The sequence below is a fragment of the Wolbachia endosymbiont (group B) of Ischnura elegans genome, from assembly GCF_947251585.1.
In the GTDB taxonomy this organism is placed as follows: domain Bacteria; phylum Pseudomonadota; class Alphaproteobacteria; order Rickettsiales; family Anaplasmataceae; genus Wolbachia.
The window spans coordinates 2,073,218-2,188,560 of the sequence record NZ_OX366371.1 but is presented as its reverse complement, the minus strand read 5'-3'; the positions used below and the strand labels follow the sequence as shown (position 1 = coordinate 2,188,560).

88 protein-coding genes and 13 pseudogenes (2 of these 101 running past the window's edge) are annotated in these 115,343 nt (G+C 34.5%); 47 read left to right on the top strand and 54 right to left on the bottom strand.

From position 1 onward, the window contains the following. From OPR58_RS11140 to OPR58_RS11070, 15 genes and pseudogenes are all read right to left on the bottom strand, one after another. Window positions 1–47: the beginning of an IS66 family transposase zinc-finger binding domain-containing protein gene (locus tag OPR58_RS11140; RefSeq protein WP_406846499.1), read on the bottom strand. The gene continues 130 nt to the left of window position 1, outside the view; 47 of the gene's 177 nt are visible here — the first part of the coding sequence; it begins with the start codon at window positions 45–47; its stop codon lies off the left edge, out of view. Next, window positions 47–295, bottom strand: coding sequence for a DUF6444 domain-containing protein (locus OPR58_RS11135; protein WP_265022268.1), 249 nt, complete (start codon window positions 293–295; stop codon window positions 47–49). The genes OPR58_RS11140 and OPR58_RS11135 overlap by 1 nt, the downstream gene beginning before the upstream one ends. Window positions 296–442: 147 nt before the next feature. After that, the gene (locus OPR58_RS11130) at window positions 443–1,489 is read right to left on the bottom strand and encodes a S49 family peptidase (protein ID WP_213863532.1); all 1,047 of its coding nucleotides are present in this window, start codon (window positions 1,487–1,489) and stop codon (window positions 443–445) included. After that, a complete protein-coding gene (locus OPR58_RS11125; RefSeq protein WP_265022710.1) occupies window positions 1,486–2,904 on the bottom strand; it encodes a phage portal protein in 1,419 nt (472 codons plus the stop codon). The genes OPR58_RS11130 and OPR58_RS11125 overlap by 4 nt, the downstream gene beginning before the upstream one ends. Continuing rightward, window positions 2,901–3,464, bottom strand: a complete 564-nt coding sequence (locus OPR58_RS11120) for a glycoside hydrolase family 25 protein (protein WP_265022709.1) — start codon at window positions 3,462–3,464, stop codon at window positions 2,901–2,903. The genes OPR58_RS11125 and OPR58_RS11120 overlap by 4 nt, the downstream gene beginning before the upstream one ends. 122 nt (window positions 3,465–3,586) lie before the next feature. After that, entirely contained in the window at window positions 3,587–3,826 is a 240-nt protein-coding gene (locus OPR58_RS11115) for a gpW family protein (protein WP_265022708.1), read from the bottom strand. A gap of 13 nt (window positions 3,827–3,839) precedes the next feature. After that, entirely contained in the window at window positions 3,840–5,183 is a 1,344-nt protein-coding gene (locus OPR58_RS11110) for an IS110 family RNA-guided transposase (protein ID WP_262986668.1), read from the bottom strand. Between the two features lie 244 nt (window positions 5,184–5,427). Then, window positions 5,428–7,278, bottom strand: a complete 1,851-nt coding sequence (locus tag OPR58_RS11105; protein WP_265022707.1) for a phage terminase large subunit family protein — start codon at window positions 7,276–7,278, stop codon at window positions 5,428–5,430. Then, window positions 7,275–8,759, bottom strand: a complete 1,485-nt coding sequence (locus OPR58_RS11100) for an ankyrin repeat domain-containing protein (RefSeq protein WP_265022303.1) — start codon at window positions 8,757–8,759, stop codon at window positions 7,275–7,277. The genes OPR58_RS11105 and OPR58_RS11100 overlap by 4 nt, the downstream gene beginning before the upstream one ends. Window positions 8,760–8,777: 18 nt before the next feature. Continuing rightward, window positions 8,778–9,263 (bottom strand): hypothetical protein, encoded by a 486-nt coding sequence (locus OPR58_RS11095; protein ID WP_265022706.1) that lies wholly within the window; start codon window positions 9,261–9,263, stop codon window positions 8,778–8,780. A 32-nt stretch (window positions 9,264–9,295) separates the two neighbouring features. Then, window positions 9,296–9,481 (bottom strand): annotated as a pseudogene (locus OPR58_RS11090) (DNA methylase N-4); the annotation flags it as partial. 65 nt (window positions 9,482–9,546) lie between these two features. Then, entirely contained in the window at window positions 9,547–10,305 is a 759-nt protein-coding gene (locus OPR58_RS11085; RefSeq protein ID WP_265022253.1) for a group II intron maturase-specific domain-containing protein, read from the bottom strand. Between the two features lie 26 nt (window positions 10,306–10,331). Next, window positions 10,332–10,955, bottom strand: a complete 624-nt coding sequence (locus OPR58_RS11080) for a reverse transcriptase domain-containing protein (RefSeq protein ID WP_265022252.1) — start codon at window positions 10,953–10,955, stop codon at window positions 10,332–10,334. A gap of 491 nt (window positions 10,956–11,446) precedes the next feature. Further along, window positions 11,447–12,499, bottom strand: a pseudogene (locus OPR58_RS11075) (DNA modification methylase); the annotation flags it as partial. Window positions 12,500–12,602: 103 nt separating this feature from the next. Beyond that, on the bottom strand, window positions 12,603–13,055 hold the full coding sequence (locus OPR58_RS11070; protein WP_226079873.1) for a crossover junction endodeoxyribonuclease RuvC: 453 nt from the start codon (window positions 13,053–13,055) through the stop codon (window positions 12,603–12,605). 591 nt (window positions 13,056–13,646) lie between these two features. On the opposite strand from OPR58_RS11070, the gene OPR58_RS11065 reads away from it, so the two are divergent. The 15 genes and pseudogenes from OPR58_RS11065 (at window position 13,647) to OPR58_RS10995 (ending at window position 24,690) form a co-directional block, all read left to right on the top strand. Next, on the top strand, window positions 13,647–14,141 hold the full coding sequence (locus tag OPR58_RS11065; protein ID WP_019236463.1) for a sigma-70 family RNA polymerase sigma factor: 495 nt from the start codon (window positions 13,647–13,649) through the stop codon (window positions 14,139–14,141). Window positions 14,142–14,235: 94 nt separating this feature from the next. After that, complete coding sequence (locus OPR58_RS11060; RefSeq protein WP_253303059.1) at window positions 14,236–15,057, top strand: ATP-binding protein; 822 nt, start codon at window positions 14,236–14,238, stop codon at window positions 15,055–15,057. A gap of 11 nt (window positions 15,058–15,068) precedes the next feature. Continuing rightward, window positions 15,069–15,269: pseudogene (locus OPR58_RS11055) on the top strand (AAA family ATPase); the annotation flags it as partial. Between the two features lie 134 nt (window positions 15,270–15,403). Continuing rightward, the gene (locus tag OPR58_RS11050) at window positions 15,404–15,592 is read left to right on the top strand and encodes a hypothetical protein (protein ID WP_038249248.1); all 189 of its coding nucleotides are present in this window, start codon (window positions 15,404–15,406) and stop codon (window positions 15,590–15,592) included. Further along, a complete protein-coding gene (locus OPR58_RS11045) occupies window positions 15,586–15,963 on the top strand; it encodes a recombinase family protein (protein ID WP_265022275.1) in 378 nt (125 codons plus the stop codon). Before OPR58_RS11050 ends, OPR58_RS11045 begins: the two co-directional genes overlap by 7 nt. A gap of 78 nt (window positions 15,964–16,041) precedes the next feature. Beyond that, window positions 16,042–17,001 (top strand): IS5 family transposase, encoded by a 960-nt coding sequence (locus OPR58_RS11040; RefSeq protein WP_265022212.1) that lies wholly within the window; start codon window positions 16,042–16,044, stop codon window positions 16,999–17,001. Between the two features lie 16 nt (window positions 17,002–17,017). Further along, window positions 17,018–18,424: a recombinase family protein gene (locus tag OPR58_RS11035; protein ID WP_320109915.1), complete on the top strand. Its 1,407-nt coding sequence runs from the start codon at window positions 17,018–17,020 to the stop codon at window positions 18,422–18,424. Continuing rightward, window positions 18,336–19,904 (top strand): annotated as a pseudogene (locus OPR58_RS11030) (phage tail tape measure protein); the annotation flags it as partial. The gene OPR58_RS11035 and the pseudogene OPR58_RS11030, both read left to right, overlap by 89 nt. A gap of 230 nt (window positions 19,905–20,134) precedes the next feature. After that, window positions 20,135–21,154 carry an IS110 family RNA-guided transposase gene (locus OPR58_RS11025; RefSeq protein ID WP_265022704.1) on the top strand — a complete coding sequence of 340 codons (1,020 nt, stop codon included), beginning with the start codon at window positions 20,135–20,137 and terminating at the stop codon, window positions 21,152–21,154. A 224-nt stretch (window positions 21,155–21,378) separates the two neighbouring features. Then, complete coding sequence (locus OPR58_RS11020) at window positions 21,379–21,741, top strand: phage tail protein (protein WP_265022703.1); 363 nt, start codon at window positions 21,379–21,381, stop codon at window positions 21,739–21,741. Next, window positions 21,738–21,947, top strand: coding sequence for a tail protein X (locus OPR58_RS11015; protein WP_015589019.1), 210 nt, complete (start codon window positions 21,738–21,740; stop codon window positions 21,945–21,947). Before OPR58_RS11020 ends, OPR58_RS11015 begins: the two co-directional genes overlap by 4 nt. After that, window positions 21,948–22,892 carry a contractile injection system protein, VgrG/Pvc8 family gene (locus tag OPR58_RS11010; protein ID WP_253303046.1) on the top strand — a complete coding sequence of 315 codons (945 nt, stop codon included), beginning with the start codon at window positions 21,948–21,950 and terminating at the stop codon, window positions 22,890–22,892. Window positions 22,893–22,944: 52 nt separating this feature from the next. Then, a complete protein-coding gene (locus tag OPR58_RS11005; RefSeq protein WP_155968672.1) occupies window positions 22,945–23,478 on the top strand; it encodes an ankyrin repeat domain-containing protein in 534 nt (177 codons plus the stop codon). Between the two features lie 67 nt (window positions 23,479–23,545). Further along, window positions 23,546–23,767: a hypothetical protein gene (locus tag OPR58_RS11000; RefSeq protein ID WP_015589022.1), complete on the top strand. Its 222-nt coding sequence runs from the start codon at window positions 23,546–23,548 to the stop codon at window positions 23,765–23,767. An 8-nt stretch (window positions 23,768–23,775) separates the two neighbouring features. Then, complete coding sequence (locus OPR58_RS10995; protein WP_265022702.1) at window positions 23,776–24,690, top strand: patatin-like phospholipase family protein; 915 nt, start codon at window positions 23,776–23,778, stop codon at window positions 24,688–24,690. Window positions 24,691–24,797: 107 nt separating this feature from the next. On the opposite strand, the gene wmk (OPR58_RS10990) is transcribed toward OPR58_RS10995, so the two are convergent. The 3 genes and pseudogenes from wmk (OPR58_RS10990) to OPR58_RS10980 all read right to left on the bottom strand — a co-directional run. Continuing rightward, window positions 24,798–25,775, bottom strand: a complete 978-nt coding sequence (gene wmk, locus OPR58_RS10990; protein ID WP_265023201.1) for a WO male-killing family protein Wmk — start codon at window positions 25,773–25,775, stop codon at window positions 24,798–24,800. 46 nt (window positions 25,776–25,821) lie between these two features. Next, on the bottom strand, window positions 25,822–26,730 hold the full coding sequence (gene wmk / locus OPR58_RS10985) for a WO male-killing family protein Wmk (RefSeq protein ID WP_265022701.1): 909 nt from the start codon (window positions 26,728–26,730) through the stop codon (window positions 25,822–25,824). Window positions 26,731–26,830: 100 nt separating this feature from the next. Beyond that, window positions 26,831–27,559, bottom strand: a pseudogene (locus tag OPR58_RS10980) (hypothetical protein); the annotation flags it as partial. A gap of 217 nt (window positions 27,560–27,776) precedes the next feature. Here OPR58_RS10980 and OPR58_RS10975 point away from each other — a divergent pair. Then, window positions 27,777–28,742 carry an IS110 family RNA-guided transposase gene (locus OPR58_RS10975; protein WP_265022277.1) on the top strand — a complete coding sequence of 322 codons (966 nt, stop codon included), beginning with the start codon at window positions 27,777–27,779 and terminating at the stop codon, window positions 28,740–28,742. Between the two features lie 81 nt (window positions 28,743–28,823). Here the strand turns inward: OPR58_RS10975 and OPR58_RS10970 are convergent. The 5 genes and pseudogenes from OPR58_RS10970 to OPR58_RS10950 all read right to left on the bottom strand — a co-directional run. Then, a pseudogene (locus tag OPR58_RS10970) lies at window positions 28,824–29,291 on the bottom strand (hypothetical protein); the annotation flags it as partial. Window positions 29,292–29,461: 170 nt separating this feature from the next. Beyond that, window positions 29,462–30,136, bottom strand: coding sequence for a JAB domain-containing protein (locus OPR58_RS10965; protein ID WP_264953762.1), 675 nt, complete (start codon window positions 30,134–30,136; stop codon window positions 29,462–29,464). Between the two features lie 170 nt (window positions 30,137–30,306). After that, on the bottom strand, window positions 30,307–31,245 hold the full coding sequence (gene wmk / locus OPR58_RS10960; RefSeq protein WP_265022700.1) for a WO male-killing family protein Wmk: 939 nt from the start codon (window positions 31,243–31,245) through the stop codon (window positions 30,307–30,309). A gap of 68 nt (window positions 31,246–31,313) precedes the next feature. Then, on the bottom strand, window positions 31,314–33,185 hold the full coding sequence (gene mutL, locus OPR58_RS10955; protein WP_265022699.1) for a DNA mismatch repair endonuclease MutL: 1,872 nt from the start codon (window positions 33,183–33,185) through the stop codon (window positions 31,314–31,316). Window positions 33,186–33,216: 31 nt separating this feature from the next. Then, window positions 33,217–33,405, bottom strand: coding sequence for a hypothetical protein (locus tag OPR58_RS10950; RefSeq protein ID WP_265022698.1), 189 nt, complete (start codon window positions 33,403–33,405; stop codon window positions 33,217–33,219). A 94-nt stretch (window positions 33,406–33,499) separates the two neighbouring features. On the opposite strand from OPR58_RS10950, the gene OPR58_RS10945 reads away from it, so the two are divergent. Together OPR58_RS10945 and OPR58_RS10940 are read left to right on the top strand one after the other, a co-directional pair. Further along, on the top strand, window positions 33,500–34,459 hold the full coding sequence (locus OPR58_RS10945) for an IS5 family transposase (RefSeq protein ID WP_265022212.1): 960 nt from the start codon (window positions 33,500–33,502) through the stop codon (window positions 34,457–34,459). 240 nt (window positions 34,460–34,699) lie between these two features. Then, window positions 34,700–35,526: pseudogene (locus tag OPR58_RS10940) on the top strand (IS630 family transposase). A gap of 200 nt (window positions 35,527–35,726) precedes the next feature. Here the strand turns inward: OPR58_RS10940 and OPR58_RS10935 are convergent. Together OPR58_RS10935 and OPR58_RS10930 are read right to left on the bottom strand one after the other, a co-directional pair. Next, the gene (locus tag OPR58_RS10935) at window positions 35,727–47,450 is read right to left on the bottom strand and encodes a DEAD/DEAH box helicase (protein ID WP_265022697.1); all 11,724 of its coding nucleotides are present in this window, start codon (window positions 47,448–47,450) and stop codon (window positions 35,727–35,729) included. A gap of 9 nt (window positions 47,451–47,459) precedes the next feature. Then, on the bottom strand, window positions 47,460–53,726 hold the full coding sequence (locus OPR58_RS10930; protein WP_265022696.1) for an OTU domain-containing protein: 6,267 nt from the start codon (window positions 53,724–53,726) through the stop codon (window positions 47,460–47,462). Window positions 53,727–54,582: 856 nt separating this feature from the next. Here OPR58_RS10930 and OPR58_RS10925 point away from each other — a divergent pair. Then, on the top strand, window positions 54,583–55,890 hold the full coding sequence (locus OPR58_RS10925) for a hypothetical protein (RefSeq protein ID WP_265022695.1): 1,308 nt from the start codon (window positions 54,583–54,585) through the stop codon (window positions 55,888–55,890). 484 nt (window positions 55,891–56,374) lie between these two features. Here the strand turns inward: OPR58_RS10925 and OPR58_RS10920 are convergent, their stop codons facing one another. The 11 genes and pseudogenes from OPR58_RS10920 to OPR58_RS10870 all read right to left on the bottom strand — a co-directional run. Beyond that, on the bottom strand, window positions 56,375–57,862 hold the full coding sequence (locus OPR58_RS10920) for a recombinase family protein (RefSeq protein WP_265023200.1): 1,488 nt from the start codon (window positions 57,860–57,862) through the stop codon (window positions 56,375–56,377). Between the two features lie 10 nt (window positions 57,863–57,872). Beyond that, window positions 57,873–58,304, bottom strand: a complete 432-nt coding sequence (locus OPR58_RS10915; RefSeq protein ID WP_265022694.1) for a DUF2924 domain-containing protein — start codon at window positions 58,302–58,304, stop codon at window positions 57,873–57,875. Between the two features lie 4 nt (window positions 58,305–58,308). Further along, on the bottom strand, window positions 58,309–58,782 hold the full coding sequence (locus OPR58_RS10910; RefSeq protein WP_265022693.1) for an ankyrin repeat domain-containing protein: 474 nt from the start codon (window positions 58,780–58,782) through the stop codon (window positions 58,309–58,311). A gap of 38 nt (window positions 58,783–58,820) precedes the next feature. Then, window positions 58,821–59,540 carry an ankyrin repeat domain-containing protein gene (locus tag OPR58_RS10905; RefSeq protein WP_265022692.1) on the bottom strand — a complete coding sequence of 240 codons (720 nt, stop codon included), beginning with the start codon at window positions 59,538–59,540 and terminating at the stop codon, window positions 58,821–58,823. A 167-nt stretch (window positions 59,541–59,707) separates the two neighbouring features. Continuing rightward, complete coding sequence (locus OPR58_RS10900; RefSeq protein ID WP_265022691.1) at window positions 59,708–60,862, bottom strand: phage tail protein; 1,155 nt, start codon at window positions 60,860–60,862, stop codon at window positions 59,708–59,710. Continuing rightward, window positions 60,847–61,638: a baseplate assembly protein gene (locus OPR58_RS10895; RefSeq protein WP_265022690.1), complete on the bottom strand. Its 792-nt coding sequence runs from the start codon at window positions 61,636–61,638 to the stop codon at window positions 60,847–60,849. Before OPR58_RS10895 ends, OPR58_RS10900 begins: the two co-directional genes overlap by 16 nt. Window positions 61,639–61,640: 2 nt before the next feature. Beyond that, complete coding sequence (locus OPR58_RS10890; RefSeq protein ID WP_264704625.1) at window positions 61,641–61,976, bottom strand: GPW/gp25 family protein; 336 nt, start codon at window positions 61,974–61,976, stop codon at window positions 61,641–61,643. A gap of 2 nt (window positions 61,977–61,978) precedes the next feature. Next, on the bottom strand, window positions 61,979–62,233 hold the full coding sequence (locus tag OPR58_RS10885; RefSeq protein ID WP_265022689.1) for a PAAR domain-containing protein: 255 nt from the start codon (window positions 62,231–62,233) through the stop codon (window positions 61,979–61,981). After that, window positions 62,230–62,694, bottom strand: coding sequence for a phage baseplate assembly protein V (locus OPR58_RS10880; protein WP_265018073.1), 465 nt, complete (start codon window positions 62,692–62,694; stop codon window positions 62,230–62,232). The genes OPR58_RS10885 and OPR58_RS10880 overlap by 4 nt, the downstream gene beginning before the upstream one ends. Beyond that, window positions 62,681–63,154, bottom strand: coding sequence for a hypothetical protein (locus OPR58_RS10875; RefSeq protein ID WP_265022688.1), 474 nt, complete (start codon window positions 63,152–63,154; stop codon window positions 62,681–62,683). The genes OPR58_RS10880 and OPR58_RS10875 overlap by 14 nt, the downstream gene beginning before the upstream one ends. Continuing rightward, window positions 63,151–63,495: pseudogene (locus OPR58_RS10870) on the bottom strand (phage tail protein); the annotation flags it as partial. The gene OPR58_RS10875 and the pseudogene OPR58_RS10870, both read right to left, overlap by 4 nt. A gap of 58 nt (window positions 63,496–63,553) precedes the next feature. Between OPR58_RS10870 and OPR58_RS10865 the strand changes: the two are divergent. Then, a protein-coding gene (locus OPR58_RS10865) for an IS5 family transposase (RefSeq protein WP_264705175.1) occupies window positions 63,554–64,346 on the top strand; the annotation gives its coding sequence in 2 pieces (ribosomal slippage) (window positions 63,554–63,817 and window positions 63,819–64,346; 792 coding nt in all). Here OPR58_RS10865 and OPR58_RS10860 read toward each other — a convergent pair. The 12 genes from OPR58_RS10860 to OPR58_RS10805 all read right to left on the bottom strand — a co-directional run bounded on the left by OPR58_RS10860 (window position 64,341) and on the right by OPR58_RS10805 (window position 74,594). Beyond that, complete coding sequence (locus OPR58_RS10860) at window positions 64,341–64,514, bottom strand: hypothetical protein (protein ID WP_265022687.1); 174 nt, start codon at window positions 64,512–64,514, stop codon at window positions 64,341–64,343. The two genes, OPR58_RS10865 and OPR58_RS10860, sit on opposite strands and share 6 nt — an antisense overlap. Further along, window positions 64,504–64,824, bottom strand: a complete 321-nt coding sequence (locus OPR58_RS10855) for a head-tail joining protein (protein ID WP_265018070.1) — start codon at window positions 64,822–64,824, stop codon at window positions 64,504–64,506. The genes OPR58_RS10860 and OPR58_RS10855 overlap by 11 nt, the downstream gene beginning before the upstream one ends. Continuing rightward, window positions 64,824–65,828, bottom strand: coding sequence for a major capsid protein (locus OPR58_RS10850; RefSeq protein WP_265022686.1), 1,005 nt, complete (start codon window positions 65,826–65,828; stop codon window positions 64,824–64,826). The genes OPR58_RS10855 and OPR58_RS10850 overlap by 1 nt, the downstream gene beginning before the upstream one ends. A 43-nt stretch (window positions 65,829–65,871) precedes the next feature. Further along, complete coding sequence (locus tag OPR58_RS10845; protein WP_265022685.1) at window positions 65,872–66,243, bottom strand: head decoration protein; 372 nt, start codon at window positions 66,241–66,243, stop codon at window positions 65,872–65,874. Between the two features lie 46 nt (window positions 66,244–66,289). Then, on the bottom strand, window positions 66,290–67,354 hold the full coding sequence (locus OPR58_RS10840; RefSeq protein WP_265022684.1) for a S49 family peptidase: 1,065 nt from the start codon (window positions 67,352–67,354) through the stop codon (window positions 66,290–66,292). Beyond that, window positions 67,351–68,769: a phage portal protein gene (locus tag OPR58_RS10835; RefSeq protein WP_265022683.1), complete on the bottom strand. Its 1,419-nt coding sequence runs from the start codon at window positions 68,767–68,769 to the stop codon at window positions 67,351–67,353. The genes OPR58_RS10840 and OPR58_RS10835 overlap by 4 nt, the downstream gene beginning before the upstream one ends. Further along, entirely contained in the window at window positions 68,770–68,994 is a 225-nt protein-coding gene (locus OPR58_RS10830; RefSeq protein ID WP_265018066.1) for a gpW family protein, read from the bottom strand. It abuts the gene before it with no gap. Further along, the gene (locus OPR58_RS10825) at window positions 68,984–70,822 is read right to left on the bottom strand and encodes a phage terminase large subunit family protein (RefSeq protein WP_265022682.1); all 1,839 of its coding nucleotides are present in this window, start codon (window positions 70,820–70,822) and stop codon (window positions 68,984–68,986) included. The genes OPR58_RS10830 and OPR58_RS10825 overlap by 11 nt, the downstream gene beginning before the upstream one ends. Next, a complete protein-coding gene (locus tag OPR58_RS10820) occupies window positions 70,819–72,300 on the bottom strand; it encodes an ankyrin repeat domain-containing protein (RefSeq protein WP_265022681.1) in 1,482 nt (493 codons plus the stop codon). The genes OPR58_RS10825 and OPR58_RS10820 overlap by 4 nt, the downstream gene beginning before the upstream one ends. Before the next feature lie 2 nt (window positions 72,301–72,302). Then, the gene (locus OPR58_RS10815) at window positions 72,303–72,782 is read right to left on the bottom strand and encodes a hypothetical protein (protein WP_265022680.1); all 480 of its coding nucleotides are present in this window, start codon (window positions 72,780–72,782) and stop codon (window positions 72,303–72,305) included. A 28-nt stretch (window positions 72,783–72,810) separates the two neighbouring features. Next, window positions 72,811–74,022, bottom strand: coding sequence for a DNA modification methylase (locus tag OPR58_RS10810; RefSeq protein WP_265022679.1), 1,212 nt, complete (start codon window positions 74,020–74,022; stop codon window positions 72,811–72,813). Window positions 74,023–74,135: 113 nt separating this feature from the next. Next, window positions 74,136–74,594, bottom strand: coding sequence for a crossover junction endodeoxyribonuclease RuvC (locus OPR58_RS10805; protein ID WP_265022678.1), 459 nt, complete (start codon window positions 74,592–74,594; stop codon window positions 74,136–74,138). A gap of 258 nt (window positions 74,595–74,852) precedes the next feature. Here OPR58_RS10805 and OPR58_RS10800 point away from each other — a divergent pair, with 258 nt between their 5' ends. From OPR58_RS10800 to OPR58_RS10700, 21 genes are all read left to right on the top strand, one after another. Next, window positions 74,853–78,389, top strand: coding sequence for a DEAD/DEAH box helicase (locus tag OPR58_RS10800; protein WP_265022677.1), 3,537 nt, complete (start codon window positions 74,853–74,855; stop codon window positions 78,387–78,389). A 2,476-nt stretch (window positions 78,390–80,865) separates the two neighbouring features. Further along, complete coding sequence (locus OPR58_RS10795; RefSeq protein WP_265022676.1) at window positions 80,866–82,923, top strand: AAA family ATPase; 2,058 nt, start codon at window positions 80,866–80,868, stop codon at window positions 82,921–82,923. Between the two features lie 43 nt (window positions 82,924–82,966). Then, window positions 82,967–83,467 (top strand): sigma-70 RNA polymerase sigma factor region 4 domain-containing protein, encoded by a 501-nt coding sequence (locus OPR58_RS10790; RefSeq protein ID WP_007302862.1) that lies wholly within the window; start codon window positions 82,967–82,969, stop codon window positions 83,465–83,467. Window positions 83,468–83,484: 17 nt separating this feature from the next. Continuing rightward, window positions 83,485–84,294 carry an ATP-binding protein gene (locus OPR58_RS10785; RefSeq protein ID WP_265022675.1) on the top strand — a complete coding sequence of 270 codons (810 nt, stop codon included), beginning with the start codon at window positions 83,485–83,487 and terminating at the stop codon, window positions 84,292–84,294. A 16-nt stretch (window positions 84,295–84,310) separates the two neighbouring features. After that, window positions 84,311–85,117, top strand: coding sequence for a helicase RepA family protein (locus OPR58_RS10780; protein WP_264685433.1), 807 nt, complete (start codon window positions 84,311–84,313; stop codon window positions 85,115–85,117). Window positions 85,118–85,150: 33 nt separating this feature from the next. Further along, window positions 85,151–85,642 carry a hypothetical protein gene (locus OPR58_RS10775; RefSeq protein WP_265022674.1) on the top strand — a complete coding sequence of 164 codons (492 nt, stop codon included), beginning with the start codon at window positions 85,151–85,153 and terminating at the stop codon, window positions 85,640–85,642. Between the two features lie 291 nt (window positions 85,643–85,933). Beyond that, a complete protein-coding gene (locus OPR58_RS10770; protein ID WP_265022673.1) occupies window positions 85,934–86,617 on the top strand; it encodes a hypothetical protein in 684 nt (227 codons plus the stop codon). A gap of 6 nt (window positions 86,618–86,623) precedes the next feature. Next, window positions 86,624–88,558 carry a DUF4815 domain-containing protein gene (locus tag OPR58_RS10765; protein WP_265022672.1) on the top strand — a complete coding sequence of 645 codons (1,935 nt, stop codon included), beginning with the start codon at window positions 86,624–86,626 and terminating at the stop codon, window positions 88,556–88,558. A gap of 11 nt (window positions 88,559–88,569) precedes the next feature. Then, window positions 88,570–89,754 carry a hypothetical protein gene (locus OPR58_RS10760; RefSeq protein ID WP_265022671.1) on the top strand — a complete coding sequence of 395 codons (1,185 nt, stop codon included), beginning with the start codon at window positions 88,570–88,572 and terminating at the stop codon, window positions 89,752–89,754. Further along, complete coding sequence (locus tag OPR58_RS10755; RefSeq protein ID WP_264376462.1) at window positions 89,754–89,948, top strand: hypothetical protein; 195 nt, start codon at window positions 89,754–89,756, stop codon at window positions 89,946–89,948. The genes OPR58_RS10760 and OPR58_RS10755 overlap by 1 nt, the downstream gene beginning before the upstream one ends. Further along, window positions 89,945–91,378, top strand: a complete 1,434-nt coding sequence (locus tag OPR58_RS10750; RefSeq protein ID WP_264376463.1) for a hypothetical protein — start codon at window positions 89,945–89,947, stop codon at window positions 91,376–91,378. Before OPR58_RS10755 ends, OPR58_RS10750 begins: the two co-directional genes overlap by 4 nt. 10 nt (window positions 91,379–91,388) lie before the next feature. After that, window positions 91,389–91,940 carry a hypothetical protein gene (locus tag OPR58_RS10745; RefSeq protein ID WP_017532577.1) on the top strand — a complete coding sequence of 184 codons (552 nt, stop codon included), beginning with the start codon at window positions 91,389–91,391 and terminating at the stop codon, window positions 91,938–91,940. Further along, window positions 91,933–93,111 (top strand): phage tail sheath subtilisin-like domain-containing protein, encoded by a 1,179-nt coding sequence (locus OPR58_RS10740; protein WP_265022670.1) that lies wholly within the window; start codon window positions 91,933–91,935, stop codon window positions 93,109–93,111. Before OPR58_RS10745 ends, OPR58_RS10740 begins: the two co-directional genes overlap by 8 nt. Before the next feature lie 28 nt (window positions 93,112–93,139). Continuing rightward, window positions 93,140–93,646, top strand: a complete 507-nt coding sequence (locus OPR58_RS10735; RefSeq protein WP_265022669.1) for a phage major tail tube protein — start codon at window positions 93,140–93,142, stop codon at window positions 93,644–93,646. A gap of 45 nt (window positions 93,647–93,691) precedes the next feature. Then, complete coding sequence (locus OPR58_RS10730; RefSeq protein ID WP_114517598.1) at window positions 93,692–93,949, top strand: phage tail assembly protein; 258 nt, start codon at window positions 93,692–93,694, stop codon at window positions 93,947–93,949. Between the two features lie 109 nt (window positions 93,950–94,058). After that, the gene (locus OPR58_RS10725) at window positions 94,059–96,356 is read left to right on the top strand and encodes a phage tail tape measure protein (RefSeq protein WP_265022668.1); all 2,298 of its coding nucleotides are present in this window, start codon (window positions 94,059–94,061) and stop codon (window positions 96,354–96,356) included. A gap of 29 nt (window positions 96,357–96,385) precedes the next feature. Continuing rightward, the gene (locus tag OPR58_RS10720; RefSeq protein ID WP_265022667.1) at window positions 96,386–96,733 is read left to right on the top strand and encodes a phage tail protein; all 348 of its coding nucleotides are present in this window, start codon (window positions 96,386–96,388) and stop codon (window positions 96,731–96,733) included. Continuing rightward, entirely contained in the window at window positions 96,730–96,939 is a 210-nt protein-coding gene (locus OPR58_RS10715) for a tail protein X (RefSeq protein ID WP_264375655.1), read from the top strand. The genes OPR58_RS10720 and OPR58_RS10715 overlap by 4 nt, the downstream gene beginning before the upstream one ends. Continuing rightward, entirely contained in the window at window positions 96,940–97,890 is a 951-nt protein-coding gene (locus OPR58_RS10710; RefSeq protein WP_265022666.1) for a contractile injection system protein, VgrG/Pvc8 family, read from the top strand. It abuts the gene before it with no gap. Between the two features lie 12 nt (window positions 97,891–97,902). Next, window positions 97,903–98,436, top strand: coding sequence for an ankyrin repeat domain-containing protein (locus tag OPR58_RS10705; RefSeq protein ID WP_064085526.1), 534 nt, complete (start codon window positions 97,903–97,905; stop codon window positions 98,434–98,436). Window positions 98,437–98,483: 47 nt separating this feature from the next. Continuing rightward, window positions 98,484–98,699, top strand: coding sequence for a hypothetical protein (locus OPR58_RS10700; protein WP_064085525.1), 216 nt, complete (start codon window positions 98,484–98,486; stop codon window positions 98,697–98,699). On the opposite strand, the gene OPR58_RS10695 is transcribed toward OPR58_RS10700, so the two are convergent. Continuing rightward, the gene (locus tag OPR58_RS10695; RefSeq protein ID WP_265022665.1) at window positions 98,700–99,221 is read right to left on the bottom strand and encodes a phospholipase D family nuclease; all 522 of its coding nucleotides are present in this window, start codon (window positions 99,219–99,221) and stop codon (window positions 98,700–98,702) included. Between OPR58_RS10695 and OPR58_RS10690 the strand changes: the two are divergent. Then, a pseudogene (locus OPR58_RS10690) lies at window positions 99,220–99,498 on the top strand (patatin-like phospholipase family protein); the annotation flags it as partial. The gene OPR58_RS10695 and the pseudogene OPR58_RS10690 overlap by 2 nt on opposite strands. 240 nt (window positions 99,499–99,738) lie before the next feature. On the opposite strand, the gene OPR58_RS10685 reads toward OPR58_RS10690, so the two are convergent. The 4 genes and pseudogenes from OPR58_RS10685 to OPR58_RS10670 form a co-directional block, all read right to left on the bottom strand. Further along, window positions 99,739–100,395 carry a JAB domain-containing protein gene (locus OPR58_RS10685; protein ID WP_265022664.1) on the bottom strand — a complete coding sequence of 219 codons (657 nt, stop codon included), beginning with the start codon at window positions 100,393–100,395 and terminating at the stop codon, window positions 99,739–99,741. 170 nt (window positions 100,396–100,565) lie between these two features. After that, window positions 100,566–101,366, bottom strand: a pseudogene (gene wmk, locus OPR58_RS10680) (WO male-killing family protein Wmk); the annotation flags it as partial. Between the two features lie 112 nt (window positions 101,367–101,478). Beyond that, window positions 101,479–101,961, bottom strand: a pseudogene (locus tag OPR58_RS10675) (recombinase family protein); the annotation flags it as partial. Between the two features lie 58 nt (window positions 101,962–102,019). Continuing rightward, window positions 102,020–102,547, bottom strand: coding sequence for a helix-turn-helix domain-containing protein (locus OPR58_RS10670; protein ID WP_265022663.1), 528 nt, complete (start codon window positions 102,545–102,547; stop codon window positions 102,020–102,022). A gap of 113 nt (window positions 102,548–102,660) precedes the next feature. Here OPR58_RS10670 and OPR58_RS10665 point away from each other — a divergent pair, with 113 nt between their 5' ends. From OPR58_RS10665 to OPR58_RS10645, 5 genes and pseudogenes are all read left to right on the top strand, one after another. Continuing rightward, window positions 102,661–103,581: an Rpn family recombination-promoting nuclease/putative transposase gene (locus OPR58_RS10665; RefSeq protein WP_265022662.1), complete on the top strand. Its 921-nt coding sequence runs from the start codon at window positions 102,661–102,663 to the stop codon at window positions 103,579–103,581. A gap of 52 nt (window positions 103,582–103,633) precedes the next feature. Further along, window positions 103,634–104,374: pseudogene (locus tag OPR58_RS10660) on the top strand (IS630 family transposase); the annotation flags it as partial. A 386-nt stretch (window positions 104,375–104,760) separates the two neighbouring features. Beyond that, window positions 104,761–105,613 (top strand): annotated as a pseudogene (locus tag OPR58_RS10655) (IS982 family transposase). A gap of 80 nt (window positions 105,614–105,693) precedes the next feature. After that, complete coding sequence (locus tag OPR58_RS10650) at window positions 105,694–106,059, top strand: transposase (protein WP_265022661.1); 366 nt, start codon at window positions 105,694–105,696, stop codon at window positions 106,057–106,059. Then, entirely contained in the window at window positions 106,056–106,346 is a 291-nt protein-coding gene (locus tag OPR58_RS10645) for a transposase (RefSeq protein ID WP_320109914.1), read from the top strand. The genes OPR58_RS10650 and OPR58_RS10645 overlap by 4 nt, the downstream gene beginning before the upstream one ends. A gap of 122 nt (window positions 106,347–106,468) precedes the next feature. Here OPR58_RS10645 and OPR58_RS10640 read toward each other — a convergent pair whose 3' ends face one another. After that, window positions 106,469–115,343, bottom strand: partial view of a DEAD/DEAH box helicase gene (locus OPR58_RS10640; protein WP_265022660.1) — the 3' portion only. It continues 2,780 nt past the right edge of the window; only the last 8,875 of its 11,655 coding nucleotides appear in the window; its start codon lies beyond the right edge, outside the window; its stop codon occupies window positions 106,469–106,471.

The window sequence follows — 115,343 nt, the reverse complement described above, 5'->3', positions numbered from 1 at the left end:
ATACAAATTGTATCAATTGTGCATCTCACTACCTCGTCTGCAGCCATTAATTCACGCTTATGCACCTTATGTCCTGGCTGACCTCCTGGTTTTTTATCACTTTTCTTTTTTGCTTTCTTACGATATATATCTCGTGATGGTGGCAGCGATGAGAATTTTGCGAATTTAAGCCCAATTTGTCTTCTAATTCAACTATTTTTGCTTTCAAGCTATCATTTTCTCTGATCAGTGCTTTTATTTCTTCCTTGAGATTAGCGTTTTCTGCTACAACCTTTTCTTGCAGCACTGTTGTCATTTACCCATTCCATATTTAGCTTCCTATCTCTTTACACTTTTATACTTACTTTGTAAACCACCTTATCTCCGTGAACGGTTACTTTATTTTCCCCTTTAGTTTTACCGCCATGTTTGTAATTGTTGTACGCGGCGGTTATAAAAAAACTTAAATACTTGATTGCGCTCTAGTCCTTGCTACCTCCATCATCAACTCTTCTCCTGAATTCTGCGGTATTGCACTCAGTATCTCTGTCTTTTTCGTTCTCTCTGCAAGTAATTCCATTAAAACTTCCCTGGCTTGCTCAATACTTACGCCTTGCTCTATAAATTCTTCTATTTTCTCTGGCATTCGTGATAAGTTACATAAACGTATTAATTCAAGAACTTCAGTACGATACTTAGTTAAATTATCAGTTTCTAGGTCAGTTGTAGTTTGTTCATTCATAGTAATACTCCTGTTTTTATTAATAGATGAAAGAATTGTAATTCCATCTGCAAGACCTATTTCTATTGCTCTCTCGCCAAAATATAGCCCTGCCTCCGTTGATCGAATCTTTTCAATTGAAAGACCTCTGTTCCTCGCTATTAGCTGCACAAACATTTCATATAGTCGGTCTACTTCTTTTTGTAAGCTTTCCAGACTTTCAGACGTCATTGGCTCATGTGGATTTAAATCATTTTTTCTACTTCCTGCAAATACTGTGGTATATTTTATTCCACATTTTTCATTAAATCCACTTTGATCTATATGACTTGCAATTACCCCTATGCTTCCTACTCCTGAGGTTCTGCTCACAAATACCTTTTCAGCGCTAGAGGCTATAGCGTACGCAGCAGAATATGCATCATCATTTGCTATCGCTATTATCCTCTTTTTTGCTCTTGATTCATAAATAAAGTCAGCTAGGTCAAATATACCGTTTACCTCTCCTCCGGGGCTATCTATTTCCAGTATAATTGTCTCTATGCTACTATCTGCTAATGCTTGTGTAATTTGTTCTTCTATTTGCTCATATGATGTCATTCCGAGCATTTCATCAAATGCACCAGGTTTTTTAGTTAAAATGCCATGTATCGGTATTATTCCTCTTTCACTATTTCTTACTGCATGTTTTATATTTTTAAAGATAGGCTGCTTTCCTGTTTGTAGTGACAGTAACTCAAAACTCCTTGGTTCTACCATTACACATCTGTTTAGCCATTGTTGTTTCATATCACCTCTTGATTTGCAGTAACCTCAGAATCAAAACTTAAGCCCAGTTCGCTTGCACTTCTTTGATCTTCTGCTATTTCTTGGTCAATTTCTTCAACATCGTAACCCATTTCTGATACTACTTCCGATCGACTCTTAAATCCATTTCTTACTGCCATTTGTTGTGCTTGCTGATCTTTCAGTGGATCCACCCAATCAAATCCCTGTGGTATCCATTTTACTTCTTCTTTCGCTGCTTTTACTACTTTTTCATCTATACTCAGTTCTCCACAAAACACTGCTAATTCTAGCCATCTATTCCAAATAGGTCTACAAAACTGGAACACTATCACGTTATGCTGTAACATTGCGCACCTTCTGCGAAACTCTATCAACCCTGCCCGAATGGATGAATAATTAACACCTGTTAAATCTCCTGTTAGCTGCTCATATGTTATTCCTGTACCTATTGCTATTGCCCTCAGTTGCTGTCTCATAAACGCTTCATAACTTCCTCCAACATCTGATGGCTCTGAAAATTTTATGTCCTCTCCTGGGTCTAAAAGCTGCATTGTTCCAGGTTCCAGGCCAGATAGTGCTACTCCTTGCTCACTTGCTTCACCTTCTCCCATGATATTTGCTTCTGGATCAAGTCTCGTAATAAATCCAGCAAACATTGCTGCAGTTTTCTTTCTCACCAGCTCTGCATCATCATATTGATCAAGCTCATAAAGCTTCAGCAGTATATTAGAAAGCCAAGGCTCCCCTCTGATTTGCCCAGGTCTTAATGGTCTATAAATATGTAAAACATCATTTGCTGGCACTCTCACTGATTCTCCAAACGAGCCTTCACCAGGGTGTTCTTTAAATAGGTAATATGCTTCTCTTTGCCCAAGCTTGTTAAACTCAATCCCGTTTCTTATTACATTACCATTTCCTAAAGTTTGATTTGTTTTATTATCTAAATGTTCAGACTCAAGTACTTGCAGTTGTAATGGCACAGAAAATCTATCTTCCAGCTTTCTCGTTCTTAAACGTACAAAACATTCTCCTCCCTCTATCATACTTCTGCATACTAGAGCTTGTAATCCATAAAAATCACTTATTCCACAGCTATCTGCTTCATCTGTCCATTTTAGCCATAATTCTTGCACTTTCTTTCGAAATTCTCCATCTCTTGCTTTTGATTGTGGTTTTATTCCTGTTCCAATAGAGTTACTTACTATTGTATCAATGATATTTGCTGCATATGGATTTTTTCTTACCATATCCCGAGAGCGGCTACGTAAGTGCCCAAGGCTCTGAGAAAGTAAATTATTTATGCTTCCTGTTTCTCCTTGCCAATACATCACTCTTCTTCCTGAGCCTGACGCATCCCAAGCAGAACTTTTGATTTTTGGCTTACTAAATAGTTGTTTGAAATTTTTCAGCATCATACTAACCAAAATTCTCTTAATTCTTTCAAAGTTCCGTTAAATTTATTTCTGTCACATTTTCCGATTCCTTCTACTTCATGTGGCTCTGGATTTGTTTTACCGTCAGTATATTGCCATAAAATCCAATCATTCCAGCCTTTTGGTAATGTGAGCTCTTTTCTCCAGCTTGCTATCCATAATGGACATTTTGTCAAAGTTGGCGTGGCAAAATCCTTAAGAAAATAGCTACTGCCATAAATTAGGGGTAATCTTCCTGTTACTTCTTCAACTCTCTTTACAAATTCCTCAGCTTGCTTAACTGCAATATTTTTGCCACTTTTGTTTTCTTCAATATCCAGCGCAAGTATGGTATTTTTGCTTTCGCCTACCGTTTTTAGAAAATGATCAGCTTGATTCTTGCCGTTTCCTTCTGTGCCAAAATGATATGCTCCCCAGAGTAATCCTTCTTCTTCAGCTTTCTTTCTTCTCTTCGCATACTTTGAATCCACATATTTTAGCCCTTGTGTTGCCTTGTGAATTACTCCAACTATACCATTCTCTTTGTCTAGCTTAAAATTCACATTTTCTTGCCAATGTGACAAATCTATTATTCCATTTACTGGACTCTCTCTATTCTCCCATAGTTTTATAAAAGTTTTTAATTGCTCTAAAAATTCATAATATTCCTCTTTTACAACTTTTCTCAGAAAATTTTCCCTCGTATAACTCCTTTATTTGTTGCAAAAATAATCTTTCGTTTAGGCTTCATTCCAGCAATCTTTAGTTCACCTTTGATGCGTTGTCTGAGGCTGAGCAAATCATTTATCTGAACTTCAGCATATCTCACAACATGGTCACCATATGCAATTGATACTACTCGCTCTCCGTTTTGCAGCTTCTTTATTGCTTGTTCAACTTGAATTAGATAATCTTCGTTATACATTTACTACTCGCTTCTAAGAAACTTCCCCTATCAGCTCATCTTTTTTTATCAGGATATAACCAAATTCATTGGCTTTTTTACCCAGATTCTTTACTACTCTTTCCTTATATAACTTTTCATAATAATCCATTCCTTTTTCTACATATTCTTGTCCACATTTCAGCATTTGATAAAAAATACATGCTAATTTTCTTGCTGTAGCAGTTATTGCTTTTGGTGCTCCCAATCGATTTTTCAATCTTCTACAGTACGCACCTAATGCACTTTTACTGTGCAACATAGAATAACCAGCAAGTCGAAAAGCATTTGCAGCACGGTTAATTACTTTACGAGTTCCACTTCTAATCACTCTTTCTCCTGTAATCCTATTAAATGGACATAATCCCAACCAAGAAGTAAAATGTTTTTCTGATGGCCATTTATTAGCATTAAGACCAACTTCTGAGAGGATGGTCTGTATATTTGATGTATTAAGCCCTGGAACTTTGGTGAAATCCATGCCAGTTATTCGATACAATTCTTCGTGTGCAGCAAAGTTTGGTTTGTTTCCTGCAGACCTCTTTACTTTACTGCATTGCTTATTTTCATTTGATCTTGTTTCAAGTGTTTTATAATAGTTTTCCATACTTTTATCACATTCTTTTATTTGCTCTTGAAAAAAAGTATATGCTTCGTATTCTTGCTTTAATGTAAACAAATGCTCTTCTCTATAGTCACCTGTTAGTGCTTTTGCTATGGTTGATCTGTCATTTTTTATTCGTCTATCACTCAATTCAGCCAATCTATTAGAGTTTCTTTCACCCGCAATTATTGCTTTAATGATTCGCATACCAGTTACACCTGTAATATCACTAATAACCTTGTGTAATTGAATGTTCATTTGAATTAATGCTTTTTGCATACGTTGAGTGTGTACAGCTGCACTTTTTATCAGGTTGTCATGTTGTCTATTATAACCACGTAGTACACAAATTTGGTTATCAGGCCTAAATGATCCTTGAAGTAACCCATAGCTATGTAATTGCTGTAACCACTGGCAATCTTGAACGTCTGATTTTCTTCCAGGTACATTTTTTACATGTCGTGCATTTACCAGTTTAACTTCGAATCCATATGATTCAAGTATTTGAAACAAAGGAATCCAATATACTCCTGTTGATTCCATGGCTATCGTTCTAACTTCACACTTTTTCAACCACTTTGCTAGGTTATGAAGATCTACTGTAAAGCACCCAAATTTTTGAACGCGTTGTTTATCTCTCCCTTCTGGTACGCATGCATAATGTACAGATGAACCAATATCAATCCCTGCTGCATTAGGATTCACTACTTCTAATTTACTTTTTGCTTTTGCCATATAAAATCCCTTATATATACCTTATAATGAAGAAGTGCTTTAGCTTGGGGCGGTTATATTACACAATCTTCTAAACGAGGTAGCTAAGAAGCTCCATCAATGGTTTGACCGTCCCTTCCAAAATCATACTGATCCACGGGCATTTATTGCACCATTGCGAACTCGATTATAACTGCAGAAGCACTTCTTCATAAAATTATATCCAAAAATTACTGCAATGTGCATTAGGACGTTTCTTTCTGGTTTAACAGATTTTGTCTGTTCCGGTGCTGATCCATTTGCTTTTCACTATTTTCTTTGATTTTTTACTTTCTGGTTTTTCACTTAAACTATTCCATTTACTCTCTGGCCATCTATCTATTCCCAGTGCTATCGATGCTGCTCTTGCATAAATCCTACAGTCTAATACTTCATTTCTTTCTCTTACCTTTTGCCACTCTTGTTTGGTATAACCTTTTACTACTTTGCTGACTAATTGCTCTGCCGTTAGTTGCTTAAAATATTCAGGTGCATACTCAGGAAAATGACAATATCCTGCTGGCACTTTTTCTTTTTCCCCGTTTTTTAAAACATTAAGTAGCTGAAAAAGCTCTGACTTTAATATCGATACTCCGACTGGCCAGAGCTTTATTCCTCTTTTCAGCTTTTGCCCTCCAACTGTTATATCTACTCTACTTGGGCTACTAAGTGGCACTAGGGCTTTATTTACACCTTTCACTGCCATTACTCTTCCAGATCCTTGATGACTTCTCACCCAGTTGTAAACTTCCTGCGTTGCATACCCTGCATCAACCGCCATCATACTTATCATATATTCAAGCCCATTTTCACCAATAAAATGATGATTGAGGAGCTCCGAAAGCTTTTTCCATACTTCTCTACTTCCTGTATCTCCTTCAAATACTCGGTAGTCTATTGACCAACTTTCACGACTTTTTCCCCATGCTACAACTTCCACCTCTAGACGATCTTTTTGGACATCTACTCCTGCAGTAAGTACCACTTCTCTCCTTGGTACTGTGCCAATCTGAAAAAATTCTCTCCTGTTAAATAATTGCTTCCAATCAGGTACTTCTCCTTTATCTACCCAGGTTTCTCCAAGCGTTGTGTTGATCCAAACTTTCAGTAATTGTTCACTTTCCTTTGCATGCAGAAAATCCTCTACTGCTTGTTGCCAACTATACCACCCAACTGGGCTATAAAGACTTGAAAGGTGAAATCCTATTACTTTGCTATTGTGTACTTGATTTGTAGCTCTCCATTCTCCACGTTCAAGCATCTCTGTCTTTTGATGATTTTCTATCTTTTCACCACATTCTATACATATATAGTGTGCTGTACTTGGATTTTTATCTTCCCATTTTATTTGTGACCATTTTAGAACTTGATAGTAATTACAATACGGACAAGGAACAAAAAAATATCTCTTATCTGTTGCTTCAAATTCTTTCTCAATTCTGCTTATTCCATGAATCGTTGGTGTCGATACTAAAAAAATCTTTCGCCTTGCAAATGTATTAGTTCGAGCAATACTGAGCAGTACTGGATCTCCTTCTCCTCCTGAATCTCCTGGGTAGGCATCTATTTCATCAAGAAAGAGATATTTTACTGGCATAGATCTCAGTCCTACACTACTATTCGCTCCAGTTATTACTACTATTCCACCTGGAAACTCCTTACTTTGTACAGTATTCCCTGAATCTCTTGACCTTGGGTCTTTTACTTTACTTTTTAAACATGGTGTACTCTCTATTAACGGTGCAAATCTTCCCTTCGACCAACGTTTTCCCATTTCAACTGTTGGCTGTACTACCAGCATTGGACCTGGTGTTTGATCGATGATATAGCCAATCCAATTGTTGCCAGCTTCTGTTCCCCCAATCTGCGCTCCTTTCATGAATACTACTTTTTCTGCAGGTGAAGATGGTGATAGTGAATCCATTATTTCTTTTAAATAAGGAGTTCTTTCTGTTCTCCATTTACCTGGCTCTGATGCTGCAGTTGGCGCTAAAACTCGATACTCATTCGCCCACTCTGATACTTTAAGCTGGGGATCTGGCCTTAAACCTTCAGAAAAAGATGTAGCGTATATCATTGTCTGCATCTACTCATAACTGGTTCTATCTCGACATCATTAACAATAGAACTACACTCATCCAATTCCATAAACATCTTTTTCTGAAATTCCTTTTCTATATATCTTTTGCTCATCTCACTTATCATTATTGCTATAACAAGCGCAAATACCCCTGTTATTGTTGCAAAAATGATTGCACTGCTTATTGTTGTTGTTATCAACTCTATATATACTGCTACTGCTATTGCGCTGACTGTAGTATAGATGCAGATAATATTATTATGTTTTTTCGTCCTTTTATCTGCTATTTCTCTCTGTGCTATATATTTATTATGAAGGGTTGGAAAATTAACAACGGTATCTCTGCAGAGCAAAGACCCATTTTTTTCAGTAAACAAAACTTTAAGTAACTCTAAATTGTTTGATTTAATTGCTAAATGTAAAACAGGTGTATAATTTGCTCCTTTTTTCAGCAATAACTTTACTACATGTAAATGCCCTTTTTCCGCAGCAAGGTAAACCGGTGATAAACCTTTATTATTTACAATATCAATATCGATTTCTTCTCTTAAAATTGCATCTACAATCTCAATTTCTCCTCTTTGTGCAGCTAAATGGAGTAGACTATTCTTTTCAGAACCGTATTTATTACTCATCAAAGCCTTCTTTATCTCAGGTTTAGCGTAATCAAATGGTGTTTTACCGCTATCGTCTTTTACCAGAGGGTCTATATCTTCTCGCGTTAGTAAAACTTCTATTGTTTTTAGTCTTTCAGCATAATGTAGTGGTGTTTTATTTTCGTAGTCTTGCAAATTTACTTGAGCATTAGGCTCCTTTATTAAGGATTTGAGGATATCAAGACATAAGTCTCTTTCATCGTAATTAGCATTACTTACAGCTATATGCACAGGTGACAATTTCATTGAGTTTTGTCCCATGCGTGCACTATTCACATCTGCTCCAAGCTTCAGCAGTAACTTTACTATCTCCAACTTTTTATTATTAACTGCATAGTGCATTGGTGTCTGATTTCGTGCATCAAAGACATCTATTTCAGCTTTTCCTTCTCTTATCAAAATCTTTACAACTTCTGCATGTCCTATGCCTGCTGCTAGATGTAATGGAGTATGGTGCAAAGCATTTCGTACATTAACGTCAATACCTTTTCTGATCAAATATCTCACTGCATTAATTTCACCTATCATTGCAGCTAAATGAAGTAAGCTATCTTGTTCTGACCCGTACTTGTTATTAATTAGTGCTTGTAATATTTCTGCTTTTTTCCCTTCTTTGGCGTAATCAAGAGATGTTTTACCTTCATTATCTTCCACAAAAGGATTAATGTTCTTCTTCGTGAGTAACAAATCTACCATGCTTAATTCATCAAACTCTATAGCGCAATGCAGTGGAGTTTTTCCGTTTAACCCTCTGACATTAACATCTAATCCAGGTTGATTGATTAAACACTTTATTAACTCTAAACTTAAGTTATCAGCCATTTTGTATTCAAAATCTTTTTATATTTTAAATTTAGCGTTAGATAATTCTTCAAGTGAGTTTGTAATCTCTTCAGTTAGCGTCTCGTGAATTTTTTCAGTGTCACTCAGTGATGCAAGCAGTGCTGAAACTCTATTTGGAACATTAAGCAAATTATTACGTACAACTCTTGCTACGTTAAATGCCTCACTTTTTACTTCCTCTACTGCTACAAGTTCTCCTATTTCAGCTTTTGCCTTTGCTTCTAGCAACCTTCCTCGCTCCATTTCATTTTTTATTCGCGTTTTTAGCAACATTGTAGAAAGGTTATTTGTATTTTCGTTTTCTGGATTTTTCCTCCTAAGTGGCTGACTTGGATCTCTTATTGCTGCCACCGCTTCATTTGCTTGTTCTCTATTGATCAAACCATCCTCCAACTCAACTATTCCTTTTTTTACTAAATAACAGACATATTGCTTTGAAAATCCTTGTTCTCTTGCCCATTCTGTTTGCGTTATCTTTTCCACTTTTTTTCTCCTCTCTCTTTTGTGCCTCTTTTCTACGAATTTTCTTCTTGAGTTTCTGCAAAAGTTTTACCATTATCGGCTAAAATGGCATCTCTTCCCGTGTATACTTGCCAACGTTTTATCGTTACATCTACAAATTTTGAATCTAGCTCTATCGTTCTACAACTTCTTCCTGTTCTCTCACATGCAATCAGCGTGCTACCAGATCCACTAAATGGTAGGGTCGAGAACTGGCGCGCCTCTTTAGGGTTTGGTGGCTGATCCATTATTTTCATGTTGGTCCTCAATCCAAAATTCCCATGTTTACGTTTCCAATTCCCGCCTCATCAAACGCAGCATGCGGATTTCCCGCACTACGCTTTCCTAGTAGATTCTTACCAAAGTTTATAACATATTGTGCTGGTAAGGCTTTCGGAACGTAATATCTTATTCTATAGTCCGAATATAGACCAAGGGTCTCATATATACATTCGCTACTCCACCTTTTCCAACCAAATCCTTTTGCTTTTCTGGCTTGCATCATATTGCGTCTTGTTTTCTTCTCTACCCACTGTTTAACGTAGCTGAAGCTTCGACTTGAGTTTCCTATTCTAAAGTAGTTTACCCACCCTCTCAATATCGGATTGATGATCTGAATCACTCTCCGTATTGGTTGCGATTTATAGTTACTGAATACCTTCTTCAACTTTTGAAGTAGGCTTGTTCGTGTTTTCATCTGTGGTGTTATCTGTACTCTCCACTTTCCTTGTTTTGTAATTTTCTTTCGAAAGTCAAATCCTAGAAAGCCGAATGTTTCTCCTCTCTTTAGATTGGCAATTTTTGTCTTTTCTTCATTTACACTTACTTCTAGTTTTGCTAATTCTTCTTGTAACCTTTTGTACACTAATTTCTCGAGCCATTCCCATCTCTGGTGCCCATCTATCAGTATCACTAAATCGTCTGCCCATCTGGCGTATTCTATACGTTGATATTTTTCTTCCCTGGTCACCTCTTTTGCTCTCTCTAGCATTTTGTCTACCTCATTGAGGTATATATTGCTCAACAACGGTGAGATAGGCGACCCTTGCGCTATTCTCGTTTTCCTCCTACCTTAAGGATTAGCTTAATCAAGTGCATGATTTCTTTATCATTTATTCTCTTGGCAATTTTCTCCATGAGAATATGATGTCGTACGTTATCAAAATAGGATTTCAGGTCTACATCAATACATTTTGTATTGCCTTTGATTGCTGCTTTCGCTACTCTGCTTACTGCTTCATGCGCTTTTCTCTTGGGTCTATATCCATATGATCCGTCCTGAAAGTCAGATTCATATATCGGTTCAATTATTAGCTTTAGTGCACTTTGCACTATTCTATCCCGGATGCAGGGTATGTTCAACGTTCTGAGTTTTCCCCCAACTTTTGGTATTTCCTTTCTCCGGTTCCTATTTGGGCTATAGGTTTTGGTTATTAGTTCATGTCTTATTTGCTGAAGATACTTTTCTAAGCCTTCTGCCTCTATCGATTTGAATGTTACCCCATCAATTCCTGGTGCCCCATTGCTTTTCTTTGTTAGCTTATATGCTTCTTCTAGTGTCTCCATCTTGCAGACGTGTACATAGATTCCCCAGAATCGCCATTCCGGTTCTGCTTTCGCTTTGATATATATCTTTCTTCTCAGGTCTTGTAATTTTATTGGCATTTTTGTCATTTTTACCTTTACCTTCCTTTTGTTAAAAGATCTCTACTAGTAGGGTGCCTTTGCTCCATGGGCGTTACCCCACTTCTTCGCTACTACACACCCATCCGCCACCCTTTCATCTTCGGTTCTTTTCCTGTTTTCCAGTTATAGAACCTACCACTCCAAGGTATTTCTCCTTGGGATGAGGAGGGCTTCTCCAGTTGCTTTGTATGTCCTCATTACCATGCTATCACTACCACCCCGCTGAAGTAGAACAATTGTATCAGTCGTTTTTCAACTGCCTATTCTGCTTTCGCCCATTGACCGCTGGCTCAGCCTTCAGTTCTTATCGTTTTCGAGGCCACCTATATGTTTGCTTTCGCTACGGCCTAGTAATTCGCCATTATCCTATGATAACGTTGTCGGTAGGCTTCAACATTTTGCTTTCCCTCCACATTGCTACCCTAGCTACAGGACTTCGACTTTTATCCTGGTGGGTCTACCTCCCACTGAACATACTTGCCTTCTCTGGACACACGATCAAGTACGATATCTCCTGATCTACTGCTATTAACTATTGCTCTTTCCATTAGCTCTACTGGCTTCATTGTTGGATGTAGTGTATTGTGCGTTGGCTTATCATAAAACCACAGATCACTTTGATTTCTACCGCCATGCCACTCACGTTTATTGCCGCTTTTCCATCCATAAAGCATTGCTTCGTATTGTCTTTGATAATCTGATCTTCCTAGCGTAAAGTGATTCTTCGCCCAAATGATAAAAGTTGACCATTTTCCTCCCGCTTCCTCAAATGCTTTTTGCAACGTTGAAAACTCTGATGATGATGCACAGATGTAAATTGCACCTTTAGTATATGCTAAAATATGAGTACAAATATCATAGAGAAAAAGCTCATACTTTTCACCTTGATTATCGTTTAGTATCTTTTTATCCTCTCTTTCTTGACTGCTACCATAATCAACATTATATGGAGGATCACAAACAGTAATGTCTGCCATTTTATCATCTAACAGCGCTTTATATGATTCAACTACAGAGCTATCACCACAATAGATTCGATGATCACCTAAAATCCATAGATCACCTGGTTTTGTTATTTCTACCTTTTTGTCATCACCAACCAAGTCAGAAAAATCTTCTTTTTCACTATCTAAATCATCAAGGAAATGTTGAACTTTTTCTAATTCAAATCCAGTCATTTTAAGATCAAACTGTAAATCTTCTAACTCTTGAATTTCTACTTTCAAAAGCTCATCATCCCACTTTGCCCAATTAGCTGATTGATTTGCCAGTAATCGAAAAGCTTTAGTTTGTGGTTCATTTAAATTATCACTTAAGACCACTGGTATACTTTCCATACCAAGTTTTCTTGCTGCTTTAAGTCTTAAATGACCATCAACCACAGTGCCATCACTTTTTGCAACTATTGGTATACGAAAGCCGAATTCCCTGATTGAAGCACACATTCTATTTACTACGTCATCATTTTTACGAGGATTACGCTCATATTCAACTAGGTTTCGAGTAGGATAGTAGTGGATTGCTAAATTCATATCTTAATAATTAAAAAGTTAATATTCAAAATATATCTGACGCTAGAGAAGGCCTGGGGTCTGACCCACCAAATCCGCCATTCTAGCTGAAAGGACCCACTTTTTATGGGTTTTTTGTCTTATTAATATCTTTACTAATATAGAACATTAATGCCAAAGCATCGGCCTCATTATCATCTCTAGGTGAAAAACTTTTTTCACGTATCGCTTCAATAACTTCACTCTTACTTGCATTGCCTTTGCCTGTTATAAAGCGTTTTATAGTTTTAACATTAACACCTTGGTAGGGAATATTGTTCTCTTCACACCAAGCAGACAGAACTGCGAGAAAACCGCCATAGCAATGCGCTGCATCAGTTCCTAGATGTCTTCTTACTTCCTCAAAATACACTGCAGTGAACTCATGTTTCAAAGAATTAAGCCAATTGTGAAAACTTAAAAAACACATTCCACCTCCACTGAAACGGCTACCATGAAAGCTTTTGCTTCCACTTTCAATTACTCCATCTGTAAGAATTGCCCAGCCGGTTTGCTTGCCGAGATCTAGCGTTAAGATTGACGTACAAAAACTCCTTTGTGTAATTAAAGTTCAATGCCCTGTATAATATATATGTACGATGACTCGCAAATTCGTCCGCAATTTTGAAAAAAAATTAAAAAAAATTTCATATCCTGCCATTTGAGTTTTTTTCATCTTTACTTATCTTAATAACTATTTTACATAACTTATATTACGCCAATATTTATATTATTATATTATCATATATTATATTTTACCTGTATTTAAATATATATATAATATATATAAGACTTCAGTAATCCGTAAACCCTCTTTACTGGCCGATTTTAGCCACTTAACTTTAGAAACGGCTTTTAGGAATAGAACATAAAAAAGACAATATTATCAATAACTTAACGATTACTGCTTTCTGAAATACTAATTAGTAACTCAGAAATTAGGTACGAAATTGGTAGTTTTTTACCTATGAAAAAGTAGCTTCAGTAGTGTATCAAAACGTTTAAATCTTATTTTAATTTTTAAAGATTTTATTCTTTTAGATAAAAAAATTATTACTACTTTTTTATAATAAATTAGTCATACAAAGTCTTGGTAAAAATCTCTATTCATGAAACTTTTGGAGTTTTTATGAAGAATTCTTATCAAGGAATCGATTCTACAATTGTTAAACATGTGAGATTTCAAGCTTCGCGCCTTAAATCCAAAAGCTGTTTTATTAACGAAAGTCTCGAAGATATAGAACAAGAGCTTTTTTGTCAGGTTTGGCAATATCTTAACCAGCACGATGAGAAAAGAAGTAGTTTTAGTACTTTCGTTGCTAGATTAGCTAATTATTGTGCTCGCAATATGTTACGCAATCAGTTATGTCTAAAACGTAATATAACTTTTGATGATATAAACGACGATATTCCAGATCATAGGAACTCGGAAATCGAAGCGATAATTCGCACTGATATAAATAATATAATTTCAACTTTGTCTGAAAAAGATAGTAATTTATGTCAATTACTTAAGGTATTTACTATTACTGAAGTTTCTGTAATAACCAAAATACCAAAGACAACTATCTATCGCACACTAGAACGAATACGCGATAAATTCTCAGTTTTAGAGAAGTTATAAGCTCTCGATTATATTTGCTCAAAATTTTTTTTTTGCAAATTGCGGACGAATTGCCTAGGTCATCGTACATATATATTTAGGTACTGGGAGAAAAATGAAAATAATGAACAGCAATGAACGGCTAAAAGTTCAAACAGGTATAAAAATGGTCATCTTTGGTCCTTATGGTATAGGTAAAACTAGTCTCTTAAAGACCATAAATGAACCAACACTTTGTCTTGATTTTGAGGCAGGTTTACTTGCTGTTCAAGATTGGCAAGGGGATTCTGTAAGTATTCGTACTTGGAATGAGGCAAGAGATATTGCATGTCTCATAGGTGGTCCTAATCCTGCGTTAAAATCTGACTCAGCATATAGCCAAAGACACTATGAGCATGTATCCAGTAAATACAAAGAGCTTGCTTCGGAGTTTCTCAAGTATCGATGTGTTTTTATCGATAGTATTACAGTAGCCTCGCGTTTATGTCTTTTATGGTCAAAAATGCAACCTGAAGCTTTTTCTGAAAGATCAGGAAAACAAGATATGAGAGCTGCTTACGGGTTACTTGCTCAAGAAATGATGGCTTGGCTCAATCAGTTTCAACATATTCCAAATAAAGACATCATTACAGTTGGAACTCTTGGACAATACCTCGATGATTTCAATCGCTCAACTTGGCTACCTCAATGTGAAGGAGCTAAAACTGCAAGTGAAATTCCAGGTATTGTTGATGAGGTAATCAGTATGGTTGGAATCAAGAAAGATGATGGTACAGAGGTTCGTTCATTTGTCTGTCAGACGATTAATTCTTGGGGATATCCTGCTAAAGATCGAAGTGGTTGCCTTAATATGGTTGAAGAACCGCATCTAGGAAAACTTCTTACAAAAATTAAAACTAAAGCTTTTGCAATTCAACCTGTCACGCCCAACATATAGGAGGTTATTATATGCTACAAAACTTTTTAACTATTGGTCAAAAAATTCCTTTTTTCAGTGTGAAAGAATACTTGGACGATCGATCGCCAATACCAGAGGATATAATCTCACCAAGAATTTTAACAAAAAGAGGCTTATTGGTACTGGGTGGCCCACCTAAAATCGGCAAAAGTGACTTTTTGATTTCTTGGCTCGCTAATATGTCAGCAGGGACTCCGCCAACAATATTGCAATAAACCTGAAACTTGAGAAGACTATTTCTCGAAAGCTTCTACAAAAAGAACGGAGAGTTGAATTTATTTATAGAGCTAATGATCAAATAACCATATGTCTCGATGGATAATATATGGTAGAGCTCATGGGCAACAAGAAATTAATAGTGCGGATTAGTTGTAGTTATGAAGTAAATCGATTAGCAGAGTTGTATCTATTAGATGCATATGAAAAATTAGTGTTAAGTAAACCAATAAAAGCGAGCAAAAAGGAAGAAAACTCTGAATATAAGAAAGTAGATTTGAGGACGGTAAAATGGTAACAGTTAGTTTATATGCAAGAGTTTCTTCAGGGAGGCAAGCACAAGAAGATACAATAGCAAGCCAAATTGCTGCTATAGAGAATCAAATTAGTATGGATGGACATAAATTATTAAATGAATATAAATTTATTGATAATGGTTATAGTGGTTCTAACATAATCCGTCCTGGTTTGGAAAAATTACGTGATAAAATAGCAGAAGGTAACATTGATAAGGTTTATATTCATTCTCCTGATCGTTTATCTCGTAAGTATGCATATCAGATGATATTACTTGAAGAGTTTAAGAAATTAGGAGTGGAAGTCATTTTTTTAAATTATCAAATTAGCGATAATCCAGAATGGCTTTGTTGCATAGCTAGTGTTGGTTGAGGTTATTGTAAGGAGAAAAGCTTATGGTTACTAACGCATTTTGTTGTAAAATAGGCATTTTTCAAACAAGTATAACTTATGCCACAAAAAATGAGAGTAAGTAACCAAAGAGAATATAATGAGTTTCTAAAAAAAAGAGGAAATGTTTTTCATTTTGTTAATCAAGCCATAGAAAATTGGTATGAAAATAGTCCAAAAGTTGCAGGTGGCAATAACACTTATAGTGATAAAGTTGTAATTTTAATACACATAATAGTTCATCTTTTTAGAATTGGCTTGAGACAAGCTGTAGGTTTTGTAAAAGGTTATATGGTACAAATAGGCAAAAAACTTAAGATTATCAGCTATACACAAGCTTCCAGAAGATTTAAAAAGCTTAATTTGAAGATTGATGACCATAGAAGCAATAAAGATGATCTGGAAAATGTTGAAATTGCCGTAGATAGCACTAGAGTTAGTATCTACAATAATAACGGTGGGCATAGTAAGCTTAATATTCGAAAAAGAAAATACAGTGGTTATGGTCAAGTAAGAAAATTACATGTTATTTTAAACATAAATGATAAGAAAGCAATAAGCATGAACTACACTAGTGGTGTTGCTGTAGACTATTTGCCGGTCTGCGATATGTTAGAAGAAGTCAGTGATAAATATAACATTTGTTCTATTCGAGCAGATGCGGCTTATGATATAAAAAGTGTGTATAAAGAATGCAGAAAATACAATATTGTGCCTATTATTCGCCCTAGGAAGGATACTAAAATTTGTTTAGCTGACTACTTATCAGAAAGAAACAAGTATATTAGTAGAATTAGGTCATATGAGAATTATGAAGATGGTATTAATGAATGGAAGAAAAAAGTTAAGTATGGAGCACGGTCTTATATTGAAGTCTTTTTCTATAGGTTGAAGCAAATATTTGGGTTTGGCTTGAAAAATAAATCAGAGGTAAATCGTGAAAAAGAGCTGTTAATTAAGTGCTACTTACTGAACAAATTTACTGATATTGGTATGGCTAAATTTAAATTAGCTGCGTAAGTTCATTGTGATTTACATGCCTATCAGTGCTATGCAACAAAGCCATCCAGAATCTCAATTACTATTACAAATGCAAGGTATGATAGCAGAATACGAACGTGCAAAAATCATGGAACGAAGTCGTCGAGGAAAGATTTATGCAGCAAATAAGGGTTGTATAAGTGTAATGAGTGCTGCTCCTTATGGCTATCGTTATATAAACAAAAATACAGAAACAGGACAGGCCTTATTTGAGATTTATGAAGAAGAAGCTGAAGTTGTTCGTAAAGTATTCTCTTGGGTAGGAAGAGAAAGAGCCAGTATAGGAGAAGTATGTCGTAGGCTAAGTGCTATGTCCATTATGACGAGAACTGGAAAAGAGTATTGGGATAGGGCTGTAGTTTTGAGTATGTTAAAAAACTCTGCTTATAAAGGACAAGCAGCTTTTGGTAAAACAAGGTTTGGCGTAAAACTAAAACATATAAGACCGAAAAAAAACTCCTGCGAGCATCCAAAAGATAATTATTCTACTTATCCTGTTCCAAAAGAGGATTGGATTTATATTAAAGTACCTAGTATAGTAAGCGAAGATTTATTTGAAATCGTTCAAGAACAATTAGCTGAGAATAGAAAAATAGCAAGAACAAGACAAAGAGGAGCAAGACATTTATTGCAAGGTTTAGTAGTATGTAAGCTTTGCAATTATGCATATTATGGTACTAGCACTGCAAGGAATAAGGAGGGGAAAAAAACTAATAATCAGGTATATTATCGTTGTGTTGGCACGGATTCATACCGTTTTGGCGGTAATAAAATGTGTAACAACAAATTAATTCGTACAGATACATTAGACATGGCTGTGTGGGAAGAGGTGAAACATCTATTAAAAAATCCGAATAGAATATTAGAGGAGTATAAACGTAGACTTTCAGAACTTAAAAAATCACCACTAGATCAAAAAAGCGCTTTGCTTGAAACACAAGAAGATAAATTAAAACGAGGTATTGCAAGGTTAATTGATAGTTATGCTCAAGAATATATTGATCAAGAAGAATTTGAGCCAAGAATTAAAGCAATGAAACAAAACTTAAAAATGGTTGAAGAACAAAAGAAAAAGATATTTGATCAGAAAAAACTCACACAAGAGTTAACTCTAGTAGTAACAAATTTAGAGGGGTTTTCCTCTAGTATTAACTCAAGTCTTAATAATGCAGACTGGCTAACTAAACGTGATATTATTAGAACGTTAGTTAAGCGAATTGAGATTAATTTTGAGGATGTAAACATCGTGTTTAGAGTAAAAGAGCTTCCAGACTCTTTTCATATGGAAAAAAATCAATGCTTGCAATGTTGTTGTAGGGGTAAGTGGTGGTCAACTTGGTATCAAGAAAGAAGATCTTTTTATGTTTACAGAAACAGTGGCAAAAATGTCTACAGCATTTGATATGTCTGCAGAGCAAGCAGGTGATTCTATAGCTAAACTCTCTAACGTTTATGGAATTGATGTTAGTAAAATGGAATACGTTGGTAATGTAATCAATCACTTATCAGATAACACTGCTGCCAAAGCAAAAGATATGGTTGAAGCTCTAGCAATAGTTGGTGGTACTGCAAAACAATTTGGTCTTGACATCAAGGAAACAAGTAGTTTAGTAAATGCCTTCGTTAGTTTAGGTAAACAACCAGCAAAAGCTGCAACTGCTATAAATGCTCTACTTAGTAAACTTCAGACTGCTGAAGAACAAGGAGGGGATTTTAAAGCAGCATTAGAGCAAATGGGCATAACTGCAGAAGAAATAGTACAAAGAATAAGCGAAAACGGCGAAGAAGCATTACTCTATTTTTTTCAAACTCTAAAGAAAATGGATAACCAGGAACGTTCTACAATCCTTATGAAACTTTTCGGTCAGGAATATCAAGATGATATTGCATTATTAGCTGGAAGTTTTAATAAGTATGAGGATGCAATAAAGTTATTGGCTAATACAGAAAAGTACAAGAGCTCTCTACAAGAAGAATTCAAAAATCGTGCAGACACTACAGCTAATAAATTACGACTTCTTCGAAATGCAATAGCTGAAGTTGGTATGAACCTGGGCTCAGTGATGTTGCCTACTTTAAAATCTATAGCTGAATTTTTACAAGAAAAAACTAGATATATAGCAGAGTTTGCAGAAAAATATCCAACTTTAACCACGGCGATCATGGGTACTGTAGCAGCCTTGATAAGTTTAAAAATTGTAGCAGTAGGACTAGGATACGGATTTACATTGCTAGGAAGTACGATTTTTAGTCTGAAAGCAAACCTACTTGGAGTATTTTCATTTTTATCAGCTACAGTTTTTCCTGCAGTAGTAACAGGACTAAGAGCAATAACACTCGCTAACCCTATAGGACTTTTAGTTGCTGGACTTGTTACTGGTGCAGCTCTTGTTATAGCTAACTGGCAAAAGGTGAAAGACTTTTTCTCTAGCTTGTGGAAATCACTCATTGAACCTATAGGAAAAGCTTTTTCATGGATAGGGGAAAGTGTATTTGGAAAAGTATTGGAAAATAGCCCACTGAAAGAATTTGAAAAAAGAAAAACTGAAATAAAAGCAGTCCATACTCCCATAAAGAGTAATATTCTCAACAGTGGAAATCCTGTGCTAGGTAACAGTATAATTAAAGAATTTTCAAAGAGAAATAAAAATAGCTTCAGAGTCAAAAGCCTTATTGAGGAGACAGAGAGCGATAAGATATTTGCAAGGAGTAAGTTTGAAAATAAAGAACAAAATAAAACTCAGAACATCACTAATAATTACACTATCAGCATTAAAGCAGAACCTAACCAAGATGTTCGTAGTCTTGCAGATGAAGTAATAAAAAGGATAAGAGAAAAGTCACGTGATGTTTTATTTGATACGGTAGAGACATTTTATTGATGCTATCTTGTATCTTGAAAAAAGCATCTAATGTTTTAAGCTTAAGCATTAGGTGGAGAAGGGAAGAACTCTGGATGTTATCTTAGATATAAAATCTGTCCAAGAGAAAAGAGTTCCCTTCTCAAAAGTAGAGGTTGGACGGTATCTTAGAAAGACCTAAATGGTTCTAATTCTGTATGCACAAGGTTAGCCTTACTTTTCATTTTAAATGGTAACGTATGGAGTTATAAATGATCAACAACTTTTTAGGTATAGACATATCAAAAGATCGCTTTGATGTTTTTCTTTCTTTCATAAGTAAAAAAGGGAAACGCGAAACTAAGAAAAGGAATTTTAAAAACGATGATTCTGGGTTTCAAGGTCTACTTGATTTTTTACAAAAACATAATGTGGAGCAAGTAACAATCTGTATGGAAGCTACAGGTTGTTATAGTGAAGCTTTGGCTGAATTTCTACACAATGCTGGATATTTTGTTAGTGTAGTAAATCCTTATTGCATAAAATCTTATGCAAGGAGTAAGCTTGTGCGACAAAAGAATGATCAGAGCGATGCAGAGATTATAGCAGATTATTGTCAAAGACAGGAACCTACACGTTGGACACCACCTTCTTCTGAAAAGAAAAAATTAAAACATCTTTATCGTTGTTCAGCTGCGTTAAAAAATGAATTAACATTAGTAAATAATCATTTAGAAAAGAAAGAGAGAGAGAGACTGCCTGAAAAAGTTGTAAATGTTTGGGAAAATCTTTCAGTGAACATAGAGCAATCAATAGAAACAATAAAAAACTCCATACATGAACTATTAAAACAACACAAAGAATTGTTGGAAGATTTTCAGCTACTATTAACTGTTCCAGGCATAGGAAAGGAATCAGCAGTAGCTATTTTAGCTGAAATTTCTGATATAAAAGTTTTTATAAATGCCAGGCAATTGGCATCATATGCTGGAACTATACCACGGAATATAACATCAGGTTCATCTGTATATGCCAAGCCCAGATTAAGTAAATCAGGTTCACAAACATTACGTAAGGCAATGTATTTTCCTGCTATAGTATCTAAAAAGCATAATCCTATTATTATGACTTTTTGTAAGAGGTTAAAAGAGAAAGGCAAGCATAACATGGCCATTGTAGGAGCTGCAATGCGCAAGTTACTCCATATAGTTTTTGGTGTTTTAAGTTCAAGGAAGGCTTTTGATCCAGATCATATCAAGAATTATAAGGCTAGAAGATTAGCTGAAGTTTAAAGTCAAAAAGTGCTCCATCACATCTTATGTGAAATAGTATCTTACACAAATTTATTTAATGTTGCTGGTTAGTGTGTATGTTGATAAGTAAATTGATTTTACATATACACAACAGCAGAAATTTACTTATCAACATATACACTAACTATAATCTGTGTACTGCTACACAGATTGTGAATTGGAAGTATTTTTTTTGGTTTTATGATGCAATTTAGGAAATTTTTATGTTGACTAACAAGACGGTATCTCTTGGTCCGTATAAGTTTGCTCCCACAAGTTTAAAGTATAGCAGAGAAAATCGTTGGAGCACGATTGAGTGTATTGAAAATATGCCACTATTACAAAATATCGGTCAAGGTGTAGAAAATATAGATTTAGAAGGAATGATTTATCTGCATAATCTCAACGGGCTAAATCAATTAAAGAGTGTGAAAGAAGCTGAAAAACCACATATTTTAGTAGATAATTTAGGTAATATTTTAGGACAATTCGTAATTACTAGGTTAGAAGAAAAGCAGATGTATTTTTTACCTAATGGACTACCAAGAAAAGTTGAATTTAGTTTGAGTTTAAAAAGCTATAGATGACTGTATACTATGTGAGTAAAGAAAATGAGATGTTAGATCTGATTTGCTGGAAACATTACGGATTTACTGATGGAGTAGTGGAATTAGTACTAGCAGAGAACTTAGGTTTGGCAGAATACGGAAGCTTTTTGCCTGCAGGATTAAGGATAAAGCTTCCTACTATTAAGAAAATAGTACAAAAGTCAAAATTAAAGGTCTGGGAATAAATGCAGCCAGATTTTATAATAGATAAATGTGAATCAATTAAAGGTAGAGTTATATCATTGCACCTTACAGATGAATCAGGAATAATAGATGATGTAGTTGAAGTGTGTGTTGATTACAGGGATGAAGACATAGATATTCCGAATGAATTGAACATAGCACTAGGTTATAAGGAATTTGGAATCTTTCCAATGGGTATATATACAGTCAACGAAGTGACTATACAGGGTCCACCTAAGACTCTACTAATCAAAGCTCATGCAACAAATTTAAGAATATCTTTGAAGGCAAAAGTATCAAAAGAATGGCGCCAAATTACCATAGAAAACTTAGTAAAAGAAATAGCCCAAAAACATGGATATGGATACAAAGTCGCTAAGGAATTTAAGAATGTATTGATACCCCACATTAATCAGGCAGATGAAAGTGATATAAGTCTGTTAACAAAGATCGCAACAGAGCGTGAAGCAATGGCAAAATTAGCTGGTGGGTATATATTGTTTATTTCAAAGAATATGGCAAAATCAGCCACAGGAAAAGCTTTAGGAACAACGACTATTAGACCTCAAGATACAATTAACTGGAAAGTACATTTTACCGTACGTGATAAGTATAATTCAGTAGTGGCAAAGTGGCATAGCTATGAAAAGGGCGAAACTATTAAAGAAACAGTTGGTAGTAGCGAGCCAAGTTATATTATGCTGGAACTTTACTCTAATGCAGAGTCAGCGCTGAGTGCAGCAAATGCCAAGTTGAAACAATTGAAGCGTAACAATGAAGCTTTAGATATAACTATGCCTGGTAATCCTCAAATTTTTGCAGAAGCTAAACTTAATCTTATAGACTTTAACCAAGCGGTAGATGGTGAATGGATAGTTAACAGAGCGGAGCATACTTTAAATAGCTCAGGTTACCTTACTATGTTGTCAGCATCTTTGAGTAAGTAATGTTAATAAAAAATGAGTAAATGATCTATTTAATATTAAAAAGATGTTGAATATGGATAAATTGGGTCAAGATACAAAAAACAAGCTGCATTTTTGGTGGCTTATAACAGTAATAGTATGTATTATTGCTACCTATTCCTACATGAAGGCAAAGGCTGCAGATAATTATAAAACGATATTACGCATTGCTTCTCAAAATTGTAACTTAGAGACTGTAAAATTCTTAGTAGAAAATCTATTAGATATTAATGTGCAGATCCCTAAATTAACAGCACTACATTATGCTGCAGAAGAGGGATGTGCAGAGGTTGTAAAATTCCTAGTAGAAAAAGGAGTTGATATAAATGCTACGAAATATGAAAGATGGACACCTTTACATGCAGCTACATATGAAGGCAAATTGGAGATAATTAGATTTTTATTAGACAAAGGTTCAGACCCTACCATTAGAGATACAGATGGAAAAACACCAAGGAAAATTGCTGTATTAAGATCACGGCATAATAAGGACAAACCTTATGATGAAATCATTAAGCTACTTGCAGAAGCAGAGGACCGATACGAATCAACAAAAAGTAATCACTAAAGCTGTAAGTTTTCTATAATCTGCATATAAATTTCCAAAACTATCCATAACAAGTTAATATTTTCACATGAAAAAGCAAAAAATCCCAATAGCGGTAATAATAACAATAGTTCTACAGACTGTAGGATTCATATGGTGGTTGGCAAAACTTGACTTACGTGTACACATCCATGATAAATTTATAGAAAAAAACCAAGGACTAATCGAAATAGTCTATCGACTTGAAGAGAGAGTGAAAAACCTCACTGAAGAAGTCAACGAACTTGAAGCTATTCACAAACACAAATAAATTTTACAGTGACAAAGTACATTTTATCTGTAGATGGAGGTGGCATTAGAGGGATAATACCTGCCATTATTCTAGCAGAAATTGAATCTAGGACAAAAAAGCCAATTTCCCAGATTTTTGATTTAATGGCAGGAACCTCAACCGGTGGGATTATTGTTGCTGGACTTTGTAAAAGCAATAAACTTCAATACTCTGCCAATGATTTGGTTGAACTTTACCAAGAGTATGGAGCATATATCTTTCAATCATCATTTTGGAGAAAATCAATTGCTTCTTGGCTGAGTGGTTCTCAGTACTCATATAGAAATATGGAATTTATTCTCAACAAATACTTTGGTGAAAGTACTATGGCCGATGTTGCGAGTAATCTACTACTCACCAGTTATGACATTCACAATAGTTGTGAATTTTTCTTCAAAAGTTGGGAAGAAAAAAACATTAAGTTGAAAGATGCACTCAGAGCTACAACAGCTGCTCCAACGTACTTCACACCAAAACGTCTGAAAATTAGCCAAACAGAGAGAGTATTGATAGATGGTGGAGTGTTTGCAAATAATCCAGCGGCTTGTGCATATGCAAGTGGTAAGAGGTTATTTCCAAATGATGAGATTATACTGCTATCAATAGGCACTGGTGGAACAGATAGAAGTATAAAGTATGCTAACTCAAGGAAATTTGGCAAAATAGGGTGGATCAAGCCACTACTGAATGTGATGTTTGCCTCTGGATTGGATTGCGTTGATTATCAACTAGAACAAGTAATAGACGATAAATATATAAGAATACAATCGCAATTGAAAGTAGCATCGACTGAGATGGACAATATTACACTCAAAAATATCAAATCTCTTCAGCAAGAGGCAAATGCAATGATAGAGGACAACCAGAAATTAATAGATAAACTTTGCGATTTCATATCTTAATTTATACCAAGCAAAATTCAACTGAGCCAAAAAAGTTGGTTAGCAAATTCTGCTGGTTAAATCATTAACTAACTTTAGTTATATCTTAATATATTGTTTAACACAATTCAATTTTCACACTCATCAGCAGTTAGGCCACTTGCTCGCACAATAATATCAATAGCAACACCTTCCTTAACTAGATCTTTTGCAATCTTGATTTTCTCTGCTTTTTTAACCTTTTCTTTACCAGTTTGCATTCCTTCAGATAAAGATCTAGCTACTGTATCCAGTAATTCTTGATCCTCAATTTTTTCGCATTTACCTTCAAACCGCAAAACTGGCTCATTTTCATATTCTGTTAGTCCAAGAGCTTTAATGTTAACTGATAATGTCTTTGCTATCTTATATAATATTTCAATTGGAATGTCTGTATATCCTCGTTCATAGTCGTGTATTTCTTTAGGTGTTGAACCGATTTTATTTGCCAAGTCCTCCTGAGTGTATTCCCGTATTAATCTCTGCTCTTTTATCCTTTTCCCCACTTTGTAGAGTATAGAATCAGTACAAATTTCTTCCTCTATATCATCATATTCGTAAGTAGATAAGCGAGTCACTTGGGAAATAATATCAACTGAAACTCCTTCTTTCACTAGATTCTTTGCTACTTCTATTTTCGCTTCTTCTTGACTAATTTTTTCGCTAATATATACAAATCTTACTAATGGATACAGTTTCTTTCGTAATTCCTGATCCTTAATTTCTCCATGTATTTTTGTTAGATAGACTATTTCTTTATCCTCATCTTCGTACCAACCGTTTTCTCTTAGTACTGTTGGTCCTGGAAGTAGATCTACAACATTGACTGACAATGCTCTTGCTATTATATACGATTCTTTGATTGTAATAGCCTTGCACCCTAGTTCAAAGTTATGTATTTCCTTATGTGTTAAACCAATTTTGCTTGCTAATTTTACCTGAGTATATCCTTGTACTATCCTACAACCTTCTATTTTTTTCCCTAGCTCGTAGCTTACTGAGCCAATATGCTCTGAATTATAATAGATAAATCCTCTAAAAGCTGTTTTTCCTACAGAAGCAAACATATATTCTATCACAAAAAAATCCACTATTGGCTAAGTTTTTATGAAATCACAAAAATTTCTCAATCATATAATTTGATAAGCCTGTCGTTTGCAAGATAATATCAACAGAAATTCCTTCTTTCACTAAATTCCTTGCAACTTCAATCTTCTTTTCCTCTCTGACCTTTTCTCTACAAACATGTATACCTTCAAATAAAGACTTGATTAGCATATCGCGTAATTCCCGACTCTCAATCTTTTTGTATTCTTCTATCAAGTTTGATAGCTTTTCTTCCGCTTCACTATCCTCATCTGATTCGGGAAGTAGATCTATGATACTGATTGATAATACCTTTGCTATTTCATCTAACATTTCAAGTGAGACAGCAGCTCGCCCTTGTTCATACTCGTATATTCCTTGATTTGTTATACCAACTTTATTCGCTAAATCTTTTTGTGTATATCCTCGTATCAATCTCCACTCTTTTATCCTTTGCCCTACTTTGTATGGAACCGGAATTTTGTTCTCCTCATACTCACCAATAGATAAGTTAGTTGTTCGAGAGATAACATGAGCAGAAACTCCTACTTTCATCAAACCCCTTGCTACTTCTATTTTTACCGCTTTTCTGCTTCTTTCCTCGCTCAAACGAATAAATTTGGTTAATAAATAAAATACCTCGCTTAATTCTTCATCCTTATACCCCTTTACTAAATTTAATATTTCTTCATCTTCAAAATATCTTTTTTCATTTGGTAGTGTCTCTCCACAAACTAGACCTTTAACATTCACTGATAATGCTTCTGCTATGGCATATAACTTCTTAATTGGAATTTTACGACTCCCTTTTTCATATTGCAGTATTGCCCAGTACTTTACACCAACCTTCTCCGCTAAATCCTTTTGAGTATACCCTCTCTCTAACCTCCAACTTTTCACTTTTTGCCCTACTTCACAGTCTAGATTTTTTTCCATACAAAGAACCATACATATAATATCTTCTACTATAGCTCAAAGGCTCCAGATATAACGGCAAGAAAAAACCTCTGGAACCTTAAAGTTGCCTGTAGACGCATTAAAGTTCTCTAAAGGTTTCTTTACTACCTTCACGTATTCTATTTACCCACGGAGACAATACTTCATTATTGCTAACCTCTTTTATAGCATACTTTTCACTCCATATGCCACATCTAGTGAAATTACCTTTCTCTACTGCTTCTTGAAGTTTCACTCCTCCAAAAAGGCAGTTTTTTCCTATTTCTTCGCCTCTTTTTTGTAACTCAGCCCACATTTCTTTGTTTTCTACTCTCACTTGTACTTAATCATATTTTTTTACATCGTGGTACAATATAATATTTAGCTGACCAATGCTTGTAGGAAATTCTAATATAATAGAGCTTTCATCTGACATATCGATATAGTTTCTTATACCTCCCTTCTCACTTTTAACCTCAACTGCATCATTGCCAATTTTTAAAATATTACTTCCTAACTCTCTCAGTATTTTGGCTACTTCTATCTTACTATTTTCAGAGAACTCTATATACGATGTTGTATTGTCTATCTCAATATCTATTAATTCTCCTTCTTGAAGAGCACTTTCTCCAGCTTTCTCTAGTTCTTCTAGTCTCTCATCTATCTGTGGCTGAACTTCTGGCTGTAGCTCATTATAGATTTCACCTATCAATTTATTCTCCAATAAAGTATCATGAAACTCTGCACCGCTTAGCATTAATTTACGTATTAGCTTTTTACGATCAACCTTATCAAATTTATGAAAATGTGTACCTAATACTACATACTCTTATATGTTAAAAACAAGTCTTTATAAATGTCACGAAATGGCGGTATAAAGACACGCAGAGAGGAGGAACCGTACATACTCTTGGTCATAAGGACCGTTTTGCAGCAAGGTTCTCCTCTCTGGTTTATTATACTGAAAGTTCCGAACAACTGGTTGAGCTTTTAGGCTCGTATATAAGGGTGGAAAATGCAGTATACACATTATTTATGGAGGGATTATGAATTTATCAAATATTATTACTGGCATTGATATTAGCAAAAATAAACTAGATATCCATATTCATCCACTTGGACATCATAAAGTATTTGAAAATAACGTTCAAGCTATTGATCAAATAATCGACTTTTTGCGTTTACATAACGTAACCAAAGTTCGACTTGAAGCAACTGGTGGGTACGAAAAATTATGTGCTTATACTTTATTAAGCCATGGTTTTGAAGTATATGTCATTCAACCAAGATGGGTGAGAGATTATGCAAAAAGCCTTGGTATTGCTACTAAAACTGATAAAATAGACTGTAGCATCATCTCACGTTATGTTAGTAATACAGACATGCGTGTCACTCCTTTAAAAGTTAGTAGTATTGACTGTTTGAAGCAAAAATTATCTCGCAGGAATCAACTAGTAGAAATAGCAAAAATACAAAAAACCCAAGCTCATCAAGTAACCGATTTATCTATAATCAAACAAATGGAAGAGCTACTTGCAGTTTTACAAAATCAAATTCAAGTCTTAGAAGATGAGGTAATGGAATTAGTCGATAAAAATCAAGAGCTTAAAAAAAAGTACATGTCAATAACTAGTATACCTGGTGTAGGTGCAATAACAGCTATTACTTTTATTTGTTATCTACCCGAGCTTGGAACTCTCCAACATAAAGAAATATCCAGCCTTTCCGGAGTTGCACCTTTTAATCGAGATAGTGGTTTTAGTAAGGGAAAAAGGTGTATTCAGGGTGGTAGATCACAAATTAGAAAGGTTTTACATATGTGCATTCTTAGTGCGCAAAGGTACAATTCTTATATAAAAATCTTCTTTGATAGGCTATACAATCAATATAAAAAACCATATAAAGTTACCTCTACTGCTGCAATGAGAAAATTACTTATCCTTGCTAACTCTTTAGTAAGAGACGGTAGACTGTTTACTGAGGAGTATAGCCCTAAAACTGCTTCTATATAGCAATAGCATAGCTGTGAATAAGTACGCCCACACAAATTTTAAGTACTTATTCACAGCTACATCAATTTTTCTATTGACTTTTAACACAACTGCTGCAAAACTCCATTCCCCGTCATCACATGCATTTATTCTTGCTCCTGAGGCTAGTACTTTGTCTATAACTTTGTGCAATTCATTTACATTCTTTGCCTCTACCACTTCACTTTTTAACCAGCTCAAAGTTTCTGCACTCGGCTTTATTTTTTTCAAAGCTGAAGCAAATGGATTTTTATCTTCTTGATCACTTACAGGTTTTGTGCCATAAACATAGTCAAATCCTTTCCCATAGTTGATTTTGTTTTCGCGAACTTCTCTACCAGGGAAAGGTGCTATTTCTTCAGGCTTTTTAGCCTTATTAATTTTGCTTACAAAGGTGGATTGCTCCTTAGTACGACCAATTCCTACAATAGCATTTAACACCTCACCTTTTGATAATCTATCAAGATCAATGTTTAACTCGTAAGTACCTCCTTCTTGATCATCAAAAGGTACAATTATTTTATTACTCATATTAGCCTCCGCTATTAAATATACTTTACTAAGTCTACAACTGACTTTATTACTTTATAATTAATTCAATATATACTTTCTCATTAATTATAAGCAATGATTAATGCATTTGCAAATGCTTTCTTCATTCAAGTAGTTAAACAACTCATGAAAATCTTCAAACATCTGCTTTATAACAGTCCTTGCTCTTTAAAGCTAAAATACCCAACACTTGTGATGATAATGTGATCCAGCAACCTAATCCCTATAGTCTGACAAGCTTTAGCCAAGTCTTTAGTTACAGCTTCATCCTCATCAGATGGCTTTAACCTTCCTTCTGGGTGGTTATGCGATATTATTATTGACGTCGCTTTTCTTATTAATGCTTTTCTTGTTACTTCTCTTATGTAAAAAGGTACCTTATCCACTGTACCAGTAAACACTTCTTCCCCCTTTAAACGGCACTTTTGATCAAAATATATTATTTTCATCTTTTCCTCCTCTGAATAACCAATACTCACCCTTAAATATTTTACGATGGTTTCCAAGTTATCCATTACAGGTCCTTTTTTTAACTCTTCTCTTGGTACTCTTTTTGCAGCTTCCTTTAGGCATAAAATTACTGCTACTGTAGAGTCAGTTATCCCTTCTACAGTTTTCAAATCATCTATTTCCTGGCCTAAAACTCCTCCTATTCCAAAACTATCTATTAGCTTTCTAGCAATAATTCGAGCTTCTTCCCTGTCATGCACTGCACTTAGAAACGTTTCTATTACTTCACGATCAAGTAGAGCTTTACCGTTGCTTTCTAATGCTCTGAATTCTATTTCTTCTCTACGATCCTTACTACTTTTCTTATTATTCATAAAAATTACCCTTCACTAATAACAAAATGTTTTTATATATTTACTGCTGTTTTTTGTCAGCATTGGCATAAGGCCATAGCTTTTGAGTGAAGTCAAATCAATTTTTCAATCTTTTTTACTTATTTTTTCATCAAAAAGTAAAGATATTAATAGATACTGATTTTTTTATTTTAAATTTGTTGAATTTCGTCTAAAGAGATGCCCACTGTTTTTAAAATAATATTGATAGAAATTCCTTCCTTAACTAAATTCTTTGCAATTTTCATCTTTTCTACTCTCTTCACTTTCTCTTTGCAAACTTGTATGCTTTCAAACAGAGATTTTATTAGTACATTACGTAGTTCTTGGCTTTTAATCTTTTTGTATTCTTCTATTAACCTTGATAGCTCTGCTTCACTATTCTCATTTTCTCTTGTTTCTGGAAGCAGACCTGTAATATTAATTAATAGTACCTTTGCTATTTCATCTAACATTTCAAGTGAAACAGCAGCTCGTCCTTGTTCATATTCATATATTCTTTGATTTATTATGCCTACTTTACTTGCTAAATCTTCTTGAGTGTATCCTCTTCTCAACCTCCATTCTTTTATTCTTTGACCTACTTTATACGGAATAGAAATTTTTTTCTCATCATTATCATATTCATCAATAGATAAACTGGTCGTTTGAGAGATAACATGAGCAGAAACTCCTTCCTTAACTAAACCCTTTGCCACCTCTACTTTTACTGCCTTTCCACTTTCTTCCTCACTAATACGGATGAATTTAGTTAATAAATAAAACGTTTCACGTAATTCTTGGTCCTTAATCTCTTTATGTCTTCTTACTAGATTTAATATCTCTTCTTCCTCATACCTTTCCTCATTTGATACTTCTTGTCCGCAAGCTAGATCTCTAGCAGTTGTTGATAATGCTTCTGCTAATTCATATAACTTCTTAATTGAAATTCTGCGTGTTCCTTTTTCATATTGCAGTATTACCTGATATGTTGTTCCGATTTTTTTTGCTAAATCTTTTTGAGTATATCCCTTTGCTAATCTACGATTTCTTACTTCCTGTCCTATTACTTTGTAATCTAAAAAATTAGAGCATTTATTCTCTTTTTTCACATTTTATACTCCATAACCAGAAGAGCTGTTACGTATACTTAATTGGCAACCTTTTTGACAAACTGAACTCATCTCCTTTCAAACAATTTTTCTATATCACTTAGTTTCATTTCTATATACGTTGGTCTTCCGTGATTGCATTGCCCAGCATAAGGTGTTTCCTCCATTTGTCTCATCAACTCATTCATCTCCTCCAACTTCATTTCCCTTCCAGCTCTAATTGACCCATGGCACGCAATGGTAGCTAGTATCTTGTTCACTTTTTCTTCTATAGGTAGCGTATCTCCTATCTCCATTAATCTATCAACTATATTCATCACCATCTCTTTCACATTTATTGTTCCTAAAATTGCAGGTATTTCTTTCACCCTTACTTTATCTTCTGATTCTATTTCAATACCAAAACCCATTTCGAAAAGCTTATCTTTATACATTTCAACCATCTCCATTCCTGCTTGGTTTTTAATCTCGACTATTTCAGGAAGAAGAAGCTTTTGCCTTTTTATGCTTGATTTTTGTTTTAAGCACTCATAGATCAACCTCTCATGAGCTGCGTGCTGGTCTACTATAATTAATTTGCCTTTAGCCTCAGCAATAATGTAAGTATTGTAGACCTGACAGCGTGCATATCCTAGAGGATGATCCGCTATTAAATCAATTTGCTTCCTTTCTAAAACCATCGTTCCCTTTTGGGGTGGAGATTCTCCATATTTAAACGTTTCTGGTAAGCTTTGCCTTCTTTCATCTGGTGCATTGAATTCTTTCATTAGACGATTTTCTAAAAGATTTGGCCTCCTTTCGTAAAATTCTTTTTGACCCTTTACTTCTCTGCTTTTTCCATTATTAACACGCTCATTATTCCTTTGACTTTCACTAACATCAAGAGGCGAACCACCCAGTTCTTCTCCAATACCTTGACACCTAGATCCATCAATATCACTCACTGAAGAGGTACCTATTCTCATTGACAACGCTTTTATTAGCCCTCTTCTCACTATTTCATATATTAACCTCTTATTTTGAAATCTTACTTCCGATTTATTTGGATGCACATTTACATCTACTTGGTCATATGGTACTTCTAAATGCAACACTGCAAAAGGATACCTATTGTCTGGAATAAAATCGTGATACGCATATCTAATTGCACCAACAAGTAGATTGTCTTTTATTGGCCTCCCATTAACAAACGTATAAATCTGAGTTGAGTTGCTACGATTGACATTAGGTTTACAGATGTGTCCCTTAAGTTTGATGCCTTCTTCTTCCTCTTTAACTTCCAACGAATTGCTCTGAAATTCTTCTTCTACTTCACATAATCTGTTAAATAATGAAGTTTGCTTAACATATTTTAAGAGCTTTTTATTACCGGAAGTGAGAGTAAACCCAATACTATAATTAATCATCGCTAAGTTATTCACAATATCAACAATACTTTGTGTTTCTGCCCTTTCGGTTTTTAGAAATTTTAGTCTATTTGGAGTCGCAAAAAATAAGTCACGAACTTCAATATATGTACCTTCCAATAGAGAACAAGGGATAACTTCTCCTACTTTTTCTCCTCCTTCATACCTTATAGACCATGCTTCCTTTGCTCCACTTGCCTTAGACGATAAGTTCATTCTACTTACTGCTGCAATTGAAGGCAAAGCTTCTCCTCTAAACCCAAGGTGCTTGATTTCTATTAACTCACTATCGCTTAATTTTGAAGTAGCGTGGCGCATAAACGCAAGTTCCAAATCTTCCTTTTCTATTCCATTTCCATTATCTGTCACAGTTATAAGATTGCGCCCACCACTTTCTATTTTGATCTCTATTTTTGAACTTCCAGCATCTATTGCATTTTCTACTAATTCCTTTACTACACTTGCTGGCCTTTCGATTACTTCACCCGCTGCTATACGGTTTATTGTTTTTGTATCTAAAAGAATTATTGCCATAGAAGCTTTGATTGAAAGTAAAATATACCCTTCATGACTTACTTTGTCTAAAATTTATATCTCTTTTTTGGTGTCTCTGATTTCTGTATTTTAGTTTTCTTCCTATAGCTTGCTTTCTAATTATACATATTACCCATTGTAAGCTTATACTATGTTGTAAAGCAGTTTCATCTAATTTTTGCCATGTTTTCAACCCGAATTCTGGATGGCTTTGTTGCATAGCTAGTGTTGGTTGAGGTTATTGTAAGGAGAAAAGCTTATGGTTACTAACGCATTTTGTTGTAAAATAGGCATTTTTCAAACAAGTATAACTTATGCCACAAAAAATGAGAGTAAGTAACCAAAGAGAATATAATGAGTTTCTAAAAAAAAGAGGAAATGTTTTTCATTTTGTTAATCAAGCCATAGAAAATTGGTATGAAAATAGTCCAAAAGTTGCAGGTGGCAATAACACTTATAGTGATAAAGTTGTAATTTTAATACACATAATAGTTCATCTTTTTAGAATTGGCTTGAGACAAGCTGTAGGTTTTGTAAAAGGTTATATGGTACAAATAGGCAAAAAACTTAAGATTATCAGCTATACACAAGCTTCCAGAAGATTTAAAAAGCTTAATTTGAAGATTGATGACCATAGAAGCAATAAAGATGATCTGGAAAATGTTGAAATTGCCGTAGATAGCACTAGAGTTAGTATCTACAATAATAACGGTGGGCATAGTAAGCTTAATATTCGAAAAAGAAAATACAGTGGTTATGGTCAAGTAAGAAAATTACATGTTATTTTAAACATAAATGATAAGAAAGCAATAAGCATGAACTACACTAGTGGTGTTGCTGTAGACTATTTGCCGGTCTGCGATATGTTAGAAGAAGTCAGTGATAAATATAACATTTGTTCTATTCGAGCAGATGCGGCTTATGATATAAAAAGTGTGTATAAAGAATGCAGAAAATACAATATTGTGCCTATTATTCGCCCTAGGAAGGATACTAAAATTTGTTTAGCTGACTACTTATCAGAAAGAAACAAGTATATTAGTAGAATTAGGTCATATGAGAATTATGAAGATGGTATTAATGAATGGAAGAAAAAAGTTAAGTATGGAGCACGGTCTTATATTGAAGTCTTTTTCTATAGGTTGAAGCAAATATTTGGGTTTGGCTTGAAAAATAAATCAGAGGTAAATCGTGAAAAAGAGCTGTTAATTAAGTGCTACTTACTGAACAAATTTACTGATATTGGTATGGCTAAATTTAAATTAGCTGCGTAAGTTCATTGTGATTTACATGCCTATCAGTGCTATGCAACAAAGCCATTCTGGATTAGATTTTGGCAAATTATTGAAAATCTTGTCTTTTTTAATTAAGTCTGATCAAATTTAAAAGTGGCAGTTTATTGCGTGTTTCATGCTGCTAAACTATTAAAATTCTTAAATTTTACTGAATTATAGCCCTTCTAATAATAGTGGCAACAGAATAAAATAGAGATTTAGGGTAATAAGAAGGTAAAAGTGCCAGCAGCGTACAGTTATGACTTAAGGAAAAAAGCCATTCAGGCGTTAGATGAAGGAGAGAGTAAAACAGCAGTAGCAAAGAGGTTCAAAATCGGTAGAGTAACATTGTACAAATGGGAGAAAAGGCGGAAAGAAACAGGAATCGAAGAAACTGAGAAGTAGAGGCTATAATCATAAAATCACCGATTGGAATGCGTTTGCAGAATTTATAAAAAAACACGGCGGTAAAACACAATCAGAGGTGCTGAGGCAATATATAGTCATCAAACGATTCATACAGCTCTAAAAAAAGTGGATTTAAACGCAAAAAAAGACTTATTGATATAAAGAAAGAAATGAAGAAAAACGTGCTGAATTTTTGAAAGTCATATCGGCAGAGTCCCCTAAAAATTTGATATATTGATGAATCTGGTATAGAGAATACAGAATATACGGATATTGCAGAAAGGGAGAAAGGTTTCATACACTAAAATCAGGTAAGAAAACTCAGCATGATTGCAGCTTTAAGTAAGGGAAAAATCTTTGCACCTATGACCTTTGAAGGGTATTGTGATACAGAGGTTTTTAATGGCTGATTCGAGCAATTTTTGGTACCAATATTACAGTCTGAGCAAACAGTGATTTTGGATAATGCAACTTTTCATAAATCCAAGAAAACAAGTGAATTTGCCAAAGGTATTGGTGCAGAGATTCTGTATCTTCCTCCTTATTCTCCAGATTTTAATAAAATTGAGCATTATTGGTTTACTATAAAAAACCGAGCCAGAAATAATGTACCTCTGTTCAAATCTTTTCGTCAAGCTGTCGATTCTGCTTTTTTATGAGATGTTCTCACTATTGGGTAAAAAGCTATAACTCCTCATTTAGCTGTGGATTAAAAATTGTGGAACTTCTCTTACTTGCTTCTCTATTTCCTCCTAATTTAGAATTTGAACTTTCCGTAATAAAAATGTAGAGAACGATAGAGAGAATAATCCCCGATTAATCTTGCAATATTCGTTAAAATTCAATAGCAAGTAGTTGCCTATCGATACGCATTCATGCCTTCACCTAAATAACCTTTTTTTCCTTTTTCAAACACTGCTTCAATTGTAGTATTAGTTAAAGCTGTCTTTACCTTTATGAGCTCCGACTTCTTTCCACTATCAAGCTTTCCTCCATTAATTCGGGTATCTAGTACGGCTATAAAATCCTCCTTTACGCTTTTTATTATACTTGCAGCTTCTACGGTAAGGCTTTCTCTAAAATTTATCTTACCTAATTCTTTTAGATTCCTTGATTGAAACTTATCTATATCTCCACCTATTCCATGCCACTCGTTTGCATACTTTGGAACATTTTGTGTATGACCTAGAAAATTTACGAATTCATTATAAAGCTGTTCAGATTGTTTTACCATCTCGTGATTAATCTCACCAAGTCTGACTACATGCGCTGCATGAATTTCTCTTCCTTTGTTGCTACTCTGATCTTGAGATTTACTTGATCCACTTTTGACTACTTGATTCCTTAGTATATTTGTTTGTTCAGAAGCTCTTTGTATTATTCCACCAATACGAAAAAAGCGTGTAAAACGGTCTTCTAGGTGATCAGATACGTTACGTTCCCTATATTGATATTCTTCGTAACCAAGAAACTCTTCATTATCAAAGGATGACGATTCAAAATCATGTATTACCTTCGAACGCTTTCTTGCAGATGCACCACCAAACGCACCAAGAGATATAGGAAGCCGGTGCCAGCCTTGCTGAATGTGATACCGTATTCCTTTATCATGTTTAATACAATCAGCTACTTTATCTCTAAATCCTTTTGGTGTTATTGTACCTCTTAGTTCAGGTATGGCTTCTGATAAAGCCTCATATAAGCAATTATTTTTTGATTCACTACTGTTTTCTGATGCGCTGCTTCCACAAAATTCAAAATGGTTATCTTTGAGCTTAAGTGGAATAGTGATGCCTTCTGTTTCATTTGATGTAGAGGAAAATCTTTGTCTTATACCACCATCTCCTTCAACAATAATGGTTAGTCCTGTAATCACAATCCCTTGCTTTTCTAATATCTTATGCACCGCTTGAGTACACGCACTAACACATATCATATCCATTGGAATGTTTTCTCGGACTATATCTGCGAGCAAGTCAGGATTTCTAGTTTTAATCATCAGCTCTCGTAAATCTTTATGATACTTTTCTGTAATATGGTTTTCTATTCTAGATGTGTTATCACATTGTTCTGCGCTCTGTAGCTTTTCCTTATACTCCTGTTTCAGTTTTTCACAATATTCAAGGTATCCACTTTCTTTATAGGATTGATATATTTCTTGCAATTTTTTTCCAACATACCTAACCAGATGATTGGTACCTTCTTTAAGGATAGGGCTTACAATATGTCGCGCTATAATTTGCCCAGCCTTTTCGTGAAGCAGTGATTTCCACTGATCAGTCGTTTCTTTTTTAAATACTTTATAGCCTACCTCTGCTTCTTGCCTTTGAGTTGGCAAGTCTCGTTTAGTATTTTCATCTTTACTCAACCTATCTTTTATTTTTCGATCTAAATTATCCAAAAAACTGCCAGTAATACCAGGTATTTTGCTAATGTGAGCGACACGTTCTGACCACACCACTACCTTACTGATAGTATGAATGGGTAACTCCAACTTATTACTTGTTGTACTTCTCTTTTTAACAGCTTCTGCAATTCCCTGAGTCACACTACTAACTATCTTGTTAGCTACAGGCAAGAATTTTTCCACACAATTTTGCTCAGTGAAAACACTATTGGTTAAACCATCTATAACTTTTTTTGCTTCTTCTCTTCCTAATACCTCATAGGCTTTTTTTAGGCTTGTAGAAACGTTATGCTTTTCAACCTCTTGTTCAATATTTGATAAAATTTTAGAAGCTATGCCTTCACATAGTGCTTGAAGGTAATTTTCAACGAGTGTATCAACTCCTGCATTAGCTAAGCCAAGTGCTAACCCTTCTATAGTTTTTGATGTAATACGCTTTGCAACTTCTTTTCCTATTACTTTCCAACCTGATGCTAAGCTCTTTATAACTTCTCCTTTTATTACCTTACTACCTGCAGTTTCAATCAGCTGAGTTCCGGACATTTCTGCTACTTTCTTACCAAATTCAAAATTAGGCCCAGCTAGTTTATGGCCAAAACGTGATACCTTAGCACCTCTTGAAAGATAAGCTCCTATACCAACAGTAACAGCTGTCATTATTAAACTTTCAAGCTTATGCTGTCCATAATCTTCCCAACTAAAATAACCTGACTTTAAAGCACCAGCAGCAAAGAAGAGATCATTTACACCCTCATTAACAAACGCAGCACCAACATGAGTCATCACCCCCAATGAGTACAACTCTATTACAGTACCTATAGCTATTTGTCTTACTCCCATAACAGTTACTGCTACAGTGTTGATAAGCATTTCTTGTGTCCACTTCTTCTCTTCTAATTGTAAAAGTTGATCTAATCCATTTAGAGAAAAGACATGCACTTCTTCTATATTTGCAAATTCACCTTGACCATAAAGCTCAGTGAGAGGTTTTAGCTTACTATCAGGAACTTTTAAAGCTTTTAATACACTTCTTGATCTTTTTAAAGTGCCGACAATATTTTTAATTGTATCTTCTTTCGCTAATTGTAATTGATTATCTAAAACTTTTTCCACACTTTTATCAATACTTTGCAACTTGGTCAGTACGTTTTCATGGCTTCCTTCGGGAAAAAAGTTTAAAGGTTTTTGTCTTTTGTCAGGGCTATTAATATAATAAAGATCTTGTACTAAAGATTTGCCAGCATTTTTAATGTTTTCCTTGCTAATACCCTCATCTTGTATAGACTGCATTGGATCGTACTGGGTAATCCATCCTTTCTCAACCAAGAAGCCAAAAAGCTTTTCTATACACTCTTCTTGAATGAGTGTACTTTTAGAAAGTATACATTTAAAATTATCTTTAGTCATTTTTTGACTATATATACTCTTCAACTTTTCCTCTAAGTCTTCATCTTTAGTTGCTACCATAGTAGGTCTGATAATTTTCTGTTCTAATAATTCCAAGACTAAACTTTGATGTGGTTTTGTTATTAATTGCAGACGAACAGGAAAGTTTTTTTCTTCTAGCTGCACTGCAATTTTTTGAAGGGCTATTCTATAGGTAAAACATGTAGATAATAGTCCTTTTAGGACATTCTCATAAACTGGACAGAAAGAAAGCTGAACTTGTTTGATTTCATCAAATTTGATCTTTAGTCCATAAGCACTATTTTCTGAGCCATCCTTTTTTTCAATGACCTTTTGTTTAGCTAGTTCTGCTAAAATTTTTTCAGCTTCACTTTTAGTGATATTTACTTTAGTAAAGTCTTCCAGAGTAATGGAATCGTAACAAGGAAAAGTCATAGATTCAATTTTACTTTGGTCTATATGCGCTTTTCTGTTAAATGAAAGTACTCCTCTCTCTTTCAATATTTTATATTTGTCTTTGCCTACAATCTTTATAAAATCATCTTTTTTAAAAATATTACCTTTATTTTTCTGTTGTGTAACCCATTCTACATTTAAAAGAATCTGTTCATTATTGAGCTCTAGAGTTTGCTTTTCTAACTCTTTTGGGTTTATTTTTCCAGTCAGATGGTCCAGCAATGAAGGATCTATTTCTTTCAATTTTTCATTATTAACTACAACACACTTAACTTCTTCATTTAAGATTTTTTGTTCAACCAATGACTTCCAAAATGCTTCTCGGCTAGGCAACTGTATTTCTTTTTTTAATTTTTTTTGAAATTCTTTCTCATTAATTTCCTTCCCTTCATATTTGGAAAGAAAATTTTTTAATGTTTCAACTGATACTCCGTACCCAGCACTGATCACTTTTAGCTCTTCTTCAGAAATGCTCTTTTTTACTCTCGGCTTTTTTAGCATGCCCTTTTCAAGAAGATCTTTATATAGACCTTCAGCCAGCTCTTCCTTAATATCATAATTAACAAAAGATAGTGGAGTAATGGTGTGGCCAAAAATATCATCTATAGATCGTGAAAACATATAATAAAGATTGGCTATACTCTTCTGCTGTTCTTCATAAGCGTTGATTTGAATGATGCTTTCGTTATTATTCTTCTTAATCTTACCAATAACGCTTGCTGCATTGATAGCAAATTTACTATGTTCATCTAAAAGCCTTGCAGCTTCTCGCAATTCTTGCTTAAGTTCTTTCAAAACTTTCTCATCTTCTTCTTTTAAAGGCTTTTGTTCCCAATCAACCTTCTTTACTAATGCAAATGCCTTGTAATAGCGTGCTGCTTCAGAAAAATATAGCTCCTTTTCAATCACTTCATCAAACAGCTCAATGGCATTTTTATGAGCATTTTTATGTTCCTCATTTTGAGAGAGATACTTTCCAAGTTTAATCATTTGAATTGGATTTTCTTTAACCCAGGCTAACCAGTTTGTGCTATCATATTCAATAATTAGAGTTGGAGGTCTTTCATACGAAGGTAAGCACTTTTCGCTATACCCAGTGTCTAAATTCTTTAATTGTGAAATAAATTTATCCAGTAGGTTGTGAAGATTTCTTTTATCCTGTTCACCTGTCAAATTTCTTACATATTTACTGTGTTCATCTAACCAGAAAGCCCATTTGTCCAAGCAACTCTGCAATAAAATTTCTTTAACTTCAGTAGGTACTTTTTTATCATCAAGGTCTTTCTTCAATTGTTTGTACTGCTCTTTGAATGCTTTAAAACAGCTTTCTTCCATAGTAATCTGAGTATCATAGTAAGCTTTAATGTCAGATATACGATGTAATTCTTCCACATCGCGCTCTTTTTTTAAATCAAGTATTTTTGAGTTACTGTATTCTTGTCCTTTTGAATTCATAATGATTAATTGACCAGAACCCTGGTCTCCACTTCTTGCTGCTCGCCCAAATGCTTGCTGTTCAACTCGAATATTGCTAGGTAGGTAAGTTAAACAAACATGCAACCCTTTTGCTTTCCTCAATTCTTCTGTAATTTTTATGTCAGTTCCACGACCAGCAAGGTTTGTTGCAATAATAATCTGTCCTTGCCCCAACTCTTTGTTACCTTGAACAATTTCAAACCCTTTATCAAAACCTTCGTAATCTCGTTTATATGTATGAACATGTTTTGCATCCTTTCCTCCAAAAGCTTTGTGTAAAGTCTCTACATCATTTACTGTTTCACAGATGATTAAAACAGATCGTTTTTTTTCCTCAGTTAGCCTTTTTGTTTCATTACATATGCGCTTTATCCATTCATCTTTGCCAGTACAAAGAATAGGTTTTTCCTCACGAAATTGCTTAGACTTGGCTGTAGGGATAGTTACAAAGTCTACCTCATGTATCTCCTGCAATAAATCTCTTTCTCTCTGTGACCCTAAGGTGCCTGTTAATCCATATAAGTTTCTGTACAATTTAAAGAAAGAAACATTAGAGATAAAAACAGCTTTTAAGCTTTGTAAAGATAATTTACATCCATGTTTGAGTTGTAAAAATTGGTGTAATGCTTCATCCCATTGAGAATTAGCTTGATCTGTTCCTGTATCTCTATCAAGAATTGTAATATTAGGATTGCGATCTGGACTACTTCCGGTTTTATCTACATCCACTACATAATCCTCTCCTGCTTTCATGAAGAACGCGGTTATAGCATTATTAATCCAAGATTCTAAGTGCTGTTCAATAAACGGTCTGAGATTATTGGGAACATGTATAAATTTTTCTCTTTCAATGCACTCTTTTAAAAGGTAAAGAAAACGATCTTTGTAACAATTAAATTCAGGTGAAAGTACTTTATTAAGTTCATTGTCATTAATGTTTCCTTTTAACAATTTGCCCTGATCATCTAATATCTCAGTTTCGATTAAACGTTCCCACATAATATTTTTTTGCTGCTCGCTTAATTCAGACCCAAGCTTTCCAATATCTTCTTTTTTCACCAATCCATATAAGTCACTTATCACTGCTTCTTTAATTGCTTTAGCATCAAAAGCATAGCAAAGTTCTTTATTATCTCTAGCTGGTCTATTAATCCACTGCCAAATGTAAATGTAAACAGATTCCAGCTTATCTAGTCCTGCCAGATCATGAGATAAGTACAACATATTGTTACCTTTATCGAGCAACATACTATCTACTTCATCAACAATTACATTTTTAAAATTACGATCTCCTAAAATATTTTTCCCATAAAATTTATCTAATAAATAATCGCGCTGGAAATTAGATAAATCACCATATACCACTTGATTACCTGAATATGCTTCCTTTCTTTTTTCAATATCTTCACTACAGTTATGTGATACATTAATACCAAATAAACTATAGATATCTCTATTATCCTCAGCATCACGTTTTGCCAATACAGAAGAACTAGTTATAACATCTACTTTCTCTCCATAAAGTGCTTTCATAATTGATGCTGCTACTACAATTAATGATTTTCCCTCTCCAGTAGACACTTGTGCTAGGGTGCTGCGATCATTTGTCAATAATGCTAATACAGTTAATTTTTGAGTATCACGAAGCTTAAATACTCTTTTTAGTTCTAATTCTTTTTTTAACTCTATTGCTCTACATATTACAGCAAGCATTTCCTCTTTAACATCTTGCTTTCCTTTACCAATATTGCGAAATTCTTTTACCCAATTTTTAATATCATCTTCTGTAAAACTACCTACAGATTTTCCACCGATTACATATTTCTCATCACAAATACTCTTAATGGAGTCTGCAATTTTTGATAAATTGTCTTTAATTTTTTCTGAAGTATTACCTTTACCTTTAATTAGTTCAACTAACTGCGTTATCTTTCGTTCTTCTTTATTAGCAATAAACTCCTGCTGCATTTTCTGTTCCCACTTATCAATGCTACAACTGTTAAGGGTATTTAACTCTTTTTCACTTAAGTTCCATTTTTCATTATGAAAATTAGATAAAATATTAGTAAGCTTATCAGATGACAATTCTTGTTTTTTCTTCTCTAGAGCCTCTATAAATTTCTCCGCTAAAAGAGTGCCAAAAATATTCTCTATAGATAAAAGATAGTAAGAAGCTGTTGGTAAGTCACCCTTTTGCCAATTTACTAATTCTAATAGCTTGCATGTCCAGTATTTTTCTTTTAAAGCATAAGGCCATTCAGATAACTCTAGTCCTTCTAAACTAACTGTTTCATTTGGAATATTACTTAATAAATGCAGAGTATCTTCAATACATTGAGCAGAAATAGGATTGCTTGATTTATGTTGATCTAACTTTACTTTAAATAACAGTAAAATGTCCTTATTTTCTATCTTCGATAAGTATTCTCGCCACTTGGATTTCTCTGCTAATGGTTTTTTGAAATAATCTTCGAACTGTAGTAACACTAATTCATCTATCCAGCTCTTTTGAGGATATGCTGCAACTATCCAACAAAAGATATTCATCTCTTTTCTATCTTCGATAATAAAGGTTAGAATTGAGTTCACTAAACAACATAATTCTTGAGAGGACACATGCCTTCCTTCATTAGAAAAGCGCTTTAACATATTATGCAAAATTCTTTGCTGTCCAATATACCGAGATGTGATTTTTTCCAACCGCTCTTTTAACTGTTGTTTTTCCCCTTCAGGAAAGTATTCTATAATTTTTTCTATATCTTCCTCTTCATTAAAAGATTGCTCATTTTCTGAAGGACTGTTATTAGATAGAAAAGCTTTATTCTTTAAGTAATCATCGAACTCCTGTTTTTGTTTAAATGGCCTAATTTCTGCAAAAATCTGTGTATAAAGACTATCTTTCTTTTTGCGTTCTTCTTCTAGCTTTAAGTAATTTTTATCAATATTTAATTGTATAAATTTATTGTCTCTACATAATATGTGAATAACTTGCTTAGATGAAGGGTTGTGATCACCTTGCAGAAACAATTTATTATCTTGATTTTCAGCGTATAATCTAATATTAATATCGAAAATGTAGGCTAATAATTCCCTATAGCTTTCTGACAATAGGCCTTTTTCTTGAATATAATTATCATGTTCTCTAAGGACAGCTTGATCTTTACAACACTCATTCCAGTCATATTCTTGCTTAAGTTGACTATTAAAGCGATTATAAAGAGCATTCAGAAATTTATCTTTTTGTATTTTTTCCTCTAGCTTACTTCTTAGAGATTTATCCTTAATACTTTCGACCCACAAACCAAATACTTCTACATGCCTTGACTGAGATAGTTCACTCTTAAACGCCTCAAAAAATATATCTAAACTGCGTTTCTGTTTTTCTAGAAATTCTTTATATTCGTTATAATATTTTTTAACATCTGTATGTTCCTCTTCTAATTTTCCTACTTCTAAAACAAACGCTCTAATTGAGTATTTTAAAGCTTTATTCTCTGTATTCTGTAATTCTTCTTTACTGAATTTAGAAATTTTTTCATGTTGTTCTGTACTATTTTCATAAAGATATTGATTCAGAGTTCCTAAAATATGGTGAGAAATATTGTTATCATTTTCTTTTGCTTCAATGAGATATCTTGCTGCATTTTCAGGTGTTAATTCTACATTATTTGTAACCTCCTGATAAGGTGGTAATTGCTTTACAACTTCTTGCAATGTAGCAAGTCTATACTTATCAATCAAAAGCTTCTCTATGTCTTGTAGCTCTATATTATTTTGTAAGCTACCCGTTTCAGGAGAGCTACCTTTTAAGGTTTCAAAAACTAAAAATAACTGACTAAGCTGAGATAAATTCAGTTCTGCCTTTTTTAACTGAAACCAATTGTCTAGCCGCGGTGGTTCTTTTGCTAGCTTACCAATCAAACTTTTAACATCAATGGTCTCTCTGCAAGTGGTACTAGATGTTGTAGTAAAGATATCGCTATAATGCTTACTTTTACTCTGGTAAGAAGAATGACGCTTAATTCCTAATTCTGTAGTTTGCTTTTCCTGCTGCTCTTGATTTTCAACAATTGCTTGCAAAGCATGTTGTTTAGTACTCTCTAAATCGGATTGTAAATTCTGCAACGTACTTCTTTCTATAGAGCTCAAATGATGAGAATAGTTAGCTAAAATGCTACTTTGTGAAATGTTTTTTTTCCTTACAGCTTGTGCGTGATGTTGTCGGTCATTGTTTTGTCTGGTATTTTTTCTTTCTTCACACCTTTTTTGCTTTTTATTTTCAATACTGGTAGCCTTGATGCCAGCATATTTGTCCTTATATGGACACCATACTCGATCACTTGGATCATTATCTTTATCATAATATTCTAGTGTACATTTACTGTTTTGATCTCCACCACGAAACTTAAATTCTTTCCACGATTGATAGTCCAAGTAACCCATATCCCAACCATTTTTCCCATGGATACCATGTAGACCTCCCTGTCCTTTTTCTCCTTCTTCTACTTGCGTAGCATTTTTTACAATGCCAAATTCCTTGCTGCTATTTTCTAGATTTCTTACTATTATCTCTCCGGCATATCCTCCTTGACCACCTAAACCATATTCTCCACCATGTCCTCCAGGTTGCCCTAATGATCCTTTATAGAGAAGAAAAGCTTGATAGCGCGATGAAAGGATACCATGACAATAAGAAAAAATTACCTCATTTCCTTGATTTTTTGTTACTTCTATAAAAATATTACCTGCTGAACTGTCTTCACTGTTTTTATACAATTCGTTTTTTATCATCAAGGAATTTTTCTTTATGTTCTTAATAGTTTTTGAGACTAATTCCTTTCTAACTCCTGGTGTAGCAGCAAGCTTAACAACTGAAGGAAATTCATTATCAAAGTCTGCTTTTGTAATACCTACTCCATCCTTACCATCTCTTCCATTTCCACCATCTTGTCCTTTACTACCCTTACCACCATTTGAAATAATGGTAAAATTTTCCGGATTTTCTATTTTCTCTACTAGAATCAAGACATTGCCACCACTTTCCCCAGGATAACCATCTGCTCCTTGTTTGCCATGACCATCTTTTCCAGTACCTGCATTATTGGAATAGGTATGATCGTTATCTTTTCCAGATACATCCCAGGTTACTTGATCATAAACCTTTATTGCTTTGGTTAAAATAACTACATTCCTTCCCTGCCAAACTTTACTCTTAAGGTTTGTATCAATATGTATAATACCAGCGCCGACAAAACGTACTTCCTCTATATTTGGATTTTCTAAAAGTGCATTTTCTAATTGCCGTAAAGTTTCACTGACAACAATGTTCTTCCCTTTTACTTCAACAACCAATCGATTATCTATTCTTCTCTTTTGTATTTCTACTGGTTTTATATAAGCACCTATAATTTCCTTAAACTTGTCTATTAAAAAAAGATCTTCTTCCTCCAAGCCCTCTGTTGCTTCTTGCAAAACTGTAAGATTTTCACCATAAGTATCTACTTCAAGCTTCATAATATTATTGATCAATTCATCAAACGATAAATCACCACGACAAAAGTCTCCTAATTCCAGTTCAGCAATAATTGATTGAAGATTTTTAGAGGAACTTAAAAAGTCAACAAAAGTTTCTAGAAAAACTAATTCTTTTTCAGCAGAATCACTATAGGCAACTATTTGTTCCAAGCACTCTTTTTTAAACCGACTTATGAAAATTTTTTCATCCTCTTTCCTAACCAATTCATAGTGCTTCATTAAAAGGATGTAACACTCAAGTTGGTTTAAAGGATTAGGAATCTGGCTTAAATCCTTTATATCATCTAGTGAATTAAAAATTTCTTGAATAACAGCACGGCTTTTACTTTCAGTCAGTTCTTTTAGTAAATTTGTTGTTTCTTGTAGCCAAAGCCTTGCGCAATATTTTATATATTTTCTCTCAATATAAGCATTGTCAATAGTGCTAAGCGACCTATGAAGCCTTTCTTCTATATAATCTTTAACTTGCACTAAATTACTTTTATACTCTTTAACTTCTTTGCTAATAATATCTTTTATCTCCTGTTTCTTATCACTATGTTCCTTCGTTGCATTTACAGTTTTTTTGAGATTGTCACTAGTTCTCTTATATCGTATACTCAGTGCAGGTTGGCCAGCCAATTGATACACTTGACCTAAATAGTCAGACTGCTCTGCAGTAATGAAAGTATTTTTATACTCAGGTACAGTAATTGCATCTTCTAGCATATTAATGACTCTTAACAGCTGAATATTTTGAATCTGCTGTCTATTCTCAGCAGAGCATTGTTGCAAAGGAACCTGATTTATACTACCTAAAACAATACATAATTTTGTGTACTTTTTGAATTTATTAAAAGTGCTATATTTTGTCAGCAGATCTTCTTGCTGCTCATGTATTTTCTTTACTTCTGTCAAAAACTTTTCAGCATCATTCTTTAATTCTTTTGTCCCGTCTGAATAGCCTTCTCCAGAAACTTCAGCAAGCTTCTCTAAACATTTTTCTAGATATTGTTTTACGCTTTCTAAATCAACCTTATGCTTATTAAACAGCTCATCATTATAATAGCACGCAAGGTTAAAATAGTGGTAAGCTAAGCGTTTACAATACTGCGAATAAGACCAAGAATTAGTATTTTCTCTTATGTCCTTCCTTAGCTCTCTATACCGTTTATTTAATTCTTCTGACACGTTTGCTAGCCAAGGCTCATTTCCTACCCAACTCCCCAAAGAATTTAAACATTCAATAGCTTGCTCAATATTCAGTAAAGAGCTTACATTTTTTCCACTGTCACTAATCTGTTGATTTTGAACATTAAACATATATAACTCCTACCTATTTTGTTGTCTACTTACTGCTGGTTCCACAGATGGCTGATCTATATTAGTGCTACATTCTTTTTGAAAAAAAGATTCAAGAAAATCCATCGTTGTCTTATGATTACTTTCTGACTCTCTAATTCTTTTCTCATTTTTTGAGCCTTTTTCTTTTACTTTTTGTTCTCTGGATTTATTCAAGCTTTCATAATTTATAGTAATTTCTTTTTCTTCTTCTTTTAGAAACCCAGCATTTACCAAATGTTCTTTACAGAGTATCAACTCATAACTACCCTTATTATCTTTACGTGCAGTTCTACCCTTAATCTGTGTTTCTTCTTTTATATCAAGTGAAAAGAATGTCTGTATAACATGCACCCCGCCGCTATTTTCTACAGCAACACTAGACTTAAAATCAACACCACGACCCATACCTCTTGTTGCTAGCGTTACTGTTTTTGCAATACCTGCCTCATCGATATACTTTTCTTTGGTATGCTCTTCCGTATTTTCTGTTAATATGTGTAAGCGATCAAATTTACCGAAGAATTTTTCTTTAAACTTTCTTATTTCTACATCTGTATCAAAAAATATTAACACTGATTGTCCTGAACCAACCTTAGAGTTTGCACGATTAAAAATTTTACTGAGCCATTCTTCTTCTGAATTCTGAGATGTAAAATTTTCACTTGAATTAAATTTCAAATGAGAATCACCAAAAAAAGATGGCATGATGGAATTTTCTCTGATGTTATAAGATTTTCTTACCGCTTTTTTTTCATGCTCATCTAGCGTAGTCAAGGTACCACTTACTCCTAAGATAAGAGGATATTCCTTAGGCAATTCTGCATAAGACACTTTGCCACAGTCTATATTCAAATACCCATAATTTTTACAATCAAAGTCTTTTTTCTTTAACCTAAAGTAATTAAATACGTTGTAATAGCTGCAATAAGTCAAAGTGGAATAAAATCCATCGTCTCTTCTATAACTTATGATTCCTTTATCGTTAATTTTATAGTTGTTAATGTACCAGTCTTTATCACTTCCTTTTGTAACACGTATTGCAGCATCAATCATTTCCTCTAGATGTTCTTGATAGAGAGACCGATTAGTATATTCTTTTTTAATAACCACATTATCTTTTTCTTTCAAAAGATAGTATTTTCCAGGTTTAAATAAAAATTTATTAAATTCTTTAAAATCTTGATTTCTTTCTCCTACCTCTTTCAAAATAGTACTTTTTTCATAATTTTTGCTGGCCATTCCCCATATTTTCTCTTGAATACTAGCTAGTCCTGAAATATGTATAGTATTACATGGACCATAAGTATTTCCATAGAATTGATCAGAAAAGAAAACATCTACTTCATCGATTAGTAAAATAGTATTGCTGATATCCTCTTGCTTTATCTGTCCAGATTGCTCCACGCTATGATTTAAAATACGGCCTTTAACTAATTCTCTTAAATCTTGTTTCTTGCCATTTACCTCAGGCTTTATCACTTCATTTGCCATCTTCTCAAATGTACCATAAGTTATCTTGTCACCAATACCAAACTCCTTAAAAAAGCCGTTAAAATCTTGTTGATCTCGAGCTGCTAAGTATTCACTATAACAAACAGTTCTGACCTTATGACCTGTCAATACTAATAGTGAAGAGAGTAAACCTAGTACAAGCGATTTCCCTTGCCCTGTTAAGACTTGCGCAAGATGCTTATCAACACCTTTAGAGTCTTTATCAACACTTAACAATCGCAAAATGCATAATATTTGAATACAATGTGGCTTTAAGCTTTTTCCTGTACTTGCAATATCCTTTGATTCTTGTATAGACCACACAGCAGCTAATCCAGCAAGAAGATCAGGTAAAGTTTCTCTCTTGAATTTTGTGTTCCATTCATCAATTTTAATTTGTTTTGATTGCTCCCGTACCTTTTCAGTAATAAATTTAATTTTATCTTGGTAATTTTTGTCAGAAGTCTCTTGTATATAGGAGTTAAATTCTTTTAAGTATCTGTTATAGCAATCTCTTAGTGTTTCTACTGTGCTATTATTGTTTTCTTTTCTATATAGCTCTAAAGCTTTGTCTATATCAATCTCATCTTGTTTTCTTAAATACCAAAAAGATTCCCCTATGATACCAATTCGTTTTTTAAAATCCTCATAAGATATGCTATTCCCTACTACAGAAATAAACGGCTTTGTACTTTCTTCTTTGAATATATCGAAAGACACGTAGTTAGGTTGCTCCTTTAGATAAAGAAAAGATTTCTTAATTGCTGACAGTAACTCACTTGCTGCACTCAAATTATCGTCATCAGACCATTTTTTTTGCTCAAGTAAATTACTTACACTATTTAATAGATCTTGAGTGATTTCAATTAAGTAGTGATTAGGGATATTATCCTTATATTTTTTGATGAAATTTTCAGGATCTAAAACCTTATATGAATTTTTATCTTTATTGGCTACTTCTACTTCAGTTAAGTCATTATTAGTTCCTTTAATAAACCAACTGAATTCTATACTATTTAAATCCTCTAAAAATTCATTAAACGATCTAAAGTACTTAATGAACCCTTGTGATTTTGCTTTTTTATCAAGTGCAGTACTTGCAATATCAAGTAGTGTGTTACGTATTGCTTCCATGTTTTGCTTGAACTCCCCATAAGGAAACTTATCAGGAATTTTTTCTAAAATAAATTTTCTATTCTTCCAATACTCGTTATATACATCTACCAAGTCTCTAAAATCACTAGATTGTTCATCTAAAAACGCCTTCTTAATAGATTTTATTTGTTTTGTTAAAATATCTCGATCAATTTCTGAAACTTCTTTTGAGAGATAAGGACTTGTTTGTGCTATAAACCTTATAACATTATGTGTTGCTATTCGAAATGACTCATAATGATCACCTTCTGTGTTTTTAATAAAATCCATATAGCCTTGTATGAGAGGTTCAAATAACTTTAATTCTTTTTCGGAAAGCAGATTAGTAATTGCACTGTCAATAATATATATCCATGCTAAGCGCTCTTGAGATGATATGGATGATAACTCATTATTGCCAAAGAAATTGGAAACAGAGTTTTTTATACGTTGCAACCACGTTTCATCACCAGGGTCCTGTAACGATTTAAGTTTGTATTCAAATTCTTTTTTGTCAGAATAATAACCGGGCTCAAAATATTTCATTAGTGTAAAGATAAAGTGATATTGCTGTTCGAGAGAGCGGTTTAGAGAGGAAGTTAATGGCCAATTTATAGTTTGTATTAAGCCCCATTTTCCTTGACCGTCTTTTTTCAGTAGATCATTAACAGAAATATCTGTTTTACTACTAATCTCTAAAATTAGCTCCTGAAAGCTCTTACAAAGATAAAAATACATAGGATGAGTTAAAGGTGTAAAACTTTGTGAAGAAGCAAGTTTCCCTAGTGCTTCTCCCCTCATTTCCTTTATCCTTTTAAATAAAGCATTCCATGAATCACCTACAAGATCCAGGAAAGGTTGCTCACTCATCATATCAACAAGATCTGCAAACAACTCCATATCTTTATTACTGATATAAAATACCGATTTATCATGCAAGTCAGATAAATGATCTACCATAACAGATGGAGCCATTACAGAAATAGACCAAAGATATTTGTCATATAAGATACTTCCGTGATTATTTATTCCATCTTTACAGATTTGTTGTAATCCTGTCAGCAAATCCCTTGTATAAAATTGATCAACTCGAGAAAACTCTTTCTTTCTTATATCCAGAGCTCTTTCTCTATTAAGCAATTGTTGACTACTACTATTTGTCTCGCGTGAAATGTTCTGATTATTAACTACATCATCTAATATCGATATATTACTAGAGAACTTTCTCCAATCTTCTAATCTTTTAGAAAACTGAAAAAGATCCTCTGCATACTCAAGATTATCTGCAGTTTTACCACTTCTATCCTGCAAAAACTGTTTAAATTGTTCATAAGCTTTATCCCTGTTATTTAATAATTCATCTTCTATAATTTTAGTAATTTTAAGCTTTTCAAGAAAATTTCGTTTTATACCTATAGGATGCCCAGCAAAATCTAACTCTTCAATCTTGTTGAAGCTTACTCTTGCAATAAAGTTTTCCTGATCAAAAGTAAATAAATAACCTGGACTTTGCTTCCTAATATAAACTGTTTTATTATTATGTGGATGAGTAAATTGACACGAATCTATTTCTATCAAATGATCGTTCTTCCATTGTCCCTCTATATATCCATTTTCACCAAATGACTTCCTTGTTCCCTTATTTTCATTAAAGCTACTGTGATCAGCTTTTCCAAATTTGCCGTCTTTCCAAGTACGCTGCTTAAAATGTGATACAGTAGGAATAGACTCTAGGTCAGAATCACTTTCGCAAGATATAGAAGATCTCTCAACCTTATCACTAGCATCATAGTACTCCTCATCAGAAGACAACAATTCCTGACTTACCTGCTGGATTTCTAAAATTCCTGGTTGACTAAGGCCATTATTAGATCTTTTCTTCCTATTTTCTGATAAACCTGATGGTTGTTCTCTTAGGCTACCGACTTGATGAGAAGGACCTGGCTGAAGTTTCTGCTTTTGGCCTGATTTAGGTTGACGATTATTAGAAGAAGATTGCTTGAATTGTCGCTGAAACATACTTCTAGTACTTTCTTTATTGATTAATTCGTTTAGCTTATCTAAGCTATCAATATATGAAAAATGCATTCCTTGGTGGCATATTACAACTTCCTTTTTTTGTCCCCAAATTTCTCTTTTTGGTCGATAACTTCCTAGTAATTCTTGATTTGGCTCAAATATTTCAGGTCCATTCTGATTATCGCGATAAACAGTAATTTTAACATCGGCTAAGGATGCTAAAACAGGAATTTCTTCAAAAAATACAAAATAATTCTTATTATTTACTGCTCCTAAATAAGCTTTGTAAAGCCCTTCAGTTCTGAAGAATGATTCTTTTGCGACAAATTCGCTATTGTATTTTCTATCGTATTCATCTTCAGTTAGACTAGGATCATTTTTTAATGCATATTCCTTTAAATTGGAATTAACTGCGTTATCACCTATAGCTAATCTATCAGCTAGTTGTTTAGCTGCGTTTTCAACAGCTTCGATTTTTTTCTTTGTCTCTTCAGCTAAATTCTTTATTGCACTCGATCCACCAGTTAAATCTTCTGGATTATCTAAAAAAATATTAAAAACCTTTTCCAACTGTTCTCTAAGGCGCTCTGGCATCCGTATGTCATTTAGAGATGTGAATTGGTTCAAGAAATTACTCCATTCATTTCTCATGTCTTCTGCTTTTTCGGTTTCATACATGTCAGTTGTTTTACTACCAAATGCAGCATGAAAAAAACAGTTACCATCGCCTTTTTTATTAATAGGAAGCTCTGCTTGATTATTATTTAAGCAACTATTCTCCCCGAGATCATAATTTCTGATATCTTCAATCAAAGAAGGACTGTTCTTACCTATTACACCATAAACTTCTTCTCTAGAGACTTCTACATTATTTTCAATATCTTTTTTAATGCTACTAAGAAGTGGCACAAAATGTTTTTTGTAATTTACTATTCCAATAAATTTTTTAGTATCTACCCGTAGTTCTTCAAGATTCTCTTCTTCTATGAAAACTTCTGGATCACCGCTATTCACTGTAATTTTAGTTACTGAGATCTTTCCACCGAATTCTTCATTAATTGAATAAAAACAAAGCTCCACATTATATTCATCGGCAATCATTTTTCCTTCAATCTCAGGTCTTCCCCATATAGCATTTTCCAACTTTAGAATTTTTACCTCTGAATCAGAGCTAGCGTTTTTAATATCTTCTGCAGTGAATTCAATACGTGGAACATATTCATGAAGTTTCTCATTTTCTTTATTTAAAGACTTATCCAACCATGAATCATTTCGTAGAACACTCAATTCTTTTTGCGCACATTTCTTGCAAATTCTCCGTAAAGACTTTGCGTTAAATTTTTTATCGCTTGTAATGAAACATTTGTCTACTAGTTCATTCAAACCTTGAGCCACAGAATCAAAAAAGCAATCTCCTTCACTTACAGCAGCTCCGATCTTAAAGTCACTAGGCAAGTGTTCCCTTAAATTCTTTACAAGTCCTTCAAATTTTTCCTTTTCCTTCTCATCTATTGCCACTTTTACCTGTTGAAAAATGAAGATAGGATCTCTAGTTAATAAAGCAATGTTAGTACCTGATGATTCATTCAGTAATTGCTGTGCTTTTAACATAAAACATTAACTTGCTTTGCATAGAAACTTAACTCTATAATATTTTTATCATACTAAGATTGGTAACACAAGCAATTTTTATTTATAGTCCGGTATTTTATTTCAGGTTGCTTTTTTTCACTTTTTTGAACTTGGAACCAGTGCTGTAAAAAGTTCTATTTTAAAATTAGGTTTTTGCTATGAGTCTGTTCTTCATCAAACAAATTGATGTTAATTTAGTGTTGTATATTGTTAATAACTTAAATAATATACCCATTTCCAGCGCTCAAAACCAAGGAACGTGAGAAGAAGTTTTTTTGGGATGGCTTGGTCTACCAAACGATACATACGAACTTTTTAATATAGTGATTTTGCTATACGCTAAAACTAGCCATATTAGCCCATTTCACCCACATCTACATATGAACTAGTTTGCCTAACTTTATTGCAAAGATTTCAAACTTCTATTTTTACAACCTCATTTTTACGCAACTTGTTCTCACAAATATACGATCTATTTTTATCTTTTTGAACAGAGTAAACATTTAAAATCTTTATGACGCTGAGGAGTATTGTATTTCCTGTAAATTCCAATAAAATTTTTGTATCTATTAATATAGAAAATGTTTTTCTTGAAGTTTTTTTATCCTTGGCAATTGTTAGGTTGCTGTTTAATTCTAACTTTTACATAATACCATATATGGGCCAAGAACGTCATACTACAGAGGTTGTCCAGAAACGATTTTTTGTTGGATAGCAAAGATACATGAAGTGACAGCAGGAGAAGACAACTCTCTAAAAAATATGAAAAATTATACTTGCATTAGCTTTTATTCATGCTAATTATGTACATAATATATCTATAGATTGAGGGATTATGATATTAGAATATATTTTAGGAACTAAGCAAGTTCATGCAAATGGTGGATTAGCTACTGAAGAACAGCACATGGAACGTTTTGGTCAGCAAACTCTGGAGCCTAGTCCATCATTGTTAGATCAAGAACAAACTGATGACTGGCATGAGTCCGTTGTTGAAGACAACAATACTGTTGTTGAAAGTTCTTTTATTCCAGAGAACTCAATTTTAATGAATTTAGTAAATCTGTTAACTGAGAGCGAAAAAGTTTTGATTGATGAATTTCATGACAAGATGGAAAGTATAATGAAAGAGTTTCATGAAAATAGATACGAAAGTTCTGCAAAGGTCACTCTAGAAAAGATGGAACGTTTAATAGATGAACATTTGAAAAGAAAAATAAAGCTAAATTTACGCTGTGATCACTATGAACGTAGTGTGTCGAATTTTATATTTAAAAAAATAATTGACATTGCTAATGCTAGCAGTGTTATGCGTATAACTCCTACTACTATATCACGTTATAAGGACAATGGGGAAGAGGCAATAGATGAGTGGGAAGAGGCTTTAGAACCTTTATTCAATATTGTCAATAAGCTACTATCAGCAGGTGCAAAAATAGAGTCTGATTTTTACAATGATAGAATGATAGGTGAAACTATGTGGGGAAGTGATGAGCCTATTTTTACAGAGTGTAAAAAAATTAAGGACAAACTGAAAAGTATCGCATATGAAGGTTTAATAAATAAGAATGAACAAGTTCAAGATGATGATCTGCAAGTAGAAGTAGATAACAATCTTGTTCTTTTTAGGTGGCCAAAAAACAGTATTGTTGAAGTTGGAAAGGTTATGAATAGTAAGGTGAATGAAAACTTTAGTATAGAAAGTAGCATCCTACAGATTGGAGAGAGTATAGTAAGAGTTGAAAATATAGGAGGAAAAAGAAATTATACAGATGTCTTAGGAGATAGCATTGAAATGTCCTTTACCACTGAAGTAGGCGAGATTAGTATTCATCTGTATCCTAGTGATAGTAATATAATAAAAGTAAAGCTTGATGGAGAGAACCAGGAGAAGTTTAACAAATTAAAAGATAAATCAAGTCTAGGAGAAAGCTGCTTTTTAGGAGGAAAAAGTGTTCTACAAGCTGTTAACGATAAAGGTTTTGAAAGAAACGGTAGAATACTTATAGAGTCAGCTGAAACTATTAAACAATCAAATTTTGTAGTGAAAGAATCAGGTGTCCCATCTACTCTTATGAGGCCAATCGATAGTTTAGACCAGCTGCAAAAGATGGGAGCTTCGAAAGAAATAGTAGTGTGTTAATGAAGTCAACTAAAATTAGTAAACAAAAGAAAGGTCTTGGAGGGTAAAAAAATTGATGTATCTTCAAAGTAAGACTTTTTGAGGTATAAACTATACTCTCAAGGTGAGAAGAAATAGTAGGGGGATAAGTGTTGACTTAATAATTTAGAGATTCTTCTAGAGAAATTATTTTTCTCTCTTGATGTTTATTCTTTTATAGGTATAGCCTTTTGTGTTTGATTGAATTGACTTTTGTGATACCTACAGAATTTCCTTTATCAGACCCACCACATGATTCAGCGGGAGAAGGGCTATCAGGAACATTTATCTCTTACGCAATAACTTTGGAGTTCTGGAATCGTTTCACATGTATGTTTAAGATTATCAATATTTTTATTACATAGTTAAGTATCAGTTCCTGTAAAACTAGTTTACCTTAATTCTTTGTTTTAAAGTATTGGTTTTCTGGCACATAGTCTTTTCCATTGCCTATTGCTTTTGTAAATTAAGATTCTAAGCCGTAAAACTTCTCCAGTTGGTCACTCCATAACATTGGTACTTCTCTTAAATAAGCTAGCTTCAAATCTCTTGGCTGTCTTCCATTTACTATGTCTTCTTTAATTTTGGGAGCTAAATAATTTAATCTTAAAATTTGTTGTATACGTCTTGTACCTATATTAATTTTGGCACTCAGCTCTTTCACACTTCTATACTTTCCCTCTTCTAGTTGCCGTTTCCACAGATGGGCTCTTACCACTGCTTTGAGTAACGCATTGTTTGCTTTCCCTTCTGGTTCTACTACCGTGCATTTATTTCCTTTCTTTTTTATTGGTATAAATGTTTCCTCTGACTCAGAATGTACCTCTATTCCATCTTCTCTTATCATTACTCCCTTTATTAACTTTTTCACTACTTCTTTCTGCTTTCCAAAACTTAAATTTTCCCATTTTTCTTCGGTCTTTTCTCTCCAATTTTCATATATCTGCTCCGCTTTCCTCATCACTTCTTTTTCTACTTCTCCTGCTATTACATTTCGGTTTTCTGATTCACAACCTTTTCCCCTTAAATGATTGTTGCATACGTAATATCGATATCTCTTATTCTCCTTTTTTGCATATGTCAGTGTCATATTCACATCACAGCTCTTGCACTTAATTATTCCCCTAAGCAGTGCTTCCTCATATTTTGCTTTTCTATATGGTTGATTCCTTATCAATTCCTGCGCTTTTTGCCACTTTTCTTCTTCTATTATTGCTTCATGCTTTCCCTCATACTCTTTTTCATAATGTTTGATTTTTCCCATATATATTGGATTTGTTATTATTCTCCTTACCGTCGCTTTTTTAAAGATATCTGATTTTGTCCGGTATCCTTGACTATTTAACTCCCTTGCCAATTCTGCCATTGACTTCAGCTCCAAATATCTTTCAAATATATGCTTCACTGTTTTTGCTTCTTTTTCATTTATTATTAATTCCTTATCTTTTACATCATACCCTAGCGGCAAAGTTCCACCCATCCATAAACCTTGTTCTTTTGATGTTGCTATTTTGTTTTTTACTCTCTCTACAATCATCTCTCTTTCTAGTTGTGCTGCTCCTGATAACACCGTTTGTACAAACTTTCCCATTGGCGTATTATTGTCAAATATTTGTGTTACTGCTACAAAATTTACTCGGTGCCTTCTAAAAAATGACGTTACTTCTATACTATCTTTTGTTTCCCTTGATAGCCTATCCAGCGTATATACTACTACACAATCTACTTCTCCTCCTTTAACATCTTCAAATAATTCCTTTATTGCTGGTCTTTCTAAATTCTTTCCTGAATAGCCTCCATCATCGTACCTTTTTGCCAATATTACCCAACCCTCTCTGCTCTTTATGTACTTTTCACATGCTATTCGTTGCGCATCAAGACTATTAAACTTTTGTTCTAGTCCATCCTCATTTGATTTTCTTGTATATATCGCACACCTTACTTCTTTTAGCATTTTATTCTCTTCAATTTTCATTTTTATCACGCATCCCAAATAATAAAGGTCCGTTGTAGCTCATTCCCATTATTTTTCCTGCCACTGCTGACAATGATGTATAAAACTCTTCTTTGTAGATTAAACCCTTGTCTGTTACCATTACCGCATGCGTTTCTTCCCCTCTCTCTAATATTAGCTCTGTTCCTGCTACTGGAAGTTTGTCACTACTTATTCTTTTTCCCTTCTCTAGCCGATCTGCCAGATACTCTAGTCTTTTTCTCCCCTTTCTTGACATTTCTCCATATGCTTTTTCCTGCATTCTATAAGCTAATCTTGGTATCAGATATTTCTTTGAATACCTAGGCGCCTCTTCCCCATATACCTTCTTCCATATTTTTCTCAGTTCACCCAAAGGTTTTTTCTCTAAATTCATTACTTTCTTTTCTACTTCTTCCTCCATATTTTTAGCCCTTCATAAATAGCTTTTCAATTCTGTCTGTTTCTTTCTTTAATACCTCGGTTATCTTTTTGCTATTTTTCGCATAATCCATCGCTGTCATTCCAAATTTATCCGCTTGCTCTATCTCTCCTCCAGCTTTCACTAGCTCCTCCACTATTTCTTTTTCACCTACCATGCACGCAAGGTGTAGAGGTATGCATTTATTTCCATATTCCTCAGCATTTACGTCTGCTCCTGATTTTATCAATTCCCTCACGGTTTCTAGGCGTTTCTCGGTTACCGCTAGATGCAGTGCTGTATATCCTCTTGCATCTGCTGCATTCACATTCGCTCCTTTTTCGACTAATAACTTCACTGTTTTTGCTTCTACTGCATAATGCAGAGCTGTTCTTTCCTTTTCGTCTCTTGCATAAATACTTTTAAATGAGTTCTCTGATAATTCTTTTGCTGATTTATTAAATTTGCCAAGCTTTAACATAATCCACCTCACCTTTTCTTTAAAATCAAGTCCCCTTTTTAAGCCTTTCTTCCTACTACATTTTCTACCTCATCTATCATTTCATTCACTTGGCTGATTATCTTGCTTGCTAAATTTTGACATTCTTTCTTTATTAGCGATTTGTCTCTCTTCCTTATTTCTCCTATCTCTATTATTTTTAGCTCCGGCATATAGCTCCCATTCAACATGTCTGCTATTTCTCCCACTAGCCTTTCTATTCCATAGCAGGTCAGTTCTCTACTTTTTGTTACTCCTCCTTTTTCTCTTAAAAATTTACTTGCCTTTTCACTCTCTTTGCTATCACATAGACAATACTTTTCACTTTCCCAGATATAGTACATTGGTGTTGCACCATATTTATTCAGTTGATTAACTTCAGCTCCGGCCTTTACTAGCTCTTTTATTATTTCAACTCCTGCTCCTCCTATTTTGCACGCAGAGTGCAGTGGCGTACATCCAGTGACATATTGAGTGGCATTTACTTCTGCTCCAGATCTTAGCAGCACTTTTACATTTTCTAAACTTTTTGCGAATACTGCGCAGTGCAGAGGTGTATAACCATTTTTATCTCTTGCATTTACCTCTGCCCCTTTTTTTATTAATAACCTCACTGTTGTGTAATCGGAGATTTCTACTGCTTGGTGCAATATCGTCTCTCCTTCTTCATTTCTTTTATTAATGTTTTTAAACCCGTTACTTGATACTTCTTTAAAAAACTTACTCTTGCTAAACTTCATACTTACCTCACAAAATTAGCTTTTCTAGCGCCAGATAAATTTCTTATATTTACCTGCTGCTATTCAAGTCATGTCCTTTTTAGCATAAGAAAGCAAGTCCTTTTCTTTTTATTTCATACACTTTTACCTATTATTAATATAATATATGAGGATCTAAATATAAGTATTTAACTTATTAGACATATTACTTGACTATTTTTCCAACTTCTGTGCAAATGTCGATGTTCGTGCCACTTCAGTACTCCTGGGTAAAATACTAAAATGTAATTTTCTAATTCGTGTATTGAGTCTTTTTGCTCTAAATCATTTTTATAGTAAACGTTGTGTTCTGCTAAACCATATTTTGTAATCTTCTGATCTGTATAGTTTTCTATTTTGTAGTGGTGAGTAACGCTAAACCTTTCTAAAATTGGCTTGTGTTTTAAATTCCAACGTTGCCCTGAAAGTTTATCGTTTCCCAATACAAATTTATTTCCTTCTTCTTCTATTCTACCAACCGGAAAACAGCTATTTATTTCTCCTAATTTCCAGCTATCTGACAGTACAATCTGCGCTTTTGCAAATTTAATCGATGGTAATAAACTCTGTGGTAATGGATATAGTGCTTTTAAGTTGTACCACTGATGACTTCTTTCATAAATGCCTTTATAATCCCTTGTGTGAGTCTCTGTTTCTCCAAGTACTGCTACATCTAATCGATATACATCATTACTAAATGCTTGTTCGTAATGGTTACGTAGATAACTCTCTATAACCTTAATTGATGTACCACTAAACCTAAAAAAATTTACCCTTCCAAACGATAACACTGGCCCATTTTTTTCAACTTTTATACCAGAGTAGTCTGATAACAAACTTCCAAATAAACTTTCATCTAATATAAATCTCTGCACATTATAATAATCGTTAAAAATCCTCATTAATCTGGATCTTACAGGCAGTGATAGTTTTGCCAGCTCTACTACTGCATCTACGAAGAAGTCATTTGGTACCTCTTTTATCCCTACTTGCAACTCAAAAAAGTGTTTACCGGGTGGCTCTTCAATAATTGTAATATCTTCTATATTTGCCCACTTTAGTGCTATTTTGAGTGATGCTGGGGTTCCACGTAGTCTTTGAAATTTTACTCCTTCTACTACGGCTTTTCTTCTATCTTTTACCCAACGCAGTATCTCTTCTAAACCATATTCTTCTATTATCCACGGCAATGTTTCTTCTTTAAGACTAAACTTAAATCCTCTGATACAGTTTGGATCTACTTTATAATCTATCGCATCTACCAATGCTTTTTCTTGTTTTGTTGCGTTTAGTGGCAATAGCATTTTAAATTTCGCAAATTTGCACACTCATTCCCCAGTACCACAACATCCTCTTTTGGCTCTATTAATTCCACATTTTCTACACCATCTACAAATAGATTCGCTATTATCCACGATCTTGTTACACTCCACCCTAATCTTTTTGCTAATTCAAACTTCTCAATAAACTGCTTCTTGATTTCCTCCTCTGATATTACAGGATTTATGCTCATTCTGCTGTGGATATCTATTTCCATAATATTGCAGCCAATTACTGTTACTGTATCGGTTAAAACCCTTATATCATCTCTAGTAACCTGCTTTTTTACAATTTCTAGTAACTCTTCTAACGCTATGCCAGTTGTGGATAATTGTGTTGATAAGATTGAAATTTGTACTTTTCCTGGTATAGGTGATTCCACTAGTGCGTCTTTTACTCTACTATCTGCTGACAGTGCATGATATTTATAATATTCCTTACTTCCTCCTGTTGACCAACCTGCTATTTTTGCTTTTACCCTCTTTCTAAATCGTTCGTCATCTTCTTCTTTCTGCCTCTCTACTCCATAAAATTCAGCTAAATTACCAACCGTTGCAAATTTTAGTAAATTGCTCTTTACTGCTTCATTTATTCTTTGTCTTAGTAACAATTCCCTCCATGCTGCTACCTCCAGAATCTTTATCGCTGGATCACTTTCTACTAATGCTGAAAAGGTTTCATCTCTATTTACTAACTCTTCCTTCATCCGAGAAAAAATCTCTTCAAAGTTCAGTGGTTCGATAATATTTGGCTGCTGCATTTTTAAACAACTACTCCATTAATATTTATGAACTTACCTTCTGAAAGATAGACACCTTCTAAATTCAATGTTACCCTCCCTTCTTTTACTCCTTCAACTTTTACTTTTTCTAACTTAAATCTCTTCTCAAATTTCCCCAGTGCTTCTGCAGTTGCTGCATAGATTTCCAAAGTTAAATCTCTATTTATTGGCTTATCTACTAATTCAAATAATCGAGAACCATAATCTCTTCTCATTACTCTACTGTTAATAGGAGTGGTCAGTATATCAATTATCGACTGCTTTAAGTGCTCTATTCCTTCTAACGCTTTTCCTGTTTTAGCATCCATACCCTTCATTTCTATTTTGCAAAGACGCTTTCACTGCCTTTTATTACTTTAAACCCACATGAAACTATATCTCCTACTCTTCCCGCTCCAAACCCATTTGCAAACACTGTTTTTGATCCTTCAGTTAATGCTCTTCCTTCACTAAAACTGTCTCCTTGTCTGCACATTGGCTTACCATTTACAAAAACATTATTACTGCCGCTAATGCAGAAATGTGGTATAGCTTCTCCACAGTAGTCTCCTAACCTCACTATTCCTTTGTTCAATTTAAGTCGATCCTTTCTGCTTTCAGTTTTATTCCACTTTTTGTCATTTCTATCTCTGATTTTCCTACTTTGAAATTTAATTTATCCACTACAGAAATTTCAAGATTCTTGCTCTCTTTGTCATACAATAACTTTGTTCCATCTTGAAATACTAAACTGTTAATCATTTCACTATTCTCTGGTGCAGAGTACTTTTGTTGATATATTCCAGCTAGTACTACTCCTAATGATAGTTCACCAAGAGGAGAAAATACCACAACTTGTTCATCGATATCTGGCGGAGACCAATCTCTATCTTTTCCTGCTTTGCTCGTTATCCATGGTAAATAATCTGTTAAAAATTCTCCTATTTTCACTCTTACTTTTGCTTTTTCATAATCTACTTCTTTTACAACTCCTATACGAATGATATTCGCTACTTTTCTCTGTAACTCTGCAATGGCAAAATTATTTTCCAACATGCATTTCTCCCACTACTATTTTATGTGGTTTGATTTTCCCCTCTTCCCATACTGATTTACCTAAATGAAGCTGATGACTCCAATCAACCATCCACACCAAATATGCATCTAATTCGGGTCTAAATCCATCAGGCTCTGCAGAAAAAAATTCAGCCGGAGATACATTCTTTTCCCAGGTATTCTTGTTCACTACTCTTGCAACCTCAGCAGCTAAAGATCTGACAATAATAGGGGCATTTTCTATTGTGCTATCAATCACAATTCGTGCCTCAAATCTTGCCTTCAGCGCTAATTCTTCTGTTCCTGGATCATGTCCTTTTTCAAAGCCACTAAGTTCCACAAACACCGCTGGTGCTACCAATTCTTTTCTTATCGATGGATAAATTTCACATGTCTGTATAGACGATATTTCTCTCTTCAGCGTAGTGCAGATTGCGTTATGCAAATCTTTAAAATTCATATATTTCTTGTAATATCACGTTCAAAGAACTTTTCAAACACTTCCTCAACCTCATAATTAACAAGATTCCCTATTATCCTTGAAGCCTCTGGTTCCAATGGTAGTTTTATTTCCTTTATCGGTAATGCTGCTCTCCCTTCACGTTTAAAAGCTCCTTTATAATCTCTTGGCATTGTTGCAGTAAATGCTCCAATAAACTCATGTTTTCCTACTTTCGTACCTCTCCTTGTTTGTCTCACTTTACCAATTAATGAAGTTCTGACGTCATACAGATTCGCTCTAATTAATACGTTCAACCTGCTTGTCTTTGCTTTAAAGATTCGTAGCCTTTTTCTCAGAACCTGTACATGATCTCAAGAAAGGAATAAACTAAGAGATAATGTATATAAGTTAGGATATATGAGGAGTTTATACCCAAGTAATATAAGTCGGGAAAGATTTGAGATTATATTACCAGATCTAGAGTCCTGTAGAAAAAAAACAAAACCAAGAAAACTTGATTTGTATGATGTATTTTGTGGAGTGTTATACGTTCTGAAAAGCGGTTGTCAGTGGAGAATGCTACCAAAAGAGTTTCCAAAATGGCGCAATTGTTACGACTATTTTAAGAAGTGGAGTGAAAAACCAGATGCAAATAAAGAAAGTGTTCTGGAGCTGGTGTTAAAAAAAAATAGTTGGCGTAGTCCGACAAAACAATGGTCGGAAAGAAAAAACCAGCTTCTGCATAATTGATGCACAGAGTGTAAAAAATGCAGATACTGCTGAAGAAAAAGGCTACGATGCAGGCAAAAAGATTTCAGGAATAAAACGCCATATTGCAGTAGATACGCAAGGTTTGCCACATGCAATTTATGTAACAACAGCAGAGATAACTGACCGTAGCAGTGCTGTGAGAATGGTAGAAAATGCAAAAGAAAACCTCTCAGGAGTTAAAAATGTACTGGTTGATGCAGGCTATACGGGAGAGAATTTTGCAACACAAATAAAAGCAACTATTGGTGCAACTGTTGAGGTAATAAAACGCAGTGAATTACATACCTTTGCTGTATTGCCAAAAAGATGGGTTGTAGAGCGTTCTTTTGCTTGGTTGGAAAAATGTAGACGGTTATGGAAAAATTGCGAGCGTAAACTCAACACCAGCTTGCAAATGGTAGTTCTTGCTTTCACTGCTTTGTTCCTCAAAAGATTATGAACAGGTTCTCACTAACATCGATTTTATTCTCTTTTCTTCGCTAATTTCCTTAGCAGCTTGGGATTTTAGCCATAGTGTTGTTTTATTCAGTGCTTTTGCTACTACTAATTTGATTTGAGCTTCTTTTCCTCTGATATCACTTATTACCTGATTTATATTATGAAACACTTCCTTCTCCTACGGCTTGAATCTTCCATATTTCACTTGAAGAATCTTTTAACGGCGGTTCAAAAATCTTATAGAATCTTTTTTCAATCTTGATATAATCACCTATGCTAAAGGAAGTAACGTCCTCACTGCGTATCTCTATTGAGGCAATTTGCTGAGTTAATGCTCCATCTACACCTAAAGAGTACGTAGTCTCAGGACGTTTAATTAGCGCTTTTATTTTTCGAATAGCCTCTTTATTTTTATTACAATATATGGCTTCCACTCCTAGATGCTCAAAACAATCCTTCAATAACTTCTCTATACTCATCAACTTGCAGTAATTTTGATTAATACTCCAGGTCTATGGCACATTGGCAGAGGATTTGACTGTGTATGTAAATCGGTCCCTCTATCAAATCTTCTTGGCTCTTGTTTTGCATATAGTGGCTGCCCAAGAGTATTTACTGTTTCATTAAAATCTGCTGGTGCAAAATATGTTGTAAATGTGCTTGCTGTTCCTACTGGAAAACAGTGCCCTGTATCTTTCTCAATAAATCTTCTCACAGTTCCTTCAGGGTCAGTTGCTTGCCCTCTATATTCCTCAAATGTGATTCCGCAGAATGTAAATCCTGACCTCATATCATTTCTTAGCGCTGCTCCTTCTTGCCATCTCTCGTATGCTTCTTTCACTTTACTATGCGAAGTTAGTGCATCAAAAAACTCAGGGCTTACCAAGGCATGAACTCCTGTCATATATTCACCACTTAGATTATCTTCTATATGCCGGAGTACTTCCAGACACTTACGTTTTACATCAGTTGTTGCAGTTCCTAGTGCAAAATTTACTACTTTTGGTGTGATTTCAAATTCGTTGTACAGATTTAATAATTCTGACCCATCAGCATCTAAAATTATTCCTTTTAGCGCTCCCATTCGCAAATGCTCTAATGTTATTGCATGTTTGTTTCTCATCAATTGCAAATGATCGGTTATTACATCTGCCAGCGCTTTAAGTTCACTCTCTGATCCAAATGCCCTTATTCCCTGTACTTCCTCTGGTAACACTACATCATCATGTGGAATATGTGGAATCGTAAATGTTCTTACCTTTCTTTTTCCTCTTTTTCCTACTGTTGCTGGTGCTCCGGGTACTTGCGTTGGTAGTAAACTTAATACTCCATTTTGCTCTTCTATCGTAATATGTCTAAATCTTACTGACCTACTTGGAAATAAATTTAAATTTTCAACCCGTCCATAATTTATCGGCAATATATTCATCGCATTAGTTAGTGCCGTCATACTAAATGCTGTATTTGTAAATGGATTTTGCATTTTTTCTTTTCCCCCTTTGTGTTTTTTATTGTTTAATATAGCTTTAGACTGCTTTACGAATAATGATCCCTCGTGTTTCAAGTTGCTTTATTGCTGCATTTTTCTGCTCTTCAGTGATATTTGCTGGCCATACAACTGCATGATCTGCTAGCATTGCACCGCGAGCAATAATTACTCCTTTAGCATTTTCCTTTGCGTTTACATCACTTGAAATTACTCCTATTGCCGTTTGTGTGCCGTCTGTTCCAGTGGGATTAAGTACTCTAATAAAACCATCTTCCGTCTTTTTGGCAACTACTGCACCAAGCTTAAGATTTTGACCTTTAGCTACTGTTATTTGGTCTCTTGAATATAGATTTGAAACTTCGTATTTCAGAAGATCCCCAAGGTTATTTTGTTCTGTTATAGTACTCATTCTGCTTTTCCCCTTTATTTTTTACTTTTGTTATACTACGAATATTCTAAATGCCAGATTGTGCACGACTTCTTGCTACCTGCATCATTAAATCTTCTGACGAATTCTGTGGTAATGTGCTTAAAATTTCAGTCTTCATTGTTCGTTCTGCAAGTATCGACATTAATATTTCTTGTGCTTGTTTGCTGCTAACATTCTGCTCTATAAATTCTCCTATTTTCTCTGGCATTCGTGATAAGTTGCATAAACGTATTAATTCAAGAACTTCAGCATGATAACTGTCATTTTTGATTTTATTAGTTAAATTATCAGTTTCTAGGTCAGTTATAGTTTGTTCATTCATAGTAATACTCCTGTTTTTATTAATAGATGAAAGAATTGTCATTCCATCTGCAAGACCCATCTCTATTGCTTTCTCGCCAAAATATAGCCCTGCTTCAGTATTTTTTATTGCCTCTACAGAGAGGCTTCTATTCCGCGCTATTAGCTCAACCAGCATTCCATATAAACGATTCACTTCGCTTTTTAGATTTTCTAAACTCTCAGAAGTTATTGGCTCATGTGGATTTAAATCATTTTTTCTACTTCCAGCAAATACTGTAGTATATTTTATCCCCTGTTTTTCATCAAACCCACTTTGATCTATATGATTTGCGATTACCCCTATACTCCCAACTCCTGAAGTGCGGGTGAGAAAAATCTTTTCAGCACTAGAAGCAATTGCATACGCAGCAGAATACGCATCGTCATTTGCTATTGCAATAATTCTCTTTTTTGCTCTTGATTCATAAATAAAATCAGCAAGGTCAAACACTCCATTTACTTCTCCTCCTGGGCTATCTATATCAAGTAGAATCGTCTCTATGCTTTTATCTTCTAAAGCGCTCTCTATCTCTTCATGAATTTTTTCATATGATGTCATACCCAATAAACCATCAAAAGTTTCTGACTTTTTTGTCAAGATTCCATGTATCGGTATTATTCCTCTTTCACTATTTCTTACTGCATGTTTTATATTTTTAAAGATAGGCTGCTTTCCTGCTTGTAGTGACAGTAATTCAAAACTCCTTGGTTCTACCATTACACATCTGTTTAGCCATTGTTGTTTCATAGTACCTCTTGATTGGCCGTAACGTCAGAATCAAAACTTAAGCCCAGTTCACTTGCACGTCTTTGATCTTCTGCTATTTCTTGGTCAATTTCTTCTACATCGTAACCCATTTCTGATACTACTTCCGATCGACTCTTAAATCCATTTCTTACTGCCATTTGCTGTGCTTGCTGATCTTTTAGTGGATCCACCCAATCAAATCCCTGCGGTATCCATTTTACTTCTTCTTTCGCTGCTTTTACTACTTTTTCATCTATACTCAGTTCTCCACAAAGCACTGCTAATTCTAGCCATCTACTCCATACTGGTCTGCAAAATTGAAATACTATAATGTTGTGTTGCAGCATAGCACATCGACGACGAAACTCTATTAATCCAGCTCTGATTGATGAATAATTAACGCCACTTAGATCCCCAGTTAGTTGCTCATATGTTATCCCTGTACCTATTGCTATTGCCCTTAGCTGCTGTCTCATAAACGCTTCATAACTTCCTCCAACATCTGACGGCTCTGAAAATTTTATGTCCTCTCCTGGGTCTAAAAGCTGCATTGTTCCTGGCTCTAAACCTGATAGTGCTACTCCTTGCTCATTACTTTCACCTTCTCCTAAAATATTTGCTTCTGGATCGAGCCTTGTAATAAACCCTGCAAACATCGCTGCTGTCTTTTTTCTCACTAATTCTGCATCATCGTATTGATCAAGCTCATAAAGCTTTAGCAGTATATTAGAAAGCCAAGGTTCTCCTCTAATTTGCCCAGGTCTTAAAGGTCTATAAATATGTAAAACATCATTTGCTGGTACTCTCACTGATTCTCCAAATGATCCTTCGCCTGGATGTTCTCTAAATAAGTAATATGCTTCTCTCTGCCCAAGTCTATTGAACTCAATCCCGTTTCTTATTACATTACCATTTCCTAAAGTTTGATTTGTTTTATTATCTAAATGTTCAGACTCAAGTACTTGCAGTTGTAATGGTACAGAAAATCTATCTTCCAGCTTTCTCGTTCTTAAACGTACAAAACATTCTCCTCCCTCTATCATACTTCTGCATACTAGAGCCTGCAGACCATAAAAATCACTTATTCCACAGCTATCTGCTTCGTCTGTCCAACGTAGCCATAATTCTTGTACTTTCTTTCGAAATTCTCCATCTCTTGCTTTTGATTGTGGTTTTATTCCTGTTCCAATAGAGTTACTTACTATCGTATCAATTATATTTGCTGCATATGGATTTTTTCTCACCATATCACGTGATCGACTACGTAAAGTTTCAAGGTTTTGAGACAGCAAATTGTTTATACTTCCTAACTCTGGTTGAAAGTGAAAAAATCTTCTTCCTGAGCCTGCTGCATCCCAAGTAGAACTTTTGATTTTTGGTTTGTTAAACAATTGCTTGAAGGTTTTTAGCAGCATTTATAAAATTCCTTTACTCGTTGAAAAAACAATTTTCCTCTTTGGGTTCATACCTGCAACTTTTAACTCAGCCTTAATTCGTTGTCTTAAATTCAATAAATCCTTTATTTGAACTTCCCCGTACCGCACAACATGATCACCATATGCAATTGAGACAACTCTTTCTCCGCTTTGCAGTTTTTGAATTGCTTTCTCAACTTGAGTTAAATATTCTTCACTGTACATTTTGACTACTAAGCCATTTACTCTGTCTTAATTTTTTAGGCTTTTTGCTTTCCATTTTTCCACTTAAACTATTCCATTTACTCTCTGGCCATCTGTCTATTCCCAGTGCTATCGATGCTGCTCTTGCGTAAACTCGGCAATCTAGTACTTCATTTCTTTCTCTTACCTTTTGCCACTCTTGTTTGGTGTATCCTTTCACCACTTTGCTGACTAATTGCTCTGCCGTTAGCTGCTTAAAATATTCAGGTGCATACTCAGGAAAATGACAATATCCAGGTAGAGCTTTTCCTTCTTCTTCTTTTAAAATATTAAGTAATTGAAAAAGCTCTGACTTTAATATCGATACTCCTACTGGCCATAGCTTTATTCCTCTTTTCAGCTTTTGACCACCAACTGTTATATCTACTCTACTTGGGCTACTAAGTGGCACTAGTGCTTTATTTACACCTTTTACTGCCATTACTCTTCCAGATCCTTGATGACCTCTTACCCAGTTGTATACTTCTTGCGTTGCATATCCAGCATCTACCGCCATCATGCTTATCATATATTCAAGTCCATTTTCACCGATAAAATGATGATTTAAGAGCTCAGAGAGTTTTCCCCATACTTCTCCTCTTCCAGTATCACCTTCAAATACTCGGTAGTCTATTGACCAACTTTCACGGCTTTTTCCCCATGCTACAACTTCCACCTCTAGACGATCTTTTTGGACATCTACTCCTGCTGTGAGAACTACTTCGCCTTTTGGTACTGTGCCTACGGGAAAAAATTCTCTCCTGTTAAATAATTGCTTCCAATCTGGTACTTCTCCTTTGTCTACCCAGGTTTCTCCAAGCGTTGTATTTATCCAAACTTTCAGTAATTGTTCACTTTCTTTGGCATGGAGAAAATCTTCTACTGCTTGAGTCCAGCTATACCAGCCTACTGGACTATAAAGACTTGAAAGATGAAATCCTTTTTTCTCACCTTTTACTCTATTAGTAGCTCTCCATTCTCCACGTTCTAGCATCTCTGTCTTTTGATGATTTTCTATTTTGCCGCTACATTCAGTGCAGACATAATGTGCTGTTCTTGAGTCGTTATTTTCCCATTTTATTTGTGACCATTTTAGAACTTGATAGTAATTACAATGCGGACATGGTACAAAAAAATATCTCTTATCTGTTGCTTCAAATTCTTTCTCAATTCTGCTTATTCCATGAATCGTTGGTGTTGATACTAAAAAAATCTTTCGCCGTGCAAATGTATTAGTACGGGCTATGCTGAGTAAAACTGGATCTCCTTCACCTCCCGAATCTCCTGGATACGCATCTATCTCATCAAGAAAGAGATATTTTACTGGCATAGATCTCAGTCCTACACTGCTATTTGCTCCAGTAATCACAACTATTCCACCTGGAAACTCCTTACTTTGTACAGTATTGCCTGAATCTCTTGATCTTGGGTCTTTTACTTTACTTTTTAAACATGGTGTACTTTCTATTAACGGCGCAAATCTTCCTTTTGACCAACGCTTTCCCATTTCAACTGTTGGCTGTACTACCAGCATTGGACCTGGTGTTTGATCTATAATATAGCCTATCCAATTATTTCCTGCTTCTGTTCCCCCAATCTGCGCTCCTTTCATGAATACTATTTTTTCAGCCGGTGAAGAAGGAGATAGTGAATCCATGATCTCTTTTAAATAAGGAGTTCTCTCTGTTCTCCATTTTCCTGGCTCTGATGCTGCAGTTGCTGCTAAAACTCGATACTCATTTGCCCACTCTGACACTTTAAGCTGGGGATCTGGTCTTAAACCTTCAGAAAATGATGTGGCGTATATCATATTGCTAGCTCTTCACCATCATTAGATGATACTTCAACATCACTTAAAATAGAACTGCACTCACTTGTTTTCTCACTTTCGAGTTCAATAAACATTTTCTTTTCAAGTGCTTCTTCTATATACTTCTGAATTAAATTACTCATTATTATTGCAGCTATGAGCGCAACTATTCCCACCATTACCGCAGCTATAATGTTAGGGTAAATTCCTACTATCGCTATTGCGCATATTGTTATAGTGACACAGATGATATTGGTATATTTCTTTATTTTTTTGTCTGCTATTTTCCTTTCTTCAAAATATTTATTGCTCAATAAATGAAATGTTGGAAAGTTCTTCTGTCTTCCAAATAACACTATTTCCTTCTCTTTGCTCAGTAATTTTATTAATTTTGCGTTGTTCGTTATTATTGCATACTGAAAAACATCCGTGGCATCTGCTCCTCTCTTTAGCAACAACTTTACTACGTTAAAGTGACCATGCTTTGCAGCAACATAAATTCCCGTTTTTCCACTCTCATCTACAGCATCTATTTCAACTCCTTCACCAAGAATACCGTCTATTAGGTCTTCATATCCTTTTCTGGCAGCTAAATGAAGCAAACTGTTTTTATCAGCTCCGTATCTATTACTTGCTAAAATCTTTACTATATCTAATCTATTTGCTTCTTTTGCATAACAAAATGGTGTCTTGCCATTATCATCCTTAATTAAAGGATCTATATCCTCTCGGGTTAGTAATACTTCTACTGTTTTAAGTCTTTCAGCGTAATGTAGTGGTGTTTTATTTTCATAGTCTTGTAAATTAACTCCAGCATTAGGAACATTTATTAAGCATCTTACAATATCTAAACATAAGTCCCTTTCGTCGTAATTACTACTACTTATAGCTACGTGCAAAGAAGATAATTTCATTGCATTTCTGCCGCTACCAGCTATATTGACATTCGCACCAAGATTTGAAAGTAATTTTACTACTTCTAGCTTCTTGTTGTTTACTGCATAATGAATTGCTGCATGATTTCTCACGTCAAGAACATCCTTATCCGCGTTTCCTTCTCTAATTAAAATTTCTACTATTTCTTCATGTCCAGCTCCTGCCGCTAAGTGTAATGGTGTATGTAGTAAAGCATTCTGCTCATTAACATTAACTCCTTTGTTAAGTAAAAATCTTACAGCATTTGCTTCATTCAACATCGCAGCTAAGTGAAGCAAGCTATCTCCCTCTGATCCATATTTATGATTGATTAGTGCTTGTAATATTTCTTCTCTTGCACAAGAAAGCGCACTTTTACCATCATCATCAGCGATCAGTGGATTAATATTTTTCCTGTTCAGTAAGAGTGCAACCATACTAAGCTCGTTAATTTCTACTGCATAATGCAGTGGTGTCTTTCCGTTTGATCCTCTGACATTAACATCTAATCCAGGTTGATTAATGAGGCACTTTATTAATTCTAAACTTAACTTAGCAGACATTATTAAAATTTAGCGTTAGATAATTCTTGTAATGAGTTTGTAATCTCTTCGGTTAGCGCCATATGAATCTTTTCAGTGTCACTCAGTGATGCAAGCAGTGCTGAAACTCTATTTGGAATATTAAGTAAATTATTACGGACAACTCTTGCCACATTAAATGCATCGCGCTTTACTTCTTCTACTGCTACAAGTTCTCCTATCTCAGCCTTAGCTTTCGCCTCAAGTAGTTTACCACGTTCCATTTCATTTTTTATTCGAGTTTTAAGCAACATTGTGGAAAGGTTACTTGTATTTTCGTTTTCTGGATTTTTCCTCCTCAGTGGCTGACTTGGATCTCTGATTGTTTCTATAGCCCTGTTTGCTTGTTCTCGGTCAATGAGTCCATCCTCCAACTCAACTATTCCTTTTTTTACTAAATAACAGACATATTGCTTTGATACTCCTATCTCTCTTGCCCATTCTGTTTGTGTGATTTTTTCCACTCTTTTCCTCCTCTCTTTTCGCTCCTTTTTACGAATTTTCTTCTTGAATTTCCGCAAAAGTTTTACCAGTACTGGCTAAAAGGGCATCTCTTCCGGTATATATTTGCCAACGTTTTATGGTTACATCTACAAATTTTGAATCTAGCTCTATTGTCCTGCAAATTCTTCCTGTTCTCTCACATGCAATCAATGTGCTACCAGAACCACTAAATGGATCAAGTACTATATCTCCTGGTCTACTGCTATTAACTATTGCTCTTTCCATTAATTCTACTGGCTTCATCGTTGGATGTAGTGTATTGTGCGTTGGCTTATCATAAAACCACAGATCACTTTGATTTCTTCCTCCATGCCACTCACGTTTATTGCCGCTTTTCCATCCATAGAGCATTGCTTCGTATTGTCTTTGATAATCTGATCTGCCTAGCGTAAAGTGATTCTTTGCCCAAATGATAAATGTCGACCAACGACCACCTGCTTCTTCAAATACTTTTTGCAAGGTTGAAAACTCTGATGATGATATGCAGATGTAAATTGCACCTTTCGTATATGCTAAAATATTGGAACAGATGTCGTAGAGAAAAAGCTCATACTTTTCACCTTGATTATCATTTAATATCTTTTTGTCTTGGCTACTACCATAATCAACGTTATATGGAGGATCACACACGGTAATATCTGCCATCTTGTCATCCAATACCGCTTTAAATGATTCAACTACAGAGCTATCACCACAGTAGATTCTATGACCACCTAAAATCCATAGATCACCTGGTTTTGTTACTTCTACTTTTTTGTCATCACCAGCTAAGTCAGAAAGATCTTCTTCTTCACTATCTAAATCATCGAGAAAGTTTTGAACTTTTTCTAGCTCAAATCCAGTCATTTTAAGGTCAAACTCCAAATCTTCTAACTCTTGAATTTCTACCTTTAAAAGATCATCGTCCCACTTTGCCCAATTAGCTGATTGATTGGCAAGTAACCGAAAAGCTTTGGTTTGGGCTTCACTTAAGTTATCACTGAGCACCACTGGAATACTCTCCATACCAAGTTTTCTTGCTGCTTTAAGTCTTAAATGACCGTCAACTACAGTTCCATCGCTTTTTGCAACTATCGGAATACGAAAACCAAACTCCCGAATTGAAGCGCACATTCTGTTTACTACGTCATCATTTTTACGAGGATTACGCTCATATTCGACGAGATTTTGAGTAGGATAGTAGTGGATTGCTAAATTCATATAATTTAAATTCTTAATAATTAAAAAGTTAATATTCAAAATATGTCTAACACTAGAAAAGGCCTGAGGTCGAACCCACCAAACCCGCCAGTATGGCCGAAAGGACCCACTTTTTATGGGTTTTTTGTCTTATTAATATCTTTACTAATATAGAACATTAATGCCAAAGCATCGGCCTCATTATCATCTCTAGGTGAAAAACTTTTTTCACGTATCGCTTCAATAACTTCACTCTTACTTGCATTGCCTTTGCCTGTTATAAAGCGTTTTATAGTTTTAACATTAACACCCTGGTAGGGAATATTGTTCTCTTCACACCAAGCAGATAGAACGGCAAGAAAACCGCCATAGCAATGGGCTGCATCAGTTCCAAGGTGTCTTCTCACTTCTTCAAAATACACTGCAGTGAACTCATGTTTCAAAGAATTAAGCCAATTACGAAAATTCAAGAAGCACATGCCACCTCCGCTAAAACGACTACCATGAAAGCCTTTGCTTCCACTTTCAATTATTCCATCTGTTAGAATTGCCCAGCCCGTTTGCTTGCCTAGATCTAGTGTTAGGATTGACATTTATTTGAAACTTTTGTGTTTGAAGCGCGTAGAGGTAAACTAACCTCGTTGAAACAATGCCCTTCTATTATATATATACCGGATTTCTTACTACTTTTTCCGGGATTTTTTCAAAAAAAGTTAAAATAATTTTTAATCACAAAAAATGAAGAGACTGTAGAAAAAAAGGTTTTCATATTGCCTTTTCTGTTGTTTTTTTGGCATTTTGTAGTGATTTATGTTAGATTACTTGAGTTTATTTAGGCTAAAATATATATAATGTCTATTTACGGGAGAACATGGTGGGGTAAGAAATGGCTTCAATCTTTCAGTGAAGTTGATTACGATAACCGCCTTTCACGTGGTAGAACTTATGCTAATACTGGTCGAGCTTTTGGTATTCAAATCAACGGCAATACAATTACAGCCAAAGTTAGTGGTTCAAGACCTCATCCATATAAAGTTAAAATAACACTCAATGAATTAAATTCATCAGCTATCCGTTGTATTATTGAAAATTCGCCCTTTATATTGCCTAAATTAATAAATAGACAATTACCAACACTTTTGTTTGATAAGCTTAACGACTCAGGTATTAAATTATTTCCTTCGAATTGGGAAGAAATGAACGCAAGTTGCAATTGTCCTGATTGGGCTATGCCTTGTAAACATATTGCTGCTGTAATTTATCTTATTGCTGCAGAAATTGATAAAAACCCTTTCGTAATTTTCAATATTCATAATTGTGACTTGTTGTCGCTGATTGATGATTTTGGAAATGGAAAATTAGAAAACATTCAAAGTATTCTAAAAATTAATGATCTATTTAAATCGTCTTCTAAAGTTAAAGTATATGACCAAGTAAACTTAAATGATATTGATCTATCGACTATTCCTAACCTTGCCAGCTGTATCGAAAATATCTTGACGAATAATCCACTCTTTTTTGAAAAAAATTTTCACAGTATTCTGCAAACAGCTTACAAGCATTGGCAAAAATATCCTACGGGGAAATCAGATTATTTTTTCTACTCTTCCAAGAAAAAGCTATCGGAAGAAGAATTGTTTACTAGCAAATGGGGAAGTATTGAACACTGGCAAACATTTCAATTATTTATCAATGACCAATACCAAGTTATTCAAGTAAGCAATGGTATAGCTAATTCATTTATGCTCAGCGAAAGTGTTTCAAGGAACATAGCACAATTTTTAAACGATATTCCTATTTCATTACTGCATAAGCTTAATCCTGAGCTTCGCTTCATGCATATGATTTCACAGTTTGCACGTATGCTCATGGAAAAATCAGCACTAGTACCACAAATACTACAAAATAAAAGAGGAGAATTTATAATTAGGTGGATCCCTGCGTTGTTTAATGAATCAGTCAAAGAAATTCATAGAAAAATATCATCTATGTGTCCACCTCTACTAATTCAATATCAGAAAACTTCTATAGAGCCTGAAGAACAGGTTAATATTGCAATTTCTTTAATCCTTTTGGGATACATGGCAAATAATTTTCCTGCAGCACTTGATAAGTATAGAGAAAAGAATACCTTTCCTTCATCGATGGATAAGTATAGAGACAAGCACATCTTTGCATTATTTTTTACTGGATCAGCATACAAGTTTAGTGAGTTTAGCAACAGAGAAATACCTCAAGCAATTAATCTCTGGTTATCACGGCTTTATTTAACAGATAAACCATACAAACTTTACTTAATAGTAAAAGATTATTATGAAAGATTTGAGCTTCATATACAGGTATCTTTAGATGATGGAAAATCGATAATAAAGCTGAAAAAAGCATTGTCTAACTGCAGCACAAAACTGAGCATTTTATCTGATATGGGAATGCTGTCCGAATACATACCTGAGCTAGAAAGATCGATTGACGACAGCAGTAGATTACTGTTTAGCTTAGATGATTTTGCACCATTGTTTTTAAATATCTTGCCGGTGTTAAAAGCAATTGGCGTTATAGTTATCTTACCGAAATCACTGGAAAAAATCCTAAAGCCAAAGTTGAGTCTTAATTTATCTGCTAAAGGCAAAATTGAAGAAGATCGGAAAAGTTTCTTAACGCTTGAAAAATTATTGAAGTTTGATTGGAAAATAGCGATAGGTGATAAAGAGATAAGCATTACAGAATTTAAAAAGCTACTGAAAGATTCTCGTGGACTTATAAAGATTATAGACCAATATGTGCTTTTGGATGATAAGGAGGTAGAAGCTCTACTGAAAAAATTTGATAAGTTACCTGAACGCTTGAGTCAAGCAGAGCTGATGCAAGCTGCTTTAGGAGGTGAACTAGATGGAGCAAAGGTAGGACTTGATCAGCAGATTAAAAGCCTATTTGAAAAGCTTAACACTTATGTACCTGTTGATGTACCAAGTAACCTAACAGCACAGTTACGTCCATATCAAAAACGTGGATTTAGTTGGCTTGTGCAGAACATAGAGACGGGATTTGGTAGTATAATTGCTGATGACATGGGTCTTGGCAAAACACTACAAGTTATTGCAGCCATTTTATACTGTAAGAATGTGGGATTTTTAGATGAAGATAAAGTCTTGATAGTAGCGCCAACAAGCATATTAAGCAATTGGCAACGAGAGATGGAACGTTTTGCATCAGAATTAAAGCTTTTCATCTATCATGGACAAAATCGAGAATTGGCAAATGATTATGATGTAGCTCTCACATCCTATGGTCTTGCGCGTCGTGATAAAAAAGAGCTTAACAGAGTAGGATGGTTTTTGCTCGTGATTGATGAAGCCCAAAATATAAAGAATCCCCACAGTGAACAGAGCAAAGCTATAAAAGCTATTGCAGCAAAAAATAGAATAGCAATGAGTGGTACACCTGTTGAAAATAGGCTACTAGAATATTGGAGTATTTTTGATTTTACTAATAAATATTACCTTGGTACTCCTAAGGAATTTAAAACTCATTTTGCAACACCAATTGAAAAAGCGAGAGACAAAGTTTGTCTAGAGAAGTTCATGAAAGTTACTCATCCCTTTATGCTACGTAGGGTAAAAAGTGATAAAAGCATTATAGAGGATCTACCAGATAAAATTGAAAATAATCGTTATTGTTCTCTAACTCCAGAGCAAACAGCACTTTATCAAGAAGTAGTTAACACAACTATGAAAAAGATAGAAAGGAGTGAAGGAATTGAACGTAAGGGTCTAATTCTTAAGCTTATCAATGCTTTAAAGCAAGTTTGTAACCATCCATCGCATTTTGGCAAGAAAAAGCGTGCAAGTATTGAACAGTCAGGAAAGATGCAGATGCTAGAAGAGATATTGATAGGAATTAGTGAGCTTGCAGAAAAATCATTGATATTTACTCAATACACTGAAATGGGTGAGATTATAGCTAGGCTACTTGAAGAAAAGTTTGAATCAAAAGTGCCATTTTTGCATGGAAGTTTATCCCGTAAAGCACGAGACAAAATGGTTAATGATTTTGAAAACTCATTTCGATCAAATATTCTCATAGTATCTTTAAAAGCTGGTGGAACAGGGCTTAATTTAACAGCAGCAAACCATGTAATACATTACGATTTATGGTGGAATCCAGCAGTGGAAGCACAAGCAACAGATAGAGCGTACCGTATTGGACAAGAACGTAATGTTATGGTGTACAGGCTACTTTCAACAGGTACTTTTGAAGAGCGTATTGATGAGATGATTCAAAGCAAGAAAGAGTTAGCAAACTTAACTATAAGTAGCGGTGAAAGTTGGATTACAGAATTTAGCAATAATCAATTGAAAGATTTGATCAATATAAGAAATGCTGTATAAAAAACAAGTTCAGCTATCCACTTCTTATCTTAAAAATGTAAAAAAACAACATTTGGCCTGCTAACACATATCTTATCGCATTCGGACTATTATAAGAAAGGCTATACAGAGTATGAATCTGATTTTGATGAATTAATTAAAGCAGGTGAGAAAATAACTACAACAAAGACCAGCTTGTAGTTGAGTTATCTGTGTTTGACATCTTGTCTACCACCTTTTGTTTTAATTTCAAGGGGGGTGACCCACCCTTTAGAAAGCCCTATCTGCCAATAAATAGTGAAAACATAAATCTTTGTCTCCATTGTACGCGATGAAATTGGAGACGTAAATAAATAAATTTAGATCTTTATCTCCATTTTAAGCAGTTTACGAGCTCCATAGCTTATGTTTATGGCAAAACTTTTTTTCTTTAACTTCACCTACAATTTATTTATAGAGATTATCTAAAATAACCAGCTTTTATTGCACCGATTTAAAAGATCGTCCACTTTTTTGAAAAAATATTTTACAACAAATAAAAAACGTGATAAACTGGAGTAAGGCTTTTTTATAGCAAGTAAAAGTTTAAGGTAAGAAATAATTTAAAAATGACTCTTAACCGGGTTTTGGGCTACCTTACATGAGTAACTTAGGTTCTGATTGTACAATTGTACCCTGAAGTCGTAGAATCTCTTTAAAACGCTATTATTAGCCATCTTGTCTTTTGTAAGCATTTATCTTTTTCAGGTTATCCAAAATGCAATAGTAGGTTTTTCATATTTTTGTCTCTGTGTTGTATTTTTATTTAGGGCGATCTGATTCATTAAGTCTTTTGGAAATGGAAAAATAACGTCTTATAGGTATTAAATGGATAAAAATGCAGAATTTCAATGGTTTAAGTGTATTATATTTCTATTTCCTTATTTTGAAATTTTGCTGGAAAACTCAGAACGGCTTTTTACTCCTTAAAACCTTACTTTGAAGAATAGGCCACAGTAGTAGATTAGGCATTTACCATAAAAATGTTACCTTTAGCTATTTTTAAAGGCTATTAAAGTTTAGTGATACCTTTAATTATCTTACAATAACTCGGTTTATGTCTACTAATATCATGAAATGCAGCTGGTCCACCTGTATGCATAAGTAGTTAGAGTAGGTTATAGGCGGCTTTAAAAAACCGGTTAGTTGCCACTTGAGTTTATTTTTTAAATGACTTTTATATTTCGGTTAAAAATTTAAATGGACGGTATATTAGCCTTTTTGAAAACCATTTCAGTTGAGCACCGCGGAACTTCTCTTAAGGTTTATATTATAATAAACTTATTACAGTTCATGTTTTTTTGCTTAACTTGTTATTTAAAAATTAAAAAAGTAATAAATTAAACACTTAAGCGCGTTAATAATATTTAGGTAGGTATTATGAAAGGTACATATCCTATATGTTCTATTATTATATATTATTATTTATTATATATATAATATATAAGGTTTTACCTGAAACTGGGCTACACTCAAAAACCCTCTATAATCCTAGCTTTTAAAGCAATTAAGAAGTTTTTTTGAATTTCAAACTTAAATTACTCTTAACCCTTTAATATAGCCGGGTTTTTCCTTTTAGGAGATTTCATTTTCCAATCTAAAATGGCTTAAACTGCCAAAAATCTATGTAATCTCGAATCTAAAGTACTTAATTCACAAGTAATTATTATGAATACCTTTACCAATATAGCGTTTTGTGGCTACTTCTTATAGACTCTCCCCTGAGTATATTGTAAACACGTTAAGCTCTATTAAAGTTTAATAGAAAAATCGTAATGAAAAAAATTTTAGAGCAAATCATATTTCAGACTGCATTTCTAGTATATATCTGTTATGGAGGAGAAAAAAGGATGGCTTATTTGGTTATTCTCATAAGCAAAGTATAGTATATTTTGCAACATAATGCAGATGCAACTTATAGGCGGCCTTTTTGTTTAAAGTTAAAATGAAATTAAATTTTGTAATTTTTTTGAGGAGTGTAAGTTGAGAGCAGAGTTAAATTTTCAATACCACCATTTACCTCTACAGAAGAGAACTTTTTTAGTGTTGCCTATATATTTTTGTAGTTTTTCGGACGAATTTGAAATTGAACGTGTATATATACTACAGGGGAATATGAAAGATAAGAGAACGGAGTTGTGCAAAATTTTCTAAAAAGTGAACAGTTTTTGTAATTTTGTTGAACTTACTATAGTAAGACCTAGCAGACCTGGTCTTCTGAATTGTAAATATTTGGGGTAAATATGGACAGTGTCAACTTACGCTTGAAAAAAATTTCTCCACTCTTCCGGAAAAACCTATGAGAAATCCGGTATTACTATAGTAAAAGGTACAGAGACATCTCTCTACCCATTTATGACTGTATTTTAAATTACCAGCCTTTAAAAACATCATCATGAGCTATGTAGCAGAGACATTCTGTCAACAAATATAGCTTATTTTAACAGGAGAAAACAATATGCATGACAAGCAAGCTTTATTTGAAAGAGCAGCAGAAGTAAAAGCAGAACTACTCTCAAGAATAGAATCATCTTTATCCTACTTATTACCAAATGGTACTTTCCACGGTGGTAAGTTCTATGTTGGTAATATTAGAGGAGATAAAGGGAAAAGTTTAGTAGTAGAAACAAGAGGAGAAAGAGCCGGATTATGGCACGATTTTGCTACTGGTGAAGGCGGAGATATACTTAATCTCTGGTGGGATGTTACTAGTCAGACTAAGTTTCTTGATACCATAGAAGATATAGAAAAATGGCTTGGTCACTCAACAAACCATAAAGAAGAATTTTCAGAACATTTAATAGCATGTTGGGACTATCATGATGAAAATAATCAAGTAATAGCTAAAATTTACCGTTATGATAGCACTTCAGGGAAAAAACGATATAGCTGTTTTGATGTAAAAAACTCAAGTAGTACTGCTCCAGATCCAAGGCCTTTGTACAATGTTCCAGGTATAATTAAATCCGATAAAATTGTTTTCGTTGAAGGTGAAAAATGTGCTGAAAGTTTAATCAGTAAGGGCATAACAGCCACAACAATGATGTTTGGAGCAAATTCACCTGTAAATAAAACAAATTGGGCTCCGCTAAAAGGTAAACACATAACCATATGGCCAGACAACGATAGTTCAGGTCAGAAATATGCTGAAAATGTTGCAAAGAAGCTTTTAGATATAGGCGTTGCATCGCTTTCTATTCTTAAAATTCCACAAGATAAACCAAAAGCTTGGGATGCTGCTGATTGTATTAAAGAAGGAGTAGACGTCAAAAGATTTTTAACCTCAACTGTTTCTCTCCCATATACAAAAAACGTTACTTCATTTCCTGTATTGCAGTACCTAAATGACAAATCACCAATGCCAGAAGACATAATTGCTCCTAGAGTTTTAACTCCTAGTGGTCTTTTAGTTTTTGCTGGCGCGCCTAAAGTGGGAAAAAGTGACTTTCTTATTTCTTGGCTTTTTCATATGGCATCTGGAACTCCATTTTTTGATATGGTGCCAAAAAGGCCCTTAAGAATCTTCTACCTTCAGACTGAAATCGGTTACCACTATATGCGTGAACGGTTGCAACAGATGAAACTTAGTGAAGAACTTATTAAACTTGCTGCAAACAATTTAGTTATTACACCACAGACTAAGCTGCTTTTAAATGAAAATGGCATTAAAGATATCGTAACTGAAGCAGAAAGAAACTTTGACCTAAACACCATTGATATCATAGCGGTAGATCCATTGCGTAACGTTTTTGATGCTGATGAATACGGTAACGAAAATGATAATAATGCCATGATTTTCTTTCTCCAGGAGAGAGTTGAAAAACTGCGTTCTCTAATCAATCCAGATGCTGGAGTTATTCTTGTGCACCATACAAAGAAAATGCAAAAGAAACTATTAGAAGAAGATCCATTTCAAAGTTTTAGTGGCGCTAGCAGCTTACGAGGATTCTATACCACTGGAATGATCATGTTTAGGCCTGATGAGAAGAACAGCTATCGTCAACTGATGTTTGAGTTACGTAATGGAAATTCTGTTATGCCAAAATTTGTTGATAAAATTAATGGTCATTGGTACGAAGTTGACGCTGAGTCACAAAGGTTAATAAATAAAGACTATGGTGAAAAACTAGATGCCGAACGTTCTCGTAGATATGACATCATCTTGGACTTAATATGTGCAGAAGGACGTAAGGGCCATGTTTATACAATTAATCAGTTTTGTCAGGCATTTGAAAATAAAGAAGGTCTTGGCAGTACACATTCTATACGTGATCGTCTCGATGTCCTTGCTACCAAAGGCTATGTTAAATTCAACAAAGAAGGCAAAAATGCTGCAAGAAACAAATACGGAGTACTTTGCGTTGAAGGTATGGAATTTGGGCAAAAAATACTTGATCCAGAGAAGAACAAAAAGGTTACAGTCTATCACAGGTTACTACCTACACACTACAAATCACCGCATTATGGCAGCGTAATTCCTGTAGAAAATCCAAATACTTGGGTTTATCACAATTAAATCATTAACATTTTAAATTATTTCTTAACTAGAGGGGCAAAATATGCATTCTAAAAATTCCTATACTGGTATTAACCCAAAAGTTGTTAAACACATACGACACTATGCTAAACTTCTGAAGAGAGGAAAAGCTTTTGCTTATAAAGAGATTGAAGATATTGAGCAAGATCTTTTACTTGACTGTTTGCCTGGCCTTAATGAACTTGAAGGGCATTTTATAAAACAGTACGTTAAATGCCGTGCCCTCAATTTAAAAGAAAAAGAACTATGTAAAAAACGTACCATTAATTTTGTTGATGAAGCTTTATACGAAGAGAGCGATGAAAGTCTTGAATATACCTCCGCAGTACGCATTGACGTAAATGAAGCAATTGCAAAGTTACCTCGAGAGTTAAGAAAAATATGTAAACTATTGGCAGAAGATCACAGCATTTGTGAAATTTCCAGAAGGACTGGTATACCAAAATCAACTCTCTACGACACAATCAACAAGTTACGCAAAGAGTTTTCCCACCTTAAAACATACCTAAAACGAGATTTCTAACTATAAGGAGGGAAAATATGAAAATAATAAACAGCAAAGAAAGAGCGAAAATTGTCACAGGTGTGAAGATAGTAATCTTTGGACCTTATGGAATTGGCAAGACTAGCCTACTTAAAACCCTCGATGAATCAACAACACTTTGTCTCGATTTTGAAGCAGGACTTTTAGCTGTTCAAGATTGGCAAGGGGATTCTGTAAGTATTCGTACTTGGAATGAGGCAAGAGATATCGCATGTCTCATAGGTGGTCCTAATCCTGCGTTAAAATCTGACCAAGCATATAGTCAAAAGCACTATGAACATGTATCTGGCAAGTATAAAGATCTTCTTTCTGAGGTTTCTAAATACCGCTCTATTTTTATTGATAGCATAACTGTTGCATCACGTTTATGTCTTTCATGGGCAAGGATGCAACCTGAAGCTTTTTCAGATAGATCAGGAAGAGAAGATAAAAGAGCTGCCTATGGATTACTTGCTCAAGAGATGATGGCTTGGCTCAATCAATTTCAACATATCAGAGATAAAGACATCATCATAGTTGGCACATTAGGTCAATATCTTGATGACAGCAACCGTCCAATATGGCTGCCTCAATGTGAAGGAGCAAAAACTGCTAGTGAGATTCCAGGGATAGTTGATGAAGTAATTAGCATGGTTGGAATCAAGAAAGATGATGGCACAGAGGTTCGCTCATTTGTCTGTCAGACTATTAATACTTGGGGATACCCTGCTAAAGATCGCAGTGGCTGCCTTGATATGGTTGAAGAACCGCATCTTGGTAGATTATTTGCGAAAATTAAAGCCAAAACCTTGGCTTCTGTTGCCTAATTTTAAAAGGAGTAATATGGAACAAAGCTTTTTCAACATCGGTCAAAAAATCCCTTTTTATAGCGTAAAGGAATATTTAAGTGATCAATCGCCAATACCAGAAGATATAATTTCACCAAGGATTTTAACAAAAAGAGGTCTATTGGTGCTGGGTGGCCCACCTAAAATCGGCAAAAGTGACTTTTTGATCTCTTGGCTTGTTTACATGGCTGCTGGTAGATCATTTCTCGGTATGACACCAAATAGACCTTTGAAAATCTTCTATATGCAAACTGAAATTGAGTATGAATATATGAAAGAACGGTTGCAACAACTTCAACTGAATAAAGAGCTTTTGGACATAGCTGCCAATAACTTAATTATCACGCCAAGAGTGCAATTATCATTTAGCAGTGAAGAAATAGATGAAATTAAAAATGTTGTCAAAGAGCGTTTCAAACCTGATATTATTGCCATCGATCCTCTTCGCAACATCTTCAACTCAAGTGAATATGGTAATGAAAATGACAACAGCGCTATGCTATTCTTTTTGCAAAAAACGCTTGAAAGACTGAGAAATGTTATCAATCCAGATTCGGGCATAATACTCACTCACCACACAAAAAAACTGTCCAAAAAGATGCTGGAAGAAGATCCATTTCAAGGCCTAAGCGGTGCTGGATCTTTACGTGGATTTTATAGCACTGGCATGGTGATGTTTGCTCATGATGAAGAAAGCACTACCCGTCAAATAGTGTTTGAGCTGCGAAATGGTGAACGTGTGGCAAGCAAGCTTGTCGATAAGATAAATGGTCGTTGGAAGGTTGTAGACCAATGGAGTTGATTCTTTTTTTCACTTAATTTATAGGAGGACAATATGTTATCAGATTTTTTAACTGATTTTAATACTGCAAAATTACAAAGTAATTTAATACCAAAAGGGACAACGGTAAAAGTCAAAATGGCCATTAAACCTGGTGGTTATGAAAATTGGTTCACTAAAAGCTATGCTACCGGCAGCATCTATTTAAACGCTGAATTTACCGTCACTGAAGGTCAATATGCAAAACGTAAGATTTTTCAAGTAATTGGTATTAAAAGTGGCAAAGCAAGCGTTGAAGGAGAAGATACTTGGGGAGAATCTGGACGTTCTATGCTTAGAAGTATTTTAGAGTCAGCACGGAACATTCATTCAAATGACACTTCAGAAAAAGCAGTTATTGCTAGAAAAATCAACTCTATAGCTGATTTTAACGGATTAGAGTTTACTGCAAAAGTCGGTGTTGAAGCTGATCGATATGGAGAAAAAAACAAGATTGCTACGGTTATTACCCCGGAGAATGCTGAGATTGACTGGATCCCATTTTGAGGTACGACGAACTGGACTGCTGTCATTGAGAGGGCTATGAAAGATGCAGTAGGAAAAAACGTAAAGCTGAAAGAAGAAGCGATAAAATGCAGAGTCTTTTGAAACTGTTTGTGAGCTTTGATTTTCAATATGTCAAAAAGCATTGTCTCGGTATTCTTGAAAGAAAAAAGTAGTTCTGGTTTCTTAAGATAAAAGAATATTTAAGCATAGAAATGCACTTCAAAAAAAATTTTCATTTTTTCCGGAAAAACCTGTGAGAAATCCGGTATATATATAGTAAGAGGGGCAAACATGTCAATACTCACACAGTCAGGAAGAGCAGCAATAGCGGCAAGTATAAAAGAACAGCCTATACATCTTGCTTGGGGCAGTGGTGATGCCAATTGGGAAAGTAGTCATCAAGTCGAAAAAGTTTTTGTTGAGGATGAAATAGCTCTAGATCACCATACTATTAAAGATGTAAGGGTTTTTACAGGACAAACAATGCATCAGCCAAGTGTTGACTATACAGTTGATAGCAGTACTGGTGTAATTAAACGTACGGAAAATAGCTCTATTCCAGTAAGTGATAAAGTTACCATAGAGTACATTCAAAGCGCACCACCTGAACCTATAAATTCTATAAAGCTCTTGAATGAACTTGGCAGACGTACTGCAGATGAAGTGCTATTCTGCACAGGTGATGAAAACGGCGAACTTATAACTCCTTCTGGAAGGTTTAGGCCTTCTGATGTACCAACCAATAATCTTTTTCTCAAATTCACTTTCGATTTCACGGATGCAGCAAATCGAGTAATCAGAGAGCTAGGGGTTATGGTTGGTACTAAAGTAAAAAAAGAATTACCTGAAGGACAGAGATATTTTGAACCTCAAGATATAGAAGACCATGGGATTTTATTGGTTTTGGAACATACCGTATCACTTATCAGAACATCTGCAACTCGGGAAACTTTTTCATTTGTTGTAACTTTTTGAAACAAAATGACTTTAAACGCCTATTATAACCGTTTTAATCCTGACAAAGAATACGAAAAAAGTTTGTTTCTAGCAGGAAGAGGTCTACAGTCAGCAGAATTAAACGAAACCCAAGAATATGCTCTTTCTAAGCTTAAAGGCATAGGTGATGCAATATTTCGTGATGGTGATGTTATAACAGGAAGCAATTGTATTATAGATAGAGAAACTGGTAAAGTTACGCTTGAATCAGGAAAAATCTATCTTCGTGGAGCAGTTAGAAAAGTCGAAAAAGAAGAATTTATTATTCCACTGAGTACTATAGTTCGCATAGGTGTTTATTATCTAGAATCTACGATTACAGAACTTGAGGACGAAAATCTTCGTGATCCTGCTGTTGGTACAAGAAACTATCAGGAAGTAGGAGCTGCAAGGCTTAAAGTTTCCACCATTTGGGGTTATCAAGCAGAAGGTCTTTCTCCACGTTTTTCTGAAGGAGAATTTTATCCAATTTATAACATTGAAAATGGAGTATTAATAGAACATTCACCGCCACCACAAGCAAATATAGTAACTACTGCTCTTGCTCGTTATGACAAAGAAGCCAATGGTTCCTATGTCGTAAATGGTCTTGAAGTAATGTTCCTGCAAAAGGAAGAGGGAGAAGGAGGAAAAAAAATATTTGTGATTAATGAGGGCAAAGCTCATGTTGATGGCTATGAGATTGAACTTCCTCACAGTATTCGTGTTTCTTTTGATGAAGATCCGGATATAAAATCAGTTGAATCAGAACCACATACTTTTCAGCCAAATAGCCAAAGAGTAATGGAACTGAAGGTTAATGATTTTCCAATAAATGAAATTAAAAAAGTAGATATAACTGTTCAGAAAACCATTACTGTTACTCATGGTTCATACTCTGGAGCTATTGATCCGATACCTGACTCTGCAGTACTTGAGATTATTCAAGTTAAACAAGGCAATGTTATTTATGAAAACAGTATAGATTACAAACTAAACGCAGGAAACGTTGATTGGTCATTACCTGGTAAAGAACCAGCTCCTGGAAGTAGTTACCTGATAACCTATCGCTGTCGCACTCATGTAAGCCCTGAAGATATAAGTGAAGAGGGATGTAAAGTAAAAGGAGCAGTTGATAACAGCTTGGTTTTGATAGATTATACCTGGAAAATGCCCCGCTATGATTTAATTACTATCGATAGCAAAGGAGTAGTAAGGAGAATAAAAGGTATAGCTCACCCTTGGCGACCATCAATGCCTAAAGCACCTAGCGGACAACTTTTGCTCTGCTACATTCATCAGACGTGGAAAAACGGAGAAAAAGAAGGGGTAAAAATAGTGAATAATGCTATTCATGCTGTACCGATGAATGAGCTTGAAGCAATGAAAAAAGGAATAAATGATCTTTATGCGCTGGTTGCAGAGGAACGTCTACGCAATGATGCAAATTCAAGAGAACCTACCACCAAAAAAGGAGTATTTGTTGATTCATTCTTTGATGATGATATGCGTGATCAAGGAATTTCGCAGTCTGCAGCAATAGTAAATAGAGAGCTAGTTCTGCCAATAGATGTAGAAGTTGCAGATATTGAAAAAGGTGGGGAAAGATATCTTTTGCCTTATAAACTTGAACCGGTACTGGAGCAGCTTTTACAGACCAAAGGAGAAAAGATCAATCCATATCAAGCTTTTGATCCAGTCCCGGCACAAATTACTCTAAATAAAAACATTGACCACTGGACAGAGGTTACCACGAATTGGAAAAGTCCAGTAACTAGAGTGTTTAATACTAGAGAAACAACAGAGCTATTGTCAAGTAATTCTTATGAAACTGAATTTATGCGAGAAGCAGTACAGAATTTTGAGATCGAAGGTTTTGAGCCAAATGAAAAGCTCAAGGAGGTGAAGTTCGATGGTATCTTCATTCAGCCTACTGCGTAAGAGGTAAAAATATGCTCACAGCTAACAACCAGGGAAAATTAAAGGGAAAGATAAAAATCCCAGCAAATATTCCAGCAGGTACTAAATTAGTACAATTTTATGGGGATAAAGGAAGCTATGGAGAGACAACTTATACTGGTAAAAAAACTATTACCATAGAAGAGAGAAGAAGAGTTATCGCAGCAAGAAGAATTGACCCTTTAGCCCAAACATTTACTTTAAATGAGAGCAGACACATAGGAGGCCTAAACTTATGGTTCACAAATAGCGGCAAAAAACGTGTTGTTGTGCAGATTAGAGAAACAGCAGTGGGAATGCCCTCGCAGACTGTCATTGCTGAAAGCTATATTGAGCCAAAAGATATAAAGATAGATGGCACAGCAACACGTATAAAGTGGTCACCAGTGTTTTGCCATGCAGGAGAGGAGTATGCAATAGTACTGCTTACTGATGATCCTGGTACTGCAGTCAAAATAGCAGAACTTGGCAAATATGATGCAGTAAATAGCCGTTGGGTAACAAGTCAGCCATATCAAGTAGGAGTATTACTTTCATCTAGCAACGCAAGTACTTGGACACCACATCAAAATTTAGATCTAACTTTTAGGCTTTTAGCAACGAAGTTCACTGAAAATTCTCACGTTATTGATCTTGGTAAAGTTACTGCAAATAACGTATCAGATTTAATTGTTTTGACGAACGTCGAAAAAGTAGCATTTGATACCAATGTAGAATTTATTCTGACAGATGAAGAAGGAAAAGAAAATTTTCTATCTGATAACTTGCCGCTCGCGCTGCGTGAAAGACTATCTGGAGAGTTAACAGTAAAGGCAAATTTAAAAGGGTCAAAAGAAAAAAGTCCAGTGCTATATCCTGGGTTACAGCTAGTTCTAGGTAATCTTTCAGAGTCTGGAGATTATGTTACAAGAAGTATTACAGCAGGAGCTAACACTAAAATTACCATAACGTATGATGCGCTAATACCTGGCACTGCAGATGTAAAAGCATATGTGCAAAAAAATGTGGATTGGCAATTAGTAAATTTAACATCAGGAAAACCAATTGGGGAAAATTGGGTGGAGAGAACTCATGTACTATCAAATTTTAATGGCAATGAGACTAGGGTAAAATTAGTTTTAAGTGGAACAGTTGTTTATCGCCCTAAGGTAAAAAATCTCAGAGTGATTGTCACATAATGACTGTTGACCAAACCAAACGAGGATATCCACTGCCTCATCCAGAAAATATTGCAGTTCAAGATGTGGTACGTATTCGAAGAGCTATAGAAAAAATAGATGAAGATATTACCGAAAGAGAAGATGAGCATAATCAACTTAAGAGTAATTTTGAGCGGTTTAATTTTGAGACTTTTTTAAATTTTTGGAAATGAAAGAAGCAATATACCAAAGGATAAAGGATTTAGCAGCAAGTAGCACACCTGATCAACTGGCATATCTTGCAAAATCGCTGGAATTGATAGCAGATAAAAAAGCTATTTCCAACGTTGTGCAGATGACTGAAGTAAAAGGAATAATTGATGCACTACAAAAGAGGCTTAAGGATTTAGCAGCAAACAGTACACCAGATCAATTAGCATATCTTGCTAAAGCATTGGAATCAATAGTCGACAAAAGTGCAGTTTCTGAAATTGTACAGATGACTGATGGTAAGCTAAAAGAGCTTCTTGATAGTGCAAAAAAACACTTAACTGATCTGGATAATAAAAAAGCTAGTTCTTTAGCAGTGATCTCTGAATCAGAGAAGCAGTTATTAAAGAGAATTGATGAAAAAGGAACAACAAATTTATCGCTACTTGATACGAGAAAGAATGCCAATATTGCAGCAATAAATAGCATTAGTAATAGTCATAAAGATGGTCTTAAAGGTTTAGTAGAAGATTTTCGTGCTGTTAATAATGTACCATCTGGCTCATCAATTATTGGGGAAATAGAAACTCGTGATAACCAATTAAAAACATCCCTGATAAATGAGGTAAAAACTCGGGATGAACAGTTAAAAGTGTCTCTTATAAATGAAATAAGAAAGCGCAACATGGTTGAACCAGGGTCATTACCTTTCTTATTTAGTGTACTTGGCAGAAAAAATAATTATTTTGGCCACGGAACTTTTACGACAGAGCTTGGAAAGTGGAGTAGTGATATAACAAAAACTGACTATATGTTACAACTACTAGCAGGTAGCCATACGTACAATACAGATTACGTTAGTTTTTATCGGCCAAGACAACTCAGTTTTATAGAGGGAAGTAAAGGAACATTTATTTACGGAGAGTTATGCACAAAAAGTTTTTCTGGTAGTTATGATGAGATATACTATTATCCGTATGCTGCACTTGGAGTAGTATTTGTAAAAAATACAACCAATGTGAACATAAATAAGACAATAGAATTTGTTGGATCATCGTATTCGAGTACGGAGTATGGGGGAGCAGGATTATTTGTGGGAACACCAGATAATACCAATTCTAATAAATCAAGTATTTCAAGAATAATATGGAAAAATGTTTACCAATACACGAGTTCTGATAGCAAGTTAGCTGGATCTGGTAATGTGGAGATTCCAGCAGGAAAAACAGTTGCAATATTACTTTACACATCATCTTACCTGTATTCCAGGACACAAGTTAGTCAAGGTATGCTTGCATCAAATTATGTACATAACTATGGTCAATTTATTCAGTGGGGGATTTATAACATACGTAGCAATGTTCTAACTACAGGACTTGAAGTAGATGTGGAGAGAACGCTAAAAGCTTGGCAATGTCCAGGATTAGAACGAACTAATCAAATATGGCAATGAGGAGGAATTTATGACTATTTATATACGTTTTGAAAACCACAAGCAGATTGAAACAACAACACTTGAAAACAAACCAACTGGAAATGATTGGTATGAAGCACCAGAAGATTTTGATTGGCAAAAAAGCTATTGTCTAACAGAAGGGGAGAAAATTGTTGAAAGGAATAAGGAAGATATTGAGCTGGAATTATTGGAAAATGCAAAACTTTCTGCACTTTCTAGTCTCCGTACTTATTATAATAACTATACTCACCAATACGCAGGATATTCTCATCAGAAGCTTAAGTCGTACGAAATACAAGCAAAAGCCGCAGAAAACATTCTAGCAGCACCAGAATCTATAGACGAAAAAGATGCAGAAATTATAGAGCCATTAGCAAAAGTACGTGGTATTACAGTTACTGAAATGGCAAGAATCATTGAAGAAAAAGTAAAAAAAGCAGTAAAAGAAATAATGAAATGTGAAGAGTTGGAAGACATTACCAAGAAGAAAATTGCAGAAGCCAAAAGTGTAGAGAACTTACTAAACGATTTTAAACAAAAGATGCAAAGAAATGGCTGAAGAATTTTTGCACGGAGTAAATGTTATTGAGGTAACCTCAGGGGCCAAAGCAGTACGTACAGCTAAATCATCAGTGATAGGTGTAATTGGTACTGCACCTGAAGCAGATGAGCAAAAATTTCCGCTAAATAAACCAGTGTTAGTTGCAGGAAGCTTAAAGGAAGCAGTAAAGCTCGGAAAGAGTGGAAGTTTACCTTCTGCAGTAAATGGAATATTTTCCCAGATTGGTGTAACAGTTATAGTAATTAGAGTTGAAGAGAGTGAAAACAGCGATCCAAAATTAAAAGAAGAAGAGACGCTGAAGAATATAATTGGCGGTGTTGATAAAGAGACTGGAGAGTATCAAGGGATAGAGGCATTCCTCAACAGTGAAAGTATAGTTCATGTTGCTCCAAGAATATTAATTGCGCCTCAATTTACTCATCAATTGCCTGAATCTAAAAACCCAGTAGTAGCAGCTTTGATAGGAGTAGCAGAAAAGCTAAGAAGCATAATAGTAGCAGATGGTCCAAATACCAATGATGAAGAAGTAATAAAATGGAGAAAAAGTGTAGGCAGCTCAAGAGTGTACGTAGTTGATCCTTGGGTTAAGGTATTTATTGAAGGAAAAGAAGAAATCTTGCCAGCAAGCCCATTTGTAGCTGGTTTAATAGCGAAAGTAGATAGTGAGCAAGGATTTTGGCATTCACCTTCAAACAAAGAGATAAATGGTATTGTTGGAACAAGCAGGCCTATTGATTTTACGCTCGGTAATACAAATTGCAGAGCAAACCACTTAAATGAAAATGAAGTAACAACGATAATTCATCAAAACGGCTATAGGCTTTGGGGAAATAGAACATGTTCAAATGACTCAAAATGGGCTTTTTTGTCAGTGAGAAGGACTGCAGATTTAGTCAATGATAGTTTACTTCGAGCTCATTTATGGGCAGTTGATCGCAATATCACCAAAACTTATATAGATGATATGATTGAGGGGGTGAATTCTTATTTGGCCAATTTAAAAGCGCAAGGAGCGATTATCAGTGGAAAATGTTATGCAACACCAGAGCTCAATACACCAACAAATATTGCAAGTGGAAAAGTATATTTTGACTTTGAGTTTACACCACCATATCCAGCAGAACAGATTACTTTTCGTTCACGGCTGGTGAATAGTGAAATATCGTAAATTTTATTAAGGGAAAAAAGGAAGAAAGGTGCTACCAAAGATTTTAAAGAATTTTAACATATTTGTTGATGGTCGTGGTTACGCAGGAAAAATAGATGAAGTAACCTTACCAAAGCTTACCATAAAAACAGAGGAGTACCGTGCTGGTGGTATGGATATCCCAATAAATATTGACATGGGCATGGAAAAGCTTGAAGCAGACTTTACTTTCGCTGAGTATGATTCAGAACTATTTAGACTTTTTGGCTTGATAGATGGAAACTCAGTATCTTTGACGCTCCGTGGAGGAATGCAAGGAAGTGGTAGCAATGATATTGAAGGAGTAATAATCAATTTAAGAGGCATTTTTAAAGAATTTGATTTTGGTAGCTGGAAACCTGCTGAAAAAGCAACGCTGAAGTGTACTGTAGCTGCTCATTACTATAAACTTACTATAGGTGGTAATGAATTAATAGAAATCGATGCTGAAAATATGATAAGAAAGATAAATGGTGTTGATCAAATGGCCTTGCTGCAAACGGTTTTAGGTATTTAGGTTTAGTTTTAAAAGATTTTAGAATTTTATTTTTTAGGAGAAAGTATGACAACAGTAAAACTTGATAACCCAATAACAGTTGATGGAATTTCTGTCTCAGAACTTACCATTAGGCGTCCAAAAGTTAGAGATTATTTAGCTATTGAGAGACTTAATGGTAGTGATCTAAGTAAGGAAGTAACTTTGACTGCCAATCTGACATCAGTTGCAAAAGAAGCAATTGAAGAGTTAGATATTGCTGATTATGTGAAAATTCAAGAGGTATTAAAGGATTTTTTTTCACCGATTATCCAAAAAACTTGAGATTAGAAGTATTAATGTTCAGCTCTGTTGTAGGAGGCGGGGTTGAACAAATACTTGATATGGAGATTAATGAATTTATCTTATGGCATAAAGCAGCGAGGAAGGTACAATGTCAACATTATCTATAAAAATCGGAGCAGTTTTAGATGGCAGTTTTAATACTGTAATAAAGGGAAGTAGTAGTCAACTCTCTAATCTTGGTGAGAATATAAGAAAGCTTGATTCATCTTTAAAGTCAGTATCAAAGTTTAAACAGTTAGGTCATGATGTTTTGACCAGCAGGAGGTCGTGGAAGGGCTTTGAAGATCAAGTAAAATCTTTAGCTAAACAAATGAAAGCGGTGGAGAAACCAAGCAAAACTTTAAAAGCAGAGTTTGACAAGGCCAAAACCTCCGCAACAAAAGCAAAAGAAGCATATTTGAAAAAGAGAGATGCTTTACATTCATTTAATGAAGAAGTAAGAAAAAGTGGAAGAAATATTAAGTCATTAGTAAGTGACCAATATAAACTTGGCTCGCCCATTGAAGCGCTGAAAGGCAAGTATGGTAAGCTTGGGTCTGCAATACGTAGTCACCAAAGTTTTTTAGCAAGTAAGGCACATTTTAAGTCACAAATAATAGAAACAATTGGGCTTGGATTAACGCTTGCAGCTCCAGTTAAAGTTGCAATTGATTTTGAATCGGCTATGGCTGATGTAAAAAAAGTTGTCAATTTCAATAATGAAGCAAAGGAAGCTGATAAATTTGCCAAGAAGTTAAAAGAGATGTCACGTACTATACCATTATCGGCCGCAGAATTAGCACAAATAGCTGCAAGCGGTGGACAGCTTGGTATCAAGAAAGAAGATCTTTTTAAGTTTACAGAAACAGTGGCAAAAATGTCTACAGCATTTGATATGTCCGCAGAGCAAGCAGGTGATTCCATAGCTAAACTCTCTAACATTTACGGAATTGATGTTAGTGAAATGGAGCATGTTGGTAATGTAATCAACCACTTATCAGATAACACTGCTGCTAAAGCAAAAGACATGATTGAAGCTCTAGCAATAGTTGGTGGTACTGCAAAGCAGTTTGGATTAAAGTTTGAACAAACAAGCAGTTTAGTAAATGCTTTCATTAGTTTAGGCAAACAACCAGCAAAAGCAGGGACTGCCATAAATGCTTTACTTTCTAAGCTGCAAACTGCTGAAGGTCAAGGAAAAGAGTTTAAGGCAGCACTAGAAGAAATGGGTATAACCACAGAAGAAATGGTACAAAGGATCAGTGAAAATGGGGAAGAAGCACTACTTCACTTTTTCCAAACTCTAAAGAAAATGGATAACCAGGAACGCTCTACAACCCTGATGAAACTTTTCGGTCAAGAATATCAAGATGACATTGCATTATTAGCTGGAAGTTTCAGTAAGTACAAGGATGCAATAGAGTTACTGGCTGAAACAGAAGAGTATAAAAGATCTCTGCAGAAAGAATTCAAAAATCGTGCAGACACCACAGCTAATAAATTACAATTACTTAAAAATGCAATAGTTGAAGCTGGCATGAATCTAGGGTCAGTAATGTTACCTACCTTGAATTATGTAGCTGGAAGTGTGAAAACAATAACAGAGCATATAGCTTCTTTTGCAGAAAAACATCCAACTTTAACTACGGCAATCATGAGTACTTTAGCAGCTTTGATAAGTTTAAAAGTCTTAGTAGTGGGAGTAGGCTATGGAATTACTTTATTAGGAAGTACAATTTTTGGTCTTAAAGCAACGATACTGGCAACATTTTCATTTTTATCAGCTACAGTTTTTCCTGCAGTAATAACAGGGCTAAGAGCAATATCACTAGCTGTAATAACTAACCCTATAGGACTTTTAATTGCTGGACTTGTCACTGGTGCAGCTTTTGTTATCACTAATTGGCAAAAGGTGAAAGACTTTTTCTCTAGCTTTTGGAAATCGATAATAAAACCCATAGAAGAAGCTTTTTCATGGATAGGGGAAAGTGTATTTGGAAAAGTATTAGGGAATAGCCCACTGAAAGAGTTTGAAAAAAGAAAAACTGAAGTAAAAGCAGTACATAGTCCCCTAAAGAGTAATATTCTCAACAGTGGAAATCCTTTGCTAAGTAACAGTATAATTAAAGAATTTTCCAAGAGAAATCAGAATAATTTCAGAATCAAAAGCCTTATTGAGGAGAAAAAGTTTACAGAGAGCGATAATGATAAGATATTTGCAGATTTTGGAAGGAGTAAATTTGAAAATAAAGAACAAAATAAAACTCAGAACATCACTAATAATTACACTATCAGCATTAAAGCAGAGCCAAATCAAGATGTTCGTAGTCTTGCAGATGAAGTAATAAAAAGGATAAGAGAAAAATCACGTGATGTTTTATTTGATACAGTAGAGACGTTTTATTGATCAACTATGTTTTTTAAAATTTTTTATTTGTGTTATCTCTTGGTCCATATAAATTTACTCCGATAAGTTTGAAGTATAGTAAAGAAAATCGTTGGAGTGTAATTGAATGTATCGATAAAATGCCGTCACTACAAAATATTGGTCGAGGAGTGGAAAATGTAGATATAGAAGGAGTTATTTACCTTAATATTCTCAACAGAGTAAATCAATTAAAGAATATGAAAGAAGCTGAAAAACCACATATTTTAGTAGATAGTCTAGGTAATATTTTAGGACAATTCGTAATTACTAGATTAGAAGAAAAGCAGATATATTTTTTACCTAATGGACTACCGAGAAAAGTTGAATTTAGTTTGAGTTTGAAGAGCTACAGATGACTACATATTATGTGAGTAAAGAAAGTGAAATGTTAGATCTGATTTGCTGGAAACATTACGGATTTACGAATGGAGTAGTGGAATTAGTACTAGCAGAGAACTTAGGTTTGGCAGAATACGGAAGCTTTTTACCGGCAGGATTAAAGATAAAGCTTCCTGTTATTCAGAAACCAGTACAAAAGTCAAAATTAAAGGTGTGGGAATAAATGCAGCCAGATTTTATAATAGATAAATGTGAATCAATTAAAGATAGAGTTATATCATTGCGCCTTACCGATGAATCTGGAACAATAGATGATGTAGTTGAAGTACATGTTGATTATAGGGATGAAAACACAGATGTTCCGAATGAATTAAATATCGCTCTAGGTTACAGAGAAACTGGAGTCTTACCAATGGGCATATATACAGTCAACGAAGTTACAATACAAAGTCCACCTAAGACTCTACTAATCAAAGCTCATGCAACAAATTTAAGACTATCATTAAAGGAGAAAGCATCTAAAGAATGGCATCAAATTACTCTAGGTAACTTGGTTAAGGAAATAGCAGAAAAGCACGGATATGGGTGCAGAGTTGCAGAAGAATTTGAAAATATGTTGATTCCACATATTAACCAAACAGAAGAAAGTGATATAAGTTTACTAACAAAAATAGCAATAGAACGCGAGGCAATGGCAAAGTTAGCTGGCGGATACATACTTTTTATTCCCAAAGGCAAAGCAAAGTCGGCAACTGGAAAAGCTTTAGGAACAACAGCTATTAGACCTCAAGACACAATAAATTGGAAGGTTCACTTTACCGTGAGTAGGTACAATTCAGTAATTGCAAAATGGCATAGCTATGAAAAAGGTGAAACTATATCAGAAATAGCTGGTTCTGGTAGTCCAAGTTATACTATACAAACGCTTTACTCTAATGTAGAATCAGCATTAAGTGCAGCAAATGCTAAGTTAAAACAATTAAAGCGAAATAATGCAGTATTGGATGTCACTATGCCTGGTAATCCAGAACTATTTGCAGAGGCAAAACTTAGCTTGTTAGGGTTTCATCAAGATATAGACGGTGAATGGATAATTGACAGAGCAGAACACATGTTAGATGGTTCAGGTTATCGCACTATGTTATCAGCATCAACGTTAAGAAAAAATCAGTAAACCAAATGTTTAATGTTAAAAAAAGTATTGAATATGAATAGAGACTCAAGAAATAAGCTACACTTTTGGTGGTGTATAACAATGATAATATGTATTGTTATTACCTATTGCTATATGAGAGCAAAAGCTACAGATAATTATAAAACAATATTACGAACTGCTTCTAAGAACTGCAGCCTAGAAGTAGTAAAATTTTCGGCTAATAATTTATTAGATATTAATACACAGATTCCCGAATTAACAGCATTACATTATGCATCCGGTGCAGGATGTTTGGAGGTTGTTAAATTTCTAATAGAGAAAGGAGCTGATATAAACACAGCAAAATATGAAAAATGGACAGCTTTACATTCTGCTGCATATAGAGGAAATTTAGAAATAATTAGGTTTTTATTAGAAAAAGATGCAAATCCCAAAATTAGAGATAAAGACGGAAAAAATCCTAGAGATGTAGCTGTAATAGAATCACGGCACAATAAAGATAAACCTTACAGAGAAATTATTAAGCTACTTGCAAATGCAGAGGAACAGCATAAATCAAAATAGTAGTTACTAAATTAGCTATCCATAATAAATTCATATTTTAAATCATTATGCAAAATCAAAAAATCCCAATCGCAGTAATTGTAACGATGTTAATACAGACGGTAGCGGCGATTTGGTGGCTTGCCAAACTGGATTTACGAGTGCATATACATGAAAAACTCATAGAACAAAATAATGGATTAACTGTTACGGTATATCGTCTGGAAGAGCGGGTAAAAAATCTTTCTGAGGAGTTGGATGAGCTTAAGGCTGATTTAAAGTAATTATTCTTCTACTTTTGGTGTGTAAGCATCAGATTGAGATTGACGATCCTTCCAGTTTTTGATGTATTGCTCGACTAATGGAGGATCTCCTGTTATAATTAGTAGATTCTCAGCGTTTTTTTTCTGTGCGGCGTCAGAGAAATTGAAAGAACCAGTTATGATTTTTTGGTTATCAATAATCATGACTTTATTGTGAGCGATTGCTGGTTTGAAATCAATATAAATCTTAATACCTTGCTCGAATAACTCATTGATGACACTATATTTTGAATGAATTTGCGACTTATCAAGAATTATCTTAACTTCTACACCTCGTTTTTTGGCTTGAATCAAGGACTCAGCAATAGGCTTTGAGGTAAATTGGTATGCTTGAACTAACACAGACCCTTTAGCATGCTCTACGGAATCAATTATTAGATTGGTGCAATTTTCTCTAGGAGTGAAACATACAGTAGTACTAGGACAAGAAACACAACCTGATAAAAGAGAACAAGTTAATAAAATCATTAAATATCTAAACATGATTAAATATATCCTTTCAGTTGACGGAGGAGGCATAAGGGGCATAATACCAGCCATAATATTAGCAGAAATAGAAAAAAGAACAAGAAGAACTATAGCTGAAATCTTTGACTTAATGGCAGGAACCTCAACTGGTGGAATTGTTGTAGCAGGGTTATGCAAGAAAGATAATCAAGGAAATCCCCAATATTCAGCCAATGATTTAGTTGAGCTTTACCAAGAGTACGGAGCATATATTTTTAAGTCTTCATTTTTTAGGCGATCAATATTTGCTTACAAAAGTGGACTGCTCTTTGGCACGACCAATTCCTATAATAGCATTCAACATCTCACCTTTTGATAATTTATCAAGATCAATGTTTAATTCGTAAGTACCTCCCTTTTTATCATTAAAAGGTACAATTATCTTATTACCCATATTAGCCTCCGCTATTAAATATACTTTTTAAGTGTATAGTTGTTATACACTCTACTACTCATTATAAATTATAGTGAGTATATTTGCAAATACTTTCTACTATAACAATCCGTTTTCTCGAAAGCTGAAATAGCCTCCACTTGTGATAATAATATGATCAAATAATCTAACGCTTACAGTACTACATGCTGCTGCTAAGCTCTTTGTTACTGCTTGATCTTCTTCTGATGGTTCTAAGCGTCCCCCAGGATGGTTGTGTGACATTATTACTAATGTTGCATTCTTTATTAATGCTTTTCTTATAATTTCCTTTATGTACACTGGTGCTTTTTCCATTTCACCAATATAGGATTCTTCTCCAATTAGTTGGCGCTTCTTATTCAAGTACAGTATTTTTACACATTCCCTTTCTGAGTGGCCTATACTTACGTTTAAGTACTCTACTAGCCCTTGTAAGTCCATTATTGGCTCACTCTTGAGCTTTTCTCTCAGTACTCTTTCTAGTGTTTCCTTAACACACATAATCATTGCTACTGCAGAATCAGTTACTCCTTCTATAACTTTCAGGTCATCCATTTCTCTACCTAAAATCTTTCCTACTCCCGTATAAGTATTCACCAGATTTTTAGCAATTTCTTGAGCCTGTGGCCTTTCATGTACTGCACTTAAAAACGTTTCCATTATTTCACGATCAAGTAGTGCTTTGCCTTTGCTTTCTAATATTCTGAATTCGATTTCTTCTTTACTTTTATTCATATAATTTACCTTTCACTAACAACAAACTTTTTTTAAATATTTACTGCTGTTTTTTTATCAGCATTGGCATAAAGCCATAGCTTTCGAGTGAAGTCAAATCAATTTCTCAATCTTTTTTACTTATTTTTTCATCTAAGAGTAAAGATATTAATATATACTGATTTTTTATTTTAAATCTGTTGAATTTCGCCTAAAGAGAGGCCTGTTATTTGCAAAATAATATCGGTAGAAATTCCTCCTTTCACTAAATCCTTTGCAATTTTCATCTTTTCTGCTCTTTTCACTTTTTCTTCGCAAATTTGTATGCTTTCAAACAGAGATTTTATTAGCGCATAGCGTAATTCTTGACTCTCAATTTTTTTGTATTCTTTTATTAAATCAGGTACCACTTTATCATCTGCATCTTCTGTTAGCTCAAGTAGGTCCATAATATTAATCGATAATGCCTTTGCTATCTCATATAATTTATCAAGTGGAACAGCAACCCTTCCTTGTTCATAATTGCTTATTTCATCACGTGTTGTAACCATTTTCTCTGCTAAATCCTTCTGAGTATATTCCCGTACTGCCCTCCATTCTTTTATCTTTTTTCCTATTTGGCAGTAGATAGAACCAACTTTTTCTTCAACACATTCATCAGCAGAGAGACCTATTGTTTTTGCAACGATATCAACAGAAATTCCTTCTTTAACCAAACCCTTTGCAATTTTTACTTTCTCTGCTTTCCTACTACTTTTTTCACTGACTTGGATAAATTTGGTTAGCAAACAAAACATTCTACGTAACTCCTGATCATTAATCTTTTTATATTCTCTTACTAGATTTAATATCTCTTCTTCCTCATACCTTTCCTCATTTGATACTTCTTGTCCGCAAGCTAGATCTCTAGCAGTTGTTGATAATGCTTCTGCTAATTCATATAACTTCTTAATTGAAATTCTGCGTGTTCCTTTTTCATATTGTAGTACTATAGCTCTTTCTACAATAATCCGAACAGATCATAATAATATACTGCTGTCCTCCTGGCTTATAATAGCTATAAAGACGTTTTCACCCCCGTTCGGACTATTATAAGAAGGGCTATACTATGGCTTCTTTTATCTTTGGTCCTAAATAATTCAGCCTTAAAATTTGCTGTATACGTCTTGTACCTATATTAATTTTAATGCTCAGCTCCTTCACACTCCCATATTTTCCTTCCTCTAGTTGACGTTTCCAGGAATGGGCTCTCACCACTGCTTTCAGTAGCGCATTATTTGTTTTTCCTTCTGGCTCTACTACTGTGCATTTGTTTCCTTTCTTCTTCATTGGTATAAATTTTTCCTCTGATTCAGAACGTACCTCTATTTCATCTTCTTTTACCATTACTCCCTTTATTAACTTTTTCACTACTTCTTTCTGTTTTCCAAAACTTAAATTTTTCCATTCTTCTGCTTTTTCTCCCCATTTTTCATATAAATCTTCCGCTTTCTTCATCACTTCTTTTTCCACCTCTACTGCTACTATTGTTCGATTTACTGATTCACAATTCTTTCCCCTTAAGTGATTGTTGCATACATAATATCTTTCACTTAAAACAGTAACGCTACCTTGTTCATAGTGATGTATCTGTGAGGGTCCTATATTAAGCTTTTTTGCTTTGTGTATATCCTCTAATTATTCTCCACTTTTTTATCTCTTGTCCTCCGTTTGGCTCGTATCTCTCTTTATCAGCATATTCTTCAGTTGATAAGCCTGTTGCTCGATAGACAATCTCAGTATCAAACCCCGCCTTAACTAGATTCCTTGCAATTCTTATTCTTGCTGCTTTTACATTACTTTCTTCCTCAACTCGGACAAATGCATAAATTGCTTTGTGTCCTCCTGTTTTTTCTATGAAATTATACATTTCCTCGGTCTTGGCTTTGTCGAAACAACTATCTTCTTTTAGTACTTTTCGTCTTGGAAAGAGATTTCTAACAGGAATTGATAATGCCTCTGCTAATATTTTTAACTTTTCAGTTGGAATGCCACATGTTCCTTGCTCGTATCTTATCAGTGTATGATAGTTTATGTTTGCTTTGCCTGCTAAATCTTTCAGAGTATATTTTCTCTTTAACCTCCAGCTCCTTACTTTTTGTGCTATCTGGTACCTTATCGAGATATTTGCCATAAATATTATACAGGTTAATACTACCAAATAAAGATATACAAAATGTTTGCATTTTAGTTGAATATTTCTTCACAATTGTGTATAATTGTTAATGTTTTTTATCTTACTTTCTCATGGCTCTTTCAAAATTTTTAGATCCTAAGCTTGACTTAACATTTAAGAAAATCTTTGGCACTGAAAAAAATAAGAATATCCTTATTCACTTTCTAAATGATATCTTAGGCTTTACTGGAGTCAATACTATTCAGGATGTTGAGTTCCTCAGCACCATTATGAATCCTGAAATTGCTTCTGATAAACAAAGCATCGTTGATGTCCTCTGTAAGGATTCTCTCGGAAATAGGTATATTGCGGAAATGCAACTCGCTCGTGATAAAGGCTTCGAAAAACGGGCTCAATTATATGCTGCTAAGGCTTACTCAAGGCAGGCTGATAAAGGTGGTAAGTACATTGATTTAAAGAAGGTTTTCTTTATTGCTATTTCCAATTGTAATTTATTTCCTGATAAGCTTGATTATATATCTAGCCATACCATAAGAGATGAAAAAACTAACGAGAATGACTTAAAAGATTTTCAATTTATCTTCATTGAGCTGCCAAAGTTTCCTAAGAGCAGGGAAGAGCAGCTAGAAAATGTAATAGACCGTTGGCTATTTTTCTTTAAATATGCAGAAGAAACAACTGATGAAGATTTAAGGAAAATAGCAGAAAAATCACCAATAATAAAATTAGCATATGATGAGTTAGATAAGTTTCATTGGAATGAGAAGGACTTAGTAGCTTATGAAGAAAGAGTAATGGATTTACAGAAAGAAGCTGCTATCTTGGAACAAAAACTCGATGATGCTACTCAAAAAGGTAGACAAGAAGGCATCCAAATCGGCCATGAAAAAGGTAGGGAGGAAGGTAGAAAAGAAGAAAAAATTGAAGTCGCAAAAAACCTACTTAGGGCTGGTGTTTCGATTGATATCATCTCTCAAACTACAGATCTTCCTCAAGCTGAAATTGTACAGCTCAAAAAAGAGATATCCTGAAATTACAGCGATCTTTGTAATTGGTTATCCACTATTAGATAATTAAAAAAAGAGGTTCAAAATCGGTAGAGTAACATTGTACAAATGGGAGAAAAAGCGGAAAGAAACAGGAATCGAAGAAACTGAGAAGTAGAGGCTATAATCATAAAATCACCGATTGGAATGCGTTTGCAGAATTTATAAAAAAACACGGCGGTAAAACACAATCAGAGGTGCTGAGGCAATATATAGTCATCAAACGATTCATAGAGCTCTAAAAAAAGTGGATTTACACACAAAAAAAGACTTATTGATATAAAGAAAGAAATGAAGAAAAACGTGCTGAATTTTTGAAAGTCATATCGGCAGAGTCCCCTAAAAATTTGATATATTGATGAATCTGGTATAGAGAATACAGAATATACGGATATTGCAGAAAGGGAGAAAGGTTTCATACACTAAAATCAGGTAAGAAAACTCAGCATGATTGCAGCTTTAAGTAAGGGAAAAATCTTTGCACCTATAACCTTTGAAGGATATTGTGATACAGAGGTTTTTAATGGCTGATTCGAGCAATTTTTGGTACCAATATTACAGTCTGAGCAAACAGTGATTTTGGATAATGCGAGTTTCCATAAATCCCCAAAATCAGTGAATTTGCTGAAAGTGTTGGTGCAGAAATTTTGTACCTCCCGCCTTATTCTCCTGACTTTAATGAAATTGAGCATCATTGGTTTGCTATAAAAAACAGAGCGAGAAAAACATACCCATCTTTCAATCCTTCCGCCTGGCTGTTGATTCTGCTTTTCTTTAATCGTCTCTACTATTGTGAAAAGAGCTATAAAAGTGCAAATGTTTAAGGTCATGATGGAGCTTTAGACCTTTTACTTCAGGTAAGGCAAAAGATACCAACTTTACAGAAATTTTTCGCCAGCCAAGGATATACAGGTGAACTGCAGAAACAACGTTCTCTGAAGGCTGGGTATCTGCTCACAATTGCTAAGAAGGGTACTGAAGCCGAAGGGTTCCGGTTATTCCAAAGCACTGGATAACTGTTATGCTGTGTAAATTGCCTTATCCTTGAGTTTGCAGACGTCCTCTAAACCCCAGTTATGGATTAGAAAGTAGAATTAATAAAGAGAGGAATAGGGTAAACTCAAGTATTTTAGCAATAATTAAGAGGTTACCCATGAAAAAGATATTACAGAACTTTACTGTTTCATAGAAGATTTTTGTCGCATTGCTGATGAAAAACTTTCAGAAAAGCTTCTATCAAGTAGCAAAAAAACAACAAGAATACCTGAAATTACTGTGCCAGAAATACTTACTATAATCTTACTTTACCACCAATCGCCGTGCAAAAATTTCAAGTTTTTTTACTTGAATTATCTTAAATTATTGTACAGTTCTGAGTTTTCAAAACTCCCTTCGTATCATAGGTTTGTTGCTCTAAAATCGAGGATTTTATGGTATTTAACAATGCTTTTGCAGTGGTTCTGCGAGCAAGCGAAAATTACTAAAATTTCCTATATTGATACAACAGCAATTGCTGTTTGCCACGCAAAAAGGATCACAAAAAATAAGGTTTTCAAAGAATTGGCAAATATAGGAAAGACTACCTATGTTCGGTTTTAAATTGCATCTGGTAATCAATGAAATAGGCGAAGTTCAAGGTATTACGCTAACTAAAGGCAGCGTTGACGACAGAAAACCTGTACTAAATTTGACTAAAAAATTGAAAGGACTTTTGTTCGGGGATAAAGGTTATATCAAGAAGGAGCTCTTTGAGAAACTCTTTGATAGAGGCCTAAAACTCATCACTAAAGTGAAAAAAGGCATGAAAAATGCACTAATTTCACTCAAAGAGAAGATTTTATTGAGAAAAAGGTCGATTATTGAGACAGTCTTTGGTTGTTTAAAAAATAAATTTGAGCTTGAACATACACGCCACAGATCGCCAATAAATTTTTTGGTACATATTTTTTCAACATTAATTTCATATTCCATGCAGTCGAAAAAGCCTTCTATTTCTATGCCTTACTGTGTTGGTTAATCCATAACTAGGGTTCTAAGAGCATGTCTTCAAACTGAGTAGAAAGAAGTTAAGAAGTATGGTATAAGGTATATTTTAAGATGTACCCAAGCGATATAAGTGACAAAGAATGGAAGACAATAGAGCCATATTTTGAACCTAAAAAGACCGGCAGACCAAGAAAACATAGTATTAGAACAATTATTAATGCAATCCGCTATATGATGAGAACAGGATGTCAATGGAGACAACTGCCTAAAGATTTTCCACCATGGAAAACCGTATATAGTTGTAATGCGCGCTTGAAAAAAAGTGGAATATGGCAAGAAATTCATGATTTTCTAGTTAAAAAAGTAAGAGAGATGATTGGTAAAAATAAGACTCCATCAGTAGGTATAATTGATAGCCAGTCAGTGAAAACTACTCAAAAAGGGGATCCAGAGGATATGATGCTGGCAAAAAAATAAAAGGCAGAAAACGCCATATTATTGTAGATACTGTGGGTCTTGTAATTGCTGCTGAAGTACACAGTGCAAGTATTCAAGATCGTGATAGTGCTCTAAATCTTTTTGCCCAAGCTAAATGCAAAGTTCCAACTTTACGTAAGTTTTTTGCTGATCAAGGGTACATAGGTAAATTACAAAACAGATGCTTATTGGAAACGGGATGTTTATTAACGATTGCCAAGAAAATAGTTGATACAGGATTTCAAGTTATTCCCAAACGTTGGATTGTTGAAAGAACTTTTGCCTGAATTTTAGGAGCATGAGTAAAGATTACGAGCATTCTCCTCTCACCCCAAAAAACAATATCTTCTTTAATATGATCACTATTATGCTTCACAAATTAGCTCATTCTTGAGTTTGAAGACATGCTCTAAGATCTATGTTTACTACTTCCTTTTTGAGTTGAAGAAAACCTATCCAAGCTTCTTGATCGTGTTTTTCGCGATTGACCACCAACTTGAAAGTTCATTTCTTCTAACTTCTCTAACTTCTCTAAAGTTGCATCAGTTAACTTTGTATCTGGGTTATCGCTCAATTTTGTTGTCCTTATTCTAACATCAGATGATGGAAAACCTATACCTTTAGAATCTGATAAACTACCTCTTCTCATCCTCTTTTTAACTGCTTCTCCAGCCTTTCGTGTGCCATATTGTCTTTCACAACTATCTGAAGAAAACTCATCTTCTGACCCATACACTGCGAAATTTGCCTCTACTTCAGACGATTGAGTAATTGCTACAGCTACTGTCCGCCTGTGATCTAGTACTACTAACTTATCTCCTTTTTTCACTGCTTTAATTGACTTACCTTGCCATCCATCCTTCTCAATCTTTGCTGCTAATTCTCCAATATGCATTTTTTTTCTTCCTCCTTTGTCACTTGTATGATCACCTATACTACTTTGTGAAAATAGTATTTCCCCATCAGTTATTTTTTTACTTAGTTCATCGGCAGGTATTTTTTCATCATAAGCACGCTTACCACCAAATGCACCAAGAGATATAGGGAGCCGGTGCCAGCCTTGCTGAACGTGATACCGTATTCCTTTATCATGTTTAATACAATCAGCTACTTTATCTCTAAATCCTTTTGGTGTTATTGTACCTCTTAGTTCAGGTATGGCTTCTGATAAAGCCTCATATAAGCAATTATTTTTTGATTCACTACTGTTTTCTGATGCGCTGCTTCCACAAAATTCAAAATGGTTATCTTTGAGCTTAAGTGGAATAGTGATGCCTTCTGTTTCATTTGATGTAGAGGAAAATCTTTGTCTTATACCACCATCTCCTTCAACAATAATGGTTAGTCCTGTAATCACAATCCCTTGCTTTTCTAATATCTTATGCACCGCTTGAGTACACGCACTAACACATATCATATCCATTGGAATGTTTTCTCGGACTATATCTGCGAGCAAGTCAGGATTTCTAGTTTTAATCATCAGCTCTCGTAAATCTTTATGATACTTTTCTGTAATATGGTTTTCTATTCTAGATGTGTTATCACATTGTTCTGCGCTCTGTAGCTTTTCCTTATACTCCTGTTTCAGTTTTTCACAATATTCAAGGTATCCACTTTCTTTATAGGATTGATATATTTCTTGCAATTTTTTTCCAACATACCTAACCAGATGATTGGTACCTTCTTTAAGGATAGGGCTTACAATATGTCGCGCTATAATTTGCCCAGCCTTTTCGTGAAGCAGTGATTTCCACTGATCAGTCGTTTCTTTTTTAAATACTTTATAGCCTACCTCTGCTTCTTGCCTTTGAGTTGGCAAGTCTCGTTTAGTATTTTCATCTTTACTCAACCTATCTTTTATTTTTCGATCTAAATTATCCAAAAAACTGCCAGTAATACCAGGTATTTTGCTAATGTGAGCGACACGTTCTGACCACACCACTACCTTACTGATAGTATGAATGGGTAACTCCAACTTATTACTTGTTGTACTTCTCTTTTTAACAGCTTCTGCAATTCCCTGAGTCACACTACTAACTATCTTGTTAGCTACAGGCAAGAATTTTTCCACACAATTTTGCTCAGTGAAAACACTATTGGTTAAACCATCTATAACTTTTTTTGCTTCTTCTCTTCCTAATACCTCATAGGCTTTTTTTAGGCTTGTAGAAACGTTATGCTTTTCAACCTCTTGTTCAATATTTGATAAAATTTTAGAAGCTATGCCTTCACATAGTGCTTGAAGGTAATTTTCAACGAGTGTATCAACTCCTGCATTAGCTAAGCCAAGTGCTAACCCTTCTATAGTTTTTGATGTAATACGCTTTGCAACTTCTTTTCCTATTACTTTCCAACCTGATGCTAAGCTCTTTATAACTTCTCCTTTTATTACCTTACTACCTGCAGTTTCAATCAGCTGAGTTCCGGACATTTCTGCTACTTTCTTACCAAATTCAAAATTAGGCCCAGCTAGTTTATGGCCAAAACGTGATACCTTAGCACCTCTTGAAAGATAAGCTCCTATACCAACAGTAACAGCTGTCATTATTAAACTTTCAAGCTTATGCTGTCCATAATCTTCCCAACTAAAATAACCTGACTTTAAAGCACCAGCAGCAAAGAAGAGATCATTTACACCCTCATTAACAAACGCAGCACCAACATGAGTCATCACCCCCAATGAGTACAACTCTATTACAGTACCTATAGCTATTTGTCTTACTCCCATAACAGTTACTGCTACAGTGTTGATAAGCATTTCTTGTGTCCACTTCTTCTCTTCTAATTGTAAAAGTTGATCTAATCCATTTAGAGAAAAGACATGCACTTCTTCTATATTTGCAAATTCACCTTGACCATAAAGCTCAGTGAGAGGTTTTAGCTTACTATCAGGAACTTTTAAAGCTTTTAATACACTTCTTGATCTTTTTAAAGTGCCGACAATATTTTTAATTGTATCTTCTTTCGCTAATTGTAATTGATTATCTAAAACTTTTTCCACACTTTTATCAATACTTTGCAACTTGGTCAGTACGTTTTCATGGCTTCCTTCGGGAAAAAAGTTTAAAGGTTTTTGTCTTTTGTCAGGGCTATTAATATAATAAAGATCTTGTACTAAAGATTTGCCAGCATTTTTAATGTTTTCCTTGCTAATACCCTCATCTTGTATAGACTGCATTGGATCGTACTGGGTAATCCATCCTTTCTCAACCAAGAAGCCAAAAAGCTTTTCTATACACTCTTCTTGAATGAGTGTACTTTTAGAAAGTATACATTTAAAATTATCTTTAGTCATTTTTTGACTATATATACTCTTCAACTTTTCCTCTAAGTCTTCATCTTTAGTTGCTACCATAGTAGGTCTGATAATTTTCTGTTCTAATAATTCCAAGACTAAACTTTGATGTGGTTTTGTTATTAATTGCAGACGAACAGGAAAGTTTTTTTCTTCTAGCTGCACTGCAATTTTTTGAAGGGCTATTCTATAGGTAAAACATGTAGATAATAGTCCTTTTAGGACATTCTCATAAACTGGACAGAAAGAAAGCTGAACTTGTTTGATTTCATCAAATTTGATCTTTAGTCCATAAGCACTATTTTCTGAGCCATCCTTTTTTTCAATGACCTTTTGTTTAGCTAGTTCTGCTAAAATTTTTTCAGCTTCACTTTTAGTGATATTTACTTTAGTAAAGTCTTCCAGAGTAATGGAATCGTAACAAGGAAAAGTCATAGATTCAATTTTACTTTGGTCTATATGCGCTTTTCTGTTAAATGAAAGTACTCCTCTCTCTTTCAATATTTTATATTTGTCTTTGCCTACAATCTTTATAAAATCATCTTTTTTAAAAATATTACCTTTATTTTTCTGTTGTGTAACCCATTCTACATTTAAAAGAATCTGTTCATTATTGAGCTCTAGAGTTTGCTTTTCTAACTCTTTTGGGTTTATTTTTCCAGTCAGATGGTCCAGCAATGAAGGATCTATTTCTTTCAATTTTTCATTATTAACTACAACACACTTAACTTCTTCATTTAAGATTTTTTGTTCAACCAATGACTTCCAAAATGCTTCTCGGCTAGGCAACTGTATTTCTTTTTTTAATTTTTTTTGAAATTCTTTCTCATTAATTTCCTTCCCTTCATATTTGGAAAGAAAATTTTTTAATGTTTCAACTGATACTCCGTACCCAGCACTGATCACTTTTAGCTCTTCTTCAGAAATGCTCTTTTTTACTCTCGGCTTTTTTAGCATGCCCTTTTCAAGAAGATCTTTATATAGACCTTCAGCCAGCTCTTCCTTAATATCATAATTAACAAAAGATAGTGGAGTAATGGTGTGGCCAAAAATATCATCTATAGATCGTGAAAACATATAATAAAGATTGGCTATACTCTTCTGCTGTTCTTCATAAGCGTTGATTTGAATGATGCTTTCGTTATTATTCTTCTTAATCTTACCAATAACGCTTGCTGCATTGATAGCAAATTTACTATGTTCATCTAAAAGCCTTGCAGCTTCTCGCAATTCTTGCTTAAGTTCTTTCAAAACTTTCTCATCTTCTTCTTTTAAAGGCTTTTGTTCCCAATCAACCTTCTTTACTAATGCAAATGCCTTGTAATAGCGTGCTGCTTCAGAAAAATATAGCTCCTTTTCAATCACTTCATCAAACAGCTCAATGGCATTTTTATGAGCATTTTTATGTTCCTCATTTTGAGAGAGATACTTTCCAAGTTTAATCATTTGAATTGGATTTTCTTTAACCCAGGCTAACCAGTTTGTGCTATCATATTCAATAATTAGAGTTGGAGGTCTTTCATACGAAGGTAAGCACTTTTCGCTATACCCAGTGTCTAAATTCTTTAATTGTGAAATAAATTTATCCAGTAGGTTGTGAAGATTTCTTTTATCCTGTTCACCTGTCAAATTTCTTACATATTTACTGTGTTCATCTAACCAGAAAGCCCATTTGTCCAAGCAACTCTGCAATAAAATTTCTTTAACTTCAGTAGGTACTTTTTTATCATCAAGGTCTTTCTTCAATTGTTTGTACTGCTCTTTGAATGCTTTAAAACAGCTTTCTTCCATAGTAATCTGAGTATCATAGTAAGCTTTAATGTCAGATATACGATGTAATTCTTCCACATCGCGCTCTTTTTTTAAATCAAGTATTTTTGAGTTACTGTATTCTTGTCCTTTTGAATTCATAATGATTAATTGACCAGAACCCTGGTCTCCACTTCTTGCTGCTCGCCCAAATGCTTGCTGTTCAACTCGAATATTGCTAGGTAGGTAAGTTAAACAAACATGCAACCCTTTTGCTTTCCTCAATTCTTCTGTAATTTTTATGTCAGTTCCACGACCAGCAAGGTTTGTTGCAATAATAATCTGTCCTTGCCCCAACTCTTTGTTACCTTGAACAATTTCAAACCCTTTATCAAAACCTTCGTAATCTCGTTTATATGTATGAACATGTTTTGCATCCTTTCCTCCAAAAGCTTTGTGTAAAGTCTCTACATCATTTACTGTTTCACAGATGATTAAAACAGATCGTTTTTTTTCCTCAGTTAGCCTTTTTGTTTCATTACATATGCGCTTTATCCATTCATCTTTGCCAGTACAAAGAATAGGTTTTTCCTCACGAAATTGCTTAGACTTGGCTGTAGGGATAGTTACAAAGTCTACCTCATGTATCTCCTGCAATAAATCTCTTTCTCTCTGTGACCCTAAGGTGCCTGTTAATCCATATAAGTTTCTGTACAATTTAAAGAAAGAAACATTAGAGATAAAAACAGCTTTTAAGCTTTGTAAAGATAATTTACATCCATGTTTGAGTTGTAAAAATTGGTGTAATGCTTCATCCCATTGAGAATTAGCTTGATCTGTTCCTGTATCTCTATCAAGAATTGTAATATTAGGATTGCGATCTGGACTACTTCCGGTTTTATCTACATCCACTACATAATCCTCTCCTGCTTTCATGAAGAACGCGGTTATAGCATTATTAATCCAAGATTCTAAGTGCTGTTCAATAAACGGTCTGAGATTATTGGGAACATGTATAAATTTTTCTCTTTCAATGCACTCTTTTAAAAGGTAAAGAAAACGATCTTTGTAACAATTAAATTCAGGTGAAAGTACTTTATTAAGTTCATTGTCATTAATGTTTCCTTTTAACAATTTGCCCTGATCATCTAATATCTCAGTTTCGATTAAACGTTCCCACATAATATTTTTTTGCTGCTCGCTTAATTCAGACCCAAGCTTTCCAATATCTTCTTTTTTCACCAATCCATATAAGTCACTTATCACTGCTTCTTTAATTGCTTTAGCATCAAAAGCATAGCAAAGTTCTTTATTATCTCTAGCTGGTCTATTAATCCACTGCCAAATGTAAATGTAAACAGATTCCAGCTTATCTAGTCCTGCCAGATCATGAGATAAGTACAACATATTGTTACCTTTATCGAGCAACATACTATCTACTTCATCAACAATTACATTTTTAAAATTACGATCTCCTAAAATATTTTTCCCATAAAATTTATCTAATAAATAATCGCGCTGGAAATTAGATAAATCACCATATACCACTTGATTACCTGAATATGCTTCCTTTCTTTTTTCAATATCTTCACTACAGTTATGTGATACATTAATACCAAATAAACTATAGATATCTCTATTATCCTCAGCATCACGTTTTGCCAATACAGAAGAACTAGTTATAACATCTACTTTCTCTCCATAAAGTGCTTTCATAATTGATGCTGCTACTACAATTAATGATTTTCCCTCTCCAGTAGACACTTGTGCTAGGGTGCTGCGATCATTTGTCAATAATGCTAATACAGTTAATTTTTGAGTATCACGAAGCTTAAATACTCTTTTTAGTTCTAATTCTTTTTTTAACTCTATTGCTCTACATATTACAGCAAGCATTTCCTCTTTAACATCTTGCTTTCCTTTACCAATATTGCGAAATTCTTTTACCCAATTTTTAATATCATCTTCTGTAAAACTACCTACAGATTTTCCACCGATTACATATTTCTCATCACAAATACTCTTAATGGAGTCTGCAATTTTTGATAAATTGTCTTTAATTTTTTCTGAAGTATTACCTTTACCTTTAATTAGTTCAACTAACTGCGTTATCTTTCGTTCTTCTTTATTAGCAATAAACTCCTGCTGCATTTTCTGTTCCCACTTATCAATGCTACAACTGTTAAGGGTATTTAACTCTTTTTCACTTAAGTTCCATTTTTCATTATGAAAATTAGATAAAATATTAGTAAGCTTATCAGATGACAATTCTTGTTTTTTCTTCTCTAGAGCCTCTATAAATTTCTCCGCTAAAAGAGTGCCAAAAATATTCTCTATAGATAAAAGATAGTAAGAAGCTGTTGGTAAGTCACCCTTTTGCCAATTTACTAATTCTAATAGCTTGCATGTCCAGTATTTTTCTTTTAAAGCATAAGGCCATTCAGATAACTCTAGTCCTTCTAAACTAACTGTTTCATTTGGAATATTACTTAATAAATGCAGAGTATCTTCAATACATTGAGCAGAAATAGGATTGCTTGATTTATGTTGATCTAACTTTACTTTAAATAACAGTAAAATGTCCTTATTTTCTATCTTCGATAAGTATTCTCGCCACTTGGATTTCTCTGCTAATGGTTTTTTGAAATAATCTTCGAACTGTAGTAACACTAATTCATCTATCCAGCTCTTTTGAGGATATGCTGCAACTATCCAACAAAAGATATTCATCTCTTTTCTATCTTCGATAATAAAGGTTAGAATTGAGTTCACTAAACAACATAATTCTTGAGAGGACACATGCCTTCCTTCATTAGAAAAGCGCTTTAACATATTATGCAAAATTCTTTGCTGTCCAATATACCGAGATGTGATTTTTTCCAACCGCTCTTTTAACTGTTGTTTTTCCCCTTCAGGAAAGTATTCTATAATTTTTTCTATATCTTCCTCTTCATTAAAAGATTGCTCATTTTCTGAAGGACTGTTATTAGATAGAAAAGCTTTATTCTTTAAGTAATCATCGAACTCCTGTTTTTGTTTAAATGGCCTAATTTCTGCAAAAATCTGTGTATAAAGACTATCTTTCTTTTTGCGTTCTTCTTCTAGCTTTAAGTAATTTTTATCAATATTTAATTGTATAAATTTATTGTCTCTACATAATATGTGAATAACTTGCTTAGATGAAGGGTTGTGATCACCTTGCAGAAACAATTTATTATCTTGATTTTCAGCGTATAATCTAATATTAATATCGAAAATGTAGGCTAATAATTCCCTATAGCTTTCTGACAATAGGCCTTTTTCTTGAATATAATTATCATGTTCTCTAAGGACAGCTTGATCTTTACAACACTCATTCCAGTCATATTCTTGCTTAAGTTGACTATTAAAGCGATTATAAAGAGCATTCAGAAATTTATCTTTTTGTATTTTTTCCTCTAGCTTACTTCTTAGAGATTTATCCTTAATACTTTCGACCCACAAACCAAATACTTCTACATGCCTTGACTGAGATAGTTCACTCTTAAACGCCTCAAAAAATATATCTAAACTGCGTTTCTGTTTTTCTAGAAATTCTTTATATTCGTTATAATATTTTTTAACATCTGTATGTTCCTCTTCTAATTTTCCTACTTCTAAAACAAACGCTCTAATTGAGTATTTTAAAGCTTTATTCTCTGTATTCTGTAATTCTTCTTTACTGAATTTAGAAATTTTTTCATGTTGTTCTGTACTATTTTCATAAAGATATTGATTCAGAGTTCCTAAAATATGGTGAGAAATATTGTTATCATTTTCTTTTGCTTCAATGAGATATCTTGCTGCATTTTCAGGTGTTAATTCTACATTATTTGTAACCTCCTGATAAGGTGGTAATTGCTTTACAACTTCTTGCAATGTAGCAAGTCTATACTTATCAATCAAAAGCTTCTCTATGTCTTGTAGCTCTATATTATTTTGTAAGCTACCCGTTTCAGGAGAGCTACCTTTTAAGGTTTCAAAAACTAAAAATAACTGACTAAGCTGAGATAAATTCAGTTCTGCCTTTTTTAACTGAAACCAATTGTCTAGCCGCGGTGGTTCTTTTGCTAGCTTACCAATCAAACTTTTAACATCAATGGTCTCTCTGCAAGTGGTACTAGATGTTGTAGTAAAGATATCGCTATAATGCTTACTTTTACTCTGGTAAGAAGAATGACGCTTAATTCCTAATTCTGTAGTTTGCTTTTCCTGCTGCTCT

Excerpts from the sequence above, each read along its gene's own strand:
- OPR58_RS10795 (WP_265022676.1), top strand. The coding sequence starts at position 80,866 with ATGCATGACAAGCAAGCTTTATTTGAAAGAGCAGCAGAAGTAAAAGCA.
- OPR58_RS10790 (WP_007302862.1), top strand. The coding sequence starts at position 82,967 with ATGCATTCTAAAAATTCCTATACTGGTATTAACCCAAAAGTTGTTAAA.
- OPR58_RS10725 (WP_265022668.1), top strand. The coding sequence starts at position 94,059 with ATGTCAACATTATCTATAAAAATCGGAGCAGTTTTAGATGGCAGTTTT.
- OPR58_RS11005 (WP_155968672.1), top strand. The coding sequence starts at position 22,945 with ATGGATAAATTGGGTCAAGATACAAAAAACAAGCTGCATTTTTGGTGG.
- OPR58_RS10845 (WP_265022685.1), bottom strand. The coding sequence starts at position 66,243 with ATGAGTACTATAACAGAACAAAATAACCTTGGGGATCTTCTGAAATAC.
- OPR58_RS11050 (WP_038249248.1), top strand. The coding sequence starts at position 15,404 with ATGGTAGAGCTCATGGGCAACAAGAAATTAATAGTGCGGATTAGTTGT.
- OPR58_RS10975 (WP_265022277.1), top strand. The coding sequence starts at position 27,777 with ATGAATTTATCAAATATTATTACTGGCATTGATATTAGCAAAAATAAA.
- OPR58_RS10670 (WP_265022663.1), bottom strand. The coding sequence starts at position 102,547 with ATGGCAAATATCTCGATAAGGTACCAGATAGCACAAAAAGTAAGGAGC.
- wmk (WP_265022701.1), bottom strand. The coding sequence starts at position 26,730 with ATGGAAAAAAATCTAGACTGTGAAGTAGGGCAAAAAGTGAAAAGTTGG.
- OPR58_RS10765 (WP_265022672.1), top strand. The coding sequence starts at position 86,624 with ATGACTTTAAACGCCTATTATAACCGTTTTAATCCTGACAAAGAATAC.
- OPR58_RS10925 (WP_265022695.1), top strand. The coding sequence starts at position 54,583 with ATGATATTAGAATATATTTTAGGAACTAAGCAAGTTCATGCAAATGGT.
- OPR58_RS10835 (WP_265022683.1), bottom strand. The coding sequence starts at position 68,769 with ATGCTGCTAAAAACCTTCAAGCAATTGTTTAACAAACCAAAAATCAAA.
- OPR58_RS10700 (WP_064085525.1), top strand. The coding sequence starts at position 98,484 with ATGCAAAATCAAAAAATCCCAATCGCAGTAATTGTAACGATGTTAATA.
- OPR58_RS10650 (WP_265022661.1), top strand. The coding sequence starts at position 105,694 with ATGTACCCAAGCGATATAAGTGACAAAGAATGGAAGACAATAGAGCCA.
- OPR58_RS11135 (WP_265022268.1), bottom strand. The coding sequence starts at position 295 with ATGACAACAGTGCTGCAAGAAAAGGTTGTAGCAGAAAACGCTAATCTC.
- OPR58_RS10665 (WP_265022662.1), top strand. The coding sequence starts at position 102,661 with ATGGCTCTTTCAAAATTTTTAGATCCTAAGCTTGACTTAACATTTAAG.
- OPR58_RS10855 (WP_265018070.1), bottom strand. The coding sequence starts at position 64,824 with ATGAGTATAGAGAAGTTATTGAAGGATTGTTTTGAGCATCTAGGAGTG.
- mutL (WP_265022699.1), bottom strand. The coding sequence starts at position 33,185 with ATGGCAATAATTCTTTTAGATACAAAAACAATAAACCGTATAGCAGCG.
- OPR58_RS10930 (WP_265022696.1), bottom strand. The coding sequence starts at position 53,726 with ATGTTAAAAGCACAGCAATTACTGAATGAATCATCAGGTACTAACATT.
- OPR58_RS11115 (WP_265022708.1), bottom strand. The coding sequence starts at position 3,826 with ATGTATAACGAAGATTATCTAATTCAAGTTGAACAAGCAATAAAGAAG.
- OPR58_RS11025 (WP_265022704.1), top strand. The coding sequence starts at position 20,135 with ATGATCAACAACTTTTTAGGTATAGACATATCAAAAGATCGCTTTGAT.
- OPR58_RS11110 (WP_262986668.1), bottom strand. The coding sequence starts at position 5,183 with ATGGCAAAAGCAAAAAGTAAATTAGAAGTAGTGAATCCTAATGCAGCA.
- OPR58_RS11060 (WP_253303059.1), top strand. The coding sequence starts at position 14,236 with ATGAAAATAATGAACAGCAATGAACGGCTAAAAGTTCAAACAGGTATA.
- OPR58_RS10895 (WP_265022690.1), bottom strand. The coding sequence starts at position 61,638 with ATGCAGCAGCCAAATATTATCGAACCACTGAACTTTGAAGAGATTTTT.
- OPR58_RS10740 (WP_265022670.1), top strand. The coding sequence starts at position 91,933 with ATGGCTGAAGAATTTTTGCACGGAGTAAATGTTATTGAGGTAACCTCA.
- OPR58_RS11125 (WP_265022710.1), bottom strand. The coding sequence starts at position 2,904 with ATGATGCTGAAAAATTTCAAACAACTATTTAGTAAGCCAAAAATCAAA.
- OPR58_RS10755 (WP_264376462.1), top strand. The coding sequence starts at position 89,754 with ATGACTGTTGACCAAACCAAACGAGGATATCCACTGCCTCATCCAGAA.
- OPR58_RS10810 (WP_265022679.1), bottom strand. The coding sequence starts at position 74,022 with ATGAATTTAGCAATCCACTACTATCCTACTCAAAATCTCGTCGAATAT.
- OPR58_RS10830 (WP_265018066.1), bottom strand. The coding sequence starts at position 68,994 with ATGTACAGTGAAGAATATTTAACTCAAGTTGAGAAAGCAATTCAAAAA.
- OPR58_RS11000 (WP_015589022.1), top strand. The coding sequence starts at position 23,546 with ATGAAAAAGCAAAAAATCCCAATAGCGGTAATAATAACAATAGTTCTA.
- wmk (WP_265023201.1), bottom strand. The coding sequence starts at position 25,775 with ATGTTTGCTTCTGTAGGAAAAACAGCTTTTAGAGGATTTATCTATTAT.
- OPR58_RS10910 (WP_265022693.1), bottom strand. The coding sequence starts at position 58,782 with ATGTTAAAGCTTGGCAAATTTAATAAATCAGCAAAAGAATTATCAGAG.
- OPR58_RS10850 (WP_265022686.1), bottom strand. The coding sequence starts at position 65,828 with ATGCAAAATCCATTTACAAATACAGCATTTAGTATGACGGCACTAACT.
- OPR58_RS11035 (WP_320109915.1), top strand. The coding sequence starts at position 17,018 with ATGCCTATCAGTGCTATGCAACAAAGCCATCCAGAATCTCAATTACTA.
- OPR58_RS11100 (WP_265022303.1), bottom strand. The coding sequence starts at position 8,759 with ATGGCTGATAACTTAAGTTTAGAGTTAATAAAGTGTTTAATCAATCAA.
- OPR58_RS11080 (WP_265022252.1), bottom strand. The coding sequence starts at position 10,955 with ATGACAAAAATGCCAATAAAATTACAAGACCTGAGAAGAAAGATATAT.
- OPR58_RS10965 (WP_264953762.1), bottom strand. The coding sequence starts at position 30,136 with ATGAATAATAAGAAAAGTAGTAAGGATCGTAGAGAAGAAATAGAATTC.
- OPR58_RS10905 (WP_265022692.1), bottom strand. The coding sequence starts at position 59,540 with ATGAAGTTTAGCAAGAGTAAGTTTTTTAAAGAAGTATCAAGTAACGGG.
- OPR58_RS10915 (WP_265022694.1), bottom strand. The coding sequence starts at position 58,304 with ATGGAGGAAGAAGTAGAAAAGAAAGTAATGAATTTAGAGAAAAAACCT.
- OPR58_RS10935 (WP_265022697.1), bottom strand. The coding sequence starts at position 47,450 with ATGTTTAATGTTCAAAATCAACAGATTAGTGACAGTGGAAAAAATGTA.
- OPR58_RS11105 (WP_265022707.1), bottom strand. The coding sequence starts at position 7,278 with ATGATATACGCTACATCTTTTTCTGAAGGTTTAAGGCCAGATCCCCAG.
- OPR58_RS10770 (WP_265022673.1), top strand. The coding sequence starts at position 85,934 with ATGTCAATACTCACACAGTCAGGAAGAGCAGCAATAGCGGCAAGTATA.
- OPR58_RS11010 (WP_253303046.1), top strand. The coding sequence starts at position 21,948 with ATGCAGCCAGATTTTATAATAGATAAATGTGAATCAATTAAAGGTAGA.
- OPR58_RS10695 (WP_265022665.1), bottom strand. The coding sequence starts at position 99,221 with ATGTTTAGATATTTAATGATTTTATTAACTTGTTCTCTTTTATCAGGT.
- OPR58_RS11045 (WP_265022275.1), top strand. The coding sequence starts at position 15,586 with ATGGTAACAGTTAGTTTATATGCAAGAGTTTCTTCAGGGAGGCAAGCA.
- OPR58_RS10920 (WP_265023200.1), bottom strand. The coding sequence starts at position 57,862 with ATGCTAAAAGAAGTAAGGTGTGCGATATATACAAGAAAATCAAATGAG.
- OPR58_RS10760 (WP_265022671.1), top strand. The coding sequence starts at position 88,570 with ATGCTCACAGCTAACAACCAGGGAAAATTAAAGGGAAAGATAAAAATC.
- OPR58_RS10750 (WP_264376463.1), top strand. The coding sequence starts at position 89,945 with ATGAAAGAAGCAATATACCAAAGGATAAAGGATTTAGCAGCAAGTAGC.
- OPR58_RS10880 (WP_265018073.1), bottom strand. The coding sequence starts at position 62,694 with ATGTTGGAAAATAATTTTGCCATTGCAGAGTTACAGAGAAAAGTAGCG.
- OPR58_RS10710 (WP_265022666.1), top strand. The coding sequence starts at position 96,940 with ATGCAGCCAGATTTTATAATAGATAAATGTGAATCAATTAAAGATAGA.
- OPR58_RS10800 (WP_265022677.1), top strand. The coding sequence starts at position 74,853 with ATGTCTATTTACGGGAGAACATGGTGGGGTAAGAAATGGCTTCAATCT.
- OPR58_RS10945 (WP_265022212.1), top strand. The coding sequence starts at position 33,500 with ATGCCACAAAAAATGAGAGTAAGTAACCAAAGAGAATATAATGAGTTT.
- OPR58_RS10775 (WP_265022674.1), top strand. The coding sequence starts at position 85,151 with ATGTTATCAGATTTTTTAACTGATTTTAATACTGCAAAATTACAAAGT.
- OPR58_RS10840 (WP_265022684.1), bottom strand. The coding sequence starts at position 67,354 with ATGAAACAACAATGGCTAAACAGATGTGTAATGGTAGAACCAAGGAGT.
- OPR58_RS10875 (WP_265022688.1), bottom strand. The coding sequence starts at position 63,154 with ATGAATTTTAAAGATTTGCATAACGCAATCTGCACTACGCTGAAGAGA.
- OPR58_RS11020 (WP_265022703.1), top strand. The coding sequence starts at position 21,379 with ATGTTGACTAACAAGACGGTATCTCTTGGTCCGTATAAGTTTGCTCCC.
- OPR58_RS10785 (WP_265022675.1), top strand. The coding sequence starts at position 83,485 with ATGAAAATAATAAACAGCAAAGAAAGAGCGAAAATTGTCACAGGTGTG.
- OPR58_RS10890 (WP_264704625.1), bottom strand. The coding sequence starts at position 61,976 with ATGAAGGGTATGGATGCTAAAACAGGAAAAGCGTTAGAAGGAATAGAG.
- OPR58_RS11065 (WP_019236463.1), top strand. The coding sequence starts at position 13,647 with ATGAAGAATTCTTATCAAGGAATCGATTCTACAATTGTTAAACATGTG.
- OPR58_RS10900 (WP_265022691.1), bottom strand. The coding sequence starts at position 60,862 with ATGCTATTGCCACTAAACGCAACAAAACAAGAAAAAGCATTGGTAGAT.
- OPR58_RS11040 (WP_265022212.1), top strand. The coding sequence starts at position 16,042 with ATGCCACAAAAAATGAGAGTAAGTAACCAAAGAGAATATAATGAGTTT.
- OPR58_RS11015 (WP_015589019.1), top strand. The coding sequence starts at position 21,738 with ATGACTGTATACTATGTGAGTAAAGAAAATGAGATGTTAGATCTGATT.
- OPR58_RS10805 (WP_265022678.1), bottom strand. The coding sequence starts at position 74,594 with ATGTCAATCCTAACACTAGATCTAGGCAAGCAAACGGGCTGGGCAATT.
- OPR58_RS10950 (WP_265022698.1), bottom strand. The coding sequence starts at position 33,405 with ATGCAACAAAGCCATCCAGAATTCGGGTTGAAAACATGGCAAAAATTA.
- OPR58_RS10820 (WP_265022681.1), bottom strand. The coding sequence starts at position 72,300 with ATGTCTGCTAAGTTAAGTTTAGAATTAATAAAGTGCCTCATTAATCAA.
- OPR58_RS10715 (WP_264375655.1), top strand. The coding sequence starts at position 96,730 with ATGACTACATATTATGTGAGTAAAGAAAGTGAAATGTTAGATCTGATT.
- OPR58_RS11130 (WP_213863532.1), bottom strand. The coding sequence starts at position 1,489 with ATGAAACAACAATGGCTAAACAGATGTGTAATGGTAGAACCAAGGAGT.
- OPR58_RS10780 (WP_264685433.1), top strand. The coding sequence starts at position 84,311 with ATGGAACAAAGCTTTTTCAACATCGGTCAAAAAATCCCTTTTTATAGC.
- OPR58_RS10685 (WP_265022664.1), bottom strand. The coding sequence starts at position 100,395 with ATGAATAAAAGTAAAGAAGAAATCGAATTCAGAATATTAGAAAGCAAA.
- OPR58_RS10825 (WP_265022682.1), bottom strand. The coding sequence starts at position 70,822 with ATGATATACGCCACATCATTTTCTGAAGGTTTAAGACCAGATCCCCAG.
- OPR58_RS10705 (WP_064085526.1), top strand. The coding sequence starts at position 97,903 with ATGTTAAAAAAAGTATTGAATATGAATAGAGACTCAAGAAATAAGCTA.
- OPR58_RS10745 (WP_017532577.1), top strand. The coding sequence starts at position 91,389 with ATGACTATTTATATACGTTTTGAAAACCACAAGCAGATTGAAACAACA.
- OPR58_RS10730 (WP_114517598.1), top strand. The coding sequence starts at position 93,692 with ATGACAACAGTAAAACTTGATAACCCAATAACAGTTGATGGAATTTCT.